Raw genomic sequence first — 115,343 nt, 5'->3', positions numbered from 1 at the left:
CAAATCGGAGAGGCTCACCATTTTCTGTATGGTGAGAAGATAAAAAAAGATGATATAGTGTTTTGAAACGAAAATCATTCCAATCATCACAAAGTAAATATATTAATATATCTTCCTCATCCATTTTACTTTTGGATTTTACTGGTAAAACTTTAATTACCATAGCTTAGCTCCATTTCATATACGTGATTAGTCATCATACAATGATGAGGCTCATTCGACTAGGAGCACTTCACTCTGGTATTTTGGTGTTTATAATTCAATCTATGCATTGTTTTTCGCATTCATGAGTTCAACAGTTTTTCATTCAGAGTACAGTTATTGCGAGAGTTCCAAAGAGCGCAGCTTGAGGGCATTCGCTGCGCTCGCTCAACCCCTCCACAGGCGCGCTGCGGGGGTTTCTGCCACCTTGCGGTGCAGTACCTGCAATCAACAGTGGCTTGATGCTCTTGCCTGTAGTTACACCGACAAGCCGGATCACCAATTCTCCAAGCTTGCTGTTATTGCGCTGATATAACTGTTCTGAAGCGGCTAAAAGAGGTCAATGAGGGGGAGGGGATAACGAGGGATGCGGCAATATCCAAAGCGGCGAATATCCGGCTGTAGGGCTGAAAAGGAAGAGTGTGTGGCGTATTCGCTGGCAGATCAGCTTTGCGAGATAGCAAAAAGGCACCCGAAGGTGCCTTTTTCACAATCTGAATCGCTTGCCTATCAGGCAGCGGCTTTCAGCTGTACGGCGGCGGCTTTCTTGTGATCGCCGATCGGCATCACGGTGCGGCCGAACTGCTCGTTGATCACGGTGGCCATGGCCAGGTAGATAGCGCTGGCGCCACAGATGATGCCTTCGAAACCGGCGATGGTGCCGATCAGGGTGCTACCGGTGAAGTCACGGGCGGCCAGCAGGAAGAACAGCACAGTCAGGGAGGCGAACACGAACTGCTTGGCACGCGGGTAGTTGACAGTACCTACCAGCATGAACAGGGTGAAGACACCCCACAGCAGCAGATACCAGCCCATGTAGGCGTGCGGGGTGGCTTCGGCCAGACCCATGGTCGGCATCACCAGCAGGAACACCAGGCTCAACCAGAAGAAACCGTAGGAGATAAAGGCGGTCACACCGAAGGTGTTGCCACGCTTGTACTCCATGATACCCGCGACGATCTGGGCCATACCGCCGTAGCACAGGCCCATGGCCAGGATCATGGCGCTGATGGGAAAGAAACCTGCGTTATGGATGTTCAGCAGGATAGTGGTCATACCGAAACCCATCAGACCCAGAGGGGCAGGGTTGGCCAATTTTTCGCTCACGTGGCGTTCTCCAAAAATAGAGGTGGGGGGTTAACAAAAGACGCGCGATTTTAAGCAGGGGATAGATCTCCTGCAAGGGGGGAAGAGGCAAAAAACGTAAAAAAACTACGTGATTATTTGTGTGGCAGGCTAAATGCTCACCAAATCAGGTTGTTTGGTGAGCAAAAGGTGTCAAAAAAGTTGAAAGGGTGTATTTTTATTACGCAATGATAAAAGGGGCTGATTTACTTATCCAGCGTCAGCACCACTTTCGCCTCCTTGTCCTCCTCCTTGACCTGACTGTCGAGTACAAACAGCCGTTCCGGGGCGATCCCCTGGCTGTCGACCAGAAACTCCTTGGTATTTTGGGCGCGGCGCATGGCGAGATTACGCAGGGATTTGGCAGTGATGAGTTGTTGCTCCTGCAGCAGGGCGATAGCTTGGGCCCGCAAGGCTGGGCTCTCTTCATCCAGACTGAGGCGGTCGGCCAGATCTTCCAGATCTTCGCCAAAGCGCTCTTCATAGGCTTTCGCTAGCGCTTCCTGCAGGTCGGGATCTTGTTCCAGCAAGTCGAGATCAGCCTGATTGCCGGTGAGCTTGGCCAGCACTCGCTCCAGTTTCTGCCGTTGCAGTATGGGGCGCTCCTCGTTGAAATTGACCTTGCCGCGAATGTTCATGCTGAGCTTTGGCCGATCCTTGAGGGCCTGCGCCAGCTTGGCCAGTTTGTCCAGCTGGGTTTGGGTCAGGTCGGGGTCTCCCGGCAGGAAGGGGAGCTCATCGAGATCTTCGGTGCCATCGGCCAGTGAGGCGAGCAGCGAGAAGGGGGAGGTGATCGCCTTGCTCAGGGTGTTACCCAGCACATCCCAGAAGATATTGCCAATGCTGAAGTCCGGCTGATCCAGATCCCCCTTCACCTTGAGGTTCATCTGTATGACCCCGTTGGCATCGCTTAGCAGGGCGATGGCCAACCCCAGCGGCAGATCCTTGGCCTGCTCGCTCTTGATCTTCTCGCCCAGTTGCAGCTTCTTGATGGTGATGTCGTTATCCCCCTCCAGCCGATTGCCCTCCAGCTTGTAGTGCAGCTTCATGGAGAGCTGGCCCTTGTCGATGGCATAACCGGCATAGGTGCCCGAATAGGGGGTAAAGGTGGTGAGCTCCAGATTGTGGAAGGCCACCGCGATATCGAGGATCGGGTTGGCGACCAGCAGGTTGGTGCCGCCACGAATGGTCACTGGTGCATAGCGATCCACCTTGCCGTTGAAGGCAAGATCAGAGCGTTGGCCGGGAATATTGCTGATATGGCGGCTCTGACCGCCCAGCGAGGCGATATCGGCCACGAAATCCTGACTCAGGCTGCGATCTGCAAAGCGCAGGTTGCCCTGCTCGGTGCGCAGCTGGTCGATGGTGAAGCGAAAGTCGGGGCCCTTGCTGCCAGCGGTCGTCTTGCTGCCTGCAGCCGCTTGAGTGCCTTTGCCCGATGCAGGTTGTGGCAGCAGCAGTTGTTGCAGGTTAGTGATGCCATCCTCGTTGATCTCGATGCGGGCGAAGGGTTTGCTCAGGGCAATGTCCTTGATCCGCATCTGTTGGCTGATGCCATCATAATCGAGGCCGGTGAGCTGGAGATTGCTGATCTCGAGTAGTCGCTGGTTGTCAGCCCGATCGACCACTTTGAGCCCGCTGATATCAAGGCCTCCTTGCAGGGTAAGTTTGCCCAGCGCCCCTTGCGCCGTGGTGGCGAGATCAAGCTTGGTCTTGCTGCTCAGCTGCCCGTTTTGCAGCTTGATGCGCAGCAGATTAGCCAGATAGGGCTGCGCCAGTGCCAGGGGCAGCCCCTGCTGGTTGATGTCGCCGCTTAAGGCGAAAGGGGTCAGGGTCAGTTGGCCATCAAAGGCGAGGGGGCTGTTCTGGTTGAAGTGGGTGGCCAGGGTCAGCTTGCTCGATTGCTCCCCCTTGCTGCCCAGCGGTCCCAGCGCCAGCTTGAGGCCGGAGAGCTGGCGTGCCAGCGGTTTGCCGCTGCTTGATTCGGTAAGGGTGAGATCACCCTTGTCGATGGCGATTTGCTTGATCTGCCACTGCCAGGGTTTGTCTGCGGCAGTCGGTTTGGCGTTACCGGCGGCCTTTGTTTTTGGTGCCGACTTGGGAGCCGTATTTTTGGCCACCTCGTTTGCCGCATTGGTCCCTTTGACGGGTTTGGCTGGTGCTTGCTCAATGAGCAGATCCGTCAGATCCAGCTCCTGCTGTGCGTTGAGGGTGGCCTTGAGGAGGGGTTGCTGCAGGGTCACCTTGCCGATCTGCAGTGACTGCTTCTGGCCATCGATAGCCAGTTCGCTGAGGGCCAGCTGGCTGAAGCGGGCAAACTCGTCGCCCTTGTGTTTTTTAAGCTGCCAGTTGTCCAGCGTCAGCTTACCTTTCGACAATTGCCACTGCACCCCTTGCTTGCTCTCTTTGAGCTGGTATTCCACTTCTGCGTTGGCGTGTCCCTTGGCCAGATCCAGCTTGAGGTAGGGGGCCCAGAGCGGGGCAAAGGGTTTCAGTTCGACCTGCTTGAGGCTTATCTTGCCCTGACCCATGCCGCTCATCACATCGAGTTTGCCGTGAGCGGCGAGGCTGCTTTTGCCGTTGATGGCGGCATTGAGCTGATAGGCAGTCGGGTGGTTTGCCTCGGTGCGCAGGTTATCGAGCTTAAGGGTCAGTTTTTCCAGATTGAGGGGGGGCAGCCAGCCGGGTTCGCTCTCCTTGCGTTGATCCTGATAGCGCACATGACCGTCAGTGACAGCGATGCTGGCAATATCGACCAGCAGCGGGGCGCTCGCCGTCTCGGGCTCGGGGGAGGGCGCAGGGGCGAGCACTGTGGCCAGCGCATCGGTCAGATTGAGTCGAACGTCCCCTTTTTTGTCTGCCAGCCGTTGCAGCAGTACCACGGGTTTGGTCAGGGTGACGGTGGAGAGAATAACCCCCTTCTGCTGCCAACTGGCTTGCAGGTTGGGGGTGATCAAGAGCTGCTCAAAACTGACGATTGGCTGCTGCTTGGCATCGAGCAGTGCAGTCGCGCCAAGGGTGAGGGAAGGGTGGCGCAAGCCTACCTCAATCTCTCCCAGCGTCAGCTGCAGGCCATAGTGTTCGGCCAGCCAGCCGGGCAGATAGCGCTGGACCAGTCGGGGTGTCTGCCACAACAGCAAGGTGATCAGGATCAGCAGAAGCAGGAAAGCGTAGGCAAGGTAGCGCAACAGGCGAAGCTTGGGGAACGCGGGCTTGGTGGTGTTCATATGGTGCACTCCCATTTGGTTCCCTCTATGGTACAGAAAAGCGGGATAGTAATCATGGGGTTGCGTGCTGTTGTACGCCGTACTTTGTCCAAAGGCGATCCAGTTCACCCTTTTTCTGCAGGGCTGCCAGCCACTGCTCCAACTGGGCAGGGGTAATGGGGGCCGCAGGGTGAAGAATGGTGCGGTGTTGATACTGTTGATCCCATTTTTGCGAGATCAGCAGCTGGTCGGCAGTGTCGGGATGGGCCAGCAGATACTGGTTAAGGTATGAGACGTTGAGAATGGCCACCTCGCCACGCCCTTTGAGCAGGGCTTGCAATGCGCTGATATTGTCTTTAACCAGCGTGATATTCAGTGTGCGTTTGAGGTAGGCGGGATCGGCATTGAACTGACCGACGCCATAGTGATAGCCGGTCACCCCGATGAGGTGATGGCTGGCCGGATCGTCGAAAAAGCGCTGATCCCTGCCCGCTTTCTTAAGCGCGACATAGACTTCACCGCCCCGAGAAAGGGGGCTGTCATCTTGAATTTATTGGCTTGCCAGCCCCAGTTGCTGTCTTCAAACAGCATCAGGGAAAAACGGCCCATATCAAGCGCCTTGTAGCGGTTGGCGGCCGAGGTGGGGACAAACACGAAGCTCACCTCTTGCTGGATGTCGTTGAGCTGGTCGATGAGATCCAGGGTCAGCCCTTCATAGTGTGAATCGGAGATCTTGACCACGAAGGGGGCATAGGGATAACCGCCAACCTTGATCAGGGGACGGCTCCAACCGGACAGGCTGAATAACAACAAAAACCAGCACCAATATTTCATGGGTTCACCAGGGCAATGGCATGTTCCCAGATTCGGTTAATCTGCGCTGCTTTTCAAGCTGTTAAGGGAATTAACACAGCGCTGTTCGGCCGCCTCCAGCTCGGCCATCACCATCTGGATATCGTCCAGTTGCTGGCGCAACGCGCTGCGTTTTTCATCAATAAGCTGGATCATCGAGTTGAGCTGGGTGTTGCTCGATTTGTCAGTGTCATACATCTCGAACAGCTCGCGGATCTCGGCCAGGCTAAACCCCAGCCGCTTGCCCCGCAGGGTTAATTTCAGGCGGGTCTTCTCCTTGTGACTGTAGATGCGGGTTTGCCCCTCCCGCTGCGGGGTGAGCAGCCCCTCATCCTCGTAGTAGCGGATGGTGCGCGGCGTGATATCGAACTCGTGGGCCAGCTCCGAGATGCTGTAGGTGATCTCCTTGCCGGGCTGGGAACGGGACATGGTGATGCCTCCTGTCAGTAGGAAGATGGCTGGCAGAGGCGGGCACGTAGCCGCTCGGCATTGGCGTGCAGGGCCTGACCGACCCGCGAGCCGTTGGGGCGGCCGAGCTGCTCGCTGACCCACTGGCCGGCAGCCGCCAGTTTGTCGAGATCCACCCCGGTCGTCATGCCAAGGCCGTGCAGCAGGTAGACCACCTCTTCTGACGCCACATTGCCGGAGGCTCCCGGTGCATAGGGACAGCCACCCAGGCCCGCCACCGAGCAGTCGATGGTGCGAATACCACGCTCCAGCACGGGCAGCAAATTGGCCAAGCCCTGGCCGTAGGTGTCGTGAAAATGTACCGCGAGCCGCCCAGCCGGGATCTCGTGCAGCACCGCATCCAGCATGGGGACTACAGTGCCCGGGGTGCCAACGCCGATGGTGTCCCCCAGCGAAATTTCGTGGCAGCCGAGATCCAGCAGTTGCTCGGCCATGGCAGCGACCCGTTTCGGGCGGGTCGGGCCATCGAACGGGCAAGCAATGACGGTGGAGAGATAACCGCGCACCTTGATGCCGAGGCGGCGCGCCTCCTGCACCAGCGGGGCGAAGCGCACCAGCGATTCCTCCACGCTGATGCCGATATTGGCGCGGGTAAAGCCATCGGAACAGGCGGTGAAGAGGCCAATCTCGTCGGCGCGGGCGGCAATGGCGGCCTGCAAGCCTTGCAGATTGGGCACCAGCGCGCCGAAACGGGTTGGCCCCTTGCGCGGCAGTGCCTGAAAAAGTGCGGTGGAGTCCGCCATCTGCGGCACCTTTTTGGCAGAGACAAAGGCCCCTACCTCGATGCGCTGCAGGCCGCTGTCAGCCAGTCGCTGGATCAGCTCCAGCCGCTGGATCAGTGCCAGTGGGCTGGCTTCATTTTGCAGGCCATCACGCGGCCCCATCTCCACCAGACTGACCTTGTCATCCTGCATCGCTGATCCTCTCGTCATGGGTTGCTCGCTTGTTGGTTGATGGCGTTATGCTCCGGGGCGGCATCTGTATCGGTATCGACAAAGCGCACCAGCACGGCCCCCTGGCTTACCTGCTCGCCCTGCTTGCACTGCAGGGCTTCAATCACCCCGTCCCGCTCAGCTCGCAATTGGTGCTCCATCTTCATCGCCTCCAGCACCAGCAGGGGTTGCCCCTTGTTGACAGCTTGTCCCTGCTCGACCAGCACGGCCACCACGATGCCGTGCATCGGGGCAATGGCGCCCTGTGCCTTCTCATTTGTCTGATCATGGTGGTGACTGTGCTGTTGATCATCGGCTGCGAAACGGATGCGCTGGCCCGCCAGGGTCATGACAAAGGTTGCCTCCGCGCCTGCGACCGTTTGGACGGGGATCTGCTGCCAGCAGCCCCCCTGTTGCAGCCGGATATGATCGTCACCGCTCTGGTAGCAACGGGTTTCCCCTTGCCACTCAAACTGGCCGCCATGATCGTGAAGGGCCAATACCCGGTGCTCATCATCGATGCGCACCGCCGCTGTCCAGCAGCGATCCGGCCCCAGCCGAAATCCGCAGGCTTGCTGCCAGGGTGAGGGGCCCGCAGGGCGGCTCGCCAGCCAGAGGGTGGCCAGCGGCCAGGCGAGCTCAGGAATGGGCTGCGGTTCGGTGGGGATGGGCCACTGGGTATGGTGGCCCATGGCCAAAACGTCAGGCTCTTCACATAGGCGCAGCAGCAGCGGGCCGTTGTGCACCAACGGGCCGAGATCCAGCGCCGCCAGCGCATCGGCCAGTTTGGCGAACGCCTCGGCGCGGCTCTGACCGTGGGCGATCAGCTTGGCGATCATGGGATCGTAATAGGGGCTGACCTCATCACCAGCGGTAACGCCGGTGTCGATGCGCACGCCAGCCGGGCAGTGCAGCCAGTGGATGGGGCCACTGGCGGGCAGAAAACCGGCCGTCACATCCTCGGCGTAGAGGCGCGCCTCCACCGCATGGCCGCGCAGCACCACCTCATCCTGAGTCAGTGGCAGTGGCTTGCCTTCGGCCACTGCCAGTTGCCAGGCCACCAGATCCTGCCTGGTCACCGCTTCGGTGACCGGATGCTCTACCTGCAGCCGGGTGTTCATCTCCATAAAGAAGAACTCATCCTTGCAGAGCAGAAACTCGATGGTGCCAGCCCCCTGATAGTGGATGGCCTTGGCTGCGGCCACGGCCGCATCCCCCATGGCGCGGCGAAGGGTCGGGGGAATGTTGGGAGCGGGCGCCTCTTCGATCACCTTCTGGTGGCGCCGCTGCAAGGAGCAGTCCCGGTCCCCCAGATAGATGGCGTTGCCGAGGCTATCGGCAAAAACCTGCACCTCAACGTGGCGAGCCTTGGGCAGATAGCGCTCCAGCAGCACCCGATCGTTGTCAAAGGCGGCCTTGGCCTCCCGTTTGACCGCCGCCAGCGATTCGTCAAAGTCAGCCAGCTGATCGACCCGCCGCATCCCCTTGCCACCGCCGCCACTGGCGGCCTTAATCAGCAGCGGAAAGCCAATCTGGCTCGCCTGATCGTGCAGAAAGTCTGGCCGCTGATCCGTGCCGTGATAGCCGGGCAGCACAGGTACACCGGCGGCCTGCATCAGTGCCTTGGCACCCGATTTGTCACCCATGGCGAGAATGGCGGCGCCGCTTGGACCGACAAAGCGCACGCCGCGTTGTTCGCAGGCGGTGGCAAAATCGCTGTTTTCCGACAGAAAGCCATAACCGGGATGAATGGCATCGGCACGCGCCTCTTTGGCAATCTTCAGCACCTTGCCGGTGTCGAGGTAGCTCTCTCTGGCTGGCGCGGGCCCCAGATGCCAGGCCTCATCGGCCAGGCGGGTGTGCATGGCGTGGGCGTCGGCATCGGAGTAGAGGGCGATAGTGTGGATGCCGAGGCGTTTCGCTGTCTTGATGATCCGTACGGCGATTTCGCCGCGGTTGGCGATCAGCAGACGTTTAATCGGAGTGTGATGGGTCATGTCTCATCCTTGAAACGGGGGCGCCAGGCGGGAGGGCGTTTGTCGAAGAAGGCCTGCATCCCCTCCTGGGCTTCGAGCCCCACCCGAACCCGGGCGATGGTCTCGACGGTTTTCTCTTCGTGCAGGCGGGACGGGTGGGCCTTTATCGCCGCCAGCAGTCGTTTGGTCTCTTTCATCGCCTCCGGCCCGTTGCGGCACAGACGCAGGGCCTGCGCCCGCCCTTCCGCCAGCAGTTGGTCCGGTTTGCAGAGCTGATGCGCCACATTGAGGCGGCAGGCGGTGATGGCATCGAACGGCTCGGCACTGAGCATGTAGCGGCGCGCCTGACGCATCCCCATGGTGCGCACCACATAGGGGCTGATCACCGCAGGCACCAGGCCAAGGCTCACCTCGGAGAGGCAGAAGCGGGCATCATCGCTGGCCAGCACCAGATCGCAGGCACAGATCAGCCCCAGTGCCCCGCCATAGGCTGCCCCTTGCACCAGCGCCACCGTAGGGAAGGGGAGCTCGTCGAGGGTCTGCATCAGCCGCGCCAGTACCCGGGCATCTTCGCGATTGTGTTCGAAATCGGCGTGAGCCAGATTGCGCATCCAGTTGAGATCGGCGCCCGCGCAAAAGTGTTTGCCTTCGGCCCGCAGCAGCAAAGCATGAGGACGTTCGGCGAGATCATGACCATGGAGATGGGCCAGATCATCGAGGCAGTCGAGCAGCCCCAGCATCAGGTCGGCATCAAAGGCGTTGTGGCGGGCCGGGCGCGATAGCACCAGCTCGGCCCGCGGGCCGTGCCGCTCCAGCCGAAACGGGTTCTGGGAGGAAGTGAGTGGATCTGACATGGGTTTGCTCCTTACATCCGGAAGATGCCGTACTGCTCGGGTTCAATGCGGGCACCCTGACAGGTGGCCAGTGCCAGCGCCAACACGGTGCGGCTCTGGGCCGGGTCGATGACGCCATCATCCCAGAGGCGGGCGCTGGCGTAGTAGGGGTGACCCTGGCGCTCATACTGCTCGATCACCGGGGCACGGATGGCGGCCGCTTCCTGTTCGCTCAAGTCCTTGCCCTCAACGGCCAGCTTGTCCCGACGCACCTGCACCAGCACTCCGGCAGCTTGCTCACCCCCCATGACAGAGATGCGACTGTTGGGCCAGCTAAAGAGAAAGTCGGGTTCATAGGCGCGGCCGCACATGCCGTAATTGCCAGCGCCAAAGCTGCCGCCGACGATCAGAGTGATCTTGGGCACCCGGCTGCAGGCCACGGCGGTCACCAGTTTGGCTCCGTGCTTGGCGATCCCCTCTTTTTCTGCGCTGCTCCCCACCATAAAGCCGGTGATGTTCTGCAAAAAGAGCAGCGGAATGGCGCGCCGGTTACAGAGCTGGATAAAGTGGGCCCCCTTCTGGGCACTGTCGCTGTGCAGCACACCGTTGTTGGCGAGGATCCCCACCTCCATGCCGCAAATGCGGGCAAAGCCGGTCACCAGGGTGGTGCCAAACAGCGCCTTGAATTCGTCAAAGTCAGAGCCATCCACCAGTCGGGCGATCAGCTCCCGCGCGTCGTAAGGGCGTTTGAGGCTGGTGCCCACCAGACCGTAGAGCTCCTCTATGGGGTAGCAGGGGGGCTCGTAGCCTGGGCTGGTCTCTACCGGCTCGTTACCCAGATGAGTAACCAGAGTGCGGGTGATGGCCAGCGCATGGGCATCGTCGCGGGCCATATGATCTGCCACCCCTGAGTGGGCGCAGTGCACTTCGGCGCCGCCCAGGGCCTCGGCGCTGATCTCCTCGCCGGTGGCGGCCTTGACCAGCGGTGGGCCCGCCAGAAAGATGGTGGCTTGCTCCCTGACCATGATCGATTCGTCCGCCATGGCAGGCACGTAGGCGCCCCCGGCGGTGCAGAGCCCCATTACCACCGCCAGCTGGGGGATGTTCTGGGCCGACATGCGGGCCTGGTTGTAGAAGATGCGGCCAAAGTGATCCCGGTCGGGGAACACCTCATCCTGCATTGGCAGAAAGGCGCCGCCGGAATCCACCAGATAGAGGCAGGGGAGGCGCAGCCGCTCGGCGATGGCCTGGGCGCGCAGGTGCTTTTTCACCGTGAGCGGGTAGTAGGTGCCGCCCTTCACGGTGGCATCGTTCACCACCAGCATGCAGAGCCTGCCAGAGACCCGGCCGATGCCGGTGATGATGCCAGCGGCGGGCACCGGCTCGTCATAGACCTGCCAGCCAGCCAGCGCCGACAGCTCGAGAAACGGGGAGCCCGAGTCCAGCAGCTGGTTGATGCGCTCGCGGGGCAGCAGCTTGCCACGGGCCTGATGGCGGGCGTTGTTGGCCGCGCCGCCCCCTTGCGCGATCTCGGCAATGCGGGCGTGGAGATCGTCCACCAGCCCCTGCATGGCGGCCCGATTGGCCGCATATTCCGGGCTCGCCGTGTCGAGACGGGAGTGGATACGACTCATGCATTTTCTCCCATCAGCTCGCGACCAATCAGCCAGCGGCGGATCTCCGAGGTACCGGCGCCTATCTCGTAGAGTTTGGCGTCCCGCAGCAGGCGGCCGGTGGGGTATTCGTTGATGTAGCCGTTGCCGCCGAGCAGCTGGATGGCATCGAGCGCCATCTGGGTGGCGTTTTCGGCGGCAAACAGGATGGCGGCGGCGCAATCTTTACGGCTGGTGCGGCCCTGATCGCAGGCAGTCGCCACCGAGTAGACCAGCGCCCGGCTGCTGGCGAGGCGGGTATACATGTCGGCGAGCTTGCCCTGCACCAGCTGGAACTCGCCGATGGCCTGGCCGAACTGCTTGCGCTCGCGCACATAGGGCAACACCACGTCCATGCAGGCCTGCATGATGCCAAGGGGGCCCGCCGCCAGTACCACTCGCTCGTAGTCGAGGCCGCTCATCAGCACCTTGACCCCGCCGTGGAGGGGGCCCAGCAGGTTCTGTTGCGGCACCCGGCAGTTGTCAAACACCAGCTCGCAGGTGCTGGAGCCGCGCATCCCGAGCTTGTCGAGCTTCTGTGCGGTAGTGAAACCGGGAGTACCCGCCTCGACGATAAAGGCGGAAATCCCTTTGGGGCCAGCAGCGGCATCGGTCTTGGCATAGATGACGAAGGTGTCGGCATCCGGGCCGTTGGTGATCCACATCTTGTTGCCGTTCAGCACGAAGTGATCCCCCTCGCGCACCGCGGTGAGGCGCATGCTCACCACGTCGGATCCCGCGCCCGGTTCGCTCATGGCCAGCGCCCCCACATGCTCGCCGCTCACCAGTGGCGGCAGATAGCGCGCTTTCTGTTCCGGCGTGCCGTGGCGGTGGATCTGGTTGATGCAGAGGTTGGAGTGGGCGCCGTAGGAGAGGCCGACCGAGGCGCTGGCGCGGCTCACCTGCTCCATCACCAGCACGTGGGCCAGATAGCCGAGGTTCACCCCGTCATACTCCTCCGCCACAGTGATGCCGTGCAGACCCAGCTCACCCATCCGGGGCCAGAGATCACGGGGGAAGGCGTTGCTCTGATCGATCTCGCTGGCGCGCGGGGCGATCACTTTCTGGCAGAAAGCCGCAACCTGTTCGGTCAGGGCATTCAGGGTCTCATCCATCTGCATCCATGCTCTCCTTGCGGATATGACAGTCGGGTAGGAAGGTTGTCTCGACCGGCTGACTCGGCGTCACGGCAGGCAGTGGTCGGTCCATTTTTGTACTTCACTTCTGCCATAAGTTTACGTTAGCGTAAACGTAAATCAATTGTTAGTCTGTTGTGTGTCGATAGAGAGGGGGTAGTGAGAGCGTCATCAGCTACCCCGAGAACAGCGCCATAGTGGTAGATCCGAATGACCAGTGTGTGGGCGCTGCGTCATAAAGCACTAACTCAGGAAAATAAGCGCGGGACAATAAGCGCAGGGCAACAAGGGAGCGAACAACAAGATGGATTTTACCCTGACCGATGATCAACAGGCGTATGTGGAGGCGGCCGCCGCCTTTGCTGACGATGCGCTCAAACCTAATGCCGCGCGCTGGGACAAGGAGCACGTGTTTCCGATCCCGACCATCAAACAGGCGGCCGGGCTCGGGTTTTGCGGTCTCTATACCCCGGAGCAGTTTGGCGGATTGGGGCTGCCTCGCCTCGATGCCAGTCTCATCTTTGAGCGCCTCGCCATGGGCTGTACCTCGACCACGGCGTATCTGACCATCCACAACATGGTGAGCTGGATGCTGGGCAGCTGGTTGCCTGTTCATGTCGCCGAGGAGTGGGTGCCCAAACTGGCCAGCGGCGAATTGCTGGGCTCCTATTGTCTTACCGAACCGGGGGCAGGCTCCGATGCCGCAGCCCTCAAGACCCGGGCGGTGCGTGAGGGTGATAGCTATCTCATCGAGGGGACCAAGGTCTTTATCTCGGGGGCGGGCAGTACCGATGTGCTGGTGGTGATGGCCCGTACCGGTGGTGAAGGGGCGAGCGGTATCTCCGCCTTTATGGTGCCAGCCGACAGCGCGGGCATCGTCTATGGCAAGCCCGAAGATAAGCTGGGCTGGAACAGTCAACCGACCCGGGAGGTGGCGTTCAACGGGGTGCGCATACCCGCCAGCTACCGGCTGGGTGAGGAGGGAGAAGGGTTCAAATTCGCCATGCAGGCCCTCGATGGGGGGCGCATCAATATTGCCACCTGTTCGGTGGGCACCGCCCAGCAGGCGCTAGATGATGCGCTGGCCTATGTGCAGCAGCGCCAGCAATTTGGTCGCCCGATCAGCGAATTCCAGAGCGTGCAGTTTCGCCTTGCCGACATGGCGACCGAGCTGGCGGCCGCCCGTTTGTTGGTGCGTCAGGCCGCCGACAAGCTGGATCGCGGGGCGCCGGACAAGAGTGCCTGGTGCGCCATGGCCAAGCGTTTTGCCACCGATGTGGGTTATCGGGTCTGTGATGAGGCTCTGCAACTCTTTGGCGGCTATGGTTATATCCGCGAGTATCCGCTCGAGCGCTATCTGCGCGATACCCGGGTACACCGCATTCTGGAGGGCACCAACGAGGTGATGCGACTCATCATCGCTCGCCGCCTGCTGGCCGATCCCGGCTTGTCGCTGGGCTAACCGGTGGTCGCATCAAGGGTGTGTGGCCTGCCACCCGATTTGCGCCATGCCATGCTGGTTTCGGCTTTGTGAGCCAGCCACAGGTTGGTGTCATTCAAGCCTGTCATCATGGCTGCAGCTTCATCGACAAGGACAATGTTATGACAAGGATCAGACTCGAATACCATGGCCACGTTGCCTATATCACCCTCGACCATCCACCTGCCAACACCTGGACCCTCGCCAGCCTGCAAGCCTTTTTGCAGATGATGGTGGAGCTCGATAGTCGCCCCGATGTGGTGGCGCTGGTGATCCGCGGTGCGGGCGACAAATTTTTCTGCGCCGGTGCCGACCTCAATATGTTTGTCGAGGGGGATGTCGAGCTGGCTCGCCAGGTGGTCGACGCCTTTGGCAAGGCCTTCGAGGCGTTGGCCCGTTTTCACGGGGTCAGTATCGCCGCCATCAATGGCTATGCCATGGGGGGCGGGCTGGAAGTGGCGCTGGCCTGTGATATCCGCATCGCCGAGCAGCAGGCGCTGCTGGGATTGCCGGAGGCATCGGTGGGCTTGCTCCCCTGTGCCGGTGGCACACAGCGCCTGACCGAGCTGGTGGGGCCTGGCTGGGCCAAGCGAATGATCCTCTGCAGCGAGAAAGTGAGTGCCTCTCTGGCCTATGAGATGGGGCTGGTGGAGGAGGTGGTAAAAACCGGTCAGGGGTGGGAGGCTGCGCACCAGATGGCGCAGCTGGTGGCTCGCCAGAGCCCGAGCGCCCTGCGTGCCTGCAAAACCCTTATTAATCAGGGTCGCAGCGGCCCGCGTGATGCCGCCTTGCCCCTTGAGCGGGCGCTGTTCCTCGATCTCTTTACCGATGCCAACCAGCGTGAAGGGGTGGCCGCCTTTCTGGAGAAACGCTCACCACGCTGGCAATATGGCCCAACAGAATAAATCCATACGGAGCCGTTTATGAGTGAGCCGGTCAAGGTTAGCTGCCATCCCACCGAAGATGGCCATCAGATCGGGGTGTTGACCCTCGACAGCCCCGCGTCTCTCAACGCATTGAGCCTGCCGATGATCCGGATCCTGCAACAGACGCTGACTCGTTGGGAGCAGGATCCCGCCATCGTCTGTGTGCTGCTGCAGGGGGCGGGTGAGAAGGCGTTCTGTGCCGGTGGTGATATCCGCTCCTTCTATTACCGCAAGCAGGAGGCGAGCGAGGCGGAACTGTTTGGCTATGCCCGCGACTTTTTCGAGCAGGAGTACCGGCTCGACCACCACATCCACGGTTATCGCAAGCCCCTGATCTGCGTGGCGGACGGTATCTGCATGGGGGGCGGTATTGGCCTGTTTGCCGGTGCCGATTTTCGGGTTGTGACCGAGAAGAGCCTGTTCGCCATGCCGGAGGTGACCATCGGCCTCTACCCCGACGTGGGGGCGAGCTGGTTTTTAAGCCGGATGCCGGGGCGACTCGGGCTCTGGCTCGGTCTGACTGGTGCCCGTTTCAATGGCGCCGATGCCCTTGGGGTCGGGTTGGCGGATCATGCCATCGCCAGTGGTGAGCGCAGTACGCTGTTGTCACACCTCGCCGTGCTCGACTGGGCTGTCAGTGGTGATCCCCGTGAGCAGATCGATCTGCTGCTCAGGGGGTTGCACCGTGAGGTGGCGGCCCGCTTGCCTGCGCCTGTGCTGCTGCCCCATCAACAGAGGATCGATGCCTTGCTGGCGGGGCGCACGCTGCAAGGGGTATTGACGCGGCTGTTCAACGCCGGTTTCGATGAACAGGAGGCGGTGCTCCAGCAGGCGCAGCAGATTTGCCGCACCGGTAGCCCCATCAGCCGCGCCATTTTGTGGCGCCAGTATTGGCAGGCTCGCCGCCACTCCCTGGCTGAGGTATTTGCCGATGAGCTGACCCTCTCGGTCAACTGCGTGCTCAAGGGGGATTTTGTGGAAGGGGTGCGGGCCCTGCTGATCGACAAGGATAAAGATCCCCGCTGGCAGCAGTTACCTCCCGAGGGGGAGTGGCTGGACGAGTTTTATCGCTGGCCGCAGGGACTCAATCCACTGGCCTGCAAGGAATAGCAGGTTGGCAACCGGCGGACGCCGCCATCAGCAACGCAAGGAGCAAGCGGGATGACAAGGATAGGATTTATCGGGCTCGGCAACATGGGTGGCCCCATGGCGGCCAATCTGGCAAAGGCGGGTCACACGGTGCAGGTGTTTGATCTGGTTGCGCAAAGTGTCGAGCGAGCCATCGCTGCTGGTTGCATCGCAGCGGGGGATGCCCGCGAGGCGGTGACTGGCTGCGAGGTGGTGATCAGCATGCTGCCTGCCGGTGAGCATGTGCGCTCCCTCTGGTTGGGCGAGAGCGATGGTGAGCGGGGCGGGCAGGATCTGCTGGCGTCCCTGCCGGTTGGTGCACTGGTGATCGACTGCTCCACCATCGATGTCGACTCTGCCCGTCAGGTCGGGGAGGCGGCCCGTGCGCGCGGTTTGCGCTTTATCGATGCCCCCGTGTCGGGCGGTGTCGCTGGGGCGGCAGCCGGGACGCTCACCTTTATCGTCGGCGGCGACGCGGCGGATTTCGAGGCGGCAAAACCTCTGCTCGCCTGCATGGGGCAGAACCTGTTTCACGCAGGGGCGCTGGGATCGGGACAGATCGCCAAGATGTGCAACAACATGCTGCTCGCGATCCACATGGCGGGCACCGCCGAGGCGCTGGCGCTCGGGGTCAAGGAGGGGCTGGATCCCGCCGTGCTCTCCACCATCATGGGCAAGAGCTCCGGCAACAACTGGAGTCTGGAGCGCTACAACCCCTGGCCCGGGGTGATGGAGAATGTGCCTGCCGCCCGCAACTATCAGGGGGGCTTTATGACCCGTTTGATGGTGAAAGATTTGGGGTTGGCCATGGCGCTGGCTGAGCATGGCCACAGCGCGGTGCCCATGGGGGCACTCGCGCGCAACCTGTTTAACCTGCATGCTGCCCAGGGGCAGGGAAGTCGGGATTTCTCCAGCATCGTCGAACTCTATCTGGATAAACAGGATCCCGCCTGACGGGCCACCTCTCTTCGAGGCATCTCCCATCTGCCTGCTACAAGGAGCATTGATGGATATCAAAGATAAGGTCATCGTTATTACCGGCGCCGGACGTGGCTTGGGGCGAGCCATCGCCCTTGCCCTGGGCGCACAGGGGGCGACGCTGGCGCTGCTCGACATCAATCACGCCGATCTGGAGGCGACCGCCGCTATGGTGCGCAGTCAGAATGATCAGTTCGATCAAGATAGCCAGTGCGAGCTGTTCGTCTGCAATGTGGCGAGCGAAGCCGAGGTCGAGTCGGTTTTTGCCGCTATCAAGGGGCGCTTTGGCGTGCTGCATGGCCTCATCAACTGCGCCGGCATTTTGCGCGACGGCATGCTGATCAAGGTGAAAGAGGGGGCGCTGGTGGAGAAGATGACGCTGGCCCAGTGGCAGAGCGTGATTGACGTCAACCTCACCGGTACTTTCCTCTGCGGCCGCGAAGGGGCGGCGCTGATGGCACAAGGGGGGCAGGGGGGCGTTATCATCAATATCTCCTCCATTGCCCGCGCCGGCAATATCGGCCAGAGCAACTATGCCGCCAGCAAGGCGGGGGTCGCCTCGCTGGTGGTGACCTGGGCGCGGGAGCTGGCGCGCCACGGTATTCGGGTGATGGGGATCGCCCCCGGGGTGTTTGCCACCGACATGACGGCGGCGATGAAGCCGGAGGCGATGGCGAGGATGCAGCAGGCCATTCCGGTCGGCACCCTTGGCGAGGCGCAGCAACTGGCCGATACGGTCAGCTTTATTTTTTCCAACGACTATCTGTCGGGCCGGATGATAGAACTGGATGGCGGTTTGCGTTTATAGCGCTTTACACAATGAGCCCCGGTGTTTCCACCGGGGCTTTTTTATGCAGATTATTTATACAACAGCAAGCTGCATGGGGATGCATGGGGTTCATCCGGATTAGTTCCACACAGCAGAAACTGATAAATATCAAGAAGTCTTGGTTAATTTGAGCCAGCTCACAGGCCATCTGGATCAGTGCTGTAGAATTGCGCGCGGTCAAGGCTGTGCATGATTGACGGGTCGAGGGATTGCGGTCGGAATAGTCATGCAATATAGTTGCCGCCTTTTTCACGGGGTCTGGATTTCTACCCCCGCCCATATTGCGCGCAGTATGAATACGGATGCTCTGCCGCCGCCTAAGTAGACAGGATTGAGATGGATAAGAAACTAGGGCTTGGCGCCCTCATTTCGCTGGTGGTCGGCTCCATGGTCGGCGCCGGGGTCTTCAGTCTGCCACAAAACATTGCTGCTCATGCCAGTGCCGGGGCTGTCGCCCTGGGTTGGGCCATCACCGGTCTTGGCATGATCTGTCTCGCGCTGGTTTATCAGAACCTCTCCATGCGCCGCCCTGATCTCGATGGCGGTATCTTCAGCTATGCCAAAGCCGGTTTCGGCGATTTTATCGGCTTCAACGCAGCATGGGGTTACTGGCTTTGCCAACTGCTGGCCAACGTCTCCTACGCCATCGTGGTGTTCAGCGCCCTGAGCTACTTCTTTGATACACCGGATAACGTCATCTTTGGTGATGGCAATACACCGGTCGCCATTACCCTTGCCTCGATCCTGATCTGGTCGGTGCATGCCCTGGTGCTGCGCGGGATCCAGGTTGCGGCGCTGGTGAATATTGTCACCACCATCGCCAAAATGGTGCCGCTCATCGTCTTTTGTGTCGCTGTGCTGCTGGCGTTCAATATGGACACCTTCACCCTGGATATCTGGGGCCAGAACAACATGGAGCTGGGCTCGGTGATGGATCAGGTCAAGTCCACCATGAAGGTGACACTCTGGGTCTTTATCGGGATTGAGGGGGCCGTGGTGGTCTCTGCCCGTGCCCGTCATCGCAAGGATGTGGGCCGTGCCACCGTGTTGGCGCTGCTTGGTGCGCTGGCGCTTTACGTGATGGTAACCCTGTTCTCGCTGGGGGTCATGAGTCAGCCCCAGCTGGCCGCCCTCAAAAACCCCTCTACCGCCATGATCCTTGAGGCTGTGGTTGGCCCATGGGGTGCCTGGCTCATCAACATCGGTCTGGTTATCTCGGTGATGGGCGCCTTGCTGAGCTGGACCGTGCTGGCCGCTGAAGTGCCTTACATTGCGGGCAAGACCGGCGTGTTCCCGGGCTGGTTTGCCAAGGAGAACAAGAACGGCTCACCTCAGGTGTCGCTCTGGTGCTCGACCTGTCTGGTGCAAGTGTTCCTCATCATCATCTACTTCCAGAGCAGTACCTATCTGGCGCTGGTCAATATCGCCACCTCGGCGGCGCTGGTGCCGTATGTCTTCTCTGGCGCTTATGGCCTGAAGCTGGCACTGAAAGGGGAGACCTATGAGGGTCAGCCTCATCAGCGCAAACGGGATCTCATGCTGGCGCTGGTGGCGACCGTCTACGGCTGCTGGCTGGTTTATGCTGCTGGTGTCGAGTATCTGCTGCTGGTGGCGTTGCTTTATAGCCCGGGTATCTTCATCTACTGGAAGGCGCGTCAGCACCATGGTCTGCGCGGCCTTAACCGGCTGGAGCAGGGGATGACGGCGGCCCTGCTCGGTTGCGCCGTGCTGGCCTTCTACAAGGTGATGGACGGGACCATTCCCTTGAACTGACAGGCACCCAAAGAGATGGCCCAAGGGCCATCTCTTTTTTCATGGGGATCTTTTTTGTAGCCGGGCCGTTTTGGTCATTTTTCGTTTATGACAGGAATTTTTATGCTGTTTATGGGATACCTCCTGCTGGGGGCTTTTGCGGGAATGCTGGCAGGGCTGTTTGGCATTGGCGGCGGGCTGATCATAGTGCCGGTGCTGGTCATGACGTTTCGCGCCCAGGGGGTAGACCCTGACATCATCACCCACTTGGCCCTTGGTACCTCGCTACCTACCATGATCTTCACCGGTTTCAGCTCGCTGCGGGCCCATCGGGAGGCCGGCGCCGTCGACTGGGTGATGATCCGCCGACTCGGGGCTGGCATGTTGATCGGGGGCTGGCTGGGTGGCATGACCGCCAATCTGCTCAGTGTCAGCACCCTCAATATCATCATCGGTTGTTTCGCCTGGAGCATGGCGCTGCAGATGGGGCTAAACCTCAAGCCCAAAGCGGAGCGCCATATGCCGGGGCCGCTGGGCACAGGTATTGCTGGCACTATTATCGGCTGGATGTCGGCACTGTTTGGCATCGGTGGCGGCTCACTGACCGTACCCTACCTCACCTGGAACAGTGTGCCGATGCGCAATGCGGTGGCCGCGTCCGCTGCGTGCAGCATGCCCATCGCGCTGGCGGGCAGTCTCAGCTACCTCTATGCCGGTTGGGGTCATGCCGACCTGCCCGAGTGGAGTGTTGGCTACATCTATTTGCCCGCCCTGCTGGGGATTGTGCTGACCAGTACCCAATTCGCCCGCATTGGCGCCAAACTGGCACACCGCCTGTCACCCAAGCGGCTCAAGCAGGCATTTGCCCTGTTGATGCTGCTGGTGGGGGCCAAGTTCATGCTGTATAGCTGATTCATTCGGCAGATTGTTGAAAAATAAGGCAAACGAACTATTGGAAGGTAGAAAGCCGTTGCATTGAGAGCCCAGTTTGCCTATTCTCCTCGCCGGTGGTCCTATTGGTCCTCTCGCATTGATAACCCGTCGACCTGGTCAGGACCGGAAGGTAGCAGCCAAGGTGGGGGACTCGAGTGCCGGGATGTGGCTGGTAGGGCCACCACTTGTTTCTGCAATTCAATAAGTTACCTTTCTAAAGCCCTTGGTCATCCACTTTGTGTGGACGACGAGGAGCTCATCAATGAATCTCTGGCTCAGTCCCCACGGCATCTGGTATTACCGGAAAGTCACCATGCTCCCCTGTGGTCGTCGTAAAGAGATCAAAAAATCCCTGCATACCCGAGACAAGCTTTGTGCACGCCATCACCAGCTCACTGGCCTATCGGCCAAGCATGGCGGGCTTGAGTCGTCTGCCATTGCCTACCACCAGAGAGGCTGCGGCCAGCAACAGGGCGCTCCCCATAAAGGTGGCATTGATAGAGAGAGAATCCAGCAGCCATCCTCCCACCGCGGCTCCCAACGTGATCGCCAGCTGAATAGCTGCCACCATCAGGCCGCCACCACTTTCGGGCGAATCGGCAATGCCTTGGGTGATCCAGGCTGACCAGGCAACGGGAATGGCGGAGTTAAGGGCGCCCCACAGGATCAGCATCATCGCCACGCCCCAGAAGTGATGCTCCACCATCAGCAGCGCCAGGGTGATAACGCCTAGCACCAACGGCAACCAGCGTAGCATCCGGTAAAGATGACGGCGCAACAGCATGCTAACCGCCGTGGTGCCGACAAAACCGGCCAGCCCCAAAGCCAGCAGCAGCGCCGATAGTTGCGGCAGACTGACTTGGGTGCGCGTCTCGAGAAAGGGGCGGAAATAGGTAAAAGCACTGAAGGCGCCAGCAAAGGTCAGCATCACGCCCATGATGGCAAATGTCACATTGGGGCGTCGCATCAGGCGAAATACGTTGGGTGGGCATGTTTGTGAGCGTATTGAAGGCAAGCTGAGTGCCATCCACAACAGGTTGAGAACCACCAGCGGTACCAGCAGCCAGAATACCCCTCGCCAGCCGATCAGTCCGCCAAGGTAGCTGCCAATGGGGGCCGCAAAAGCGGTCGCGACCGCATTGCCGGTATACATGATACCCAGCGCTTTGGGGACGGATTGGCTGGAGACCAACCGCATGATGGTGGCAGTTGCCAGCGCCCAAAAACCGCCGATGACGATCCCGAGCAGAGCGCGCGCCATCATCAATACGACAAAGTTGGGGCTCAGGGCAATAGCGACCAGAGAGGCCAGCATCAGAGCGGCCAGCCCCATGAGTACATGGCGCCGATCCAGTCTATGAGAGAGGGTGGCGATCAGCAGACTGGTTGGGACAGCAAACAGACCGGAAATGGAAATAGCAAGACCAGCCATGCCGTTACTGGCACCCAGATCTGCGGCAATCGGCGTCAGCAGGCTGACTGGCATGAACTCGGCGGCAATGAGTAGTGCCACGCACAGCGACATTGCGGCAACTGCAGACCAGTGTTCGCTGATGATATCGGGCGTGCGGGATGATAAAGATGTGGTGTTCATGAGATGACCTGAAAGTAAAACATGGGATTATTCGATCGCTTCAATCGTGATGCTGGCGGCCGGGGTGGTGGTAAGGTGGATGAGACCCGATTCAATGCGCCCCAGCTTGATCAGTCCGGTTGAATAGCCAAAATCCCGATAGAAGATCGCCAGATTTCCCCAGGGGGCGTAATAGGTGATGTCCCCCACGTCCGGGTCTATACCCTTTGGGGCGTCCTGTGTGGTCAATTTGCGTGGCAGATAGGCAATCTTCTCAGTGCCGACGTAATCCTCAAGGGGGAGCGTCAGGGGGAGCATGGCAAAAAAGTCCCGTGCGCTGAGACTCTCTTCCAGGGTGGCCGTGATGATCTGGCCGGCTATCGTCATCTTGATGTTCATACTCTCTGTCCTGTTCTGATCCTCAGCACGTGCGGCTGCTGTGCTGGTCACCACCAGCAATAGGGTCATCGCGCTGGCGAACTTTCCTCTGGTCATTGTTCTTCTCTCAATGTGGCGCGAAGGGTGGCGTAGTAACCGATGAGAAAATGCGGCGAAGAGCTCGCCGCGTTTTCGACGCTTACTTCAGGTTGGTCTTGAAGAACTGCTCGAACTTGGCAAACGGGATCTTGCCAGCCTGGTTGTCATACAGGTCGACATGATTGGCGCCTGGCACGACGACCAGCTCTTTTTGCTGGCTGCCAACGGCCTTGAAGGCATCTTCGGCAAAATAGCGAGAGTGGGCCTGCTCACCGGTCACGATCAGGGTGGGAATGGCGATTTCGCTGGCATAGCTCAGCAGCGGCATATTCATGAACGACAACGGCATTGTGGTGGTCCAGGCCCCGTTGGAGTTCACCGAGCGGGTGTGGAAGCCGCGCGGCACACGGTAGTAATCGAAGAACTCCTTGAGCACCGGATGCGGGTTGTCCGGCAGCGCCTCTGGAAGAGTGCGGGCGGCGGCCGTGACATTGCCCTTCTCATCGACATAGAGGTCGTGGTTGCTATGGGCATAGGTGCCACTTTCTGCATCTTTCCAGCGTTGTTCATTCAGGTATGTCAGCACCGCGCGGCGATCGGCAGTGGAGTAGCGATCCTTGCCATCGCCCACACCGTGCCCAATAGCCCGACTCATGTCATACATCACACTGGTCGCCACCGCCTTGATGCGGGTGTCGCCAGCGACGGCATTGAGGGCCATGCCGCCCCAACCGCAAACCCCCAGCAGACCGATACGGTTGCGGTCGACCTCTTGTTGCAGGCCGAGGAAATCAACGGCTGCGCTGAAATCTTCGGTGTTGATATCGGGCGAGGCCACATCGCGCGGTTGACCGCCACTTTCACCGGTGTAAGAGGGGTCAAACGCCAACGTGACAAAGCCACGTTCGGCCAGGGTCTGGGCATACAGACCGCTTGACTGCTCTTTCACCGCACCAAACGGGCCGCTCATGGCAATGGCTGCCAGCTTGGCATCATCCCGGTTTTTCGGAAGATAGAGGTCAGCCACCAGGGTGATGCCGTAACGGTTCTTGAAGGTGACCTTGCGATGATCAACCTTGTTGCTCTGGGCAAAGGTCTTGTCCCATTGGGTCACCATGGAAACTGGTTCAGTGGGGTTGGTGGTTTGGGCATCACTCATTGTGGAGACTCCGGTTAATGCTGCACCCAGCAGCAAGGCAGAGGCGATGGCGGTTAGTTTTTTGGGGAGAACATTCATGGCAAAGTTCCTCTAAATCGGATTTCTGATGCGTGGTCCTGATGGTGGGGGCTGGTTTTGTGACCCACGACACACATTCTAGTTAGAACAATTAATGATGATTAGAGGCAGTATTTTGATAATATTCATGCCTATATGTTCTGAATGAACGTGTCAGACGCTGGTCGTGGCGGACAGAAATATAGTGGGGTGAACAAGATGACAGGACGCGAGAATTACAACGATCTCCACGTCTTTATGCTGGTCGCTCGGGAAGGCAGTTTTACCCGGGCCGCCGCCAGATTGGGGCTTGCCCAGTCCGGGGTCAGCCGAACGATTCGGGATCTCGAGGCTCGCCTGGGAGTGCAACTGCTAGTGCGCACTACCCGCAGCCTCTCTCTGACCCAAGCGGGTGAGCAGTTGTACCGTACGGCGCAGGGCTGTTTTCAGTCTCTCGATGCGGGTCTGGCCACGCTTGCGCACTATCGTGACATTCCTTCAGGCACGGTACGTATCAACGCCAGTCAGCATGCCATCGATAAGGTGCTGTTGCCGAAGCTGGCCATCTTCAGGCAACGTTATCCAGATATTCGGCTGGAACTCATTAGTGAAAGTCGCTTCGTGAACATCATCGATGAGCGGTTTGATGCCGGCGTGCGGCTAGGCGATGAGGTGGATGAGGGGATGGTGGCCGTGCGCATTACACCGGATCTGGAGATGGTGATGGTGGCCACACCGGATCATTTTCTTCAATACGGTTTCCCGCAGACACCGGCCGATTTGTCGGGACATCCCTGTATTGCTTATCAGTTTGCCGATGGCAGCCTCTATCAATGGGAACTGTGGCAGGAGGGCAAGTCGATTAAGCATCGACCACAGGGGCAGTGGGTCTTCTCTGACAGCTACATGGAAGCGGCTGCCGCTAAAATGGGGCTGGGACTGGCCTATGTGCCAGAGGAGTTGGTGAGTGATGAGCTTGAGTGCAGCACCTTAATTCAGGTATTGAAACCCTATAGTCATCGTCTGGCAGGTCTGTACCTCTATTATCCCCACCGGAATGTTTCACCGGCATTAAGAGTGGTTATTGATGCATTAAAATTATGAAAATAAACATCCAGTATGTATGGAGATGGAGTGCGCTATCCCGTCTCTCATTATTTAGCTAGAGCATCACCTTCTATCTGGTTACGCCATGCAGTGAAGCGGGGGAGGTATTACCGGAAAATCACCACGTCCCCCTGTGGTCGTCGTAAAGAGATCAAAAAATCCCTGCATACCCGAGACAAACTGGACTGTCAGCAAGCAGAGCATGGCTGGATTCATTTGTCTTCAATGTCTTAGAAACACAGTCTGTATGTCACATTTCTTCTAACCACCCAAGCCCCTGCCCATGGCATACGGTTTTTGACCCCAACGCTGGGCGCTATCCATGACGAGGGTGGGTGTGATTGCGCTGATACAGGCCCCGTGAGACTTGTCTGTTGATCTCGTTGAGCAGGGTTTCTTTATTGATCGGTTTGGTGATGTAGCCATTCATGCCGTGTGACAAGTAGTACTGCTTGGACTCGGGCATGGCATCGGCGGTTAAAGCGATAATGGGGATAGTTGCCCACGGGTGCTGGGAAGTCCGAATGTGTGTGGTTGCGGCCAGGCCATCCATGATGGGCATCTGCACGTCCATCAGCACCAGATCAAAGTCAGCGTCAGCCAGTTTCTCCAGCGCTTCAGCCCCCTGTACGGCAAGGGTGACCTGATGGCCAACCGAGTCGAGCATGGCGCCGATCACCTTGCGGTTGGTGGCATTATCATCCACCAGCAAGATGCGGTAGCGCTCTTGATCCGCAGGCTTGGCGGGCAGGCAGACAATGGAGGGGGTGGTGGCTTGAGCTGGCCATATATAGGTAAATAGGCTGCCTTTTCCCTCTTGGCTTGCCACCGAGATATCTCCGCCCATCAGTCGTGCCAGGTTGCGTGATATTTCAAGGCCCAAACCGGAGCCACCATATTGACGAGTAATAGACACATCTGCCTGAGCAAATCGCTGAAACAGGTTTTGCAGCTGGTACGCGCTCATACCAATGCCGGTGTCCTGGATCGCTACCCGTATTGAGTAATGTTCCTGCTCCAGCCTGGTGCTATCAATATGAATGTTGACTGCGCCCTGATGGGTGAACTTGATGGCATTACTGAGCAGATTAAACAGGATCTGGCGTACTCTGAGCGGGTCGATCATCAACCATTCGGGGGTATCGTCGGCAATGGTGAGGGTGAGGGTGATCCCTTTTTCATTGCAGCTGCTTTGTAGCAATGCGCGAATATCTTCCAGCAGTTGTGGCAGGTGATGGGGGGTGAGCTGCAGCTCTATCTTGCCTTCTTCCAGTTTTGAGATATCCAGAATGTCGTTGAGCAGGCCGAGCAAGTGGTTGGCAGACTCGCGTGCTGTCTCAAGGTAATCCCGTTCCCGGGGGGCCATATCGCGATCGGCCAGCAGAGAAAGCATCCCGAGAATGCCATTCATCGGGGTGCGGATCTCATGGCTCATATTGGCCAAAAAGCTGCTTTTGGCTCGGGTGCCCGCCTCGGCCTCGCGGGTAGCCCGCGTCAGCTTATCGTTGAGCTGTTGCATCAGTTGGTGTTGCTTCGACGAGATATTCATCTGCCGGGAGATTAACAAGGCCAGTATGAACAGCAGGGAAAATTGCAGGGCGGCGATCAGGGTGGTGGTGATGATCTGCTGTCTGACATCGTCACGACGCGCTACGTCAAACAGGGTGGCCTGTTGATTCACCTCCAGGGTCAGTTGATGCAACAAGGGAAGCAACAGCGCCAGTTGCTGGTGCAATTGCTGATGGGCGGCAGGCCCTAACGGTTCAGCCCCTTCCGGCCCCAGCCAGCGATCGGCCAGCGCAATGTAGTGGCGGATCCCCGTGCTGGCCTGCTGGTAGATCGCGGTTTGCTGTAGCAGCGAGCGATCCTTGCTCTGCAGAATAAGGTCCATGCGGCTCACCAAAATATCGTATCTGAGTTGATATTTGGCTTGCGGCTCATGGCGTAGCGAATTTTGAAAGCGCAGGGCTTCGTTGTAGAGCTGGAAGTAGTTCCACATCACATTATCTTCACCCTGGCTGGTGCTGCGCTGCAGATCCTGAAATTGCCGATATTGAATCGTGCCAATACCGGCAAAGGCGAGCAGCAATACGCACAGCACCACCGCCAGAAAACGCTGACTTGCCGCCAGGGATCTCATGGTGGGACCTACTCGACCTTGATCTGGCTGATCTGCCAGATGGCGCGACCGTAATAGAGCTTGTTGCGCAGCTCCGGATACTGATCGAATGGATAGATGAGAAATAGTGGGCCTTTATCGCGGATCGAGAGCGGTTTGCCATCGATGGTGCGGGCGAGGATCACCTGGTATTGCGCGGCATCACTGGCGGGCACCTGCACCGAGTAGTCGTTGAGTGCGGTGATGGTGAGTTGCGTGCCATTTGCTCCGACCTTGGCCAGAACGTCTTGCAGCCGCGGGCCGCGAAACGTCTTGGCCTTGTCATACCAGGGGGTATGGGTGTTGATTTCATACTGGGGCAACTGGTCCAGCATGGCGCTATCCCACAGATAAAACGTGGGATGAGTGGGGCTTTCGATCGCTCCCTCTACCTTGAGCAACGCATCTTCAAGGGACGGGGCGGCTTGTGTGATGCCGCAGAGGGCGCCCAGCAGTGGTGCGATATAAAGGCCTAGTCTCATAACATCCTCCTTGAAGCTGTTCGATGATGACACGCAGAACAACCACTGTTGCTCCCGGTAACAGGAGGCAAGCAAAACTTGGGCCGAGTTACATATCACGTGTATCACCGCATTTTTAAGGCGAGTTCAGTCTATCTGTGCTCTTTGGTGACAGTTGTCGTTGCAGTTTGCAAGGTAATACGCAGCCTTGTTGCAAATTGGTAACTGAAATTGGGTCTGGATGTGTGAAGAGTAGGGTGGTGGGAGTACCATATGGAGAGCATGGCGGGTTATCCGGTCGACTAATCTGGACTCGGCATAACACTTGCAGCATGAGAGTTGCAACGTGGCGGGTGCGATGACAGTGAACAGTCCGGGATATAGACAAGGAGTTAACCATGGAAAGTATGACTTACACCCTTAATGACACTCAGGTTGTGGTACTGGAAAATGAGTTCGATGCGATGGCGGTCAGTGCGTTGCGTCCGTTGTTCGAGGAGCTGGCTACTTATCACGGCAATGTGTTGGCAGATATCAGCGATGTGCACTTTATCGACTCGTCAGGGATCGGGGCATTGGTTTTTCTCTATAAAAGACTGATTATGAACGGGCATCAGATGGCCCTTGTTTGTGGGCCAGGTCAACCCCACGACCTGTTGGAAATGTTACATATAGACAGGGTGATCCCTTGTCATGACACGCTCAAAACCTACATGCGTGCTCGTAACATGATGGCGGCCGCATCATGAAACGATGGGGGCTATTGCTGTCATCTATCATGCTGTCGGGTTGTACTCAGTGGCCACCTGCGGGTTACGGCGGACTGGCCGAGGTAAGACCGACGCGTATTCCGGTGAATGAGGATGAACGAAAAGTCTGGTCTCGTTATGATGAGGCTCAGAAGACCCTTGATTCGCAGATTGTGCAGTTACAGCAATCTCATCTAAGGGAGTGTATGCCTGCTGAGCTTAAACAATTACAATCACAACGCATTGATATCGAACGGGATATGCATGGTCGGCTCTGGTCTGAGGTCGGTTGGCGTCAGACGGTGTTGGCACAGTCACTACAAAAAGTACGTTTGCGGCTGCAACAAACCACCGTTGCGGGCTGTAGCACTGATTGGTCAGGGCTCCCCTTGCGACAATGGGGGCAAACGTAACAGACAAAAAGGATGTCTATGAAACGGGGCGCTATCGAAGGATTGATCGGTTTTTTCTTGCTGCTATTTACTAGCCCGTTACTGGCTTCCACCTTACTCGCTCCCGGTGATCGGTTGGCCATAGTGCAACCCGGTGAGCCTGCCTTTGATCAGCCTTTCCAGATCAACAAGCAAGGGGAGATTACGCTACCTGAAGTTGGCACTGTGGTAGTGGGTGGGAAGACTCTGCCACAGGCGGATGAGCTGATCCGCACCGCCCTCACACCGGTTTACAACAACCTCTCTCAATTGACCGTCACCTTGCTGGAGAAGCGGCTGTTGATCAGCGTGATGGGCTATGTCAAAAAACCCGGCAGTTATGATTTGGCCCCCGATGGCAACGTGCAGATGGCCCTCGATGCCGCTGGCGGTCTGGTGCCCGGGGCCCAGCTCAACAATATGCAAGTGCGCCGTGGCAGCACGGTCTCGAGTTTTGACTACAAACGTTATCTCGATACCGGCGATGCCAGCGTGTTGCCACCGCTGCAATCCCTTGATGTGGTGTTTGTGCCAGCCTCCCCGTTGATCGGTAACGTACAGATCGATTTTGATGCGGCGACCCTGGCGGCAGGCGGGGATGGCGATACCGGCAAGGCGATCAAGGTGTTTGGGGAGGTCAACAGCCCCGGCGCCTTCAGTTTCAAAAGTGGCAACTCCATCGTGGATCTGCTGATGCGGGCCGGTGGTGTGACCCGTTTTGCCGGGGTTGAGCGGATCCGGGTGATCAATGGCGATGCCCCCGAGCTGTTCGATCTCAAAGCCTATCTCGACTCCGGCAACAACAAGCTGCTGCCCAATCTGGCTCCGGGCGCCACCATCTTCGTGCCCAAGGATGAAGAGCAGATCAAACGCGGTGCCCGCACCATCTACATCATGGGCGAGGTGTTCAAACCCGGCGCCTATGAGGGGCGGGAAGGGGACTCCTTCCTCGATATACTGGCCAATGCCGGTGGCCCGACCCGCTATGCCGAGAGTCGCCAAATCCGCTTGCTGCGCACCGATGGCAGTGTGGAGCCCATTGATCTGCAGGCCTATACCGAGGGCCTCCAAAAGGCATTGCCACAAATAAAGCCCGGTGACGCGATTTTTGTGCCGGAGAAGACCGACATTAACGAGAAGTCCTGGTTAAAAGTGGCGCCCGGACGGGCGGTGATGGTGATGGGTGCGGTGCGTATCCCGGGTCGTTATGAATGGTCTGATGAGATGTCGCTGCTGGATCTGATTGCCCACGCCGGTGGCCCCAATGAGCGGGCCGATATCGCCAAAGTCCAGATCCTCACCTCCGAGGGGGGCCAGGCCACGCCGACCCTGTTTGATCTCGACAAGTTTCTCCATCAGGGCGGGGCGCTGGCCAGCCTGCCCCGGATCCGCGCGGGCTTTACCATCATGATCCCCGAGCTGCCCACCGATCCCAGCGATAACAAATCCCAATGGGTGCGCCAGTCACCGGACAGCTCCATCTATATCTTCGGCCAGGTCGGCGCGCCGGGGCGTTATGCCTTTAACGACCAGCTGGGGTTTATCGATATCTTGTCAGCAGCCGATGGGCCGACGGCGGCCGCCGATCTGCGCAATGTGCGCATTGCCCACCGCAATGGCAGCACGGCGCGGGTCAGCAAGCTCGACCTTGCCATGTACTTTGAAACCGGTGATGAAACCTTGCTGCCCAAGGTGATGCCGGGCGACTCCATTTACCTGCCAGAGAAGAATCGCCCTTGGCTGGATGAACCCAAGGAGAACACCATTCGGGTGCTGGGGGCGATTGCCCGCCCCGGTCGCTACCGTTTTGACTCCTCCATGACCCTGCTGGATCTGCTGGCTGAGGCCGGTGGCCCGACCAACACCGCCTACATCAAGAAGATCGTGGTGATCAACATGGCCGCCAGCGGGCAGGGGGATCAGGCCCGCAGCTTTGATCTCGATGGCTTTGCCAAAGAGCCTGATTTTAGTCAGTTGCCGGTGTTGCGCGCAGGTGACACCGTCTTTATCCCTGACAGCAAGAGCAGCAACTGGGCGATTTTCATGGATGGGATGCGGGATATTCTCACCACGATTTCGGTGGTGGCGCTGGTCGGGACCCTTTGATATGAGCATCCCCATTCAATATCTCGAGCTGGAGTCGCTCTATGCGGCGACTCTCGCACGGGGAATACGCTCGCTGGCCATTACCTCTGCCGAAGGGGGGGAAGGGGTCAGTTCTATCTGCGATGCGTTGGCCAGACGAGCAGAGGCCGATGGACTTCGCACCCTGCTGGTGGATCTCAACCTTTATCACCCGGGGCGTGCGACGGCGCTCGCCTGGGGGCCCAACGATGTGCCCGAACCGGTAGCACATGGTCGTTCGCTCTCACTGTTGCCCGCACCCGGTAAAGATTTGATGGCGTTTCGCAACAAAGATACCTTGCGCCAACTGTTGCTGCGCTGGTTCGAACATTACGATGTGGTGATCTTCGATACCTCCCCCCTTAATGCCCTCAATCGGGGCAACATTCCTGCCGACCAGGTGTGTGGCGCCTGTGACGGGGCATTGCTGGTGGTGTTGGCCGGGGTCACGCCGACCAGCTCCGTGCAGAGTGCGGTGGATAAACTTACGCGGGCCGACGCCAATCTGGTGGGGGCGGTTTATAACGACAAGCTCAATCCGGGCCTGGCCAGCGAGATCCTGCGGGAACTCAACCGGCTGCCCAGTAACCGGGTGACCGAATGGCTTAAACGCTGGTGTCGCCGCAGTTCGCTACTTAACTTCCGGATCTGATCGGGTGTAGCAGGAGCGGGTGGCGAGTGTCTCTGGAGATGGTTGATGGATAGCGTGTATGGATGATTGGTTGCGATCTGCCCCTGCCAGTTTGCAAGCGGTGCGTGAACTGCGCCACCGGCTGGCACAAGGGTTGTCCCTGTTTCAGGTGTCCCAGCAGGAGCAAGCCAACTGGCTGCTCTGTTTCAGTGAACTGGCGACCAATATTGTCCGCCATGCCATGCCGCCTGCCACTCAGCTGTGGCTCACCCTGAAACAAGACGAGCAGGGCTTGATCCTGTTGTTGGAGGATGATGGCGGGCCCCAGCCCACCCTTAGCGCTATGCCGTTACCCGATGAGCTGCAAGAGGGAGGCTATGGACTCGCCCTGGTGCACCAGCTGTTTGCCGAGGTGCGCTTTGCCCGCGAGGGGGAGCGCAATCGGGTCACCCTGCGCCCTCATGCGGTGATCAAGGCGTTACCCGTGATTGCCGTCATTGATGATGACAAGGTGATGCGCGCCCTGCTCACTGCTTATCTGCAGGAGCACTACCGGGTCGAATCCTATGCAGATCCCGACGCGGCCTTGCAGGTATTGGGAAGACAGCCGCCCGCCATAGTGCTATCCGATATCGAGATGGAGGGTATCGACGGTTTTGCGCTGCGTCAGCAGCTGATGAAAGATCCCAAGATGAAGGGGGTCCCCTTTATTTTTCTCACCGGCCATCAGGATCAATGGACCCAGAGTCGTGCCGGTGCCTTGGGTATCGACGATTTTCTGGTCAAACCTATCACCAAGCAGGACTTGTTGATGGCGGTTTCGCGGGTGCTGCAACGCTCGCTGCAGCTCAAATCGCAATGGGGCGAGCAGCTTGATCAGCGGATGACCTCGGCGCTGCGTCCGTTATTGCCCGCCACCTCGATAAACGGATACCCGCTGGCGTTGCAAACCCGTGCGGCCACCGTGGGGGGGGGGGATTTTCTACTGGTCAAAGATCGGGTGTTGTGGCTTGGGGATGTGATGGGCCACGATGCGGAAGCCAAGTTTTTTGCCCATGCCTATGCCGGTTATCTGCGTGGCTTGCTGACCGCGCACGATCTGGAGCGCGCCCCCGCACGCTTGCTGACTATTTTGTCCAACGCGGTCCACAGTGATCCCTTGCTCGGGGCCACCCTGCTCACCACCTTGTGTATCGAGCTGGGTGACGAGGGGCGGGTGCAGTGGGCCAGTGCCGGTCATCCTGCCCCCTGGCTGATCGGGCCGGGCTCGGTGCGTCAGGTCGGGGTGACCGGCCCCTTACCCGGTTTGCGCCCGGATCCCCATTTTGTGACCAATCAGCGCCAGCTTAAACCGGGAGAGCGCTTGCTGTTCTGGACCGACGGCTTGCTCGATAGCCGTGATGCCACCGAGCGCCAGCAGTGGGAAGATCAATTGCGGACATTGTGCCTGACGCCCGAACCGAGCCTGGAGCGGCTGGCCCAGCGGATTGCCAACTGGTTTGATGAGCGGGCCGAAGGGGCCGCGCTGGATGATATGACCCTGTTACTGCTCGCTTATCCCGCCGCCTGATCCTGCCCTTCCTTGGTGTTGCTGGCCCGCTCTATGCATCTCTGCAGCAGTACGCAGTCGCCATGTTGCACATGGCGTGGAGCCACACAAGGAGGGCGCTTATGTTACCAACACAGCCGATCTGGCTCGCTATTGATGCCCGTCAAGTAGGCGGGATCGAAGTTCACATTACCCATTTGGCGCGCGATCTGCTGAGCAGGGGCCTCAACCCGACCATAGTGCTGGTGAGCAACCACGGAATGACCCCCTTTATTGCGCTGCTCAAGCAGCAGGGGCTGCCTTATCGGGTCTGTCGCAACAGCCGTGATTTTGTGCAGACGTTGGCGAGCCAGTCCGGTGATGTGCTGGTGCACACCCATGGTTACAAGGCCGGGATCCTCGGTCGTCTGACCGCCTGGTGCAGCGGAAAATCGGTAGTCTCCACCTTTCACAGCGGTGATGAGGGGCAGGGGTTACTGAAGTTTTACAGCTGGCTGGATCGGGTCACCGCGCGTTTTGCGACCTGTATTGCAGTGAGTGAGGCGATTGCTCGCAGATTGCCAGTGCCGAGCACTGTGATCAGCAACTTCGTGCCGATGCCTGCGTTGCCGGCATCGGTGCAAGGCAATCGCATCGCGTTTGTTGGCAGACTGTCAGCTGAAAAGGGGCCTGCGAGCTTTTGCCAGTTGGCGGCGCTTTGTCCCGATGGCGAATTTCATCTCTACGGTGATGGGCCATTGAAAGATGACTTGTGGCAGCAATATGGTGACCGTGTACAGCTCCACGGTTTTCGGCAAATGGCCAACGAGTGGCACCATATTGATCTGCTCTGTATCACCTCCCGGTTTGAGGGGTTGCCGCTGGTGGCGCTGGAGGCGATGGCCCACGGTATTCCGGTCTGTACCTTTGCGGTGGGTGGCCTGGTGCAGCTGATTGATAACAAGTCCAATGGCTGGCTGGTGGAGCCCGGCCATGTGCACGACATGGCCGAACTGGTTAATTATTGGCTGCGCAGTGATGAGGTGGTGCGTGGCAGGATGAGTCAGGCGGCGCGCAGAACCATAGCCCGCGGTTACAGCGTCAATCACAGAGTGAGTGATATTCTGGCGCTCTATCCCCTCTAACCAGTCCGTGAGATTGACCAATGCGAGTGGCCTGGCCACTCGCTTTTTTATGGGCAATAGGTAATGAGCCATGAGCGTGCGCAGAGATCTTGATTGGCTGGCGTCTTAACGGGCTGCCACCTGCCGTAAAAGACGGCTACCGGAAGGTGCCATCGCGCTTGATCCGCCATGCGCAGTCTCAGAAGTGCGCAGCCTCAGAAGTGTGCCGCCGCAGCGTGGCGAAGGCCCACCACCTCTACCGCGCCCCCGATTGAGGGTGGCGCAGTGGCATCGAGGGTAGATAGCTATTTAGGGATTCCCTTGGCGGGTGCGTTGCACCGCCGCTGATTGATGGCTGTGGTGCAGCATCTAGGGTAGCGTGCCATCCGCCCCTTGGTGGATGCTGTGCTGGCAAGGGGCTGACACCATAGCGCTACATGGTTGCGAGGGGATCAAGAAAAAGGCCATTGCATCAGCAATGGCCAGCGCGATCTGGTTGGGATGTGGTGGCTGGTGGGGATCGTGAATCCACCAGTAGGTTGGGGCTCAGCGGCCCTTCTTGCCGACCATGATGGCAATGGTCTTGCCGATGATCTGGAGGTCTTGCACCAGCCAGCGCCAGGGGTGGAGCAGGGCGACCGAGTAGGCCAGATCAAAGGCCAGCTTGCTGCGCACGTCATCGAGTGACTCATCATAGCCCTGATTGACCTGCGCCAATCCGGTAATGCCGGGGGCCACTTCATAGGTGCGTTCGATAAAGAACGGCACCGCATCTTCAAGCCGGTTGGCGATGCCGGGGCGTTCTGGCCGGGGGCCAATCAGCGACATCTCCCCCTTGAGCACATTGAGAAATTGCGGCAGCTCATCGAGCCGGGTTTTACGCAGAAAATCGCCGCTGCGGGTGATCCGGCTATCCCCTTTACCACACCAGACCGGGCCTGTCCCCGCTTCGGCGTCGGCGCGCATGGTGCGAAACTTGATCATAAAAAACAGCTCGGTATGGCTGGCATGGCTGCGACCAATCCGTAATTGGCGAAAGAACACCGGACCCGGACTATCGAGGCGGATAGCCAGCATGATCAGGGGCCACAGCGGCAGTGTCAGCAACAAGCCAAGGGATGCACCAGCCAGATCCATGATGCGTTTGACCACCAGGGTCACTGTCGGGATGGGGTGTTTCATGCTGCTCTCTCCTGAGTGGTGGAACGGATCAGTGTGCGCAAGCCGTAGTGGAGGGTGCCAATGCCGTTGTACCAGTGGCCAAGCACCAGATAGTGGATAGTGCGAAGGGGGCCGGGCCAGCGGTAATTCGGGGTCAGCTGGATCACTCCCACCAGGGCATAGCCCAGTAGTTGCGCGGCAAGTACGGCGCCAAAAAAGGCAGACGCAGTGGCCAGAGGGATAGCACACAGCCACAGCAGCATCAGGCACAGGGGCATCAATACCCGTAGCCCTTTGCCACTGGCAAAATTAAAGGCCACCCAACCAAATTTGGGGTGCAGCAGTGGCAGCAGACGCAGCAGTTGCTGGGTATTGCCAGCCCCGATCCGCTTGCGCCGCACCGCCTCAAGGGCGGCATCAGATACTTCCAGCTCCAGTGCGGCGCAGCGATTGTCATAGACCGCCTTGTAACCCTTGGCGATGGCCTGCATCGGCAGAATGAAATCGTCGTTGATGGTATCGCTCGCCAGCGGAGTCAGGCAGTGGCTGCGGATCACATAGAAAGCACCATGGGCGCCCAGCATGCTGCCGAGGGCCGACTCGCACAGCTTGATCTGGCTCTGATAGCGCCAGTAGTGCTCTTCGCCCTCGGAGCCCGCTTGCCAGAACCGGTAGGCTTCGCCCACCACCCCCACCTTGGGATCTTGAAAATGGGCGGCGGCCAGCAGCAGGCTATCGATGGGGAGCAGGGCCGAGACATCGCTCAGGGCCACCAAATCGCTCTTGACCAGCGCCATGGCATCGTTGAGTACCGCGACCTTGCCGCGATTGAGGTCGTGATTAAACAGCCGGATCTGCAAATGCTGCAGGGCCGGATCCCCGAGCTGGAGCAGGGCGATCGGATAGCTATCGTCGCTGCAACCATCGAAATGCACATGTACCCACAGCTTGTCGGCGGGGTAATCGAGGCTGGCGAGGTTTTGCAGTTTGGCCGCGATGGTCGCCGCCTCGTTATAGACCGGCATCAGCAGGGTGATGGTGGGGAGCGTCCCATCGCCATGGCTGTTGTTAAGGCCACGGGTCATAGGTTGCGGATGCGGGGTGATCTGACGAGCCCGCTGACCAAAATATTTGAGCAGCAGGGGGTAGCCAACATGGTGGTAGACCACCAGCGCTGCACAGAGCCAAAACGCCATCATGTACCACTCCATGGGATGCTCCTTTAATCCGGTAGCCGTCTGCTTAACGGCGGTAAAGTGCCTGATAGGCCTGTGCCATCTGGCTCAGGCTGCCTTGCTGGCAGACAAACTCACGGGTGACTGCGCGCAGGCTACTGGAGTTGAGCAACCCCTGTGCCAGAAGTTGCGCCAACAGCTGCGGGTCTCGTTTATCGAGCAGATAGCCGCTGGCCGGACAGACTATCTCGACCGCCGCGCCAACGGTGCTCATCACCACCGGGACGCCGCAGGCCTGGGCCTCCAGCACACAGAGCGGCATCCCTTCTGCCAGTGACGGCAAGCAGAACAGATCCAGCCCCTGATAAAAGCGCGGCATCTGCTCGACCAGCCCGAGGAAGTGCACGCGATGGGCGATGGCTAACTCCTGGCACTGCTGCTGCAATGCATTTTGCAAACTGCCGACCCCTGCCAATGCAAGATGCACCTCTTCCGGCAAGGTGCTGATCGCCTCCAGCAGCAAGCTATGGCCCTTGACCGATTCGAGGCGCGCGGCGCACCCAATCAATTTGACCCCTTGCGGCAGCCCCATCTCCTGACGGGCGAGGGCGGCATTGCCCGGGGTGAAGCGCTGTTCATCGATGCCATTCGGGATCACCTGTGCGGACAACTGCCCCAGCTTGGCCTGCAGCTGGTTGGCCACCGGCGTTGCATCCGCCACCAGGGTCGGCCTGAAGGTGCGCAGCCCCAGACTGGCCAGAGTGCGTTGATGAGGATCATCGAGATACCAGGCATCGTGTTCGGTGTGCACCAGGGTTGTCACTTGCGCCAAGCGACTGGCCAAGCCGCCATAGAGCAGGGGGCCAAGATGGTGGGTATGCACCGCCCCCGGTTTGAGTTGCCGTAGCAAGCGGGTCAGCCGTCCGAGGGTGGTCAGGGACCAACCAGCCGGTTTGGCCAGACAGTGGATCCGCGTGGCGAACGGGCGCAGGGCTGGCCATGCAGCCAATACCGCCGCCTTGTCCCCCTCAAGGGAGATGATATGCATCGGTTGGTGGCCCGCATTGGCCTGGGTCAGATTGAGCACCATGGTCTCCAGCCCGCCGGGCTGCAGGTGCTGGACGATTTGCACCACCGCCGGTTGGCGCTCGGATGGGATTAGGGGGTCGGACGATGGCAGCATGGTGAGCACTCCAGCACAGGGAGGGGGCGCGGCCCCGGACCATCGGTTAATGCGAATCTTGTACCACTCTTGCCGTTAGCTAAGTCAGTGCCCGGCAACCACGGGAGCTAAACGGTGTTGGCAGCGGCCTTGCACTGGTGCCGGCCTTGCACTGGCACCGGCCTTGCACTGGCATCAGCCTTGCATAGGCATGACAGCCCTACCTGCGTAATCGGGAGTGATGTCATGCCAGTCCAGTTCTATTACAACCTCTACCTCATCTTGTTTGCGGCCTGGCGCCGTCGTTATCTGCTGGTGATCCCGGTGCTGGTGATGCCACTGGTCGGGGGCGCCATTGGCTGGCTCACCCCCAAGGAGTATGAGAGTCGCACCACCTTTATGGTGCCGCAAGATGCCAACCAGACCCCGACCCTCAAGGATCTGATCACCCAGGAGAGCCTCAAAGATCGCTTTGCGGTGCTCGAAGCCCTGCTGCGCAGCCGCTATGTGCTCGATGGGGTGGCGCGGGATCGGGGCCTGGTCAATGACGAGACCCCACCGGTCAAACGCGATGCCATCATGGACTGGCTGTCAGGGGCTGTCTCATTGCGGCTGATCGGGGACGAGGTGATTGAAATCAAGGTCAGGGCCGATTCGGCCGCCAACAGTGCCGGTCTGCTTGAGGCGATCTCACGGCGTTTCTTTTTCAACTTGCTCAGTAAGGGGCGCCAGTCGGCGGAATCCTCCGAGCGTTTTTTGCAAAGCCAGCTCGACAGCCGCCGTGGCGAATTGCAAGGGGCCGAGCAGCTACTGGCCGACTTCAAACGGGAACATGCCAGCGCCTTGCCCCAGCAACAGAGTGCCAACGTCGCCCGGCTCTATGGTTTGCAAGAGCGTTATGCCGAGAGCCTGATCCTCTTGCAGCAGGCCAGGGCCAGGGTCGATCAGCTATCGCTGGGGCAGGAGAGTCAGCTGGCCCGTCAACTGGATGAGAAGCTGCAGTTGATGCGCACCGAGCTGGTGCTGCTGCGGGCCCGCTACAGTGAGGAACACAGCAAGGTGCAGAGTCTGCGCTATCAGATTGAGCAGTTGCAGCAGGAGTTTGAGCAGCTCAAATCCCAGCCGGATATGGCGCAGGGGCCCGAGTGGCAGCTGGCCCAGACGCAACTGACCGATGCGCAGCAAAACGCCACAGGCTTGAAGACCCAGCTGGATGGACTGGACAAGGTAGTCGATTCCCAGGGCGATACCGAACGTCAGCTCGCCGAGCTGGAGCGGGATCTGGCGGTCAAGCGCACCCTCTATCAGGACTTGTTGCTGCGTTATGAGAAGGCCAAAGTGACCGGCGATCTGGGTAACTTTGAACAAGCTGCGCGGATCAAGGTTATCGACAAGCCGTTCGCCCCGAGCAAACCGAGCAACTACCCGCTGTGGCTATTTGTGCTGGCCGGGGTGATTGGCGGGCTGGGGCTGGGCGGCGGGTTGGCCCTGCTGACCGAGTTGGCGGATACCAGCTTGCGCCGCAGTGATCGACTGGCTTCTCTTATCAAAGCGCCGGTGCTAAGTCGAATTCCCTACTGCGAGCCGGTGCCGGACTATCCATCCAACAGTTATCAGGCGCTGGATGGCCAGGTGCTGCCCTTGGCGCCCGAGCCGGGTTGATTGCCGCAAAAACTGGCTATCAGCCGGAACCTGAATATGTCTGAAAAGGCCTTGTGATAAGGCCTTTTTTATGAGCATCAGGCGGTGTTTTGGGAGGCGACGCTATTTAATTAGGCTCGATTCGATTTGCGTCCTGATGTTGTCAAGAAGACGAGGCAGGTAGCATTTTCCATAGCAACAGATTGACTGTGATTTTGTACAGTGGTACAAGTGGACCCAAATAAATGAAACAGAGACAATCAGTTCAGAAACCGGAGCTAGGTTGGTAATTTAATGATTTTAAAGTGATTTTCAGAGTGGATAATGTATCAAAGGGCGGCATCATCCGGAAGGATCAGTTATTGGATTAATACTGCCTTCAATATAATTAATGTTATGTTTATTTGGAGTGGGCGTGCATTTATTTGAGGAAGTTGTTTTATACGATCCTGATAATCCTGTACGAAAGTGTGGGTTAGAAGGAAAAGATGTCCACTGTGAAAATAATTTGGAGTGGTATGTATTCCGTTGTGGGCAAACTCTGGCTCGCTTGTCTTGTGCAATTGATAAATGCCATCTGTCATTAAATCAATTGGAGTATGTTGTTAACAAAAAACGTTCAGATGACAAATTTACAAACGCAGATTATATAGAATATGAAATTGAAAATTTCTTGATTAGAAGCAGTGCTATTTATGACCGTGCTTTAATACTAGCCGGTAGTCTACATGATTTAGGTATTGCCGACGACTCTATTTCTCATCAGTCAGTTGTCACAAATGCTCATGTTCAATCATCTGGCATGGCTGACCAACTTAAAAAATTACGTAAGCATTGCACTGAATTTAGAGAAATGCGTAATAAAATTGTTCATCATGCCAATTACACAGATGAAGCATTTGATTTGTTGTCAATGCTACATAAACTTGATGCCAGTGAAAAGCAAGGTAGTAGCGTTACATTACCTCAAGATGTTCTAATCAAATTAACTGATGATTTTATGCATATACAAGTAAGTGAGTTTAAAGAGCATTTAAATTCAATAGTTGAATCAGTAGAGAAAATATATGATAAGTCGTTACTCATTTATGCAACTAACAAAGTTAGAAATACAAAATAAACATAATAAATCGCTGCGTGTGGATTTGATATAGCTCGTAGGTTCGATTAGCCGGTAGGCGTAATCGGACGCTCGCGGTGACACTCCACGTCAATATGGCAATAACGTAACGACCGTTGCCAGTTCGAGAGTGAGTTTTGGGGCGGAGAAGTGGCAAGATGGAAGGGTTTTGGCGAGTTAAAGAAACATATTACAGAAAGGCCGCGAAAGTTCGATTACGCTTCGCTAATCGAACCTACGGCCCTGTCCAGTTATTTTAGCTGCCTTTTAGTTAAAGTATTTTTGGGGGCAAAGTGGTTGGATTGTGGCGAATTAAATTAATATTTAACAGAAAGATCGCGAACGTCCGATTACGCTTCCCAAATCGAACCTACGGCTCTAATTAAAGGTAAATCATGAAAAAAAGTCTCAGGAAAGGATATTTTCACTTAGAGCTAAACCATGAATACGGTGCAGATACGATCGGTGCCGAAGCGGCAGAAGTAGAACTCAAAGAGGGTGTGGCTATTTTTAGAGCTAAGCTAAAGCCTGCAAGTGAAAATCAGATTTTGGATGCTGTTCATTGTAAGGAGCAAAGTTTTAAGAATGTAGAATACTTTTCCTTTATAGATGAACATATTCGGAAAGGCATATCATCTTTCGTAAAGATTAATAAGGCCAAAATTAAAGGTTGGCGCATAGAAATTGACTATGAAAAAAAGTATGATTTTTCTTGTGACATTCAGCCTATGAATCCTGACGGGGTAATATTTTATGTTGTAAGTTCATAGGTTATGATTACGCTTCGCTAATCGAACCTACGGCCCTTAAACATCCGTCATGAGGTGAGACTATTTTGATAAACTATCTGTTGTCACGTTCTGCTGAACTTGAAAGAAGTCTCTTGGAATTTTTAGTACTGCCTCCCTTCGATGATTCACAAAGAATCATGGTGAGCAGAGTCATGTGTAGTATTGCTTTCGAGCATGCCGAAAGTGCCAAGATGCTTATATCAGCAGGTAATTTAACCTCGGCTACGGGGCTTGTTCGTCTTCAATATGAAGCACTGGTTCGGGCAATGTGGCTGCTCTACGCTGCAACCGATACAGATGTTTTAAAGTTAACCAGCGAGCTGACGCAGGAGACGGCAGATAAGGCAAATAGGCTTCCTATGCTCAGCGAAATGTTAGAAAAACTGCAAGGGAAGGCTCCTCAAGAACCGCTGGATATGCTGCGTGAATTCAAAGAATATTCTTGGAAACCTCTCAGTTCGTTCATCCACGGTGGACTTCATGCAATCCACCGCCACAGCAAGGGTTATCCACTTCCTTTACTTGAACAGATGGTCAGAATATCCAACGGGGTGTCGTTAATGGTGGGCATGCTGTTAGTTATATTGCATGGTGGTGGTGAGCAGGTAGGTAAAATCCCACGTATTCAAAGAGAGTTTGCTGATTGTCTACCTGATACCAAGTTGTAAATTTCAATAAGAAGTGTCGTAAAGGGCCGCCTGCCCCATGTTTTAGTCGAGTAGCGTGCCTCAGCCCAATCATGAGCACAACTGCTGTATATGCTCAGCCACTTATCCTTGCTGCCAGATAAAAATCAGGGAGCCATAGCTCCCTCATCGCTCCACACGGGGTGACAAATTAGCCGATGGCGGGTGCCAGTTGCCCGTTGGCGGGCTGCAGGCGTCCTTGGTTACGGCGTTGATAGCGCCAGGCCAGCAGTAGCGGCATACCGAGCAGCAGCTGGGCGGCCAGCGGGATCTCCTCGAGGGGTGCGGCCAGTGCCCCTTCCGGAATAATGCCCCCCTCAATTTCAGCCGCCAGTTTGAGCTCCAGCGCATTGCCAAAGTCGGCGAAGGTGGTGGCATTGATGACAAATGCATCCTGACCGCCCGCCACGTTCTCTACATACCACTCTTGCAACACCCCATCGGCATAGTCCTGACCAATGGTGATGCCGTTGATGGTGTCGATGCCGGAGGCGAGCAGTTGATCCCGCACGGTGGAGGTATCCAGCCCGTTGTTCTGGATACCGTCACCCGACACATCCATCACCTGGCGGGCGGCGGTGTAGTTGTTGGTATCAAACTGCTGGGCACCAAAGGCCATGGCCGAACCGGGGGCCGTCATCCCCGCATAGGGGCGGACCAGGGCATCCAGAGTGGCGGCGAAGTTGTTGATGGAGGTCATGTCGTAGAGGTGGAACCAGTCAGTCATCACGCTCTGCTGGTTGCTGCTGCTCCACATGATCATCTGTACGGCGATGGACCCGAGTTTGCCGCCACTGGTGTCGAGGATGGCGCTTTGTACATCCTGACTGTAAAAGGCGTCCACATACCCCTGTAACTGCAAATTGAATTCCGATGAACTGACGCTGCCAGACACATCCATCAGCAGTTGCAGTTCGGTATCGACTTCGGTCAAGGCGTATGCGGGGGAGGTTACCAATAGCATCCCCAGCAGCCCTGCCAGCGGTTTGAGTTTCATCGCTCACTCCTTTCCTTGGCTGTAGTGCCAACAGGGTGAATGAATAAACCGTGCCAGCTTTGTTGAATCCTCTGACTTGGTTTGAGCTGGGTGAGGCCGGACAGGCATGGAACTTGCGACAGCGGTCAAGAGCGCTGATAACCGGCAGGAGTTGCGATGGAGATCCGTCCTTGGCAGTGGGCACCCAACTGGCTGCTGCTTGGTTTGGCCAATCAGTGGGGCATGGTGTGGCTCAATATGGGCCACTTCAACCTGTTGGTGGTGTTGCTGATTGCTATCTGGTGGCAAATTGCATCGCGGGTTGCGCCAAGCTGGCGCCCGCATCCGCTGGCGCTCGCCCTGTTTATCCTGCTGATCCTGATCCCTAGCGCCAGTTGCAAGGCGCTGGCCTGTCTGCTGCTGGTGGCCTCGCTGTGGCGCCGTGGCCAGGGTAGTGATGAGCGGGCGGTGTTGCAGATCGTGCTCGCCTTTACCGTGGCGGTGTTGTGGGGGCAGCAGGTGTTTGCGTTGCTCTCTGGCCCTGTGTTGTCGCTCGATGCCTGGGGGGTGGGCCAGTGGTTGCAACTGCTGGGCTGGGACATTCGGCTGGATGGCAATCGCATCGAGCGGTTGGGGGGCCATGCGCTGATCGTGCTCAAGGGGTGCTCCTCCTTCTCCCAACTCTATCTGGTGGTGCTCTCCTGGCTGGTCTCCTGCTGCTGGCTGGCGCCGGAGCGCCCCCTCTACCGGCAGTGGCCCATGTTGCTGCTGGTCTGCCTGCTCTATATCGGGGCCAATCAGTTGCGGCTGGTGTTGATGAGTCTGGATCTGCGCTGGTACGGCTGGCTGCACACTGGCAGTTGGGCCCAGCTCTACCAATGGGCCATCATGCTGCTGGTGATGACGCTTCTTTTCGTCAGGGGGCGCCATGATGCAACTCTCTAGGGGATATCTGCTGCTGTTGCTGGTGGCGCTGCTCAGTGCTGCCGCTATGGGCTGGCGTTATCAGAACCGGGCGGTCAATGAGGGGGCAAAGCCGATGTTGATGGAGCTGGTCCAACAGGGTTGGCGCTTGCGGGTGGCCACGCCGGTATTGGGCGGCACCTATGTCAGCTATCAGCTGGCCCATCCCCGCTGTGATGGCCTGTTGCAGGCCATGCTGGTGGCACCTGATAGCGAGGCGATGTCAGTGACGCTGGCGGGTGCGGGGATGAGTCAGGGGGTGATGTTTTTAGGCGAGCTGCACCAGCGCCCGCCGCTGCTCTCTTACCGCTTTACTCAGGGCTGGCGCAAGTTGTGGGGGCTGGCCCCTTATCCTCTCTATCGGGTGGCCTTGCCGACCTCCTGCCTTGGCCTTATTGCGCCGCCGCTGGGGTGACAGCCCCCGGTTCACCGTTTGGCAGAATGCGGATCAGCAAGGTATTGGGGGCCAGCATGGGGTCATAGCGGGGCTCCAGCTCAATGGCGCGAGACCCCAGCAAGCGGGTCAGGGCGGTCAGCCGCACGCTCGCCATCCGCGCACTCTCCAGCATGTCTGTTTGCAGCCCGGGGCCGCTCACCAGCGCAATCCGGGCCGGATCCTTGCGTCCCAAAAACTGATGCAGCTGCTGCTCCTGATCCGCCGGCAGTTGCGTCTCCGCTTGCTGGTATTGCAGTTGCAGCTGGGGCTGTTCGGTCAACTGTTGTTCCCGTAACTGGTTGAGGATCGGCAGGGTCTCATTGACCGGCTCCTGACGGGCGCAGCCGCTGAGGATCAGCAGTGGCAGCAAAAGAGGTAACAGCCGAGGCAGGGCGCGGCCTTTGGCGGTGGAGCGGGGAGTCTGGTTGGCCATACGCAGTCACTTCAGGAGGAGGAGTTGGCACCAGTTTGCAATGTTTTCAATCGCTTGGCCAGTTGTTCAATCTCGCGGCGCCACTGGATCCAGGCGGCCGAAGACAGTTGTTCTGCCACCTGCCAGCGGGTCGGCAGCTGATCCCGCAGGCGTTCCAGCAGCAGGGCGGCCTCCACCTGATAGCGGGCCTCCTCCTCCAGCCAGGCGAGCCAGCGCAGATCCTCGATGGCTTGCTGTAGCAGCAAGAGGTCGTGGGAGAGGCGGTGCGCCTCGCAGGCTTGCGGGCCGAGCAGCATAAAGTCGCTCTCCCGCCCGTCGGTGGGGTCATAGGGCAGGGCGGTGGGCATGCGGCCATGCCACTGCAAATAACCCTCGGCGCCGCTTTGCCACAGGTAAAACCCGGCGGCTCTCGGGGTGCCCAGATTGTAAAACCAGGGGGTGACCTTGTGCTGGCGCACTCGCGCCACATCGGTCTTGTCGGCGCCAAAACCTGCGTTGATCAGGGCAATCTCCACCTCTGCCAGCAGACCAACCTGACCCGGGTGGTTGAAGTGGCCTGCGCGGATCACTGCCGGATCCCGCCGTTTCATCTCCCGCGCTAGGGTGGTGATGGCGGGCAGGGTAGCGAGATCCGGCTCATCAAACAGGCTCCATGCCAGCGGGGGCAAGCCGCTGGCGGTCAGCCCCTGTTGCCGCGTCTGCCACTGATCAAGCTGGCTGGCAGGATCTCCCCCCCAGCGTTTGAGCGGGGTATAGGCCAGCAGGGGGGGCACAAACCCAAGCCCGGCCGCCTCTCCCATGATCTCCCGCATCCCCGCTTCATCCTGTGGCAGGGCGGGCGAGAGGCCGCTGATCCCGAGCTTGGCGAGCCGCTCCAGATCGCAGTGACTGGCCGCGGCGATCTGCTGCTTTAGCGCCTCGGGGTCGGGGCTTAGCCAATTCAGATAGGGGGGCGCTTCGACATAGATGCCGATCGGCTTGCTGGCCGCGGGCAGGGTCAACGGCAGCACCTCGATAGTCAGCGGCAACTGCACCAGTTGCTGCTGGCTGAGTAGCTGAATATTACCGAGATAGCGCCCCGCTGGGGCGTCGCGGGGGACTGTGATTTGCAGTACCAGACGCCGAGGCACGCCTGCCAGCAGGGTGAGCCCGGCCACGCCTTCGACCAGCTCCTGATCCGAGGGGGCCAGCAAGGTGCCGCTCGCCTGCGGGCGAACCAGATGCCACTGACCGTAATAGGGGGTCAGCGCCAGCGGCGATCCTGCCTGCTCGGGGGGCTGGATCACCAGCAAGGGGGCCGGATCGTCGGTCGCGGCGTGGATGGCAAACTCCAGCAGCAGCTGGCTGCCACGGGCGGCCAGCACAGGCAGGGAAGCGTGCTGCAACGCATCGGCGGCGGATGCCGGGGCGATCTGCAGGGTTGGAGCAGCATCCGGGATCGGCGTTAGGCTGAGCTGCGCCGGAACAGGCGCTGGGGAATAGGGGACCAGGGTCCACTTTTCCAAAAACAGCTGGCGCTGCTTGGTCAGCACGCTTGCGGTCGCGTCGGCCAGCCTCCGGGCGTTAGCCTCGGTCTGCATACCATGGCCTTTATCGCCATTCGATGGGGCGGCCTCGTCGGTGCTGGCCGGATAGGGGGCAAGCAGCAGGCCAGCCAGGTATTTGGCATCCGGTGAGTGGCCCACCAGGGTAAGGGTGAGCGGGCCGCCGGGGTGGTTCAGGGTGACATGAACGGGGCCCCCCTGACGTGCCCCGAACAGCTGCCAGGGATCCGGATTTGGTAGCGCCTCGCGGGATTGCCCCGCCAGATAGCGCTGGGTTAGCCATGTTTGCGGTTGCCACTGCTCGGCCCAGATGGGCTCGCCATTGACCAGTACGCTGCGCTCGAAGGGGTGGGGCAGATACTCCCACTCGCCGGGGTCATCGAGCCACAGGGTGAGCTGGTAGCGCCCTTTGGTCACCTCAAGGCGTACCCCGTCGAGATTGCGCAGGCCATCACGAACAAGGGCATCGCCGGAGGGGCGCAACACTGGAGTGGGGTGGCCGAGCAGTCGGGGATCCCCCGGGCTCAGGGCCTCAAAGCCGGTAAAAAGCGGGGCGCTGGCTGCCCCCAGATCCAGCGCAATGGTGCCCTCTGGCAGGGTCAAGCCGGGTTCCCAGAACCAGCGTTTAATGGTCAGTGGGGGCGCGTCATCGGCCATAAACAGGTAGATCTTGGTTATCTCATCAAGGGTCAGTGGCCGTGGTTGGCTGGTGCGCCAATCACTTAAGGCAAAGCGCAGGGTGAAGGGGCCCGGGGCGACCATCCGCTCTTGATTGACCCGGCTGCGGTAGTTGACCGAGGCCTTGTCATCGACCCGTAAAATCAGCGTTTGTGGTTGTGTGCCCGGATTATGGCCCTCGATCACCAGCTCATCGTCGCTGCCCACAGGCCAGGGCACATGGGTCAGATTGAGGCGCTGGGGGGTCAGGGTGCCAGTGAGGGGCAGCGGGATGGGGGCAGGCAACTGCGTGGCGCTGAACAATGATGCGCAATAGAGCAGCGAACAGCCGCAGAGCAGGGTGGCCAAGCTTCCCCTGTGCCCATGTCGTCTCCCGAATGTGGCGCTGCCCATCAGCAGATCGCTGCCAACCAGGATTTAAGATCAGCGGCCTTGTCATCCCAGCTCTGGCCCGCGACCCGCTGTTGCCGACCCTGACGCCCGCCCTGCTCCGTCAGGGCTTCCCATTCGTTGGCTTGAAACCAATTCTGGCGAGGGCCATCGCAGGCAGCCTGATTGATGGCGTGGGCCAGATTGTCACCGGCTCGCGGCAGATGCACCAGTTCACGGTAACCTGCCAGTGCCGGGAAATCAGTGCTGACGATAGGGCGGCCGACCGCCAGATACTCGCGCAATTTCAGCGGGTTACAGGCACGAATTTGCGCATTGTCGACAAAGGGTAGCAGGCTGACCTGCCAGTGCTGGGCATAGGCCGCCAGGGTATGGTGTGGTCTGGGCCCCAGCAGATGGATGTTGGGGATCCCCTCCAGCGCGCTGAGGTCAGTCTGCTTGGGGCCAATCAATACCAGATCCCAGTGGGGCAGGGCGCGGGCTGTTTCAGCCAGCAGCGGCACATCGATCCATTCGCTCAGGCTGCCATAAAATCCGGCAATCGGCCGACCGCAGGGGAGGTCTGCCGGACGAGGCTGTGGCGGCATAAACAGATCCAGATCCACCCCGTGGCTCAGCAGGCGGGTTTTGTGGGGGGGGAAGCGACTGGCCAGTGCCGGGCTGGCCACCAGGATCAAATCAGCTTGGGCCACCAATCTGGCCTCGCAGTGAGCGATGGCCTGATGATCGACCCCCGCCAGCGCAGAGAAATCATCACCGCAGTAGTAGATCACCGCCCGCTCACCCAGTTTGCCAATCAGATCCACCGCGCTTGGCAAGGAGATCCACAGCAGCGGACGATCCAGCTTGGGTAAGCGCCGGCGGATCTGGGCGGCCAGCCAGTGGCCATTGATCTTGCCCGCAAGCCGACTGCCAGGCAGTGGCAGCGCCAATGGCGGCAGTATCTCGGGCATCTGTTGAGCTTGCACCTGATGCTGGCCCTGGCTCTGGCTCTGGCTTGGGGCGAGTTGACTGGCGGGGGCGGCGCGCTGCACCACGGCGCCCAGCTTGCGCACGATGCGGGTGATGTCGCGCAGGTTAAAGCGAGGACGGCGCAGCCCGATGGAGTTGACCCACAGCACCGGATAATCGGGCAGCAGGCGTTTGATCAGATGCTGGGTACTGGAGGGGTGTTGGCCCCAGTCTTCCCCTAATACCACCAATTGCGGTTTGCTATGATGCTGCGTCATTGCGGGCTCTCCTCGCTATCGTTGCACAGGGTTTCCCTGTCATCCTGACTCCCCAACTGCCGGATCACCCGGGCAGGCACGCCACCCGCCAGCACCCCGGCAGGCAGACTGCGGGTGACTATGCTGCCTGCGGCAACCACAGTGCCTGCACCTATAGTGACACCGGCCATCACCATGGCGCCGGTGCCCAGCCAGACATCCCGTTCGAGCACGATCTCGCCGACTTGCTCATCAGCATCCGGTAGCCCCCGGGCACGGGCACTGGCATCCAGCGGATGGCCGGGATAGCCAGCCAGAAAGGCGCGCCCGGCAATCCTGACGTTATCTCCCAGCACTATTTTGCTGCCCACCGCCAGGGTGGTCTGCCAGCCAATCCCGACATTATTGCCGATCACCAGGCTCGGGGCCCGGCTCGCCGAGCGGCCGCTAATGGTCATGGCGGCGCTCAGGCGGCAATCGGCCCCTATTGCTATGGCGACGGGTCCGCTGATATAGGGGATGCCGCCATAGAGATAGAGGCGGGGGGCGGGGGCTGTCAGGCGAGATTGAAACAGGGGAGTCCACCAGAGGGTGCGGGTCAGGGTCGCCAGCGCGTTGCTGCCCAGCAGATAGAGCCGATAAAGCAGCCGGTGCAAGGGGGGGATCACGGGCAGCGACCAGCTGCGAGCCCCTTTGGCGAGTCGCCACACGCTGCGGGCCAGCGGGGTTTCCCCTTGTTTGGCCCACGCTTTGACCCGGTACAGACTGAGGGTGTTCATGATGATATCTCCCTGTTTATCTGGTGCTGCAAGGTACTAGCAGGGATCGGGCCAACCGCGCGCATCGTCCTTTCGTGGTCAAGGGGGCGGTGAAACAGGGATTGCTGGCGATGATCCCGCAGCAGGGTGCAATTTGCGTCGGTGGTTGTGCAAAACGCAATCGTTCACCCAATATGCAGTCTCATTTTGGGCTTGCTGGTCGCAGCGCAATGAGGCGCAGAGGCAGGGGGACGGGGATCTGTCTCATTCGGGTTAACTGGCGTGCCCTTTGCATTATTGCAGCAGTGAGATAAGCAATGATGCCCGGCGGCTAAGCCACCAGGGTGGCTGGGAGGCCTTATGAGACTGGGTGTGAACCAAATTGCCATTGTCTATTATGCCGCGGGCTTGTTGTTGATGAAGGGGATCTCTTTGTTGATGCTGCCGGTGCTGACTCATCTGCTGGTTCCTCGTGAATATGGTCAGCTGGAGGTGTTACTGACCCTGATTAATCTGGGCTCATTGATCCTCGGGTTCGGGCTGGTGGATGCGCTCTATCGCTTTGCCGGACTGGCTACCGATGAGCAGGCTCGCCAGCAGGTGGTCGCGCGGATGTTCGGTCTGGTCTGGATCATTGCGCTGGCCAGTCTGGTGCTGCTCTGGGTGCTGGCGCCTGTGGTGCAAGCCTGGCTGCCGGTTGAAACCCGTCTTGCGGATGTGCGCTGGGTACTCTGCGCCCTGCCATTTGAAGGGGTGATCGGGGTGCCGCTGGCGTGGCTGCGGATGCGCAATCAGGCCAAGCTCTTTTTCGTGGCGACCGCAGGCAAGGCGCTGATCCAGTCGCTACTGACCGGCTGGTGGCTCTGGCTCGGCTGGGGGGTGAGCGGGGTGCTGGCTTCCGGTACTCTGACCTGCATCGCCCTAGCCCTGCTGCTGAGCCTGTGGCAATGGCGTGATAGCGGGATCCGCTTTGATTGGCAGCATTATCGGCCGGTGCTGCGCTATGGTTTGCCGCTGGTGGTGAGCGGGCTGGCGGGGTTCTCCTTAAGTGGCCTTGATCGTCTGCTGCTGGCCGATGTGGTGGGCGAGGCGCTGCTGGCCTATTACGCGGTGGCGGGCAAGCTGGCGCTGGCGGTAGGGTTGTTGCTGCAACCTTTTGCCCTGTGGTGGTATCCCCGCCGTTTTATGCTGCTCAAAGAGCCCGATGGTCTGCGCCTCAATGCCCACTACAGCGTGCTGGGTTCGGTGTTGGGCTTTGCCACTGCCGGGGTGGTCGGGCTTACCGCCCCCTTGTTGATCCGGCTGCTCACGCCGGAAAGCTATCACGGGGCGATTGCCTATATCCCGCTACTGGTAATGGGGATGGCGGTGCGCAACGTCTCCGATCTGCTCAATGTTGGCTGTTTTAGCGGCGAAGAGAGCAAGGCGCAGATGGTTATCAATCTGGGATGCAGTTTGCTCGGGGTCGTTGGCTTTTTGCTTGCCATCCCCCGCTTTGGGGTGGATGGGGTGATCTGGACCCTGCTGCTGGTCTATCTGGTTCGGGCTCTGGCGTTTTATCTGGTGAGCCAGCGGTTATTGCCGCTGCCCTATCGGCTGACCCCCCTTTGGGCCAGCTCAGGTTGTGCCTTGGCCATGGTGTGGGGTGGGCAATGGGTCGCCTGAGTCATGTCCTGTGGGCATTGGCGATTTGCCTCGTCGTTGCCCTGCTGTGGTGGCGATTACCCCATCCGTTACTGCTGCCGGTGATTGGGCTGGCGATCCCCGCCATCTGGTTTGCCCTGCGCTGGCCATTTCTGATGGTATTGGGCTTTGTCACCTTCTCGTTTTTCCGCTTGCACGAGGTGTTTCCCCAGCTCTATCCCCTCAAAATCCCGTTGCTGTTCTCACTGGCGGCCATTGGCGCCCTAGCCTGGCACATCCTGCTGACTGGTCGGATCAAGCCCTACTGGCACCCGGCTCTGAGCTGGCTGAGTGCCTTTTTCCTGATGGTCTCCATCGGCGTGCTGTTTGCCAGCAACCGGGGCGAGGCGATCGCCACCTGGACCGGTAGCTACAGCAAGATCTATCTGATGACCCTGGCCACCGCTTGGCTGGTGCGCACGCCCGCTGATTTTGCCTTGGCGGTGCGGACCTTTGTGGTGGCGGGCTGCCTGGTGGCGCTGGTGGCCCTCTACAACAAGGCGAGCGGTATCGGGCTGGTGGAGGAAACCCGGGTGACCATAGGGCGCGAGCTGGGCTCTGTGCTGGGGGATCCCAACGATCTGGCATTAGTACTGCTCTTTCCTGCCGGTTTTTCCCTTAGCTTGCTGCTCAATCAGGGCAATGGGGGCGGGTGGCGCTTGTTGGGGGGGCTCGGCTTTGCCTTGACCGCCGCCGCCATTATTGCCACTCAAAGTCGGGGTGGCTTGCTGGGTGTCTGTGCGGTCAGTGGCCTGTTTGCCTGGCAGCGGGTGAAGTCCAAAGCCGTGCTGATCATGGCGGGCGGGTTGGCGCTCAGCGTGTTGTTTGTGGCTGCCGGGATCAGCGACCGGGCATCTGGTGGCGCCGCCGAGAGCGGGGTCGATGCCTCGGCCATGGGCCGTATCTATGCCTGGCAAGCTGCGTGGGGGATGGCGCTGGGCCATCCGCTGGTGGGGGTGGGGTTATCCAATTTTTACTACAACTACTTCTTCTACAGCCCCCACTGGGACGGGCTTAATCACGCCGTCCATTCGACCTGGTTCGGGGTGCTGGCAGAGACAGGGTTCGTGGGCCTGGCACTGTTTATCGGCATGGTGGCGTTGACGTTACGCCGCTGCTGGCAGTGTCAGCTAGTTGGCATGCCCCCTGCAGTGATCACCGCTATGCAAGGGGTGATGGCCAGCATGGTGGGGTTTGTCATCTCGGGCTCATTTTTAACCCAGGGTTTTACCTGGCCCATCTATCTGGAGTTGGCACTGGCGGTCGCGGCCATCAAGTATGTGCAGCAAGCCCGCGTTGCCACTGATGAGGCGTCAGATCGGTCAGACCCCGCAATGCAGGAGCACAATCATGAGCGCAATTCCGATCCTGTTGGTGCACTACGGTGAGAACTGGATCCGCGGTAGCGAGCGTTGCTTGCTGGATCTGCTGGCCCATCTTGATCGCGCCCGCTTTACCCCCTTGCTCTGGTGCAATAGCCAGCGGCTGGCAGATGAGGCCGCGCTGCTGGGAGTGAAGGTGCTGGTCGAGCCCTTTTCTCTGTTGCTCGGCTGGCAGGCTCCCCGCTTTGATGTAGCGGCATATCGCCATTTGCAACGGCGTGCCGCCAGCTTGATCCAGCAACACCGGATTGCACTGGTGCATGCCAATAGCGCGGCCCCTTGCCAGTGGCTGGCTGGTGTATGTCGCGATGTGCAGGTTCCTCTGGTGTGCCATCTGCATGCCCGTTATCAACCCAGAGACAGATTCACCCTGCGGGTGCACCAGGCAAGCGTGCTGATCGGGGTGAGCGAACCTGTGTTGACCGGCTGGCAGCAAGATGGTTGTGGTACAGAGCGACTGATCCGGGTACCCAATGGTGTGGATGCCGCGAGGCTGAACGAGGGCCCCCGGTGGCCTGTCATGGGTATGCTGGGTTTGCCACCGGGAGAGTTGATCATTGCGACCGTCGGTTCACTGATCAAACGCAAGGGGGTGGATCTGTTGCTCCGTTCCCTTGCAGAACTGACCCGGTTGGGCGAGGAGGCGCAACTGCTGGTGATCGGCAGTGGCCCCGAACAGCAGGCATTAGCCAGCTTGGCCAGTGAACTGGGCATCGCCGCGCGGGTGCACTTCTTGGGGGAGCGGGCTGACAGCGCAGCCATCTTGCGCGGTGGTGTTGATGTTCTGGTATCCGGTGCCCGCGAGGAGGTGTTTGGTCTGACTCTGGCGGAAGCAGGGATGCTGGGGCTTGCGGTCAGCGCCTATCGGGTGGGCGGTATCCCTGAGGTGGTCGAAGACGGGGTGAGCGGGCTGCTGGCCGAGCCGGGAGACTGGCGTCAGATGGCTTGCCATTGGCAGCGTTTAAGCAACCCGCAAATAAGGTGTGCGATGGGGCGAGCAGGGCAGCAACGGGCGGCGCGGCATTTCACCGTGGCCCGTTATGTCAGCAAGGTGACCGAGGTGTGGTCTGATGCGCTGGCGGGGCGATGGGCGGGGGAGGGACGCCAACCTTACCGGGTTATCGCCGGTTGGCTGTGGCAACGAGTCGCTGCGCAAGGGCAGGCCATGCTGGCCAGGTTATCGATCCTCATAGCCGGACGTGGGGGCAAGCTAATGGGAGATAAACAGCGATGAGTAGCCAGATGGGCGCGGACAAGGTGCTGATTGTGGATCCTATCGCGTTTCGGGGGGGATCCAAGGTGGCCACCGAGGTGGTGCTTGCTGAGCTGAGCAAGCGGATGCCTGCGATGGCGTGTCATGTGATGACCGAAGATGTCGACTCTTGGCCCCATTGCCCACATCATCGGCTGTGGATCCCCGCCATCGTGCGAGGGCGGGAGTCTGGTTGGCGCTATCTGCTCAAGCAAGGGTGGCAGACCTTGTTGATCCTGTGGCAAGTGTGGCGCTTGGGGGGCGTCAGCTGCCTCGTCGCAGCGTCTGGCCCCGGGGTCGATCTCTGTTGTTACTGGGCTGGCCAGTTACTGGGGATCCCGGTGGTGCAATTTATTCATGGCCCTGTCGGCTGCTCGGGGTTATCTGCTCGCGCCTTGTGGCGCGCGCGCGCGGTGTTTTACCTAGACAGTTGCCGCGCCTCGTTGACGGCGATCCTGACCCGGCTCGGTCAATCCCAGTTCCCGCCCCATTGGCAATCATTTACCAATGGCTTGAGCGACCACTCTTGGCCGACCGCTACCGCCGGTGGCACCGATATCTTGTGGGCAGCCTCACTGCTGCGCTGGAAGGGATTGGACACCATGCTGGCGGCTCATAAACAGATGCGCGGCGAGCGCCCCGAGCTGGTGGTGTGCTATCTGCAGCCGAAAAACAGTTTGCAACCCTGCAGCCGCATTGCGCCCGAGCTTCCGGGCACCCGCTGGCATGCAAATCCGGTGAATCTCGATGAGATCAGGTCTGAGTGCGGCATTTTTGTATCGACCAGCCAGCAAGAGCCTTTTGGACTCTCGATTCTGGAGGCGATGGCAGCGGGATTGTGTGTGGTGATCCCCGCCGATGGCGCCTGGTGGGATCAACGCCTGCACGATGGGGTGGAGTGTTGTAAGTATCAGCCCAATGATCCGGACGATCTTGCCCGGGTATTAGGGACGTTAAATGCCATGCCAGATGTGGTCGCGACACTTGGGCGCAATGCGCAGGCGCATGCAACAACCCATTACAAAGCCGCTGATACCTATCAAGGCATCATTGACCAGTGGGAAGCCCTGCTGCGCCGGGAGTCATCCTCATTGTGTAAGGAGTGAGCGAACCGTGTTGGCCAGGGCTTAATCGGCTGGTAACGAGCAAACGATAGATGTGAAAAAGCCCAGCCAAAAGGCTGGGCTTTAGAAGATGGCTCCCTCGACAGGACTTGAACCTGTGACATACGGATTAACAGTCCGCCGTTCTACCGACTGAACTACGAGGGAATTGGCTCCTCCTACTGGACTTGAACCAGTGACATACGGATTAACAGTCCGCCGTTCTACCGACTGAACTAAGGAGGAATTGCCTGTCTCGTTGAGACGGGGCGAATATTAATGACCTCGGGGGTGGGTGTCAACCTGCTATCTCGTTGAAAACCCTATTTTCAGACTGTTTGCCCAAAACTTGCGCTTTATGGTTTATTTTCAGCACAATCAGTCTCTTGTCATCCCTCACTGCAACCGGTGGCACGCCGCTGTGCCATATTGGCGTTTGCCTGAAAATGCGACTTGTTGCCTCGAACGTGCCAGTTATAAATAAAGGCTCAAAAGGTTATCTTTGCAGTTAAAAGAGTCGTCGCAGCGGGAAAGATCGCCGATTTGGCGGCAAATAGGCCAAATAAGGGGTGAGCGCGCGTTTCATTGATCCTGCCCATCGAAAAAATGGCCGGTGTGGAGTAAGGTTACGCAGGATACCATCGCCGCGTCGACAGCCTTGCCGGCCCTTGATGATGATCGGGCGCCGGATCTCTCCGGCCTTTGTCTCCCTCTTCTGGTATTACGATATACATGCACAAGCAAGCCTCCTTAAATAGCGTGAAGCTCGCCATAGCCTTACGCCAGTCCTGTATTGATGAACCCTACAGCATGGCCCGCTTCGGCCGTGATCTCATCGCCGGTGTGACGGTGGGCATCATCGCCATCCCGCTCGCCATGGCGCTGGCCATCGCCAGCGGTGTGCCGCCGCAACACGGTCTCTATACCGCCATCATCGCCGGTATCGTGATCGCCGTGACCGGTGGCTCCCGTTACTCCATCTCCGGCCCGACCGCCGCCTTTGTGGTGATCCTCTATCCGGTTGCCCAGCAGTTTGGCGTGGGTGGCCTGTTGATGGCGACCCTCATATCCGGCTTCTTTTTGGTGGCGATGGGGATGGCCCGTCTTGGTCGCCTGATCGAGTACATTCCCCCGTCAGTGACGCTGGGCTTTACCGGTGGTATCGCCATCGTGATTGCCACCTTGCAGATCAAGGACTTCTTTGGCCTGAGTGTGCCCGAGATGCCGGAAAACTATCTGGGCAAGGTCGAGGCGCTGGCCACCGCCCTGCCAAGCTGGCAGTGGGGCGATACCCTGGTGGGGGTCGCAACGCTGGCCGTGCTGCTGCTCTGGCCGCGCCTGCGTCTGCCGGTGCCCGGCCACCTGCCAGCGGTGCTGGTCGGGGTGGGCCTGGGTTTTGGCCTCCATTACTTTGGGGTGGATGTGGCTACCATAGGTAGCAAGTTCAGCTATACCCTGGCCGATGGCACCAAGGGGATGGGGATCCCGCCCATCGCGCCGACCCTGGTGATGCCCTGGGCCTTGCCCGGGCCGGATGGCGCCCCTGTGGTGTGGGATCTGGCCGCCCTTGAGCGGCTGCTGCCTGCCGCCTTCTCCATGGCGATGCTGGGGGCGATCGAGTCGCTGCTCTGCGCCGTGGTGCTGGATGGCATGACCGGTCGCAAACACAGCTCCAACGCCGAGCTGGTGGGGCAGGGGCTTGGCAACATCTTTGCTCCCTTCTTTGGCGGCATTACCGCCACCGCCGCCATTGCCCGCTCCGCCGCCAACGTGCGTGCGGGGGCCACTTCGCCCATCTCGGGGATCGTCCATGCGCTGGTGGTGCTGGCCGCCATTCTGGTGCTGGCGCCCTGGCTCTCCTGGTTGCCGCTCTCAGCCATGGCTGCGCTGTTGCTTATCGTGGCCTGGAACATGAGTGAAGCGCACAAGGTGGTGGAGCTGATCCGTCGCGCCCCCAAATCCGATGTGCTGGTGCTGCTGGTCTGCCTGTCACTCACCGTCATCTTCGACATGGTTATCGCCATCACCTTCGGGGTGATCCTGGCGTCCCTGCTCTTTATGCGCGAAATCGCCAAGATGACCAAACTGCACGATTTGGCCGAGCACAAGCGCTATGCCCATGAGGTGCCGGACAACGGCCTGCTCTACAAGATCAACGGCCCGCTCTTCTTTGCTGCGGCCGAACGGGTCTTTGCCGAGCTGGAAGCACAAGTGAAAGGGCACCAGGTGCTGGTATTGCAGATGGAGGCGGTCTCCATCCTTGATGCGGGTGGTCTCTCTGCCTTCCTTCAGTTTGGCAAGCAGATGGCAAAAGCCGGTGTCGAGTTGCGGGTGGCCGAATTGCAGTTCCAGCCGCTCAAGACCCTGGCCCGCGCCAAGGTGCGGCCGCAGCCCGGCAAACTGGAATTCTACGGCTCGCTGGAAGAAGCGCTCAAAGGTGAACATTTGCACGAAGCGGCAGTAAATTGATTTAAAGGGATACGAAACGGCATATTTTTGGTCACTTGGTTCGGATATTGAGCAAACGAACGCAAAAAGTAAAAAATTGCATTGACCAAAAGCCATCGTATCCCTTACATTACGCCCCGTTCCAGCGCAACAGCGCAGCGAACAAGGTGTTGGCTGAACACGTTAAACCACAGACCAAAATTTGGTGAGCGGTTACAGTGGCTGCACACCGACGAAGTCGGCAAGAAAGCACGCATAGCGTGCTCCGAAAGCCACTTCAAAGAAGTAAAAATTTGGTGAGGTGTCCGAGTGGCTGAAGGAGCACGCCTGGAAAGTGTGTATACGGCAACGTATCGAGGGTTCGAATCCCTCCCTCACCGCCAAATATAACCCGTTGAATTTCAACGGGTTTTTTCATTTCTAGACTTACGTGATTTTTTTCCTGGATCAACTGGGTGGAACAATCATGTATCTGAGTAAAAATGCCTCCGGCACCTACTACACTCGTCTCCCGCTGCCTAAGTCATTACGTGACCGTGGCTTGCCCTTCGCTATCCGTACTTCCCTTTGCACCAAAGATCGTCAGCTCGCCGTAGACCGCAACCTGGCAGTGGCAGCTCGTACTCGCGCACTTATCGCGGCTACTCCTGCCGATACTGCCCCCCGCAGTTTCTATCGCTGGATCCGCGCCGATCTAGACGCGTTCAAAGCAGCGGGGTTCATCCCTCCTCAAACACCTTCCACACCTCGTGAACCTTCTGTTGATGCCCCAGCTTGCCCCAGCAGTGGGATCATGCTCACCCACGCATTGGCGAGATTCATCGAGACTAAAACCAGTGAGGGGATCCAGCATAGGTCGGTGGGCCAGCTCCAACTTCGGATCAACGCCTTCGTCACCTGGGCCAAAGGGGTTAAAGTCGATGAGGTGACGCCCGCTCTGGCGCAGGAGTACCGCAACAGCTTGCTGCGCAAGACCAACCTCAGTTTCAAAACCAAAGGAGATTACCTCGCCGCCCTGAAACAGTTCTTCCGTTGGTGCGTGGCGCTGGACTATTGCAGCCGTAACCCTTTTGATGGGTTGACGGCAGGCAAGAAGCCGCACAAACGGGCGGATGAGGAGCGAGTGCGCTGGCATCGCCCTCAACTGGCTCAGCTGTTTGCCAGCCTGCGCAGCAAACAATCCCAGAAAGGCAAAAAATTGAGAGTTCAAGACTGGTGGGTGCCCCTGCTGTGCCTGTATGCCGGGCTGCGACCCTCCGAGGCTTGCCAGCTCAAAACTCAGAACATCAAACAGGTTGAGGGGATTTGGTGTCTGATGGTCGATGCGGGAGAGGCGGATCAACAGCTCAAAACTGCCAATGCGTACCGTACCGTGCCGTTGCATAGTGCGTTGATTGGACATCAATTCCTGGACTATGTGGAGAGTCGTCGCAGTCAAGGGAAGGTATTTTTGTTCGATGACCAACCATCAGGCAAAGACGACGACTGGGCGCATAACATCACCTGTCGCTTCCAACGCCACCTCAATGATGCTGGCATCGTAGGTCAGGGCCGCCCCACCATTTACGGGATGAGACACACGTTTATCGATGAGCTGCAACAGGCGGACGTTGCTGAGCATATTGTGGCCGAACTTGCGGGACACAGTAAAAATGGCCTGACGTTTGGCCGCTATGGCAAACGTGTGAACATTAGGCTGCTGAATGAGAAAATCCAATCCCTTCCTACCGACCTGATACCCCACCACCTGCTGTCAGGGGGAAAATCACCGTAAAGATGACGCATATTTTTTGGGTAACAGGGCTGTCTACCCCCCATGAAAAAACCAATATGAGAGCATTTCTCGGCGGTTTAATGGGGCGAGTAGCGCCCTATCCTCATGATTTATAATGATTTTAAGCGCACTGGAAAATATTTAAAAAACCTAATAAAAACATGTTGACATTTCTTTTTCTTTGTGAGTCATTCGCATTGACAGGTGGGCCTCAATCGTTGTAGTATGCTGATAAAGCTGCTAACAAGGACATAACAACGACAGTAAACACGAAGGATCGAAACGAAATGAATATGGCGTAGAACACACCGACACGTTTATCTCGTTCAAACAAGGGTTATCACCCCTTCAGATTTAAAAAATACCACCAATATCACAGCTATCTTCGATACGCTGAACGGGTTGTTATTACCCAAATTCGGGTGAAGTGAATAACACATGGTATTTGCTTGATGCAATGTTGAGTAAAAATCTGACGGGAACATTTGATTATATCGATTAAATGACATCAGCTATCGCTAATGTATACTTGGCATTTGACAAATTAACAGGATTTTGAGGTGAAACTTATCTGTTTATAGCGTCACAGAGTAATTTATATCGCTGTTTTTAGGTGCACTATTACCCTCTCGGTATCGATGCGTGAGCATCACGTTTTGCTATTGCTGTTTTTGTAATTGAAGGAGTATTTATAACTGTAATGAGGGTAATTATGAACAAACAAACCAATAAAAGGACCGTTCAAAAACAAAAAACTAAACACAACACTGTGCGTTCAGTCATTGTTGATGAGCATTCACTGGCGGCAGCCATTCGTCAGCACCTGGAAATCAAAAAATACCAGTATGCGCAGACAACCTATGACATTTCGAAGCGTAAAGCAGAACAGTTGATAAAATGGATTGGTGATAAACCGCTGACGTCATATCGTGCGAGTGACATTGAACTGCTCGTAGTGAAATTTTGCAACAAAAAATATAAAGGAAATACCATTAACCAATATTTGGATATATTGAGACAAGTCTTTGCACGAGCTGTCAGCGATGGTGTTATTCATACCAGTCCAATGGATGGCATTAAAAAATGCAAATTTGAGGTGGACGAACCTGATCCATTTTATCAATACGAAATTAAGGCATTTCTCGCCCTGAAAAGCACCCATTTGCTGGAGGTGTCACTCATCCAACTCGGTATCTCTACGGGTCTGCGCATCAGTGAGTTAATGGCGGTCAGTGCGGAGGCGGTCAATCTCGACAAGAAGACCTTATTGGTTGACCTTGCGTTGGTTGATGGGCAGTACAAAACGCCCAAAACCAGGGGATCTATTCGCACGATAGAGCTGTCAGAACAGGCTGTTGGATCTCTCAAGACCCTGATGAGGCTAGCGGAGCATCGTAAGGCTAAGAAGATTACGGTCACGAGGTCGGACAATCGCACTCAGATGAGTGAACAACGCACCCTGCTGGCTTACTACAGCGCCAAAAGGCGCAGTTATGCCTCGGTTGATGAGTTCCGTGAGCGGTTTTTCAGGCCGTTCTGTCAGGCTGCTGGGGTGCGTTATCGGGGGCCATCTCAATTTCGGCACACCTATGCAAGCCAACTGCTCTCGGCGGGGATCAGCATCGAGTGGATAGCCCGTCAGATGGGGCACACCGGTACAGAAATGGTGGTACGCCATTATGGCAAGTGGTTGATGGAGGACGCCCCTGATTATAGGGGTAGGGCTGACACGGTATTTAATGCCTGTATGGCTGGTCAGCAGGCTCAAGTTACTGTGCCGAGCTGTAATCAAAAAACTGAAGATAAAAACACAGAAAGCGAATTCGATGTCGACGCATTACTGGCAACTCCTGCTGTCATGCAGAGATTGATGAGTGTTTTAATGCAGCGAATTTCTGTGGCGCAGTAAATCACTGTCTACATCACGCATTCAGCATTAATTTAAAACTAAATCGCACCTTCAATAAAGGGATCCACGTCGTGGGTGGGGAAATCCTGCCCACTATCTAAAGAAGGCGTTATTCAAGCGCTCTGGGAGATGACCGAATGGCTACACAGGCAACGGAAAAGGAATATGAAAGACTGGCAAAAAATCATTATGAAATCCTAAAGGAAAAGGGCCTCAATATCACAGCAAAAAACATTGCGGATGAATTGTTGGCTCGCGCTTCAGAATGCAGTCCTGGCTATTGGCGAAAACTGCGCTGTGCACTGGTATATCATCAACGATTGTTGAATTTTCCCGACGCGGCCGAGCGAATTCAAGCCCTGAGTAGGCCAGATATACCGGTTAAGGCAAAACAAAAAAGAGTTAAAAAGGTCGATAATGATGATCTCGTTGCACTGATTCAGTATTTTAAGGCGCGTAATGACAGCGCTATGTTGGCGGCCATATTGTTGTTTATGCGCGCGGGGATAAGACCTGCTGAACTAGCCACCATAACTGCGCAGGGTAATCGGCTCACCGTTATCGGAGCCAAAAAAAGTCATGATGGCAAACGTGGTGCAGATAGGGTCTTACAGTTTGACACGCTTTCGCCAGAGAAATTGCAACTCATGGTGACCGAGGCAAAGAAAGCAAAAATTGGCTCATTGCAGGACAAGCTGCGTGCGGCGGGCAAAAACCTCTGGCCGGCGCGAAAATCGCTGCCGACCTTTTACAGCTGGCGCCATCAGATGGGCTCTGAGCTCAAAGCGTCTGGGCTCGACCGGCAGCGCATTGCCTACATCATGGGTCATCAGGCAACGTCTTCTGTGGACAAATACGGCAATCGTAAATCCGCTAATGGTAACGTGTTACCCACTTGCCCAGCGGATGCTGACCTGAGCCATATCAGGACAACGCACGCCGAGCTTTCTGTGGATAACAAAACTTATCGCCAGGTAGCTACACCCACAACAGTGGCTGAGCCTTCGCCGAGCGCAGATTCAACGGCCCCAACAACGCCGAGAGGCATGGCGGCATTCATCAATCGGCATCGCGATGCCGATGACGACTTATCCCGATAAGGGAGCGGCTACAGGGGGACTGCCTTGCTGCTATCACAGCATGGCAAATCCCCCTGGGGCGCAACCGTAAGAACGCCTTCGTCCCAACCGTAAGAACGCAGAACCAACACAGCGTAAGAACGCGGGGTAAAACATTCTTACGAACGTAAGAATGTGGGTGTGTCGAGGTTACGAGACCGGAACCCCTGTAGTGGTCTAATCATCCCGGACACCATTTTAGGTGGTACAGTCGCCACCATGACTTGAGGTGTTCAATGACAAGATTACGTCGCTCATTTACTGCTGAATTCAAACTCGAAGCCGCATCCCTGGTACTCGACCAGGGATACTCTGTCCCCGAAGCCAGCCGTTCACTGGATGTCGGTGAAACCATACTTCGCCGATGGGTTCAGCAGCTCCAATCCGAACGAACCGGCACCACCCCAATCGGCAAAGCGCTGACCCCGGAGCAGCAGAAAATCCAGGAGCTGGAAGCCCGCATCAACCGGCTCGAGCGCGAAAAGGACATTCTAAAAAAGGCTACAGCTCTCTTGATGGCGGACGAGTTCAAACGTACGCGCTGATAGACCGATTAAGGGAGCAAGCCCCCATCAGTATGGTCTGCTGCGCTTTCGATGTTCCAACATCCTGTTTTTACGACTATCTGGCCCGCAAGCGGACGATTAACCGTGAGCGGATGCAGCAACGCAGCGAGTTGCGCCGTTTGTTCAAAGAGAGCCGGAACTCAGCGGGCAGCCGCGCCTTGATGTCGATGATGCGAGCGCTGGAGCATCAGATTGGCCGATTCAAAGTGCGCAGTCTGATGAAGGAGGCCGGTCTGGTATCCAAGCAACCGGGTGCTCATCGCTATCAGGTCGCCCGGTCTGAACGACCGGATATTCCCAATCTGCTGGCGCGTGAATTTGATGTCCAACAACCCAATCAGGTGTGGTGTGGCGATATCACCTACGTCTGGGCAGGTGGTCGTTGGAATTACCTGGCGGTGGTGCTCGACCTTTATGCCCGCCGAGTCGTGGGCTGGGCGATGTCTGACAAGACTGATGCAGAGCTGGCAATAAAAGCGCTCGAGATGGCCTATCAGCAGCGGGGTTGCCCATCAGGTGTGCTGTTTCACTCCGACCAAGGCAGCCAATATGGCAGCCGGGCATTTCGGCAGCGGCTGTGGCGCTATCGCATGACCCAGAGCATGAGTCGGCGTGGCAACTGTTGGGATAATGCACCGATGGAGCGGTTGTTCAGGAGTCTGAAGACAGAGTGGCTCCCGACAACGGGATATATGAACCTGCGGGAGGCGAAGCGGGATATCAGCTATTACCTGATGGATTACTACAACTGGCGGCGTCCACATCAACACAATGACGGGATCGCGCCAGCAAAAGCCGAGGATCGGCCTAACCAAGTGTCCGGATTTAGTTGACCACTACACCCCGTAGGTTGCGCAGCGACCGGAGTGGGGTGGAGAACCCATTTTTATGGCTATGTCCCAATTACGTGTTGCATGGGGTGCCCCAGCGCCTCATGCAGACACGCTTTGATATTCACTCCCTTCCCGTAACGCTCCAGCATCCTGCGCCAACCCAGATAATTCCTCAGGTAGTGAGTCGCCACGCCATGAAAGCGCACCATCCATTCTTTCAATCGATGGTGATATCCGTTTACATGTTGAATGTGGAATGCTCCTACTACCCGCTCACCCTGACGATTGCGCACCACCTTATGGGTCACGCCCTGCTCTTTGCTGAAACTGGCATATACGCCCGCACCATCGCTACACAGCACTGCATCCGGCGAGACCAGGGGCTTCAAGACCGCGATAACTGTTTCGGCATTCATCTTTTCCAACTGAAAATCTGCATGGTGACCAGCACGGTCCTGCACCACCATCACAGGGATGTAATCGGGCCCGGTTCCCCGGGTTCGCCCTTTACCTCCTCGACACCGAGCCAGACGAGGTAATCCCCGCTGCCCCTTGAACGACTCGAGGAAGAAGGTCTCGTCGACCTCAACGATGCCCTCTTCCCGTGTGGCTTGATGGGCGGCCATCGCACGCAAGAAGCGGTGGCGCCAGAGGAAAGCGGTGTTCTTGCTGACCCCGCAACGCAGAGCTGCCCGGCGGACAGTGAGTCCTTCAATGAGGGCTTGCGCGTAGTCTTCCCAGCACTGCGTTTTACGTAATCTGGCCAAGGGGGTCTTGGTCAGCACGGTACTGGTGCGTAGACACAGTTTGCAACGATAGCGACGTAGTCCGCGACTCCATCCCCATGGTGCCAGCTGATTGGCATCGGCCTGACAATGTGGGCAACCGCTGCATGCAGGTAGCTGGGTATTGAGTGAGGTAATGGTGTGGGGCGCCATGAGCTCCTGCCGGGCAACACGGCGTTGGCGCAGGGTAAGCTGTGGAAAGAGAGACAACAGGTGTTGAAAGGCTGGGGTATCCATGATGGTAGACCTCAAGGTAATGACCTACTTCAAGCTTAGCCTTTCAACACATAATTGGGACAGAGCCATTTTTATGGAGGGTATGAAGCGATTAATATGGCATGACAAAGGAGCCGAATATAGGCGTCAAGGTGGAGTCTGACGAGGCACGAGGAGGAACTACCTTGATGCCTATATATCGGTGACGGTCATCCATATTGATGGCGAAATACCAGACATAAAAAATGTTTAGATGATTATTTGTTATTACACAAAACGCAGCCATAACATCGCTTGGTGCTGATCAATCGAGGGCGTTTACATCACAACCAGTATCTAACCAGCAGAATTTATGACAGCCGAAAAGGCACCATATTGTTTAACTAACTAGAGGAAATATATGAAAATTCTAAACGAGATTTTGGCAATCATTTCAGAACACCCGCGCACCGGATCTGGCAGGGTGCTGGCTGCTGCGTTGGCATCGGCATGTAACACTCAATACACAGTGTCATTGCTCGATGTGTCTGTGAGGCTCGATGAGAATGGCAGGCGGCTAGTTGAGCGTCTTGCTCGGATCACTCAAGAACCGGATTATTCGAACGATTCACAGGATCAGGCGCTCCAACGCCTTCGGGCGCTCGGGCTCATTTGCTAATCGAGGACAGACGACCAATGCCGCAATTATTGGTGGCATTTTTATACCTGATTATCCATGCCCTTCATATTGATAGCGAAATATCAGACATAAAAACGCTTTATCTGCAACAACACGGGGTAGTTAATCATACATATACGCATGATTAGCTTATGCATATATGTAAACGATGAGACATATCAACAGTACCAAGTCACCACAATAATATAGGTATGTTTATGAATAATGAAAAGCATTATAATTTCAGTCCTGCTGCTGGATTAATTTCCAGCCAGCAAAGCCCTAATTGGGTGGTGGATAATCTGATTGAAAAAGGCGAGCAGTGGATTATTAATGGCTCGCCCAAAACGGGTAAATCGCTGCTTGCAACGCAGTTGGGCTTGGCTGTAGCCAGCGGTAGTGTATTTTTAAATTGGGAAATTAAAAAGCCTGCGCTCGTATTGTATATGGATTTTGAGGTCAATGACAGATTGTTTTGGCAGCGGTACTACACCATGTCGGCACAGACCAACTTGGGAGATGCAAAAAACATTAAAACATTCTTGCGGTGCGGCGATTATAAATCGACTGATGTATTAGATCCTATGGCATCACAGGCAATACTAGATATTGTCAACGACATTCAACCGGATTTGATCATCTGGGATGTCCTCGCTCGGATGCATAATGCAGAGGAAAACGACAATGGCGAAATGGGTCAGGTGATGCGAGCCATTCGAAAAATCAGCGGCTCAGCTGCACACATCATCGTTCATCACGCAAGAAAGGCATCGCCTAATGCAGGTGGGGTTAACGCTGGCGTAATGAGCATGCGGGGAGCTTCTTCGATTCATGGTGAGGCCGATGGTGTCATCTCACTGGGGACGCGAGAGGGTCAGGGCGCTCGCTACAACCTGACGTTCAGTGCGAGGGCTGTTGAAACACCTGACGAAATACTCCTTAATCGTACTGGGCTGACATTAGTCAGTGCCATCGGGGAGGAGCGCGACAGGCTGATGGATGGGCTGCTGGAGGCACAGGAAGGCCAGGAGGCGATTTCTGCCACCACATTGACCGAGAGGTTTTGCCAGTATTTCTCTGTAAAAGAACGGCAGGCAAAAAATTACATAAAAAAATGTGTCGATAATGGTTGGGTGACAAGGGTGGCGACATCTGAACGGACTGAATATGTATTAACAGATGGCATTGCTATCACACATTTAGCAGATTCATCCACATCCGCCAATTAATTGGATGCAATGGTGCAATGAACTGCATATATATAAGTATTGCATGTGGTATATTGCACCCCCTTAACAATCCCCCGGCTCGATGAGGATAAACCTACTCTTATCCTCATCGGTTGACATCTCGAAAATAAGTAGGTATGAAAGTATTAATTTAAAAAAGTCTAGATCCCCCCGTTTGTTTTCAAATCGAAAAGGAATTTTCTCATGAAAACAAAAAACGGTTTTTTTATTTTACTGGCTGAAATTGAACTTCATGCTACCTCTTTTTCAGTGCGCTATCCTCCTTATCGCCATTTGTAAAAAGACGTCTCATCGGAAAGCCGTCTTTACTTTCATAAATTCCACATAGAACTGCGTTCTATGTGAATATACGATCCAGAGTTTAGCAATGCAGGCCGGTCAATAAGAACTCATCTCAGTGTATTAACGGTCAACTCTGAGCTCGTTAGGAGAGACCCGTCGGCCAAGTTGCTGGTGCGGGATCAGTCCTGAACGGCTTCGAAATGTCTAAAGAAGTCGGGGTGATTCACCCTGTAGCAAAGGGGCTGGGTGAGGGACTGTAGTGGTCAACTAAATCCGGACACTTGGTTAGGCCGATCCTCGGCTTTTGCTGGCGCGATCCCGTCATTGTGTTGATGTGGACGCCGCCAGTTGTAGTAATCCATCAGGTAATAGCTGATATCCCGCTTCGCCTCCCGCAGGTTCATATATCCCGTTGTCGGGAGCCACTCTGTCTTCAGACTCCTGAACAACCGCTCCATCGGTGCATTATCCCAACAGTTGCCACGCCGACTCATGCTCTGGGTCATGCGATAGCGCCACAGCCGCTGCCGAAATGCCCGGCTGCCATATTGGCTGCCTTGGTCGGAGTGAAACAGCACACCTGATGGGCAACCCCGCTGCTGATAGGCCATCTCGAGCGCTTTTATTGCCAGCTCTGCATCAGTCTTGTCAGACATCGCCCAGCCCACGACTCGGCGGGCATAAAGGTCGAGCACCACCGCCAGGTAATTCCAACGACCACCTGCCCAGACGTAGGTGATATCGCCACACCACACCTGATTGGGTTGTTGGACATCAAATTCACGCGCCAGCAGATTGGGAATATCCGGTCGTTCAGACCGGGCGACCTGATAGCGATGAGCACCCGGTTGCTTGGATACCAGACCGGCCTCCTTCATCAGACTGCGCACTTTGAATCGGCCAATCTGATGCTCCAGCGCTCGCATCATCGACATCAAGGCGCGGCTGCCCGCTGAGTTCCGGCTCTCTTTGAACAAACGGCGCAACTCGCTGCGTTGCTGCATCCGCTCACGGTTAATCGTCCGCTTGCGGGCCAGATAGTCGTAAAAACAGGATGTTGGAACATCGAAAGCGCAGCAGACCATACTGATGGGGGCTTGCTCCCTTAATCGGTCTATCAGCGCGTACGTTTGAACTCGTCCGCCATCAAGAGAGCTGTAGCCTTTTTTAGAATGTCCTTTTCGCGCTCGAGCCGGTTGATGCGGGCTTCCAGCTCCTGGATTTTCTGCTGCTCCGGGGTCAGCGCTTTGCCGATTGGGGTGGTGCCGGTTCGTTCGGATTGGAGCTGCTGAACCCATCGGCGAAGTATGGTTTCACCGACATCCAGTGAACGGCTGGCTTCGGGGACAGAGTATCCCTGGTCGAGTACCAGGGATGCGGCTTCGAGTTTGAATTCAGCAGTAAATGAGCGACGTAATCTTGTCATTGAACACCTCAAGTCATGGTGGCGACTGTACCACCTAAAATGGTGTCCGGGATGATTAGACCACTACAGACATATCCGTATCCTCTGCTAACCAAACTACCAGTTTAACAAAGCAGTCGGTCACTAATGGATTGAACCTGCTCATATTTTCATCCATTTCCTCTATCCATGTCTCGATCTACTCCCTTAAGATAGCCAAACGAAAATCCATCTCTCAGGGAAGCGTCATGGGAGCGATTCAAACATACTCACCATCGGAAGCGCCTCTAATAAGTAAATATAGCGCACGAAACGCCTCTATTAGCGCATCTCACTGAGTGGGGTATATATGGGTAGCGACATTGGCATTAAACGGCGGCAATCGCATTACAGGTTGTATCAGTGAACTCTGGTAATTCGGGTTCCCTACGCATTGACCATCTAAAAATTACAATTATAAAAAATCCTTTCGATTTGTGATTTTTTCCCGCAAAGGAAATTTATCTTTTCCGCGATTATCACTTCGTGCTAACGCGAATCATATCCAGAGAACGACCAGTATCGACTAGGTCTAGGTGCTCACGCAAATTTTTCGCAGAGATTTACCCCCCCCCGAAGCAATTGAAGTGAGTTCGTGGTATGGCAATGCGTCTTCTATGCAAGTGCCAATAACTATGATCATCGTCAAAAAAATTCTAAATCTGCACGTTAAATGACATTTTTTTTCAGCAAGGTTGGCCGGTGTTTGATACCATCCCCGTTCGGGCCCCTTGCAAACATCGAGAGCCTATGAATAGCCAATGTCAGCGCTGGTTAAACGCAGCACTCAGGGAGTTGTCACACCCCCGTGCGGTAGCCATCTCGTTTGCCAGCTACAGCACAACAGTAGGAAGCTATGTAGCGAGGCACATTGCCCCCCTCCATCTTTCTAATTAAATAGTGGTGAAGGTCGTAGTCAAAAGGTTGCGTTCATGATTACCCATCATCCTCAGCCATCTATAAGAGTCGATATGGCATAGGTTGACTTGTTAAAATACTAATAATTCATAACTTAATTGAGAGACAGTACTGCTATGAATAGAGTTATCACTAACATCCTGGGTGCAGATGACAAGTTGCTAAAACTTTTAGGGACCAACCCATTAGCTAACCTTGTGGGGTACGTTTATTCCATGGACTTTAGCGAAGCACTTATCCTTACCAATGATAAATTCAAAGAGGAAGTTGCTGGTGTACCTCACAATAGTTTTTTAGTGGCTACCTCCTTAAATCCAGAAAACGTCTCTGCAAGTACTGAGTTAGACCGAGAAGTTATTCTTTTAAGGGTGATAGGGCATTCAAAACTACCAACTGATGATGATTTTGTTAAAACAAGAATTGAGCACAATCAACGGAGAACGGCAAGTGAAGTATTTGCTAATGATAAGCTGGATGGACTAGATGTATTGACTCTCTCAGAGCTTCAGGCTGGCGGTTTGAGGTGTCGTATTTTGGGTACATTTTTTATAGATGAAGGTGAACTAAGGTTAGGATGTGACATTGAAAATTATATGTCATCAAATCGTTTAAGAGTATTCAAGCCAAGAGATAAAGCACTAGAGCTTATTGTTAATCATGTAAACGAAGAGGTTAAGAAAAAAGCCGAAGAGGAGGCAAAAAAATCAGGCTTTAGTTCAATGCCTACGTCCATAGAAATTGGTACTGTTAGGTACACTTCAACAACTCGACTTCACAGAGCGAAAACGGAAACTCTTGTTCCTGTTCAAATTCAGCCGACAGATTTTTTGGCTCGTCGCACGGCAATCCTTGGTATGACCCGAACGGGTAAATCAAATACCCTAAAGACTACAGTTTCATCAGTTGCAATGTCAGCAATTAAAGACAACACTCGAGTAGGGCAGATCATATTTGATATAAACGGTGAGTATGCGAATGTAAACCAACAGGATGATGGTAGCTCAATAGCCGATGTATTTCAGGATGATGTTGTTTGTTATCGAGGCACTCTAAGTAGTAATCCGTCTGTGAAGGATTTAAGAAATAACTTCTATGAGCAACCTGATATTGCCATATCTATAATTCAAGATATTTTAAAGGATGAAAAAATCACTGCAAGTGATATGAAAATACTGGTGTCTTCTATATCTTTGGATCCATTACCTGATGATGCATCAGAAAGTGAAATGTCACGATTTGAAAGACTACTTGCTGCATTTAAGGCTCTTTTATATTGTAGAGGCTTTGACTCCCCAAGGGATTACAAGGTTAAGTTGAACGTATCAAAAAATGTGAAACGCCAAATTTTAGAGCAAAATTATACTAATGTTGTTTGTGAGCTTGAAGAGTCATTAGGTAAAAAACCTACACAAGATGACTTAAAAAATAAAGCAGAGGTTTTTTTTCCTGATTATAGTTCTGGTGTTTCTTTGAATGATTTAGTTAAGTTTTTTTCAGATGCGCGTAGTGCGGATAAGAAAATTCGAAAAGACTATGAAGCTGCCGAAAGGGAATTTAAGAAAAATGGCACTAAAATTCCTACCGGACTATGGCCTTCACTTCGCAGTGAAAAGGCAAAAGATGACTGGTTTGATGATAATTTGAAGGCATTGGCTAATCTGATAGTGGGGAAAAACGAAACCGATACACCTATCAGGGTAAAAAGTTACTTGGGGCCAATAGCTGAATACCATAGCGTTAATCGTAATAGTGAGGTAGAAGCTGAAATTTATGACCTACTCTTAAATGGTAAGATTGTTATATTAGATCTTTCGGTTGGTTCTGAGATCGTGCGCAAAGCCATGGCTCTTCGTATAGCAAGGCATATATTGACTCAGTCTATGGGAAGATTCCACAAAAATGAAGTTCTTCCCAATATTGTTATATATGTTGAGGAAGCACATAATTTAATAGGTCGTACTGATGATTTAACTGGTGTTTGGCCAAGAATTGCCAAAGAGGGAGCGAAGGCTAAAATTGCTTTTGTTTATGCTACCCAGGAACCATCCTCTATACACCCCAATATTTTGGCAAATACTGAAAACTGGTTTGTGACACACCTTAATAATGAAGATGAGTTACGTTCATTAGGTAAGTTTTACGATTTTTCTGATTTCCATTCCTCATTAAAAACTGCTCAAGATGTAGGTTTTGCGAGAATTAAAACATTATCCTCCCCATTCGTAGTGCCCACACAAATAAATCGCTTTAAGCCTAGTGAGTTGGCTGAGCAATACAAACAAATCAAATCAACGAGGTGATGACTAATGCCCTATAACAGAGAATCAGCAGGAAAGGGGGGGCATGTAGATGTGGTCAAAAACCCTGATGTACAAAAATTCCTCAATGACTGTAGTTGCTTGGTCCCTCCTTCCGAAGAAGAAGCCAAGAAAATTACAAAAGATTATGTGCTGTGGAATGAGGGCATTCGTTGGCTTCCAAATCATGTTGTGGCCTCTGATGCAAGCCCTTACAAGGAGCCCATACCCGGGCTTTTTCCAAGTACACAAATTGGCTATGTTAAGAATAGCATGGTAATTATTACTGTTTCTGAGTTTGATAGTTTGCGCCCTGTGAACTCTAACTTTGTTGATCCATTCAGGGTGGCTGAACTTCACCGAAGTGGGGACTCTGTTGCGTTCACTTTACCAGGTTGCAATGTTCGATATAAAAACTCGCTGACGGTAAAAGATGGATTTCGGTTAGCCGTGTATGAACAGCTTTCAGATATTAGAACTAGTTGGACTAATGATGATAATTACAATGTTGTGGGAACATTATTGGCAATAGACAATGGTGAAGTTAAGCTTAAAAATTGTCCATCTTGTGGGGGAAAAGAGCAATTTATATTTAAAAAGAAAGAAGAAGTACTGCGTTGTAGTAGCTGCATGCAAAATGTTTACATTACGGATGTTATGAGAATTCATGAGCAGATTTCAGATTTAGGAGACAATGGTTCAGCTATTACCCGATTTATGAATGTCGTTGAGCACCTTATTGTTGCGTCCTTTATACGATTGGTTTGCGATCGAAATCCGGAACAACTTAGTGGAATGGCGTTCATTGTGGATGGTCCTCTTGCAATATTTGGTCAGCCAGCAAAAGTTCATGCTAGATTACTTAAACTTTACTCAAAAATAGGTCTAACACTTAAAAATAAAGGATTAGAAGCGCCACTAATTATGGGGGTCCAAAAGACAGGCCCTGCTGTAGAGCATGCGATGGCGCTATCAAGATATATTGATAAAGGAGCTTTTCGTGTTATCGATGATGAATATCGCCATCGATACATAGCCGCACGTTCAGAATCATCAGATAACTTTGGCCATGAAACATATTATGGACAAGATTTTATCTATAGGACTAGAAATGGAAAAGTGTTTGTATTTGGATTGGTTTATCCATTTGAATATAAAACACCTCCGATCTTATTTGATGATGAAATAAAAAACAGTGAAGCAAAGAGGAAGTTTTCTAGAGAGAAAGTTGAAATACCTCGATACCATCCATTACTAGGTAAGGCGATGAATGTTCTTACTCACTTTGAGCTAGAGCTTTATGAAAATGCCATTATTCCAATAGCTCTTGCTCATAGGCATGCATCTATTAGTTTGGTTCCTGGTGGTAAGGTTCTAGATATTTTATCTAAAAAAGGTTTAAATCTATAGTGAACCCCAAAAGAGCAACATTAACATGTTGCTCTTTGAATATTTAATGAGTTTGGAATTCTTAACCTTGGACTAACAACCAAAAGCTCAGTACCTTTCTTTTTTTCGGCAGCACTGTAATTTAGAGAAAAATAAAATTTTCTATAGTTAGAATAAAGCTGTTTTATTTCTTCTGCGTAATCATACGTCAACATCCACTTGCCTTGAATCCTCCCTATAACTCCAGCCAAGTCTTGATGGTTATTAGGTTCATAGAAATTTGTGTAGAGGCTCTGACCTTTAACAAAATAAGGGGGGTCAATGCAATAGAAAGTTCGATCACCTCGCGCCTCAATATTATGAATGAAATCTATGGCATCCATATTATATATATGAATAAACTCCGAATAACTTGATATTTTTCGGATTTTCTCTATTAGATTGCTCTTATTAAACCGACAATCTAGAGTGTATTTGCTTTTTTGCTCCAATCCACCAATTACACCAGCCTTTTGTATTATTCCTGACCTGTTTGTTCTGTTTAGAAAAAAACTTGAAAAACCCAACGTTAAGCTATCTACGCTTTCCTTTTTATCTTGAATATCTTTTTGTATATGCCATTCATCTATCGTTACATTAGTTGTATTTATTAATTCAATAAACTCTTCTGTATGATTAATGATGGAGTGCCAAAAAGACCAAATTGATATATCAAGATCATTCAAATGAATATGTGAAATTACATTGTTAAATAGTAAAGATAAAGCAAGCCCCGCCCCACCGGCATAAGGCTCAACGTAGTGCGCTGTCCTTAGATTGTTTGCTTGAATAATACTCGTAACCATTGGTGTTATGGCTGTCTTACCACCTGGATATCTCAGTGGTGATGGGGTTACTGGCATTGCTGGTTCTCCAAAGTTCGAGCCGTATTTTAACACTAAATGGATTTGTTTCCCATATCCTCACTGTCCGCACAGAACCTCTGGCGTGACAGGGGATCTGATCATCTTACGCGTGGGATGCAATGGACAACTGGTTTCACTAAACTCACCTAAGCGCGGGGCTATCACCAGCTATACGCCATCCATATATCGATATCTTGCTGATTTATAAAGATATTTAAATTGTCACATTGCGTGCCAAAACTGAGGGCCTGCTAACCTCGTTGTTGAGCCGGAGCGTGGGCGCTGTGCCCGAACTATATTCGTGCCCTTTCTACATCCTGATTACCCATGACCCTCAGCCATCTTCAAAAGCCGACATGGCATCGGCGGGCTTGCCACTACGGCACGACCCAATTGGGTTATCATCCTCTTCAGCTCAAAACGATGATTAAATCGGAAGCAATATTCTGCCAAATGTCTTGGCAGATGCTTCGCTCCAAGCGTGTGGCAGCTGCCCCACAGTGAGTTTTTCACATTCCCGATCATCGTGTTCACCCCGTTGAACGCCTTGTGATCTAGCAAATTCAGACTGCCACCCGTGACAGGCCGTGCGGCTCAATGCTCAAAACCGCTAATGGTTCATTCGTCATGTTCTCGGAAATGTTCCTGATGTCAGAAGGTGCCTTGTAGAAATGCAACTCGTTCATTGTGAATCATGCATCGCCAAGGGATCACTCTGGCGGGCTCCTAATGAATCACGATTCTTCATCTCGTTCAGAGGAAACATGATTCATATTGTTAAACATATCTTCATGTTCTTGACATTTCAGCGTTTTTCTCTATAAATAGTTGCAAGTCTTATGGCAATAGCTTGAGTCAATCGGGCTGTTTTAATAGTCAGAAATCACGTTTTAAGTCATTGAATTAAAAGGTTATATTTGTTCTGTGACAGGCCGAAACGAGGGTTCGAATCCCTCCCTCACCGCCAAATGATAAGCCCAAGCAATTAAATTGCTTGGGCTTTTTCTTTATGTGCGATTTTTGGATATGGAGCCTGTAAATGATTCTGTGTAACTGCCCACTCCATTACAGGTGACCGTTCAGGCGATCACCGAATTCGATAATAAAGCGATTTAGGGCAAGCTTCCAATTCTGGATCGGCATGGTCCATTTCTTGGAGGCTTGCTGTATCGCGAGAAACGCCACTTTTAGCGCCGAGTCGTCGGTCGGGAAGAGCTTCCTTTGCTTGGTCGCTTTACGCAGCACGCTGTTGAGTGACTCGATCGCATTAGTGGTGTAAATCACCTTCCGGATGGCGGGGGGATAATCGAACAGTGTGATCAGATTGGCCCAGTTACTCTGCCAGGAGCGCGTTATCTGCGGGTACTGGCTATCCCAGCGCTCGCCGAAGGCCGCCAGCGCCTGCTGAGCCTCACGTTCCGTCGCAGACTGGTAGAGCTGCTTCAGCTCCGCCGTCACCGCCTTGTAGTCCTTCCAGGAGACATAGCGCAGCGAGTTGCGCACCATGTGGACGATACACAGTTGAACCTTGGTCTGGGGATACTCCACAGCAATCGCATCAGGGAAGCCCTTGAGACCGTCTACACACGCAATCAGGATGTCTTCCAGGCCACGGTTCTTCAGCTCAGTCAGGACCGACAGCCAGAACTTTGCCCCTTCGGTCTCGGCCAGCCACAGGCCCAACAGCTCCTTGTGACCGTCCATATTGATGCCCAGTGCCAGATAGAGCGACTTGTTAATCACCCGCTGGTTCTCGCGGATCTTCAGCACAATGCAGTCCAGATAGACGATGGGATAGAGCGGATCCAGCGGTCGGTTTTGCCATTCGTGGACCTGCTCGATGACACGCTCGGTCACCTTCGATACCAGCCCCGCCGAGATGTCGGCGTCATACATCTCTTTGAACGCGTCAACGATATCCCGGGTGCTCAAACCCTTGGCGTAGAGGGAGAGGATCTGGTCGTCCATCTGAGTCAGGCGGGACTGGCCCTTGCGGACGAACTGAGGCTCGAAGGAGCTGTTGCGGTCACGAGGCGCCTGGATAGTGACCTCTCCGTGCTGCCCTTTTAGGCGCTTGGTGGAATAGCCATTGCGATTGTTGCCGGTCCCGCGGCCTTGTGGGGCGTGTTTCTGGTAGCCCAGATGCTCGTCCATCTCGGCATTAAGCGCGGTCTCGACGGTGAGCTTGATCAGCTGTTGGGTGAGGGTGCCGAGATCTTTTTCAGACTTGATGTCTTTTGCCAGCTCAGCGGCGAGTGCTTTGAGTTTGTCTTGGTCCATTTGCTTACCCACGAAGGTATCCTTTTGAAAAAGTTACTTATTCGTGGGCGGTTACACAATTGGATTTACAGGCTCTTGATATGCCATCCACTATGCCATCTGATGTTGGCTGGTACGGAACTATCTCGTCCCCCGTTGGACTGTCTAGTCGATGCTTACCAAATGTATGCACCGGGACATTATTATCTCAATCTCAATCTCAATCTCAATCTTCATCTTCGTCAGCTCACGACGGTGATCCCCCGATATCTTCTCCCTGTGGACTAACCCTGCCTTGCATATGATCAGTGCGGCATCGTTTCTCGGGAGATCATCTTGCTGCAATCATAACTGATTACCTGGTACGGGATAGGAGCGTTCGTGATGAACAACCGGGTCAGCTCAACTGCCAGAGCGTGATCGTATTGAATTTATTCACAACTCCTCTTGTTATCGCCTTGTGCGTATGAGGTTGCGAGATGTATTAATAGATGACATTCACAATGTAGATAGTTCAATAGGTGTGGGAGTAAATGGATGCGCTCGTCTCTGCTATTGAAGATTGAACATAGCCCCCTCCTTTTTATGGCCTCTTTGGCCATGCACTTGCTGGCGCTTGCGCTGCCATTGGCCCTGTTACAGATTTACGACCGTATCTTGCCTGCTCAAGCCTACGGAACGGCGCTGTTTCTGGTGCTCGGTGTTGGCGTTGCCATTTTGCTTGAAGCGGTATTGCGCTATGGCCGTCAGGTGCTGTTTGCCGGGTTGGGTGCGCGTTATGAAGCACAACTGACCGCTCGGGCCATCGAGCGATTTTATCAAGCCGATGTGCAGGCCGTTGAGGTGCGCGGCAGCGCGGTCTGGCTCGAGGCGTTTCGTGCCATTGGTCAATTGCGCGACTTTTGGTCCGGTCAGGCTGGAGTGGCACTTTATGAACTGCCTTTCGTACTGATTTATCTGGCACTGATTGCCTACGTTGGTGGGTTATGGCTCGCACTTATCCCTGCGGGATTGTTCATTCTGGCTGTATTGCTGGCTTGGTACCTTAATGAGCCTCTTGCGCGGGTGGCCAAGGGCTGCAGTGACAAGGAAGTTGTGCGTAATGATCAAGCATGGTCGCTCTTTAGTGCCCTCAATTATCTCAAAGGCAGTGGTTCGGAAGGGGTGGCTGCGGCTGCATGGCAACGGCGCAATGCAGATGTGATGGCAATGCAATCCGAGTTGGAAACCCGTCTGGGGTGGGTGAGGGAAAATGCACTCTCCTTCGGGCAGCTAGCCACCGTGCTGGTGGTCTCTTTGGGGGCTGTCTCCGTGATCCGGGGAGAGTTGACCACGGGGGCGCTGGCGGCATGCACTATGTTGGCTAGCCGCTCGATTGGGCCAGCCATGGCCACTCTCGGATACTGGGCGCAACTGCAGCGGATGGCCGCCGTGCAGCAGCGGCTGAGTGAGTTGCTCACACTGCCATCCAACGAGCGCAACAGTGTTGATGGGGAACAATATATTCCCGAGGGGGCGCTGGTGGTTGAAGCGCCGGATTTACTGGCTGAGCCTCTGGTGATCCAGCCAGGAGAAGTTGTACATCTGGCGACCGGGGACCCAGCGCTTACCTCTCATCTGTTGGCGTGTGTGGCGGGGATGGTTCACGACCCCGCTATCTCTGTGACGGTCAAAGGGCATCCGATCGCTGGATTTTTGCAACAGGCTTATGGCGCTCATGTGATGCTGGTGACCCGTCATTTGGCGTTGGTGCCGGGCTCCATTCTCGATAACTTGACTCTCTATGATGCGAGATTCAATTCAGCGGTTGGTCCACTGTGTGAGCAACTAGGGCTGGATACCATGTTGGGGCGCCTGCGCAGCGGGATCTTGACCGAAGTCGGGCCCGGCACGGCGGAGCATCTGGATGAGGGGCTGTACCAACGTATTGCCCTGATCCGGGCGCTGGTACGCAAACCCGGGATCTTGTTACTGGATCATGCGGCTACCGGACTTGATCTGGATGGGCAGAAACGGTTGGCCACGATACTGACTTCTCTGCAGGGCAACACCACAGTGCTGATTGCTACGTATAAAGAGCCGTTGGTATCGGCTTGCCAGCGTGCGGTTCTGATCTGCGGAAAGGGGGAGCGCCACGTATGAGTGAATCATCAGACGTCTTTACCGGTAGGCAGTCCGTGTTTGCCAGTGAGCAACAGCGGATCGCACTGATTAACCGGGTGCTCGGCGAACAGCATTTGGCGGCTTCGCCCCTGGCCGGGATCCTGGCGCCGCTGTTGGTTGCCCTTGGCTGGTTTGGGGCAGCCAGAACCCTGCTGCATGATCTGCCTGCACCTGATAATCCTGTCGGGGTGGCAGAGTTCATTCATGTGTTGAAGGCTCAGGGTTTCAAGGTCAGCGAACACAACTGGCGGCAATGGCGAGCCGATCATCAGGCTACTTCGCTGCCTATTGGTGCGGTGTTGCTTGAACGGGCGAGCGCGCGCATTTTTCTTGGTCAGGTAGATGGTCATCTGCACTGGCATGATGGTCATGAGATCTCGGTCGACAATGCGCCAATGGCGGAGTCGTTGCTGGTGATAGAAAGCAACAGTGGCTTCGTCCCGGTCGATGCACCTCAGCTTGGTTGGTTAAGGCGTCTTTTCTTTCGCGCTCGGCGCGAAGTGGGGGGCGTTCTGCTGGTGAGCCTGGTGATCAACTTGCTGACGCTGGCCATTTCGCTCTTCACCATGATGGTCTACAACAACATCATTCCGAGCGGGGCGACACTCACCCTGTGGGGGATGACCAGCGGTGTCGTGATCGCCATCGCGGGGGCCTGGTATTTACGGATGGCGCGCAGTCGGCTGCTGGCAAGAATGACCGCTTGGGCCGGCAGTCAGATCAGTGAACTGGCGATGCGAAAGACCCTGGGATTACCGCTGGAGGTCGCCTCCAGAGTGGGGGTAGATAGCAACCTTGGACGCTTGCGTTCGGTTGAAGGGGTTCGGCAGTGGTTTGGTGGTTCATCTGGGGTAGTGAGTGTGGATTACCCCTTCGTGCTGATTTTTCTGGTGGTCATCGGCCTGTTGGGCGGCTGGATTGTGCTGGTGCCCTGCCTGGGGCTCTTGTTGTTTGCTGCTATCTCTTTGCCCTTATCCAGGCTGGTTCAGATCAGAGCCAACGAAGCGGGGCGCGCCACCCGTAAATTCAATGACATGCTGGTTATTCTGATTACCCGATTGCGCGCACTCAAAGGGGTTGATCGGTCGGGGGAATGGTTACAACGCCTGACGGCGCTGATGGGACAGAGCAGTGTGGCGAATATGAATCATGCCAATGCGAATGCCTTGACCCAGACCGTCGGGCAGGCATTGGCGATGCTGACGGTGCTGGCCACCATGGGAACTGGGGTGGCATTGGTGCTGGATCAACAGATGACCTCTGGCGGGTTGATTGCCACCATGATGCTGATTTGGCGGGTGACGACGCCCGCCCAGCAGATGTTTGCCAACCAAATCCGGGTGCGCCAGTTGCTGGACGCAACGCAGCAGCTGGATCAACTGTTGTCGTGTGTCGGTGAAGCGGCCAACCCCAAGCTGGTTACACCGGTGAGCACCCTGTTGGCGCACGTGGAAAGTGACCGGCTCTACTATCGCCATGCCCCAGATCGGGAACCCTCACTCAACGGGGTCAGTTTTGCGCTTGAACCGGGTGAGTGTCTGGCCGTTGTCGGGCCCAATGGCGCAGGCAAGTCGACGTTGCTGGAGTTGTTGGCCGGGATCCGTCAACCACAAAATGGTCGGGTGCTGGTGGGCAAACACGATATACGGCAATTCGATCCCGATGATTATCGCAGCTGGCTTGGCTATCTTCCCCAGCAAGCCAGAGGCCTTTCCCTCTCCTTGCGTGACGCTGTTGCGCTGCGCAAACCGGATGCGGACGATACCGAGATTGATGACGTGTTGACCCGTGTAGCCGGCCCACAGTGGTGGCGACATTTCGCTGCTTCCGATGCTGACAGTGCCATGGGGTTGCAGCTGTCGCTCTGGCGAGAGGATCACTCTGCCATACGTATGCGCTATATCGTCAGGATGGCGGCAGCCATCATCGGTCACCCGTCCCTGCTGTTGCTCGATGATCCCCTGGGGGATAGAGATCCACAGCTGGATGAGCATTTTGTGCAGCTGATTGCCACGCTCAAAGGCCATTGCACCATCGTCATTGCTACCCACAGACCCGACCTTATCCAGCGTTGCGACAAGATATTGCTGCTGGATCAAGGGGCTGCGCTCCATTTTGGGCCGGTCAATCAACCGACCGCATAGTACTCAGGGAGAGAACAGTGTGAACAAACTGGAACCTGCAATTATCGACCTCATCGCTCGGGATGAGCGCAAGGCACAGTTCATCACCACCCTGCTGGATCAGGGGCGGCAAACTCGCCTGATGCGGCGCACCCTGCTGGGGATTGTGTTGTTGCTGGCGATTTTTATCGGCTGGGCCATCGTCACCCCGGTGGATGAACTGGCCAGAGCGCGAGGCGAAATCCAGCCCAGTGAACGGGTACAGAGTCTTCAGAGCGAGGAGGGTGGGCGGATCGTCAAATTGCTGGTGCATGAGGGGGAGCAGGTTAAAGCCGGGCAACCCATCGTCGAGTTTGCCGCGACCAATCTGGTCAAGGATGTACGGCAGGTCGATATCAAACTCAATGCCCTGTCACTGGATCGCGAACGGCTCAAAGCGATCCTCGATAAGAGGGCCCCTGATTTTTCCTCCTTTGCCGAGGCTTATCCACTGCTGACGGAACAGGCACAGCTCAACTATCAGGCGCAGCTGCAGATGCATAATGCGGCCATTTCGGCCAAGAAAGGCGAGATGGCGCAACAGTCCTCCCTGTTACAAGGGGGTGAGCGTGGGATCGCTTTGCTGACGAAAGAGTTGCAAGAAACCAAAGATCGGTTGGCCCGGGTAGAGGAAGGGGTCCGCAGAGGGATTATGAACAAGCTCTCTCTCAGCGATGCGAGATTACAGTTCACCTCGGTACAGGAGCGACTCAGTCAGGCACAGTCGCAGCAGCAGAGCATCAAGGATCAGATCAACACCCTGGCATCTGAACTCGACAAACTGGAATCGGAATTCAGTCAGCAGGTGAGTGCCGAGTTGGGCAAGATCACTGAAGCGTATCGTGAAGCACAAAGCGACAAGCAGGCACTGGAAGAGCGTAAAGACTTTATCGTGCTTGAGTCGCCGGTCGATGGTGTGGTGATTGATCTGCCTGAAACTCGCATCGGTGCCGTGGTGGCTGCCGGAGGCAGCGTTGCCGAGATCGTGCCGGTAGGCCAATCGGTGATCATGGAGGCCATGGTGCTTCCCAAGGATATCGGCTTTGTGAAAGTGGGGCAGCGCGCCATGGTCAAGGTTGATAGCTTCGATTCTGCCCGCTTTGGCTTTATCGAGGGGACGGTGAACCGTGTTGCACCGACCTCCAGCAAGCTCAAAGAGAACGGCATGCCCTATTACAAGGTGCAGATTTCGTTGGCGAACCCTTATGTAAAAAGCCCAGCGCATACCGTGATTGCGGGGATGACGGGGGAAGCCGATATTGCGACAGGCAGCAAATCGGTTATGCAGTTTTTGCTAAAACCCCTGTTCCTGGCGTCTGACACGGCATTCCATGAGCGTTGATTCTGCACTCCCGACAGCTAAAGAGTGAGGTGTATGTATGGCCAAGAAACCCCAGCCACACGAGTTGACCCCGGAACAGAAAGCTGCACAGCTCAAACCTCGGGAGCATCAGCTGGGGGGGGCTGAAGTCCACACGGGTGATGAGAGCATCATCGGTTGGGAAAGTACCTTGAACGAGGCACCGGTCAGCGCTGAGGCGTCATCACCAACGACAGGGCAGGAGCCAAGCCATCTCTCTTCCCATACCATCGACGAGCGTCAGTCAGAATCTAGGCTCCCTGTCCCGGGCCTGAAGAATACCCTCGAGTCACACGCGCATCATCCTGTTCCACCCTCGTCTGAATTGAGCCGCCCTGCAGGGCGGCTGGTGGACCAACCGCCGGTATCGGGCCATGACACAACCGCATTTTACGGTTCAGTGTCGGCTGACCCCAAAACCGCCGAGGTATCCCCATTATCCTGGCAAGCTGATGCAACTGACAGTCAGCCATCAGGGGATATCCCGTCAGCCATATCCGGCACGCTGTCACCGCAAGAACTGGCTGCCCATGATGAACAATCACCGCCGACCGATTTCCAGTTGCAAGGTGTGGTGCAGGGTGAGGTCACGGAAGATCAGGGGGTCGACGCGTACGGCGCCCTTACTGTTACGGGCCATCCATCCAGCGATCTGCAGTGGTATGTTGCCTCAAGGCAGGGAGTCTTCGGGACGCTGGATATTGATCAGCAAGGGCAGTGGCATTACCAGCTTGAAAATAGCAGTAGCAAGGTACAGGCGCTTGTTGCTGGGCAATCGATGGCAGAGAGTTTTGTGGTGTTGGTGGCCGATAACACCGGGGTTACCCATATGACCCGGCTACAGATCCGGGTCAATGGCAGTAATGATCTTCCCGTGATGGCGGTGGTCACCCCGTTGGATACCCATGAGGGGGGACTCGCAGTGCATGGCCAGTTGAGCGCGACCGACCTTGATGCTGGCGATCAGTTGATATTTAGTGCGGCTCATCCGGTGGCGGGTTTTGTGCTCCATGACGATGGCCAATATGTCTTCGACCCATCGTCTCCTGTCTACGATCACCTCAAATCTGGCGAACAGCAGATCCTCGATATTCCCGTAGCGGTGACAGATCGCCAGGGGGCGCAGGATACCCGCATCTTGCGGATCATCCTGACGGGTTCTAACGATGTGCCGGCGCTCCAGGCTGAAGTCCGATCCGCCCAAGAAGATCTGCCTCCCCTACATGGACAGTTGCTTGGCACGGATCCGGACAGGGGAGATACCCTGGTCTACAGCACCACGCTTCTGGTGCCGGGATTCAGTTTGCATACCGACGGCAGCTACAGCTTTGATCCGGGCCACGCAAGCTATCAACACCTGGCTGCGGGTCAGACCCGGGATGTCGTGATCCCGATGACCGTAACGGACAGCGTTGGTGCCAGCAGCACACAGAACCTGACCATCAAGCTGACCGGCAGCAACGATGGCGCGACCATTGCCGGAGTGAGTAGCGGCAGCACCAGCGAGGACAACACGCAAGCCGTCACCGGCCAGCTCACCATTACCGACATGGATGATGGTGAGGCGTACTTTGTGGCGCAGAGCGGGGTGGTTGGCACTTATGGCACGTTCACGATGAACGAACAGGGCCAGTGGCGTTATCAACTCGATAACCGTAAGCCTGACGTTCAGTCGCTCAAAACAGGTGACCAGGTCACCGACAGCTTCACCATCACCAGCGCCGACGGCACGACCCATACGGTGAGCGTCAGCGTGGCCGGGCGGGATGATGGGGCGGTCATTGCCGGGGTCGATGCGGCGACATTGAATGAAGATGTGACCGACCGCGCCGGCAAGCTGGCGGCCAGCGGCCAGCTCACGGTGATCGATCCGGATGCCGGGCAAGATCACTTCACGCCACAGACCGATGTGGCTGGCAGTAGCGACCTCGGCCACTTCAGTCTCGATACAACAGGCGCGTGGACATACACAGCCGACAACACCCAAACAGCTATTCAGCAGCTCAAGTCAGGCGAATTGTTGACCGATAGTCTGACCGTCACCAGCGCTGATGGTACGACCCACGCGCTGACCGTGACGATCTTGGGTGCGAACGATGCCCCGGTGTTGCAGGCGCAGACGCAGGCGGTGACCGAGGATGGGGCTCTGCTCACAGGCCAGATGGTCGCCACTGATGTGGATGCCGGCGACATGCAGACCTTTAGCCTCGCTCAGGCGGTGGACGGCTTTACACTGAACGCCGACGGCAGCTACCGCTTCGACCCCGGCCATGCCAGCTATCAGCATCTGGCTGCCGGTCAGACGCAAGACGTGGTTATCCCGATTACGGTGACCGACAGTGCCGGTGCGACCAGTACCCAGAACCTCTCCATCACCGTCACTGGCGTGAATGACGGAGCGGTGATCGGCGGCAGTGTCAGAGAGGAGCAGTCCGTCCAGAGTGGTCACCTGCAAGCCAGCGGCCAACTGACGATCAGCGATGCCGACACTGGCGAATCGCACTTTACCGTGCAAACCGATGTGGCCGGCAGCGCCGGCTACGGTCACTTCAGCCTAGATACCAGCGGCGCCTGGATCTATACGGCCGACAACTATCAAAGCGCAATCCAGCAACTCAAGACCGGAGATAGCCTGACCGACAGTTTAACCGTGCACAGTGCGGACGGTACTGCGCACACAATTACGGTCACGCTGCAGGGCACGAACGATGTGCCGGTGCTGTCGGCGCAATCGCAGGCGGTGACCGAAGACGGCACTTTGCTCAGCGGCCACATGGTGGCCACCGATGTGGACGCCGGCGATACTGAAGCTTTCAGTACCCCCCAGAACGTTGACGGCTTCACGCTGAATGCCGACGGCAGCTACAGCTTCGACCCGTCCCACGCCAGCTACCAGCATCTCGCAGCAGGGCAGACCCAAGATGTTGTGATCCCGATCACCGTGACCGACAGCATGGGCCTGAGCAGCACGCAAAACTTGACCATCACCGTCACTGGCGTCAATGACGGCGCGGTGATCGGCGGCGTGAATGTCGCCACCGTCACCGAAGACACAGCCGTCACTACCGGCCATCTGCAAGCCAGCGGTCAGCTCACCATCAGCGATGCCGATACCGGCGAAGCGCATTTCACGACCCAAACCGATGTGGCCGGCAGCGCTGGCTACGGGCACTTCAGCGTTGATTCAGCAGGTGCCTGGACCTACAGCGCCGACAACACCCAAGCGGCTATCCAGCAGCTCAAGGCTGGCGACAGCCTCACCGATACCTTGACCGTCACCAGCGCCGACGGCACGACCCACACGTTAACCGTGACTATCCAGGGCACCAACGACGCACCGGTGCTGGCGGCACAGAGCCAAGCCATCACCGAAGACGGCACCTTGCTCAGCGGCCACATGGTCGCCACTGATGTGGATGCCGGGGACACGAAAACCTTCAGCACCACTACCGCTGTTGATGGCTTCACACTGAATGCCGATGGCAGTTATCAATTCGATCCGGCCCACGTGAGTTATCAGCATCTGGCTGCGGGTCAGACGCAAGACGTAGTTATCCCGATCACGGTGACCGACAGTGCCGGTGCGACCAGCACCCAGAACCTCACCATCACCGTCACCGGCAGCAACGATGCGCCGGACATCGGCAGCACTCGGGCCTCGCGTATGGTCTTCGCTGACGCCCCCAACGCAGCCATCTCCGGCTTGCTGCATGTTCGCGACGCCGATGCCAGTGATACTCAGACCTGGACCGTCTCCGGAAACGGCCAAGGCCGCTATGGTCATCTCGATTTTGACGCGCAAACAGGCCGTTGGACCTATCAACTCGACAAAGCTGATGCTGATACTCAAGCACTGAAGGCTGGTGAGCAAGCTTATGAGGCTTTCCAGATCACCGTCACCGATGGGCATGGAGGCACGGACAGCACGGTCGTGCGCGTCATGGTCGTGGGCACGAACGACACGCCGGTGCTGGCGGCACAGAGCCAAGCCGTCACCGAAGACGGCACCTTGCTCAGCGGCCAGATGGTCGCCACCGATGCGGATGCCGGCGACACGCAAACCTTCAGCACCACTAACGCTGTTGATGGCTTCACACTGAATGCCGACGGCAGCTACCGCTTCGACCTCAGCCACGCCAGCTACCAACATCTGGCGGCTGGGCAGACGCAGGATCTGGTGATTCCGGTCACCGTGACCGACAGCGCTGGCGCGACCAGCACGCAAAATCTCACGATAACCGTCACGGGTAGCGCAGACGGCGCCGTCATCGGCGGTGTGGATCTGGGAACGGTCACCGAGGATACGGCCGTCACTACCGGCCATCTGCAAGCCAGTGGCCAGTTGATAGTCAGCGATGTCGACAGCGGCGAAGCGCATTTCACGGTACAGACCGATATCGTGGGCAGTCATGGTTTCGGCTACTTCAGCGTGGATGCGGCCGGTGCCTGGACCTACACGGCCGATGATAGCCAGACGGCCATCCAGCAGCTCAAGGCAGGCGAGAGCCTGACCGATACGCTGACCGTGGCCAGCGCCGACGGCACGACCCACACGCTGACCATGACCATCCAGGGCATGAACGATGCCCCGGTGCTTGCGGCCCAAACCCAGGCCGTGACCGAGGATGGCCCGCAATTGAGCGGCCATATGGTCGCCACTGACGCCGATGCCGGCGACACCCAAACCTTCAGCAGCACCCAGCCGGTTGATGGCTTCACCCTGAACGCCGATGGCAGCTACAGCTTTGATCCATCCCATGCCAGCTACCAGCATCTGGCAGCCGGTCAGACACAAGATGTGGTCATCCCCATCACGGTGAGCGACAGTGCCGGTGCCACTAGCACGCAGAGCCTGATCATCACCATCACCGGTAGCAATGATGCGCCCAGCGTCACCGGTGTCGACACTGGTCGGGTCGTTGAGGACCAAACCCTGTCCGTCCGCGGCAAGCTGGCGATCCGCGATGCAGACGCCGGCCAGGCGCACTTCGTCGCTCAGACGGCCACGGCGGGCAGTTACGGCAGCCTGACGATCGGTGAGGACGGGCAGTGGCAATACCAGCTGGACAACAGCAAGGCCGAGGTCCAGGCGCTCATGAGTACCGAGACCGCCACCGACAGCTTCACGGTGGACAGCGCCGACGGCAGCAGCCACAGCATCACCATCACCATCCAGGGCCAGCGCGACAGCGTCGTGATCGGCGGTGTGGATGTGGGTGTGGTCAAGGAAGACCTTTCTTCGGTCACCGGCGGCAATTTGGTGGCAACCGGCGAAAGTGCGGAGTTTGTAGCCCTGCAGCAGCGCACCACGCTGGGCAATTTTGCGATGGATGCCAGCGGCGCCTGGACCTACACGCTGGACAACAGCCGTGCCGGCACGCAGGCACTTAAGGCCGGAGAGACTGCCACTGACACTGTCACCATCACCCACACCGACGGCACGACGCACACCGTCACCGTCACGGTCATGGGCACGAATGATGCGCCCGTGCTCAGCGCCCAGACCCAAGCCATCACCGAAGACGGCACCCAGCTCACAGGCCATATGGCGGGCACCGATGTGGACGCCGGCGACACGAAAACCTTCCGCAGCACTCAGTCGGTAGATGGTTTCACGCTGAACGCCGACGGCAGCTACAGCTTCGACTCGTCCCACGCCAGCTACCAGCATCTCGCAGCAGGGCAGACCCAAGATGTGGTGATCCCGATTACCGTGACCGACAGCACGGGCCTGAGCAGCACCCAAAACCTCACCATCACGGTGACCGGCGCCAATGACGGCGCGGTGATTGGCGGCGTCAGTGCCGCCACCGTCACCGAGGACACCGCCGTCACCACCGGCCATCTGCAGGCCAGCGGCCAGCTCACCATCAGCGATGCCGATACCGGCGAAGCGCATTTCACCGCGCAAACGGATGTGGCCGGTAGCGCCGGCTACGGGCACTTCAGCCTCGATACATCGGGCGCCTGGACCTACAGCGCCGACAACACGCAGAGTGCTGTTCAGCAACTCAAGGCGGGCGACAGCCTCACCGACACCCTGACCGTCACCAGCGCCGACGGCAGCACACACACCGTCACTGTGTCCCTGCAAGGCACGAACGACGCGCCCGTGCTGGCGGCACAAACCCAGGCCGTGACTGAAGACGGCACGCAGCTGAGCGGCCACATGGCCGCCACCGACGTTGATGCTGGCGACACCTTGGCCTTCAGCATCACCAACGCGGTCGATGGCTTCACGCTCAGCGGCGACGGCAGCTACCGCTTCGACCCGTCGAACGCGGCCTACCAGCACCTGGCTGCCGGCCAGACGCAGGACCTGCTCATCCCCGTCACCGTGACCGACGGTGCCGGCGCCACCGGCACCCAGAACCTGACCATCACGGTCACCGGCAGCAACGACGGCCCGCAGGTGACCCACGGTACCGCGGCTACAGCAGCGGACTTGGGCGCCATCAATGAAGATGCGCCGCGCGTGTTCACTGAAGCTGAGTTGTTGCAGGCGGTGGGCGCGAGCGCCGTGGACGATGGCACGTTCGTTCACATCGTCGCCGGTTCTCTGACCTCGGCCCACGGCACGTTCACGGGTGATGCCGCGCACGGCTACACCTTCACCCCGGCGGCCAACTTCAGCGGTCAGGACGTAGACCTGCAGTTCAATGTCTCGGATGGCGCCGACATACAGCAAGCCCACGCCAGGCTGGACATCACGCCGGTGGCGGACAAGCCCGTGGGTTCGCTGGTGTCGACTGCTACTACTTTCGATGATGTGCAACTTCAGGGGCAGTTCGCCGACCCCACGCCGCTGGGCTGGAAGACCGATTCCACGTTCGGTGTGGAGCAAGTCACGGAAGACGTGGTTGGCGGGACGGGCAACAACCAGGTGCTGGAACTGGTGACCAAGGGCGCCAGCATCAACTCGCCGAACATCTACCGCGAGCTCGACACGCAGACCGGGCAATGGCTCCACGTCAGCTTCGATGCCTCGCGCCGCGAGAACTGGGATGTCGCCCGCATCGAGGTGCTGTGGGAAGGCAAGGTCATCGACGCGTTCACGCCGGGAACAGCCGGTTACGAAATGCATCATCACGAGTACGACCTGCAGGCCACTGGCCCGCAGTCGCGCATCGAGTTCCGCGTGGTGGGGGATGATGCTGACAAGCGGGCCATCATCGACAACATCCAAATCGGTCTGCCCACCCAGGTGGGCGAGGTCAACCAGGCCCTGCACCTGGATATGGGCCAGGCATTTCAGCTGGCCGACACCGACGGCAGCGAGACCCTGAGCTACCTGATCAAGGGCTTGCCGCCAGGCTTCACGCTCACGGACGGCACGCACAGCGTGACCATCGCCAGTGTCGGCCAGGTGGTCGACACTAAGGGGTGGAGCCAGGATGCGCTGGCTTTGCGTGCGCCTCAGGACTACCAGGGGCAGCTCGAGATCCAGGTCAGCGCCCGTGCCGAGGAGACCGCCAACCACCAGACGGCGACGTCGGACGAGCAGTCGCTGCGCTTGAGCTTCGAGCGGCTGACGGCCGTTGAAGATACGCCCCAGACCTTCTCTGCATCCCGCTTGCTGCAGCTGGCCGGTATCCGTGCGGGTTTGGGAGAGGTCCTGACACTGGACGACGTGCAGGTGAACCCGGCCTTCGGCCATTTCAGCCACAACGCCGATGGCAGCTGGACGTTCACGCCGGAGGTCAACGTCTCGGCCCATCAGGTGCCGCTGACCCTCACCGTACACGGTGGTGCGCAGCCGATCAGCAGCACCCTGCATCTGGACATCACGCCAGTGGCCGATACGCCGTTGCTCGACCTGCCGCAGATCGACCCGTCGGCCAAGGGCCAACTGACGCCCATCCATACCGACTTTGACAGCACCCTGTTGCACAGCCAGTTCGCCGATCCCACACCCCTGGGCTGGCACACGGATGGGCCCCAGGGTTCGGAAGTGGCACTGCAAGACGTGTTTGGCGGCAAAGGCGGGGACCGTGCGCTGGAACTGATCTCCGAGGGCGCCGGCGCGGTCAATTCGCCCAATCTCTACCGCGTGCTGGACGTCGCGCCGGGCCAGATGGTGCATTTCGGCTTTGACGTGTCACCGCGCGACAGTTGGGCGGTACCGCTGGTCGAAGTGCTGTGGGAAGGCAAAGTCATCGACAGCTTCACGCCCTCGGGCACGGGCTTCGGCTTGCAGCACCATGACTACGATTTACTCGCCACTGCTGGCCAGCCCCGCCTCGAGATTCGGGTGGTAGGCGCGCAGAGCGATATGCGCGCTATCTTCGATAACCTGGACGTAGGCCTCGCTCCGGTGGCGGCGCGCTTCGGCCCGGTCAATGGCGATGTGTATCTGGATCTCGGCGCGCAGTTTCATCTGGCCGATACAGACGGCAGCGAAAGTCTCAGTTACGTGGTCAAGGGCCTGCCGCAGGGCTTCACCCTGACCGACGGCACCCACAGCATCACCGTCACCACGGCCGGTCAAGCCATTGAGACCAGGGGATGGGAGCAGGCGGCGCTGGTGGTGAAGGCGCCACAGGACTTCCAGGGCCAGGTCCATCTGCAGGTCAATGGCGTGGCCGAAGAAAGCGGCGCGCAGCAGACCGCCAACTCGCCCGAGCTGACCTTCCGGCTGAGTTTCGAGCACCTGACGGCCGCCGAAGATACGCCCCAGACTTTCTCTGCATCCCGCTTGCTGCAACTGGCCGGTATCCGTGCGGGTTTGGGAGAGGTCCTGACGCTGGACGACGTGCAGGTGAACCCGGCCTTCGGCCATTTCAGCCACAACGCCGATGGCAGCTGGACGTTCACGCCGGAGGCCAACGTCTCGGCCCATCAGGTGCCGCTGACCCTCACCGTACACGGTGGTGCGCAGCCGATCAGCAGCACCCTGCATCTGGACATCACGCCAGTGGCCGACACGCCGCTGCTCGACCCGTCGGCCGACGGCCAACTGGCGCCCATCCATACCGACTTTGACAGCACCCTGTTGCACGGCCAGTTCGCCGATCCCACGCCCCTGGGCTGGCACACGGATGGGCCCAAGGGCTCGGAAGTGGCACCGCAAGACGTGTTTGGCGGCAAAGGCGGGGACCGTGCGCTGGAACTGATCTCCGAGGGCGCCGGCGCGGTCAACTCGCCCAATCTCTACCGCGTGCTGGACGTCGCGTCGGGCCAGATGGTGCGTTTCGGCTTTGACGTGTCACCGCGCGACAGTTGGGCGGTACCGCTGGTCGAAGTGCTGTGGGAAGGCAAAGTCATCGACAGCTTCACGCCCTCGGGCACGGGCTTCGGCTTGCAGCACCATGACTACGATTTACTCGCCACTGCTGGCCAGCCCCGCCTCGAGATTCGGGTGGTAGGCGCGCAGAGCGATATGCGCGCCATCTTCGATAACCTGGACGTCGGCGTCTCTCCGGTGGCGGCGCGCTTCAGCCCGGTCAATGACGATGTGTATCTGGATCTCGGCGCACAGTTTCACCTGGCCGATACTGACGGCAGCGAGACCCTCAGTTACGTGGTCAAGGGCCTGCCGCCGGGCTTCACCCTGACCGACGGCACCCACAGCATCACCGTCACCACGGCCGGTCAGGCCATTGAGACCAAGGGATGGGATCAGGAGGCGCTGGTGGTGAAGGCACCACAGGACTTCCAGGGCCAGGTGAATCTGCAAGTCAGCGGGGTGGCCGAAGAGAGCGGCACGCAGCAGACCGCCAGTTCACCCGAGCTGTCCATGCGGTTGAGCTTCGAGCAACTGCGGGTGTACGAGGACACGCCCCAGGTGTTCACTGAATCCAAGCTGCTGCAGCTGGCCGGTGTTCATGCGCCTGCCGGACAGGCCATGACGCTGGCCGATGTGCAGGTAGACCCGGCCTTCGGCCAGTTCAGCCACAACGCGAATGGCAGCTGGACCTTCACCCCGGCCGCCAACGTCAATGCCGACGATGTACCGTTCACGCTGACCATCGCCGGCGGCAGCCAGCCGCTCAGCCGCCCGCTGCAGCTCAGCATCGCGCCGGTCAATGACGCGCCGGTGCTGGCTGCACAAAGTCAGACGGGGACCGAAGACGGCAGCCCCATCACCGGTCATATGGTCGCCACCGATGTGGATGTCGGTGACACGCAGAGCTTCAGCCTGGCCCACCCCGTTGACGGATTCACACTCAATGCCGACGGCAGCTACAGCTTCGACCCCTCGCATGCCAGCTACCAGCATCTGGCGGCGGGGCAGACTCAGGGTGTGGTCATCCCGATCACGGTGACAGATCACGCCGGGGCGACCAGTACACAGAACCTCACCTTCACCCTCACCGGCACCGACGACGGCCTGCAGGTGGTGGCCAACAGCGCAGCGAAGGCGGGCGATCTTGGCGCCGTGGACGAGGACGCGCCGCGCCTGTTCACCGAGGCCGAGCTGCTGCGTGCGGTCGGTGCCAGCGACGTTGACGATGGCAACGACCTGCACATCGTGGCGGGTTCGCTGAGCTCCACCCACGGCACTTTTACGGGTGATGCCGCCCACGGCTTCACCTTCACGCCCTCCGCCAACTTCAGCGGCCAGCAGGTCGATGTGCAGTTCAGCGTCAGCGACGGTGGCGTCAACCAGGCGACCTTTGCCCGGCTGGACATCCGTCCGGTGGCCGATGTCCCGGTCTTCGAATACACCGGAGAGACCCATTCGCTCGCCCACCAGACCGACTTCGACAGCACCCTGTTGCACGGCCAGTTCGCTGACCCCACCCCCCTGGGCTGGCACACCGATGCGCCCCAGGGCTCGGAAGTGGCGCGGCAGGATGTGTTCGGTGGCAGCGGTGGTGACCGCGCGCTGGAAATGATTTCCTCCGGGGCTGGCAAGGACAGCTCGGCCAACTTCTACCGCGTGCTCGACACGGTGCCCGGCCAGGAGCTGAAATTCAGTTTCGATGTCTCGCCGCGCAGCGGCTGGGCCGTGCCCCTGGTGGAAGTCTTGTGGGAAGGCAAGGTCATCGACAGCTTCACGCCCTCGGGTTCGGATTTCAGCCTGCAGCGTCACGACTATCAGCTGACAGCCACCGGCGAGCAAGCACGTCTGGAGCTGCGTGTGGTTGGCGATCAGAGCGACATGCGCGCCATCTTCGACAAGCTGGAGATCAGCGACACGCCCCATCTGGACCGCGAGGCCCTGGTCAACAGCGAGCTTCAGCTCCACTTGCCCACCAATCTGCATCTGGCCGACACAGACGGCAGCGAAACGCTGAGCTATCTCATCAAGGGCTTGCCGGTGGGCTTCAGCCTGACGGATGGCAGCCACAGCATCACGGTCACGGCCGCCGATCAGGTGATCGATACCAAGGGCTGGCAACAGGATGCCCTGAGCGTGCAGGCGCCCAAGGACTTTGCCGGCACGCTGGAACTCAGCGTCACCGGCCGCAGCGAAGAGGCCGGCAACCAGCAGACGGCCAACTCGGCTGAACTGCCCTTGCATCTGAGCTTCGAACGCGTGTCCGTGGTGGAGGATACGCCCCTGACCCTCAGCGAGAGCAAGTTGCTCGCGCTGGCCGGTGTGGTGCCGGCGGCGGGCGAGCACCTGAGCCTGAGTGATGTGCAGGTGGATCCGGCCTTGGGCCAGTTCAGCCACAACGCCGATGGCAGCTGGACCTTTACGCCGGCGGCCAATGTCAATGCCGACCAGGTGCCGTTCACGCTGACCGTCGCTGGTGGCAGCCAGCCAATCAGCAGTTCGCTGCAACTGAGCATCACGCCGGTGAATGACGCGCCGGTGATCGCGGCGCAGACCCAGGCCGTGACCGAAGACGGCACCTTGCTCAGCGGTCACATGGCCGCCACCGACGCCGATGCCGGCGACACGCAGACCTTCAGCCTCGCCAACGCCTTCGACGGCTTCACGCTCAACACCGACGGCAGCTACAGTTTCGACCCCGGCCATGCCAGCTACCAGCACCTCGCGGCAGGGCAGACGCAGGATGTGATCATCCCGATCACCGTGACCGACAGCGCTGGCGCGACCAGTACCCAAAATCTCACGATTACCCTCACCGGCAGCAACGACGGCCCGCTGGTGACCCACGGCACGGCGGCCACGGCAGCGGACTTGGGCGCGATCAATGAAGACACGCCGCGCGTGTTCACCGAAGCCGAGCTGCTGCAGGCGGTCGGCGCCAGCGATGTGGATGACGGCGCCCAGCTGCATATCGTGGCGGGTTCGCTGACGTCGGCGCATGGCACCTACACCGGCGATGCCGCGCACGGCTTCAGCTTCACCCCGGCCGCCAACTTCAGCGGCCAGGATGTGGACCTGCAGTTCAGCGTCAGCGATGGCACGGTCAGCCGCGAAGCGCATGGGCAGCTGGACATCACGCCGGTGGCCGACACGCTCCGCGTGAGCGAGTTGCCGGAGTCAGGGAAGGCCAAGACCCTTGTTTCTTCGGTCGACTTCCAAGCGCACAGCAGCTTTGAGAGGATGCCGGCGACGATTCAGGGCTGGAATAACGAAGGGGGAGATTTGCTCCTGCAGCGCCCCAACGGTGGGGCCAACACGGTGCTCGTGATGAGGGGCACGGACGATGCAACGGTCGGCACCCATTTCGCCACCAAGCCAGGTCAAATTTATGAGCTGACCCTGAGTGCCTATTCCAGCGGCAACATCAAGCTTGAAGTGGTCTGGAACGGGCAAGTCGTTTCCAGCTACACCCCGGAAGGGGGGGGGGGTGAGCAAAGCTTCAGGTTCTTGGCCGATAGTGACCAGAGCTATCTGCAACTGCGCGCACATGATGGCGCAGGCCAATTTGCGCACGTGACTGTGGATTACACGCAGCTTCGCATGCGGGAGCCGCTGCCCGTGCTGGCCACTCAACCCGTTTCTCTGGGCGGCCTGGACACGTTCACGCAGTTCCACCTGATGGATACGGACGGCAGCGAAACGCTCAGTTACGTCATCAAGGGTCTGCCGGTCGGCTTCACGCTGAGTGATGGCAGCCACAGTGTCACCGTCACCACGGCGGATCAGGTGATCGACACGCAAGGCTGGGCGCCGGATCAGCTGCATCTGATGGCACCCACCGGATTCGAAGGCGTCGTGGGCTTCCAGGTCGCGGCGCGCTCCGAAGAGGGCGCGAACCACCAGCAAGGTGCCCTCACTGCCTTTGTGCCGCAGGCACTGAGCTTCGATTCCCCGGTGGTGATCGAGGACACCCCACGCCACTTCAGCGAGGCGCAACTGCTGTCCTTCGCCGGCCTGCATGCCGCAGCCGGCGTCTCCTACGGCCTCAGCGATGTGCAGGTGGATGCGGCCTTCGGCCACATCACCCATAACGGCGATGGCAGCTGGACCTTCACCCCGGCGGCCAATGTGTCGGCCGATCAGGTGCCGATCACCCTCACCGTTACCGGTGGTGCCCAGCCGATCACGGCCTCGCTGGCGCTGAGTATCACGCCGGTGGCCGACACACCGCTCGGTGCCGGTGGCCAGACCGAGCTCACGGACTTCAACCATCAGGCGGTGGGCTCCGCCGGTTGGGCCATGGTCGACCCATCCGGCATGGGCTGGCACACCGACCATGCCCAGGGTGTCGAGCTGGGTCAGGACAAACTCTATGGCGGCAGCAGCACCAGCAACCAGATCGTCAGCCTGAGTGCCAGCAGTGACGCCAATCTCTACCGTGACCTGTCCATCTCGGCCGGCGAGGTCGTTCATTTCGGGTTTGACCTCTCGGCGCGCGCTGGCGTTGCCATCGCGCCGCTGCAGGTGCTGTGGGAAGGCAAGGTCATCGACACCATCACGCCCGCCAGCGGCTACACGATGGCGCACCATGAATATGACCTGGTGGCCACCGGCGCCAATTCGCGCCTGGAACTGCGCGCCACTGGCTCCGGTGATGCCCGCGCCTTGATCGACAACCTGCAGCTCACCACAACGCCGCCCCAGGTGGCGCTGGTGAACCATGCGCTGCATCTGGATCTGGGTCAGGCCTTCCAGCTGGCCGACACCGACGGCAGCGAGACGCTGAGCTACTTGATCAAGGACTTGCCGGTCGGCTTCACCCTCAGCGACGGCAGCCACAGCGTCACCGCGACCACGGCGGGGCAGCAGATCGACCTCAAGGGCTGGCAGCTGGATGCCCTTGTGCTGCAATCGCCAGCCGATTTTGAAGGCCAGCTGGCACTGAAAGTCAGCGCCAGCGCCGAAGAAGGCGCCACCCACCAGACCGCCACCTCGGCCGAGCTCTTGCTGCCGCTGAGCTTCGAGCACTTGTCCACGGCGGAAGACACGCCGCGCAGCTTCAGCGAACGCGAGCTGCTGCAGTTGGCCGGCGCGGTACCGGCCCCGGGTCAGCACCTGAGCCTCAGCGATGTGCAGGTGGACCCGGCCTTTGGCCAGATCACGCACAACGCCGATGGCAGTTGGACCTTCACGCCCGTCGCCAATGTCTCGGCTGATCAGGTGGCGCTGAACCTCACCGTCACCGGTGGCGCGCAGCCGCAGCAGGTCGCCTTGCCGCTGCAGATCACTGCCGTGACCGACGCGCCGGTCGCGGGCATGCTGTCCATCCATCCCGACATCAGTAGCCAGATTCCCGGCAGCGCCGGCTGGGCTTACCTCGATCCGACCAAGATGGGTTGGCATACCGACCACCATGAGGGGGTTTACATAGGCACGGCCACCCGTTACGGCGGCGCCGACAGCCACAGTCTGCTGGAGCTGTCGGGCCTGGCCTCGTCGCCCATGAATTTCTACCGCACCCTGAACACCCAGGCCGGGCAGGCCGTGGTCTTCAGCTTTGACGTGACCGGGCGCCCGGGACGGCCTGCGGCGACCATCGAGGTGTTGTTCGAGGGCAAGGTCATCGACACCCTGACGCCGGGCAACCAAGCCTACGACATGCAGCGGCATGAGTATGTCCTGACGGCAACGGGACCCGACTCGCGCCTGGAGCTGCGGCCCAGCGGCCAGGGCGATGCGCGAGCCCTGTTCGACAACCTGCAGATCAGTCCGCCGCCCCAGGTGGGGCTTGTGAACCATGCGCTGCATCTGGATGTGGGTCAGGCCTTCCACCTGGCCGACACCGACGGCAGCGAAACCATCAGCTACCTGATCAATGGTCTGCCGGTGGGCTTCACGCTCAGCGATGGCAGCCACAGTGTCACCGTCACGACGGCCGGGCAGGTGATCGACACGGCAGGCTGGCAGATGGATGCCGTGACCGTAGAGGCGCCCAAGGATTTCGAAGGCCAGCTCGACCTGAAAATCAGCGCACGCACCGAAGAAAGCGCCACGCACCAGACCGTCACCTCGGCCGAACTGCCGCTGCCGCTGAGCTTCGAGCGCCTGTCCACGGCGGAAGACACGCCGCGCAGCTTCAGCGAACACGAGCTACTGCAGCTGGCTGGCGTAGTCCCTGCCGCAGGCGAGCATCTGAGCCTCAGCGATGTGCAGGTGGACCCGGCCTTCGGCCATGTCACGCACAACGCCGATGGCAGCTGGACCTTCACGCCCGTCGCCAATGTCTCGGCCGATCAGGTGGCCCTGAACCTCACCGTCACCGGTGGCGCCCAAGCGCAGCAGGTGGCCTTACCGATCCAGGTCACCGCTGTGACCGATGCGCCGCTGCTGGGCGCGGGGGCCAGCAACAGCGATTTCGAGCAGCAGCGCGTCACTGACAGCAGTGGCAGCCAGTTTATCGACCCGGGCTCGACCGGTTGGCACAGCGATGGTGCCCACGGCGTCGAGCTGGGCAAGGAAACCTTGTTTGGCGGCAGCCATGCCGACAACCAGGTGGTGGAACTGATCTCCCAGGGCGCCAGCGGCTACAAGGATCCGAACCTTTACCGCGATCTGACGACCTTTGCGGGCCAGCAGCTGCACTTTGCTTTCGACCTGTCCCGCCGTGCCGGCTGGGCGGTCGGGTCGGTGGAAGTGCTGTGGGAAGGCAAGGTCATCGACACCATCACGCCCACGGACAGCGGCTTTGCCCTCCATCACCACGCCTACGATCTCGTGGCCACGGGCGGCAACGCACGCCTTGAGCTGAGGGTGCTGGGCGACAGCGTCGATCAGCGCGCGGTGGTCGACAACCTCTATGTCGGATCGACGCCGCAGATGGCGCTGGTCAATCATGAGCTGCACCTGAAGCTCGACGACTATGTCCGGCTGGCCGACACCGACGGCAGTGAAACGCTAAGTCTCATGATCAAGGGTCTGCCGGTGGGCTTCACGCTGACCGATGGCAGTCACAGCATTACGGTTTCTGCCGCCGATCAGGTGATCGATACCCAGGGCTGGCAGCAGGATGCGCTGAGCATCCAGTCGACGAAGGATTTTGCAGGCACGCTGAACCTCAGCATCAGCGGCCGCAGCGAGGAGGGCAGCACGCACCAGACGGCCACCACGGCCGAGCTGCCGGTGCGCCTGAGCTTCGAGCGCCTTGCCACAACGGAAGACACGCCGCTGACGCTCGATGAGGACAAGCTGCTGGCGCTGTCCGGTGTGGTGCCGTCACCCGGTCAGCACCTGAGTCTCAGCGATGTGCAGGTGGACCCGGCCTTCGGCCATGTCAGCCACAACGCCGACGGCAGCTGGACCTTCACGCCCGAGGCTAATGTCTCGGCGGATCAGGTGGCGCTCCAGCTCACCATCACCGGTGGCACGCAGCAGCAGGTGAGCTTGCCGCTGCAGATCAGCGCCGTGACCGACGCGCCGGTGTTGGGTGATGTGCTGAGCATGACTGATTTCAATCATCAAGCCGTGGATTCGGCCGGCTGGGCCTTCGTCGACGGATCAGGCCTGGGCTGGCACACCGACTACGCCAAGGGCATCCAGGTGGGGCAGGACAAGCTCTACGGCGGCAGCAGCAGCAACCAGATCGTCGAACTGGCCGCCAATGGCAGCAACAACATTTTTCGTGACCTGCCCACCACGGCAGGCCAGGCCTTGCACTTCGGCTTTGATCTTTCGGCACGCGGGGGCAATACGGTCGCGGCGCTGGAGGTGGTGTGGGAAGGCAAGGTGATCGATACCATCACGCCGGCCAGCGGCTTTGCCCTGGTGCACCACGAATATGATTTGGTCGCCACCGGCGCCAACTCGCGCCTGGAGCTGCGCGCCAGCGGCTCGGGTGACGGCCGGGCAATTCTCGACAACCTGCAGATCAGTCCGCCGCCACAGATGGCCCTGGTCAATCACGATCTGCATCTGAAGCTGGACGACTATGTCCATCTGGCAGACACCGACGGCAGTGAAACCCTGACTTACCTGATCAAAGGCCTGCCGGTCGGCTTCACGCTGAGTGATGGCAGCCACAGCATCACCGTCACCACGGCCGATCAGGTGATCGATACCCAGGGCTGGAAACAGGACGCTTTGGCAGTGCAGGCGCCGAAGGACTTTGAAGGCACGCTGAATCTCAGTGTGACCGGCCGCAGCGAGGAGGGCAGCACCCATCAGACTGCCAATTCAGCCGAGCTGCCGGTGCGCCTGAGCTTCGAGCGCCTCGCCACGACCGAAGACACCCCGCTGACCCTCAGCGAGAGCAAGTTGCTCGCGCTGGCCGGTGTAGTCCCGGCAGCGGGCGAGCATCTGAGCCTCAGCGATGTGCAGGTGGACCCGGCCTTCGGCCAAGTCACCCACAACGCCAATGGGGGCTGGACGTTCACGCCCGCCGCCAATGTCTCGACCGATGCGGTGCCGCTGACGCTGCATGTCAGTGGCGGCGCGCAGCCGATCACAGGCTCATTGACGCTGAGCGTTACCCCGGTAGTGGATGCGCCGGTGGTCATCGGTGTCACCGGTTCCGCACAGCGCATCGTGACCGACTTCGACTCGGTGCTATTGCATGATCAGTTCGCTGACCCCACGCCCTTGGGTTGGAAGACGGATTCCAAATTTGGCGTAGAGCAAACCACCGAAGACGTGTTTGGCGGTAGCGGCAAGAACCACGTGCTGGAACTGGTCTCACAAGGCGCTTCCACAAATTCGCCAAATATTTACAAGGATTTACCGACCAAGTCCGGCCAGATGCTGCACCTGAGCTTTGATCTGTCCCCGCGGTCGGGCTGGGCCGTTGCCCCTGTCGAAGTGCTGTGGGAAGGCAAGGTCATTGACGTCATCACCCTCACCCCCGGTGGCTACGCGATGCAAACGCACGCATATGACGTCGTGGCAACCGGCGCGGACTCGCGCCTTGAAATTCGCATCGTGGACGATCACACCGATGCGCGCGCGATCCTCGACAACGTTGTGATCGAGTCGTTTCCGACGCTTGTTGCCGCAACCAATCATGACCTTTATCTGGACCTGACCAGCAACCTGCGTTTTGTCGATACCGACGGCAGCGAAGCGCTAACCTACATCGTCAAGGGCTTGCCGGTTGGCTTCACGCTGACCGACGGGACGCACAGCGCCACGGTAACCACGGCCGGTCAGGTGATCGAGACGACCGGCTGGAATCCGGACACCATCGCGGTGCGTGCGCCGCAAGATTTCCATGGCCGGCTGGAGCTTCAGGTTTCCGCGCGCACAGAGGAAATCGCCAATCATCAGACGGCGACCTCGACCGAGATTGCGTTGCAGCTGGGCTTTGAGAGCCTCGCTACCGCCGAAGACAAGCCAAGGACCTTCACCGAAGGACAGTTGCTGCAACTGGCCGGTATTCATGCGCCCGCCGGGCAGACCTATTCGCTTGGCGATGTGCAGGTGGACCCTGCGCTCGGTCACGTCACCCACGAAGCCAATGGCAGCTGGACCTTCACGCCTGCTGCCAATGTCTCGGCGGATGCGGTGCCCTTGACGCTGCACGTTGACGGCGGAGCGCAGCCGATCACAGGCTCATTGACCCTGAGCGTCACCCCCGTGGTGGATGCGCCTGTGCACGCCTCCGCGTTCAATGCATTGGATTTTGACGCAGATCCCAACGTAAAAGACGCCTGGGTCAAATTTGATGCCGTTGGCTGGTATAGCAACAATGGAAGCGGCATCGAGCAGGTTCCTGGATCGCTCTATCCGATTGACCCAAAAAACACGTTCGTGCAGCTATCGTCTGAGTTTGGTGATCACCACTCGTTCTATCATGATCTGACCACCCGAGCCGGAGAAGCATTCCACTTCTCGTTCGAGGCGGGATGGACGACCGATTGGGACCATAGCAAGGTTCCGATGGAGGTGCTGTGGGAGGGGAAGGTCATCGATACCTTGCTCCCGACAGCGGGCGATGATCTGACTTGGGCGCATCACCAGTACGATCTGGTGGCGACGGGAACGTCCTCGCGGCTCGAATTGCGCGTGGCCGGAAATGGCCAACGAGGGATGGCCGCGATCGACAATCTTGCGATCGGACCCGCAACGCAGTTTGCCGCCACCAACCATGACCTGGCCCTGGATACCGGCTTCCGTTTTGTTGATACCGACGGAAGCGAAACGTTTGGCTATGTGATCAAGGGGCTGCCGGTCGGCTTCACGCTGACCGATGGCACGCACAGCGCGACGGTGACTACCGCCGGACAGGCGATCGAAACGAAGGGTTGGGACCAGGATGCACTCGCGGTGCGCGCGCCGCAGGGCTTCGAGGGCGAACTGAACCTTCGGGTCGTGGCGCAGAGCGAGGAAACGGCCAACCACCAGACGGCCACATCCGACGGCCTGCCCTTGCATCTGTCCTTCATCAAGCTGGGCGTTGCCGAAGACACACCCAGAACCTTCACCGAAGCGCAGCTGCTGGGACTGTCCGGCATCCGCGCGCCCGCCGGACAGACTTACACGCTAGGCGATGTGCAAGTTGACCCGGCCTTCGGTCACTTCAGCCACGACGCCAACGGCGGCTGGACCTTCACCCCGGCGGCCAATGTCAACGCCGACCAGGTGCCGTTCACGCTGACCGTGACCGGTGGCGCGCAGCCCATCAGCACCACGTTGCAGTTGGCCATCACGCCGGTCAATGACGGGCCGGTGCTGGCGGCACAGACGCAGGCCGTGACCGAGGACGCGGCCGTGTTCAACGGCCATGTGCTGGCCACAGACCCGGATGCTGGCGACACCCTGGCTTTCAGCACCACCGCCACGGTGGACGGCTTCACGCTGAACGCCGATGGCAGCTACAGCTTCGACCCCACGCACGCCAGCTACCAGCACCTGGCCACCGGCCAGACGCAGGACATCGTCATCCCGGTCACGGTGGCTGACCACGCCGGGGCAACGGCCACGCAGAACTTGACGATCACGGTCACCGGTGCCAATGACGGCCCGCTGGTCACTCATGCCACGGCCGCGATAGCCGCCGACCTGGGCGCCATCAATGAAGACGCACCGCGCGTGTTCACCGAGGCCGAACTGCTGCAGGCGGTGTGCGCCAGCGATGCGGACGACGGCAGCAGCCTGCATATCGTGGCGGGTTCGCTGACCAGCACGCACGGCAGCTTCAGCGGCGATGCCACGCATGGTTACACCTTCACCCCGGCCGCCAATTTCAGTGGCCAGGATGTGGATCTGCAGTTCAGCGTGACGGACGGCACGGTCAGTCGCGAAGCGCATGCCCAGCTGGACATCACGCCGGTGGCGGATGCGCCCCTCCGGGACGTCGCGCCCACGATCAGCACCGATTTCAATAGCGCCGTGCTGGGCGCGCCCGGTTGGATGGTGTCTGACCCGACCCCCATGGGCTGGCACTCGGATGAAAGCGCCGGTTTGGAGATCGGCCAGGAGCGGCTTTACGGCGGCAGCGGCGACAACCAAGTTCTCAGCCTGACCGCCAGCTGGGGCAATAACATCTTCCGCGACTTGCCCACCAAGGCCGGTGAGGCGCTGCATTTCGGCTTTGATCTTTCAGCTCGCCCTGGTTTTGCGGTCACGCCCATCGAGGTGCTGTGGGAGGGCAAGGTGATCGACACCATCACCCCGGCTGCCGGCAGCTTTGCCATGCTGCACCACGATTACGACCTCGTCGCCACCGGCGACAACTCGCGCCTGGAGCTGCGCGCCACCGGGCGGGGCGAGGCCCGTGCCCTGATCGACAATCTGCAGATCGGTGCCTCCGACCACCTGACGCTGGGTGATCAGGACACACTGCTCAAGTCCTATCTCGGCTTCCGCCTGGCGGATGCCGATGGCAGTGAGGCGCTGAGTTATGCCATCCACGGCCTGCCGGTGGGCTTCACGCTGACCGATGGCACGCACAGCGCCACGGTGGCGACAGCCGGGCAGGTGATCGAGACCATCGGCTGGAACCAGGACGCGCTGGCGGTGCGGGCGCCGCAGGACTTCCAGGGCGATGTCAGCATCCAGGTGACGGCACGTGCCGAAGAAGGCGGCAATCACCAGGCCGCTAGCGCGGCCGACATTACTCTCCAGCTCAGCCGTGTGCCGGTCAGTCATGCGGCGGTGATCAGCGGTGAAAACACCATCACGCTGACGGAAGACCAGCACGTCAATTCGCAGGGCAATCTGGAGCATTTCGGCCAGCTCAATATCAACGACCCCGATGCAGGCGAGGGCACGTTCGTGCCGCAGAACGCGGTGGTCACCCAGTACGGCCGCTACACCATTGATCAGACCGGCTTCTGGCTCTACGAAGCCGACAACAAGCAGGCGGTGATCCAGCAGCTCAAGACCGGCGAGCACCTGACCGACAGCTTCACGGTGCACAGTGCCGATGGCACGGCGCAGACCATTACCGTGATCATCCAGGGGCAGGACGATGCTGCTGCTTTTGTGCCCCAACCCGCACACAGCTATTCCGATGACATCTACACCCAGTTGGGCGTGAAGCTGATGTCCGACGCGCACCGGGAGCTCCAGTTCCTGGCCGATGTGTTGCTGGGCAATATGGACCCGCGCGACTACGCTACCGCTGAGTTGTCTTTCACCAATGCCGGCGTGGCGTTGCGCGCGCCCGATGGCAGTATTTCCCGCGTGTTCTCTGCGGTGGGTGGCGTCACCACCGTGCCTGTGCATGCGCTGACGTCCTGGCACTTCAAGGGTGATGGCTATCAGGTGGTGCTGGTCGACACGACCGGCGCACCGATCAATGTCTACCCGCATGATCAGGGCGATCCCAACCGGCTGTCGGGCTTCAATCAGTACGTGGCCGGCTTCAGCAATCCGCAGGGCAGCGCGATTGAAATCGTGCCTTCCGCGTCGGTGAGCCTGCCGAGTAGCGGCAGCGCGGTGCAGGGTTCCGGCTTTATGCCGCCCGCCATCAGCCCGCAGCAGTTCGACAGCGCCCATGTGCTGGAGGACAACGGCCAGCAGATTTCCGGTTTCATCGAGGTCAAGGACGCGGATGCCGGCCAGTCGGTGATGACGCCGCAGACCGACACCGCCACCCACTACGGCCGCTTCAGCATCGACGTCAACGGCGACTGGGTCTATCAGCTTGACACCCAGCGCCCCGAAGTGCAGAAACTGACTGATGGTCAGACCCTGGTCGACACCGTCACCGTGCATAGCGAAGACGGCACGGCGCATGAGGTGGCAATTACCATCCACGGCCAGAACGATGGTGCTGTGATCGCAGGAGCCGACAGTGGCCGAGTGGTCGAGGACGATCACGTTACGGCAGCTGGCACGATCGTGGCTAAGGGCTTGCTCACGGTGACGGATAGCGATGCTGGCCAAGCCGCCTTTGTCGCACAGAACGATGTAGTCACCCAGTATGGCCATTTCAGCTTGGCAGCAGATGGCCACTGGACCTATACGGTGGACAACAACCGCACCGATATCCAAGCTCTCAAGCCTGGCGGCACGCCCGGTGAGACGGCCGATGTGTCACTGTTGCTCGCGCAGGCGCTGGGCCAGTCGAATGAAGCTGGCTTCAAGGCGGTGGCTGAAGCACTCACGCAACAGCAACCAAGCGCTGCGGCCGGTGTGCTCGATCTGAGCATCCAGGGCGCGGCCATCATGCTCAGCGGTCCGACTGGCACCACGCCGGTGCTGTATGCGATGGACGCAAATGGCCGCGCCAATATCGGTGTGGATGAACTGCTGAGCTGGCTGCATCAGGGCAAGGGCTATGAGCTGCATCTGCAGGGCAGCCAGAGCGATGTTCAGGTCTTTGTGCATGACCGCGGCGATGCGGGAGATTTGCATCCACTTCCGCTGAGTGCGGCAACTGTCCTGAACGATCCGGCCAGCGCAGCCCAGCATCTGGCATTGAGTTGGCAAACTGCCCCGCTGCCAGCCGAGTTGAGCGAAACTGTCACGGTGCAGAGTGTCGATGGCACCGAACACATCATCAATCTGAGCATCGTCGGCACCGCCGAGAACGCGGTGATTGCCGGTGTGGACCGCGGCAGCGTGACTGAAGACGCCCATGTCACTGGCACCGGCCAGATCGAGGCTCACGGCAAGCTCACCATTCAGGATACCGATGGCGGTCAAGCCGCCTTCACCTCGTTGCATCAAGTGGCCGGCAAGTTTGGCTATTTGTCGCTGCAGGCTGACGGGCAGTGGACCTACTCCGCCGACAACAATAGCCCGGCACTAAACGCGCTCAACAAGGGGCAATCAGCTGTTGAGACCTTTGTGGTCAAGAGCGTGGATGGCACGGCGCACACTCTCAGCATTACGGTCAACGGTACCGACGAGAAGCCCGATCTCTGGCCGGAGATCGCTCGCAACCTGATGGCCCAGATCGGGGGTGACACGCGCGGCTACCACGTGATCGCCGAACGCATGGCCGCCGGTGACTCGAATGGCCTGCGCGATGTAGTCATGAACGTCTACGACGGCAAGCCCACCGTGGTCGATGCCAGCGGCCATGTGCTGCACACCTTTGAGCGGTACAGCAAGTTCTTTGGCTACTACGTGCCGATGAACGAGCTGGCCGATCAGCTCAAGGCGCATCCGGGGGCCATGCTGGTGCTGCAGGGCAGTGTTGGCGGCAACGCCAACTACTACTTCCACGATGCCAGCAACGAGATGTTGCTGAACTTCAATGGCGCCTATAGCTACGAGCCAGACAAGCGCCCAATAGGCGGCCTCCCCATCAACGGCATCCCGCATCCTGGCGCCAGTGTCATCAGTAACACGCCCGCCCAGCTTGACGGCGCCGACAGCGGCAGTGTGCTGGCCGATGGCGATGCACTGCTGCAAACACAAGGCCATCTCACGGTACTAGACGCCGACGGTAGCCAAGCGCACTTCGCGGCCCAGCAGGACGTTCAGGGGCTGTATGGCAAGTTCAGCATCGATGCCCAGGGCAGCTGGCACTATCAGGCGGACGGGCATCTGCCCGCGCTCAGCCCGCTCGCGGCAGGTCAGCTCCTGAGCGAAACCTTTACCATTCATAGCGCCGATGGCACCGCGCACACCATCACAGTGCAATTGTTCGGTGATAACTCGGCGGCGGTGATTGCGGGCGTCGATAGCGTTTCACTGAGCGAGGATCTGGGCGTGCAGGGTGGCCAGTTACAGGCATCTGGCCAGCTCAATGTCACGGATATCAATGTCGGGCAGGATCATTTCATCTCGCAAGGCGATGTAGCGGGTAGCGCCGGGCTGGGGCATTTCACTCTGGATGCCAGCGGTGCCTGGACTTACGCGGTTGACAACGGCAATCCGCAAATCCAGCAGCTCAAGGCGGGCGAGACAATTACTGACACACTGACTGTCAGCAGTGCCGATGGCACCACGCATCAGATCACGGTGACGCTCAGCGGCAGCAACGATGCGGCGGTGATTACCGGTGCAGACAGCGGCTCGGTCAGCGAAGACGGCGGCCTCAGTGCCTCCGGCAAGCTCGTCATCAGTGATGTCGACAGCGGGCAAGCCAGCTTCACTCCGCAGCATCAGGCCGCGGCTCATGGCCGCTTCACGCTGACGGCCAGCGGCGACTGGACTTATACGCTGGACAATCACAGCGCCGCAGTCCAGGCGCTCAAAACTGGCGAAATCTTGAGCGACAGCATCACGGTGCAGAGCGTCGATGGCAGCAGCCATGTCGTCACTGTGCGCATCAATGGCGCCAACGATGCACCAGTGGTGCAAGCGCAGAGCCAGACGGTGGCCGAGGACGGCAGCGTCCTGCGCGGCCAGATGCAGGCCAGCGATGCCGACCACGGCGAGCACCTGCAGTTCAGCACCAGCGCCCAGGTCGCCGGCTTCAGCCTCCATGCCGACGGCAGCTACACCTTCGACCCGGGCCATGCCGATTACCAGAGCCTGACGGCGGGGCAGCAGCGGGATATCTCCATTCCCGTGGTTGTCAGCGATTCTGCTGGTGACCACGGTATGCAGTTTCTTACCTTGCATATCACAGGTCGTGACGATGGTGCGGTGATTAACGGTGTGGATGTCGGGCAAGTCTTGGTGGGGGGGCAGGCTCAGGCTAGCGGTCAGCTGCTGATCAGCGATGCCGATGCCGGGCAGGCGGGCTTTCAAGTTGGCCAGATTGTCGGCAGCTTCGGTAGCTTGTCGATCGATGCCCAGGGCCGCTGGCAGTACCAACTTGATACCAGCAACGCTCAGGTGCAGCGCCTGGGTTGGCAGGACCGTGTGACAGATAGCGTGACCGTACACAGTCTGGATGGCACCGCTCATGATGTGAATATCCAGGTGACCGGTAGTGCTTCTGTCCCCTTGTACTCTTCAGTGCAGCCACACAGTGGCATGGATGCTTATGGGAATATATTGGCCGCGGTGCACGGAGCGGGATACCAGTATCAGGGGTTGGCTGATGCTCTTGATAAAGGGGACTCCAGTGTTGTTGCCAATATGGCGCTGAGCATTAGCGGGTCTCACGTCGAGGTGATAGATACCGCAGGCAATGTGCTACAGACATTTTCACCGGTTGGGGTCGATTATGCGGCAACCATGTCGATGCGTGATCTGATGCAATGGCATGCACAGGGATTCGGGATCGTCGTGCATGAAGATAGCGGGATGGACTCGACACGGATGTGGCTGCATAACATGGGTGACCCGCACAATATCAGTGTTCGGTTACCGGATGGCACCGGGTTTGATGGTTGGGCCGACAAGTGGACTTTTGGCGAATTGCCGCTGAATGCCATGCCAGCACCAGTTGTCGCATCCGATGAACAGAGTGTTGAGCTGACGGATATGCTGCCAAGCCAATCCGCTCAAGTGAATATCGAAGCCACTCCCGTTGCCGAGCATGATGCTCCACAACAATTGATACCTGTTTCGTCAGATATGACAGCATCAGATGGAGTTTCAACAGGCGTTGATATCAACGACGATCAACAGATGGGCATAGCGTCTCATGTGGCGGATTATTGGCAGTTTGCCGATCTGTCCGGTGTAGCGCAGGGAGACAAGTCAGACGGGCATCCGTTTGCGGATCAGGTATCGGGCTATCTGGATGCTGCAGGTATTCATGTTGAGGGTTTGGTTCAGGTTATGCCGCCAATGCCGCCGGTCGAAGCGCTCATTGATGATCATGTGAACGGGATAAACGATGAACACCACATGACACCACAGGACGAGCCGGTTACCGGCAGTGAAACGGCGGAACCGTTGCCTGCGCCAGAGGACCCCAGTCATCAGCATCACGGTTAATTGAGTGCACCAAGTGGTGCGCTTGCATGGTTGGTAGTAGCAATATGAAAGGAAGAGGCCGCTATTGCGGCCTCTTCCGTGATAAGTAGTTTTACACCTTATGGGAGACGTTGCTGGCCAGATAAGGGGTGATATCCACCTCGTCGATGAGCTCCGGGTTCATGTAACGCTCGGCATAGCGCAGGTAGACGCCGGAGCGGAGAAAGAGGGTAAACAGTTCGGGGTCGATATGGTGATCCTGTTGCATGAATCCCATGATGCGTATGGCCTCCGAAAGGGGCTTGGCTTTCTTGTAGGGGCGATCGCCGGCGGTCAGCGCCTCGAAGATATCAGCGATGGCCATCATCCTGGCGGGAATGCTCATCTCGTCCCGTTTCAGCCGCTTGGGATAACCGGTGCCATCCATCTTCTCGTGGTGTCCCCCTGCGATTTCCGGCACCTGTTTCAGGTTGGCGGGGAAGGGGAGTTTGTCGAGCATGATGATGGTCTGGATCATGTGCTCATTGATCTTGTAGCGCTCCTCGTCCGTGAGGGTGCCCCGGCGGATGGAGAGGTTGTAGAGCTCACCCCGGTTATAGAGGTATTCGGGGATGTTGACCTGAAATCCCCAGGGGTTGTCAGGGGCAAGGCGGTCACGGCTGCTGCGGGTGAAGAGGTGATCCGGGCGATCGGCCAACAAGGGTTCGGTAACTGGCAGCGGTGACTCCGCTTTCCGCTGTTTGCGTGCCAGTTCATCCTGAGAGATACCCATCCGATCGGAGAGCGTGCGCTGCCAGGTACGGCCTGCGATCTGTTGCAGCCTTGCTATATCCTCCGTGGCCATAAATTCGCCCCCTTCGTTGCAGCGGGCGATGAAGGCAAACTCCTCATCCAGCTGTTGCCACTGTTTTTGCAGCGTGGCCTGTAACGCGGTCTCATCACCCCCATGCAGACATGCCTGCCAGTAGGTTATCTCGGCATCCCGTTTTAGCACTTCAAAGCGCATCCTGACCTCGTGAACGCGATCGCACAGGGTTTCCAGCTTGGTGGCCTTGTCGACCACAAATTCCGGGGTAGTTACCTTGCCGCAATCGTGCAGCCAGGCCGCGATGTGTATTGCTTCCCACTGTTTTTCATCGAGCGAGAAGTGTTGGAAGGGCCCCTCCTTGGCCTCACATGCCGCTTCTGCCAGCATCTTGGTCAGTTCGGGGACTCGTTGACAGTGGCCACCTGTATAGGGGCTCTTGGCATCGATGGCCCCTGCGATGAGCTGGATAAAGGCTTCCAGCAGATTGCGCTGCTCCTCCAGCAGTCGCTGGGTGGTGAGCGCCACGGCGGCGGTGGAGGAGAGCGCTTTGACAAAGGCCATCCGCTGCGGGGTCAGGGATTTCTGCTGTTCATCGATCAGAAACACTAGGGTGCCGAGCAGCTGGCCATCCCGGTTTTTCAGGGTTATCGGCCAGAAGGTGAGTGGTGTGTCGCTCACGTCTATGTAGGGGAACAGGAACTGCAGTTCGCTGGAGAGCAATGCAACCGGTTCCAGCTCTACCCCTTGCAAGCTCCGGAACAGCGGATGTGTCGGCTGGTTGGAAGTGCCAATGCGGTGAGTTGGCTTCTGTTCCTGCACCTCGCCATTCCAGCACAATCCTGCCAGTTCCAACGTTTTGTTATCGCTATCGGAGAGATAGAGCATGCAGCCTGTTGCCCCTGTCAGTTGCTGCATTTCGGTGAGCAGCCGCACCAGCAAGCGGGGGAAGCTGGTCTCGCTTGATAGTGATGTGGAAAGCTGCAAAAAGCGCTGAATTGTCGATTTCATGTTACCCATGGCCTGGGAGAGATCGATGATTTCGGCAATATAGGTGTTGACCCTGACCGGGTCGTTGAAGTCGAAGCTGGCAATTTTCTTCGCCTCTTGCGTCAGGGCATCGAGGGGCCTGGCGGCGGTTCTGGCCAGCACGATGGCGGCGAAGAGGGCCAGGATCAGAAAGACCCCTGACAGAAGGAAGGTCTGATTGCGAATGGTGATGGCGGTGGCCAGCAGCTCATCGACAGGTGCCGTAATCCAGAGTGATAGCTGTGATTCACCCGCTTCCGGCAGCTCAATATGCATTCCTTGCCAATCGCGCTCTTCTGATTGGAACGTCAGTTTATCAATACTCTGGCGTTGGCTGGCATCGATCAGATGTTGAAGCATGGGGAGCTCTGCCTCAGCGACCTTGGCCAGCCGATATGCCCCGTTCTCACCGTGAATGATCATCCCGCCTTTATGACTGGTAACCAGCTCCCCCAGCTCATTGATGATGGCCAGCCGCATATTGGGGGTGATCATGGCTGATTTGAGCAAGCGCTCGATGGATCGCAGACTCAGGTCTACCCCGACGACGCCAGCCCCGTTTTGCATCGGTTTGGCAAAACTCAGGTTGATCTCCTGGGTATCGATCGAGATATAGGGTGGAGTTTGCACCAGTCGCCCGGCCTGTTCGGCCTGAATAAACCATGGTCGCTCTCTGGCATCAAAGACCTGCCCTGATACCTGTTTGTGCTCGATGATGGCGAGATTGTCGGTCAGTGCGAAGATATCCGTGAGGGTAGTCGCTTCCAGATGCCGGACGCTTTTCACGATCCAACGGGTATTGGCGGGAGGCGTCAAGTGTTGCACCTCTGTGTCGGCAGGCCAGCGCATGAGCCAGAACATATCGCCGTTGTGGTAGCCGGCATAAACTCCGTTGGCTGATGGCTGTCCTGTTAGCAGAGTCGCCATGTATGGAATGCTCGCCATACGCGCATTGAGTGTGGTCGCCTCGATCAAGCGCTGCTGGGCGAGCATATTGGCGCTCAGAGCCGCAGGTCGAAACAGCCCCTCCAGCTCTTGAGTCGTCAGTTGACCGATCAGGCTGAATCTATCTTCCACCTCCTTCATCAACATTATTTTGGTCTGTTGGTATTGGTGGCCGAGCGTGATCAGGGCAAACACCAGCAGCAAGCCTAAAAATAGATGGGCAATATGGACATACAAGGGGATAACGCGGCGAAAGAGATTCATGTTATCACCTTAATTGATTGGGCTGTGGGATGGGGAATACAATAGATAACCAAACGGGAGAATTGATAGGTTCATGGTGTTCATCCTTACTGCTGCATGCATGAAAATACCCCGTTGCGTTAAACTACCTGACGACGATGAATGGAAGGGGAGTGATAAATCCCCCGCATGTTCTTCACCTATCACAGAAGAGGAAAATAATCCGTGTCGATGTCATGGCTGAGCACCGGGACGTTGACCTAGCTCACTCTGCATATGGATTGAAATCCGCTTTTTGCGGGAAGAGTGCCGAAATATTCAGCTGATGGGCCTCTTCATCCTGCGACACCGTGACGGTGGCGCCATGGGCTTCCAGCATGATTTTACTATGGTAACCATTGTAGCTGGTGCGCTCTTCACTGTTGGGTGATGAATATTTATCGAATAATAACGGAACGCTACTGCTATCCAGTACCGTAGTGAAACCAATATTCAAGATAATGCTGTCAGGATTTTTCAGACAGATAATCTCTACTCTGGAAGATGGTGCAGCACGTTCACAGGTGAGCCGTAGCAAGATTTGAAACGCGGAATAACAGAGAAACTCGTCGCCTGCGATGAACAGTTCGTCATAGAGATAATTTTTTGGTTTAGTCAGCTTGATATCGAGTTTTTTCTCGGCATAGAGATTTTTGAACTGCACCGAGAGTCGGTTGAATATATCAAAGAGCTGGACTTTACCCGCTTTCAAAACAAAAGTGCCGGTTTCAATTTTGTAGAGCTCGGTGGCTAGACGGGTCAATTCCAGCGCATCCTTCACGGATTTTCTGGTGATGGATAGCTGGGTTTTTTGGATCATGTTAAGCGATGAGTCGGCGGCCAGCTCTTCCAGCAGGTGTACCGCATTGAGCAGAGGCTCCCGGATTTCATAGCGGATATTGAACTCGAGACTCTCTTTGAGCACGTTGAGCTCAAGCATCTGATCGAACTCTTTTTGCAAGTCTCTTCTGGCATGTACCAGCCGCATCAGATTGGCAATACGAAAACGCAGCATCTCGATGTCTATCGGTTTGGTGATAAAATCGACAGCTCCCAGTTTCATCGCCCGTTTACGTGAATAGATATCATCCAGTGCCGTCATAAAGACGATGGGGATATGTTCTGAGTGGGGGTGTTCACGCAAAATTTTGGCGACATCAAATCCGTTCAGATTGGGCATCATGATATCGAGCAGCACCAGATCGGGGGGATTATCCGATTGGCAGATCCTGATCGCCTTTTCTCCATCCTTGACCAGCTTGAGATGAAACTCCTTGCGAAATACCGAGGTGATTAGCATTAAATTATCTGGAATATCGTCAACCACCAGAATGGTAGGGCTGTCCTGATTGCTGGCGACCAGATCGCTGTTGGAAAAACGGTGCAAAAGGCCAAAGTCGAGTTGAGAGAGTTGGTGTTGCGACTGATTGGCTGCCATCAGTAGCCGGGTGATCCTGGTTTTAAGGGTATCGGGTTTGAGCGGGGTCAAAATAATGTCAGAGACTTTCGCCTGGACAAATTGTTCGATCAATGGGCGATCGGTCCCTGAGGTCAGGGTCAAAAAAGGCAGTGTGTGATGAGGTGCCGTACTGCGGATATTTTTCAGCAGCGTGAGCAGATTCGCCGAGTCGATATCGATATTGCAGATGATCATGGCGGCGGGGTCATCAGCCACGCAATGTTCCAGCGCCTCGACACTCTCCACGACCGTAATCTGGATTATGCCAATGGCACGTAACTGATGGCAGAGCGCATCACTGTGCACATTATCTTTTTCCAGTACCAGCGTGGGCCCGGAAATGAGTTTTGCTATGTCCATATGGCTATCTGATGTACCCATCTGTCGCTGTATCCTGCCAGCTCATTTTGAGCATGATAATATAGTGTGCATGACCTTGGTCAACTGATACCTCTGCTGCCGTGCGCGAGAGATATAAATCCGCAAGCAATCTCGATTCATCAAGTAGAGTCGAGGCTGGTTCAATCTGATGTCGCCACGGCAGTTGGCGCAGACTCTCTTGTGATGCGCACAGCTGTGCTATCCAATATCCGCTTTCTCCTTGTCTCCGGTTTTTCCTTTCTTCTTTGCCACTTGTTGGCTCCATTGGTTAGATCGCACATTTCAACCGGGTTGTCATGGCTGCCAGCCGGGGGATCCGTTATGGTGTGAGATAGGGCTGGCAAGGTTCGCCGCCTTCCATCATGGCAGGGAGAATCACGAGATATGGAACATCTTGCCCTGGACGCAGCTCGTCCTGTGGTGCTGGTGGTTGATGATGATACCGGTACCCTCAATTTGATGAATGCACTGCTCAGCGCACGCTACAGTATCAAGCTGGCGACCACGGGTCGCAAGGCGCTGGAGATAGCCCGTGCCGACATGTCCCTCGACCTTGTGTTGCTCGATATCACGATGCCGGATCTGGATGGTTATGAGGTGTGCCGTCAGCTTAAAGCCGATGCCCAGACCTGTGAAATCCCGGTCATTTTCCTGACGGCCCGCGCCGAAGTGGCCGATGAGCGACAGGGATTTGCCCTGGGGGCGGCCGATTACATCACCAAGCCTATCAGTCCTCCTGTTTTGTTGGCGCGAATAGAAACCCATCTGATGCTAAAGCGGGCAGCCGATCAGTTGCGGCAATCCCGTGAGCGGTTGGATGCACAAAAACAACACAGTCGATCGGCGAGCCAGCTTATTGAGCAGGGCGCAGCCTTGTTGCTGGCCTCTGTGACTGAGCGCCGCGTTCCTGACTCTCCCCATCATGCATTACGCACGCAAGCCTATCTGCGTGCGCTGGTCGCTCAGATGATCACTCATCCGCGCTATCGAGAGGCGTTGGCCGGGTTGGATCTTGAGTTGTTCTGTCAGGCTGCCCTCCTGCGTGATCTGGGGATGCTGGGCATACCGGAGTCTATCCAGTGCAAGCCAGCGGCGCTGACCCCATCAGAGCAGGAGTGGATTGCTCGTCACCCTGAGTTGGGAGAGGCGGCGATTGCCCGGTTGGAACTGATTGTTGGAGAGCCTCACGCCGGCTTTTCCCTTGCCCGAGTGCTTGCCCGTCATCACCACGAAAAGTGGGATGGCAGCGGCTATCCGGATCGATTGGCGGGAGAGGCGATCCCGCTGGCGGCTCGGCTGATGGCAATTGTCGACGTGTATGGCGCATTGACCAGTGAGCGTCCCTATCGTCAGGCATATACCCGGGAGCAGGCGCTAGGGATGATGGTGGCCGCACGGGGCAGCCAGTTTGAACCGGCGCTGCTTGACGGGTTTGTCGTGCTGGCACCGGCACTGCAACAGATTGCCGAGCAAGACGGCGAGGCCGGTTGCCAACCATGAGACCACCTCTGTGGCATGTGGCGCTTGTGCTGTTGCTCTCCCTGATGGTGGCCACGCTGGTCGATGCCTTCTATCTGGAACTGGAGCGGCAGGAGTATCGCCAGTCGCTGGATACCCGCATTCAGCGCGAGGGCGAGAATTTGCAGCAACTGACCCTCTCAAGCAAAGGGATGGGGGCGGTGCAACTGGCCGGCCGCCTCAACCGCGAGATCCAGCAATCCTCCCTGCTTGAGCGGGGAGATCTGAGCCCAAGCGAGGCACTGCAGGTGCTGGCGCAGGGGGTGAAGGCCAATCATGCCTTTGTTACCAATAAAGCAGGGGTGATAGTCCGTGATTGGGATGCGCTCGGTCGCCATGTCGTCGGGCAGGATGTGTCGTTTCGCTCCTACTTCAGGCAAGGGATCCAGGGGCTGGAAACGGTAGATGCCGGGGTTAGCCTCAATACCGGCAAGCGGATGATCTATGTGGCGGCGCCGGTATCTCACGATCGGGCGCAAGGAAGCGACATTACCGGTGTGGTGGTAGCGCGCTACGAGATGGCGCTGCTCGATACCTTTCTTGCCGGGTGGGGCGATACCATCGGTTTGCTGGTCTCGCCTGACGGGGTGGTGATGGCCAGCAACAAGAGCGACTGGCAAATGGCGGTGGTGGGGCCAAACTCTACCGTCAGGCAACAGCAGCTCTTTGCCTCTCGCCAGTACGGACACTACTTTGCTCCGGATCGCCAGCCGGTGATCCTGCCTGCACTTGATGGCAGTGAAGTGAGGATCGGAAAGGATAGCTATCTGGTGAGCCGCCTGCCCATTGAGTGGCACGATGCCAAAGGGCAGTGGACGCTGCTATTGCTGGGAAATGTGGAGCAGGCCGTGTCAGGATGGCGGCGAGTGGCCTTGTTCGGCACCGCTCTGTTAATCTGTCTGATCTCGGCCCTGCTCTGGCAGGGGCGAATGTTGCGTCGCCGCAGCATTCGCGAGCGCAACGAGCAGTTTGCCTTTCAGCAGGCGTTGATCGATACCCTGCCACATCCTCTCTTCTATACCGATAATCAGGGTCGCTTGCTGGGGGTAAATCGCGCCTTTACCAGCGCATTTGGTGGCGCCCAGCCAGTCGAGGGCAAGCGGCTGGTGGAGTTGCCCCAACTGGCCGGGCTGGACGTGGCGGATGAGGACAGCACCTTGCAGAGGGTGGCTGGC

The 115,343-nt window shown here is 57.6% G+C and carries 65 protein-coding genes, 3 tRNA genes, 1 other RNA gene and 2 pseudogenes (2 of these 71 only partly in view); 39 read left to right on the top strand and 32 right to left on the bottom strand.

Annotated elements, in window-relative coordinates:
• The 10 genes and pseudogenes from CK911_RS21420 to CK911_RS07995 form a co-directional block, all read right to left on the bottom strand.
• A protein-coding gene (locus CK911_RS21420) for a hypothetical protein (protein WP_216640702.1) crosses the window boundary here: on the bottom strand, positions 1-163 show its beginning. It extends 164 nt beyond the left edge of the window; 163 of the gene's 327 nt are visible here — the first part of the coding sequence; its start codon is at positions 161-163; the stop codon falls past the left edge of the window.
• A 548-nt stretch (positions 164-711) separates the two neighbouring features.
• On the bottom strand, positions 712-1,308 hold the full coding sequence (locus tag CK911_RS08035; RefSeq protein WP_042062716.1) for a GPR1/FUN34/YaaH family transporter: 597 nt from the start codon (positions 1,306-1,308) through the stop codon (positions 712-714).
• A gap of 224 nt (positions 1,309-1,532) precedes the next feature.
• Positions 1,533-4,553: a DUF748 domain-containing protein gene (locus CK911_RS08030; protein ID WP_098969577.1), complete on the bottom strand. Its 3,021-nt coding sequence runs from the start codon at positions 4,551-4,553 to the stop codon at positions 1,533-1,535.
• Positions 4,554-4,605: 52 nt separating this feature from the next.
• Positions 4,606-5,366: pseudogene (locus tag CK911_RS08025) on the bottom strand (substrate-binding periplasmic protein).
• A 36-nt stretch (positions 5,367-5,402) separates the two neighbouring features.
• Complete coding sequence (locus CK911_RS08020; RefSeq protein WP_098969576.1) at positions 5,403-5,813, bottom strand: MerR family DNA-binding transcriptional regulator; 411 nt, start codon at positions 5,811-5,813, stop codon at positions 5,403-5,405.
• A 14-nt stretch (positions 5,814-5,827) separates the two neighbouring features.
• Positions 5,828-6,766 carry a hydroxymethylglutaryl-CoA lyase gene (locus tag CK911_RS08015; protein ID WP_098969575.1) on the bottom strand — a complete coding sequence of 313 codons (939 nt, stop codon included), beginning with the start codon at positions 6,764-6,766 and terminating at the stop codon, positions 5,828-5,830.
• Positions 6,767-6,780: 14 nt separating this feature from the next.
• Positions 6,781-8,781 carry a biotin carboxylase N-terminal domain-containing protein gene (locus tag CK911_RS08010; RefSeq protein ID WP_098969574.1) on the bottom strand — a complete coding sequence of 667 codons (2,001 nt, stop codon included), beginning with the start codon at positions 8,779-8,781 and terminating at the stop codon, positions 6,781-6,783.
• Positions 8,778-9,614, bottom strand: a complete 837-nt coding sequence (locus CK911_RS08005; protein WP_098969573.1) for an enoyl-CoA hydratase-related protein — start codon at positions 9,612-9,614, stop codon at positions 8,778-8,780. The genes CK911_RS08010 and CK911_RS08005 overlap by 4 nt, the downstream gene beginning before the upstream one ends.
• A gap of 11 nt (positions 9,615-9,625) precedes the next feature.
• Positions 9,626-11,227, bottom strand: coding sequence for a carboxyl transferase domain-containing protein (locus CK911_RS08000; protein WP_098969572.1), 1,602 nt, complete (start codon positions 11,225-11,227; stop codon positions 9,626-9,628).
• Positions 11,224-12,366 (bottom strand): isovaleryl-CoA dehydrogenase, encoded by a 1,143-nt coding sequence (locus tag CK911_RS07995; RefSeq protein WP_098969571.1) that lies wholly within the window; start codon positions 12,364-12,366, stop codon positions 11,224-11,226. The genes CK911_RS08000 and CK911_RS07995 overlap by 4 nt, the downstream gene beginning before the upstream one ends.
• A 319-nt stretch (positions 12,367-12,685) precedes the next feature.
• Between CK911_RS07995 and CK911_RS07990 the strand changes: the two genes are divergently transcribed.
• The 8 genes from CK911_RS07990 (at position 12,686) to ffs (ending at position 20,585) form a co-directional block, all read left to right on the top strand.
• Positions 12,686-13,843 carry an acyl-CoA dehydrogenase family protein gene (locus tag CK911_RS07990; RefSeq protein ID WP_098969570.1) on the top strand — a complete coding sequence of 386 codons (1,158 nt, stop codon included), beginning with the start codon at positions 12,686-12,688 and terminating at the stop codon, positions 13,841-13,843.
• Between the two features lie 140 nt (positions 13,844-13,983).
• Positions 13,984-14,766, top strand: a complete 783-nt coding sequence (locus CK911_RS07985) for an enoyl-CoA hydratase (protein WP_098969569.1) — start codon at positions 13,984-13,986, stop codon at positions 14,764-14,766.
• Between the two features lie 18 nt (positions 14,767-14,784).
• Complete coding sequence (locus tag CK911_RS07980; protein WP_098969568.1) at positions 14,785-15,897, top strand: enoyl-CoA hydratase/isomerase family protein; 1,113 nt, start codon at positions 14,785-14,787, stop codon at positions 15,895-15,897.
• Positions 15,898-15,948: 51 nt separating this feature from the next.
• Positions 15,949-16,869, top strand: a complete 921-nt coding sequence (mmsB, locus tag CK911_RS07975; RefSeq protein ID WP_098969567.1) for a 3-hydroxyisobutyrate dehydrogenase — start codon at positions 15,949-15,951, stop codon at positions 16,867-16,869.
• A gap of 52 nt (positions 16,870-16,921) precedes the next feature.
• A complete protein-coding gene (locus tag CK911_RS07970) occupies positions 16,922-17,701 on the top strand; it encodes an SDR family oxidoreductase (RefSeq protein WP_098969566.1) in 780 nt (259 codons plus the stop codon).
• 357 nt (positions 17,702-18,058) lie between these two features.
• Entirely contained in the window at positions 18,059-19,495 is a 1,437-nt protein-coding gene (gene arcD / locus CK911_RS07965; protein WP_042020842.1) for an arginine-ornithine antiporter, read from the top strand.
• A 102-nt stretch (positions 19,496-19,597) separates the two neighbouring features.
• Entirely contained in the window at positions 19,598-20,386 is a 789-nt protein-coding gene (locus tag CK911_RS07960; RefSeq protein WP_098969565.1) for a sulfite exporter TauE/SafE family protein, read from the top strand.
• 102 nt (positions 20,387-20,488) lie between these two features.
• Positions 20,489-20,585: signal recognition particle sRNA small type (ffs, locus tag CK911_RS07955), an RNA gene on the top strand.
• A 222-nt stretch (positions 20,586-20,807) separates the two neighbouring features.
• Here ffs and CK911_RS07945 read toward each other — a convergent pair.
• The 3 genes from CK911_RS07945 to CK911_RS07935 form a co-directional block, all read right to left on the bottom strand.
• Positions 20,808-22,001: an MFS transporter gene (locus tag CK911_RS07945; RefSeq protein ID WP_098969564.1), complete on the bottom strand. Its 1,194-nt coding sequence runs from the start codon at positions 21,999-22,001 to the stop codon at positions 20,808-20,810.
• A 27-nt stretch (positions 22,002-22,028) separates the two neighbouring features.
• On the bottom strand, positions 22,029-22,475 hold the full coding sequence (locus CK911_RS07940) for a cyclophilin-like fold protein (RefSeq protein WP_253860400.1): 447 nt from the start codon (positions 22,473-22,475) through the stop codon (positions 22,029-22,031).
• Positions 22,476-22,557: 82 nt separating this feature from the next.
• Positions 22,558-23,694, bottom strand: a complete 1,137-nt coding sequence (locus CK911_RS07935) for an alpha/beta hydrolase (RefSeq protein ID WP_098969563.1) — start codon at positions 23,692-23,694, stop codon at positions 22,558-22,560.
• A 198-nt stretch (positions 23,695-23,892) separates the two neighbouring features.
• Here CK911_RS07935 and CK911_RS07930 point away from each other — a divergent pair, with 198 nt between their 5' ends.
• On the top strand, positions 23,893-24,777 hold the full coding sequence (locus CK911_RS07930) for a LysR family transcriptional regulator (protein WP_098972538.1): 885 nt from the start codon (positions 23,893-23,895) through the stop codon (positions 24,775-24,777).
• A 319-nt stretch (positions 24,778-25,096) separates the two neighbouring features.
• Here the strand turns inward: CK911_RS07930 and CK911_RS07925 are convergent, their stop codons facing one another.
• Positions 25,097-26,920: a response regulator gene (locus CK911_RS07925; protein WP_098969562.1), complete on the bottom strand. Its 1,824-nt coding sequence runs from the start codon at positions 26,918-26,920 to the stop codon at positions 25,097-25,099.
• 8 nt (positions 26,921-26,928) lie between these two features.
• A complete protein-coding gene (locus CK911_RS07920; protein WP_098969561.1) occupies positions 26,929-27,420 on the bottom strand; it encodes a molybdopterin-dependent oxidoreductase in 492 nt (163 codons plus the stop codon).
• A gap of 377 nt (positions 27,421-27,797) precedes the next feature.
• Between CK911_RS07920 and CK911_RS07915 the strand changes: the two genes are divergently transcribed.
• From CK911_RS07915 to CK911_RS07890, 5 genes are all read left to right on the top strand, one after another.
• The gene (locus CK911_RS07915) at positions 27,798-28,148 is read left to right on the top strand and encodes an STAS domain-containing protein (protein ID WP_042020833.1); all 351 of its coding nucleotides are present in this window, start codon (positions 27,798-27,800) and stop codon (positions 28,146-28,148) included.
• A 431-nt stretch (positions 28,149-28,579) separates the two neighbouring features.
• The gene (locus tag CK911_RS07905; protein ID WP_098969560.1) at positions 28,580-30,685 is read left to right on the top strand and encodes an SLBB domain-containing protein; all 2,106 of its coding nucleotides are present in this window, start codon (positions 28,580-28,582) and stop codon (positions 30,683-30,685) included.
• A 1-nt stretch (position 30,686) separates the two neighbouring features.
• Positions 30,687-31,355, top strand: a complete 669-nt coding sequence (locus tag CK911_RS07900; RefSeq protein ID WP_098969559.1) for a tyrosine-protein kinase family protein — start codon at positions 30,687-30,689, stop codon at positions 31,353-31,355.
• A 58-nt stretch (positions 31,356-31,413) separates the two neighbouring features.
• Positions 31,414-32,904: a SpoIIE family protein phosphatase gene (locus CK911_RS07895; protein ID WP_098969558.1), complete on the top strand. Its 1,491-nt coding sequence runs from the start codon at positions 31,414-31,416 to the stop codon at positions 32,902-32,904.
• Between the two features lie 101 nt (positions 32,905-33,005).
• Positions 33,006-34,007, top strand: a complete 1,002-nt coding sequence (locus tag CK911_RS07890) for a glycosyltransferase family 4 protein (RefSeq protein ID WP_042020826.1) — start codon at positions 33,006-33,008, stop codon at positions 34,005-34,007.
• A gap of 525 nt (positions 34,008-34,532) precedes the next feature.
• Here CK911_RS07890 and CK911_RS07885 read toward each other — a convergent pair.
• The 3 genes from CK911_RS07885 to CK911_RS07875 are packed head-to-tail and all read right to left on the bottom strand — an operon-like array spanning position 34,533 to position 37,505.
• Positions 34,533-35,168, bottom strand: a complete 636-nt coding sequence (locus tag CK911_RS07885) for a sugar transferase (RefSeq protein WP_042020824.1) — start codon at positions 35,166-35,168, stop codon at positions 34,533-34,535.
• Entirely contained in the window at positions 35,165-36,358 is a 1,194-nt protein-coding gene (locus CK911_RS07880; RefSeq protein ID WP_098969557.1) for a glycosyltransferase family 2 protein, read from the bottom strand. Before CK911_RS07880 ends, CK911_RS07885 begins: the two co-directional genes overlap by 4 nt.
• A 31-nt stretch (positions 36,359-36,389) precedes the next feature.
• A complete protein-coding gene (locus tag CK911_RS07875; protein WP_098969556.1) occupies positions 36,390-37,505 on the bottom strand; it encodes a glycosyltransferase in 1,116 nt (371 codons plus the stop codon).
• A 225-nt stretch (positions 37,506-37,730) separates the two neighbouring features.
• On the opposite strand from CK911_RS07875, the gene CK911_RS07870 reads away from it, so the two are divergent.
• The 4 genes from CK911_RS07870 to CK911_RS07855 all read left to right on the top strand — a co-directional run bounded on the left by CK911_RS07870 (position 37,731) and on the right by CK911_RS07855 (position 41,704).
• Positions 37,731-39,146: a GNVR domain-containing protein gene (locus tag CK911_RS07870; protein ID WP_098969555.1), complete on the top strand. Its 1,416-nt coding sequence runs from the start codon at positions 37,731-37,733 to the stop codon at positions 39,144-39,146.
• Positions 39,147-39,540: 394 nt separating this feature from the next.
• Positions 39,541-40,245 (top strand): Cthe_2314 family HEPN domain-containing protein, encoded by a 705-nt coding sequence (locus CK911_RS21150; protein ID WP_157774542.1) that lies wholly within the window; start codon positions 39,541-39,543, stop codon positions 40,243-40,245.
• 395 nt (positions 40,246-40,640) lie between these two features.
• The gene (locus CK911_RS07860) at positions 40,641-41,015 is read left to right on the top strand and encodes a hypothetical protein (protein ID WP_098969553.1); all 375 of its coding nucleotides are present in this window, start codon (positions 40,641-40,643) and stop codon (positions 41,013-41,015) included.
• A gap of 65 nt (positions 41,016-41,080) precedes the next feature.
• A complete protein-coding gene (locus CK911_RS07855; RefSeq protein ID WP_172953983.1) occupies positions 41,081-41,704 on the top strand; it encodes a hypothetical protein in 624 nt (207 codons plus the stop codon).
• A gap of 169 nt (positions 41,705-41,873) precedes the next feature.
• Here CK911_RS07855 and CK911_RS07850 read toward each other — a convergent pair whose 3' ends face one another.
• Positions 41,874-42,719: a DUF1194 domain-containing protein gene (locus tag CK911_RS07850; RefSeq protein ID WP_098969552.1), complete on the bottom strand. Its 846-nt coding sequence runs from the start codon at positions 42,717-42,719 to the stop codon at positions 41,874-41,876.
• A gap of 156 nt (positions 42,720-42,875) precedes the next feature.
• On the opposite strand from CK911_RS07850, the gene CK911_RS07845 reads away from it, so the two are divergent.
• A complete protein-coding gene (locus tag CK911_RS07845) occupies positions 42,876-43,643 on the top strand; it encodes a hypothetical protein (protein ID WP_098969551.1) in 768 nt (255 codons plus the stop codon).
• Positions 43,630-44,076 (top strand): hypothetical protein, encoded by a 447-nt coding sequence (locus CK911_RS07840; protein ID WP_098972534.1) that lies wholly within the window; start codon positions 43,630-43,632, stop codon positions 44,074-44,076. Before CK911_RS07845 ends, CK911_RS07840 begins: the two co-directional genes overlap by 14 nt.
• On the opposite strand, the gene CK911_RS07835 is transcribed toward CK911_RS07840, so the two are convergent.
• From CK911_RS07835 to CK911_RS07820, 4 genes are all read right to left on the bottom strand, one after another.
• Entirely contained in the window at positions 44,054-44,530 is a 477-nt protein-coding gene (locus tag CK911_RS07835; protein ID WP_098969550.1) for a hypothetical protein, read from the bottom strand. The two genes, CK911_RS07840 and CK911_RS07835, sit on opposite strands and share 23 nt — an antisense overlap.
• An 11-nt stretch (positions 44,531-44,541) precedes the next feature.
• On the bottom strand, positions 44,542-47,055 hold the full coding sequence (locus tag CK911_RS07830) for a hypothetical protein (RefSeq protein WP_098972532.1): 2,514 nt from the start codon (positions 47,053-47,055) through the stop codon (positions 44,542-44,544).
• A gap of 89 nt (positions 47,056-47,144) precedes the next feature.
• Positions 47,145-48,371: a glycosyltransferase gene (locus CK911_RS07825; protein ID WP_098969549.1), complete on the bottom strand. Its 1,227-nt coding sequence runs from the start codon at positions 48,369-48,371 to the stop codon at positions 47,145-47,147.
• Complete coding sequence (locus tag CK911_RS07820; protein ID WP_098969548.1) at positions 48,368-49,129, bottom strand: acyltransferase; 762 nt, start codon at positions 49,127-49,129, stop codon at positions 48,368-48,370. Before CK911_RS07820 ends, CK911_RS07825 begins: the two co-directional genes overlap by 4 nt.
• A gap of 339 nt (positions 49,130-49,468) precedes the next feature.
• On the opposite strand from CK911_RS07820, the gene CK911_RS07815 reads away from it, so the two are divergent.
• Genes CK911_RS07815 through CK911_RS07800 form a run of 4 tightly spaced genes read left to right on the top strand, consistent with a single transcriptional unit; the run spans position 49,469 to position 54,531 of the window.
• Positions 49,469-50,773, top strand: a complete 1,305-nt coding sequence (locus tag CK911_RS07815; RefSeq protein ID WP_098969547.1) for a lipopolysaccharide biosynthesis protein — start codon at positions 49,469-49,471, stop codon at positions 50,771-50,773.
• Positions 50,761-52,179, top strand: a complete 1,419-nt coding sequence (locus CK911_RS07810; protein WP_253860398.1) for an O-antigen ligase family protein — start codon at positions 50,761-50,763, stop codon at positions 52,177-52,179. The genes CK911_RS07815 and CK911_RS07810 overlap by 13 nt, the downstream gene beginning before the upstream one ends.
• Positions 52,142-53,407, top strand: a complete 1,266-nt coding sequence (locus tag CK911_RS07805) for a glycosyltransferase family 4 protein (protein WP_098969546.1) — start codon at positions 52,142-52,144, stop codon at positions 53,405-53,407. The genes CK911_RS07810 and CK911_RS07805 overlap by 38 nt, the downstream gene beginning before the upstream one ends.
• Positions 53,404-54,531 (top strand): glycosyltransferase family 4 protein, encoded by a 1,128-nt coding sequence (locus tag CK911_RS07800; protein ID WP_098969545.1) that lies wholly within the window; start codon positions 53,404-53,406, stop codon positions 54,529-54,531. Before CK911_RS07805 ends, CK911_RS07800 begins: the two co-directional genes overlap by 4 nt.
• An 89-nt stretch (positions 54,532-54,620) precedes the next feature.
• On the opposite strand, the gene CK911_RS07795 is transcribed toward CK911_RS07800, so the two are convergent.
• Both CK911_RS07795 and CK911_RS07790 read right to left on the bottom strand, forming a co-directional pair.
• Positions 54,621-54,696, bottom strand: a tRNA-Asn gene (locus CK911_RS07795).
• Between the two features lie 2 nt (positions 54,697-54,698).
• Positions 54,699-54,774, bottom strand: a tRNA-Asn gene (locus tag CK911_RS07790).
• 486 nt (positions 54,775-55,260) lie between these two features.
• Here CK911_RS07790 and dauA point away from each other — a divergent pair.
• From dauA to CK911_RS07760, 6 genes are all read left to right on the top strand, one after another.
• Complete coding sequence (gene dauA, locus CK911_RS07785) at positions 55,261-56,997, top strand: C4-dicarboxylic acid transporter DauA (protein WP_098969544.1); 1,737 nt, start codon at positions 55,261-55,263, stop codon at positions 56,995-56,997.
• Between the two features lie 274 nt (positions 56,998-57,271).
• Positions 57,272-57,359, top strand: a tRNA-Ser gene (locus CK911_RS07780).
• An 83-nt stretch (positions 57,360-57,442) separates the two neighbouring features.
• Positions 57,443-58,750, top strand: a complete 1,308-nt coding sequence (locus CK911_RS07775) for a site-specific integrase (protein ID WP_253860397.1) — start codon at positions 57,443-57,445, stop codon at positions 58,748-58,750.
• 712 nt (positions 58,751-59,462) lie between these two features.
• On the top strand, positions 59,463-60,659 hold the full coding sequence (locus tag CK911_RS07770; RefSeq protein WP_253860396.1) for a tyrosine-type recombinase/integrase: 1,197 nt from the start codon (positions 59,463-59,465) through the stop codon (positions 60,657-60,659).
• Positions 60,660-60,796: 137 nt separating this feature from the next.
• Positions 60,797-61,759, top strand: a complete 963-nt coding sequence (locus tag CK911_RS07765) for a site-specific integrase (RefSeq protein ID WP_098969541.1) — start codon at positions 60,797-60,799, stop codon at positions 61,757-61,759.
• Positions 61,760-62,013: 254 nt separating this feature from the next.
• Positions 62,014-63,176 (top strand): IS3 family transposase gene (locus tag CK911_RS07760; protein ID WP_098968687.1). Its coding sequence is split into 2 segments (ribosomal slippage): positions 62,014-62,269 and positions 62,269-63,176, totalling 1,164 coding nucleotides; the frame shifts between segments, so codons are not numbered across the junction.
• Between the two features lie 59 nt (positions 63,177-63,235).
• On the opposite strand, the gene CK911_RS07755 is transcribed toward CK911_RS07760, so the two are convergent.
• Positions 63,236-64,198: an IS1595 family transposase gene (locus CK911_RS07755; protein ID WP_098969540.1), complete on the bottom strand. Its 963-nt coding sequence runs from the start codon at positions 64,196-64,198 to the stop codon at positions 63,236-63,238.
• Between the two features lie 855 nt (positions 64,199-65,053).
• Between CK911_RS07755 and CK911_RS07745 the strand changes: the two genes are divergently transcribed.
• Positions 65,054-66,064: an AAA family ATPase gene (locus tag CK911_RS07745; RefSeq protein ID WP_253860395.1), complete on the top strand. Its 1,011-nt coding sequence runs from the start codon at positions 65,054-65,056 to the stop codon at positions 66,062-66,064.
• A gap of 566 nt (positions 66,065-66,630) precedes the next feature.
• On the opposite strand, the gene CK911_RS07740 is transcribed toward CK911_RS07745, so the two are convergent.
• Positions 66,631-67,793, bottom strand: a protein-coding gene (locus CK911_RS07740) for an IS3 family transposase (protein WP_098968687.1) whose coding sequence is annotated in 2 segments (ribosomal slippage) — positions 66,631-67,538 and positions 67,538-67,793 — 1,164 coding nt in all. Because the reading frame shifts where the segments join, the coding sequence is not laid out codon by codon here.
• A gap of 1,052 nt (positions 67,794-68,845) precedes the next feature.
• Between CK911_RS07740 and CK911_RS07735 the strand changes: the two genes are divergently transcribed.
• Positions 68,846-71,029, top strand: coding sequence for a DUF87 domain-containing protein (locus tag CK911_RS07735; protein WP_098969537.1), 2,184 nt, complete (start codon positions 68,846-68,848; stop codon positions 71,027-71,029).
• Positions 71,030-71,035: 6 nt separating this feature from the next.
• Positions 71,036-72,436, top strand: coding sequence for a hypothetical protein (locus tag CK911_RS07730; protein WP_082029965.1), 1,401 nt, complete (start codon positions 71,036-71,038; stop codon positions 72,434-72,436).
• A 20-nt stretch (positions 72,437-72,456) separates the two neighbouring features.
• Here CK911_RS07730 and CK911_RS07725 read toward each other — a convergent pair whose 3' ends face one another.
• The 3 genes and pseudogenes from CK911_RS07725 to CK911_RS07715 form a co-directional block, all read right to left on the bottom strand.
• Entirely contained in the window at positions 72,457-73,317 is an 861-nt protein-coding gene (locus CK911_RS07725; protein ID WP_098969536.1) for a DNA adenine methylase, read from the bottom strand.
• Positions 73,318-73,641: 324 nt separating this feature from the next.
• Positions 73,642-73,902 (bottom strand): annotated as a pseudogene (locus CK911_RS07720) (IS1595 family transposase); the annotation flags it as partial.
• A 483-nt stretch (positions 73,903-74,385) separates the two neighbouring features.
• Positions 74,386-75,600, bottom strand: a complete 1,215-nt coding sequence (locus tag CK911_RS07715; protein WP_098969535.1) for an IS256 family transposase — start codon at positions 75,598-75,600, stop codon at positions 74,386-74,388.
• 516 nt (positions 75,601-76,116) lie between these two features.
• On the opposite strand from CK911_RS07715, the gene CK911_RS07705 reads away from it, so the two are divergent.
• Genes CK911_RS07705 through CK911_RS07690 form a run of 4 tightly spaced genes read left to right on the top strand, consistent with a single transcriptional unit; the run spans position 76,117 to position 107,770 of the window.
• Positions 76,117-77,721, top strand: a complete 1,605-nt coding sequence (locus CK911_RS07705; protein WP_098969533.1) for an ABC transporter transmembrane domain-containing protein — start codon at positions 76,117-76,119, stop codon at positions 77,719-77,721.
• Positions 77,718-79,886 carry an ATP-binding cassette domain-containing protein gene (locus CK911_RS07700; protein ID WP_098969532.1) on the top strand — a complete coding sequence of 723 codons (2,169 nt, stop codon included), beginning with the start codon at positions 77,718-77,720 and terminating at the stop codon, positions 79,884-79,886. The genes CK911_RS07705 and CK911_RS07700 overlap by 4 nt, the downstream gene beginning before the upstream one ends.
• Positions 79,887-79,905: 19 nt before the next feature.
• Entirely contained in the window at positions 79,906-81,246 is a 1,341-nt protein-coding gene (locus tag CK911_RS07695; protein ID WP_098969531.1) for an HlyD family type I secretion periplasmic adaptor subunit, read from the top strand.
• 37 nt (positions 81,247-81,283) lie between these two features.
• Positions 81,284-107,770 carry a VCBS domain-containing protein gene (locus tag CK911_RS07690; RefSeq protein WP_098969530.1) on the top strand — a complete coding sequence of 8,829 codons (26,487 nt, stop codon included), beginning with the start codon at positions 81,284-81,286 and terminating at the stop codon, positions 107,768-107,770.
• 91 nt (positions 107,771-107,861) lie between these two features.
• On the opposite strand, the gene CK911_RS07685 is transcribed toward CK911_RS07690, so the two are convergent.
• Both CK911_RS07685 and CK911_RS07680 read right to left on the bottom strand, forming a co-directional pair.
• Positions 107,862-110,792 carry an HD domain-containing phosphohydrolase gene (locus CK911_RS07685; RefSeq protein WP_098969529.1) on the bottom strand — a complete coding sequence of 977 codons (2,931 nt, stop codon included), beginning with the start codon at positions 110,790-110,792 and terminating at the stop codon, positions 107,862-107,864.
• Between the two features lie 244 nt (positions 110,793-111,036).
• Entirely contained in the window at positions 111,037-112,650 is a 1,614-nt protein-coding gene (locus CK911_RS07680; protein WP_098969528.1) for a response regulator, read from the bottom strand.
• Between the two features lie 384 nt (positions 112,651-113,034).
• On the opposite strand from CK911_RS07680, the gene CK911_RS07675 reads away from it, so the two are divergent.
• Both CK911_RS07675 and CK911_RS07670 read left to right on the top strand, forming a co-directional pair.
• Positions 113,035-114,150 carry a two-component system response regulator gene (locus CK911_RS07675; RefSeq protein WP_098969527.1) on the top strand — a complete coding sequence of 372 codons (1,116 nt, stop codon included), beginning with the start codon at positions 113,035-113,037 and terminating at the stop codon, positions 114,148-114,150.
• On the top strand, positions 114,147-115,343 hold the 5' end (the start) of the coding sequence (locus CK911_RS07670; RefSeq protein WP_098969526.1) for an ATP-binding protein. Its footprint extends 2,841 nt past the window's final position; only the first 1,197 of its 4,038 coding nucleotides appear in the window; it begins with the start codon at positions 114,147-114,149; its stop codon lies off the right edge, out of view. Before CK911_RS07675 ends, CK911_RS07670 begins: the two co-directional genes overlap by 4 nt.

The organism is Aeromonas sp. CU5 (genome assembly GCF_002586745.1).
GTDB classification, from domain to species: Bacteria; Pseudomonadota; Gammaproteobacteria; order Enterobacterales; family Aeromonadaceae; genus Aeromonas; species Aeromonas sobria.
Note: the sequence above shows the minus strand (reverse complement) of the source record. Positions and strands in the feature narration are given on the sequence as shown.

Bases quoted from the DNA above. Each gene is read 5' to 3' on its own strand.
- CK911_RS08030 (WP_098969577.1), bottom strand. From the start codon at position 4,553: ATGAACACCACCAAGCCCGCGTTCCCCAAGCTTCGCCTGTTGCGCTAC.
- CK911_RS08020 (WP_098969576.1), bottom strand. From the start codon at position 5,813: ATGTCCCGTTCCCAGCCCGGCAAGGAGATCACCTACAGCATCTCGGAG.
- CK911_RS08015 (WP_098969575.1), bottom strand. From the start codon at position 6,766: ATGCAGGATGACAAGGTCAGTCTGGTGGAGATGGGGCCGCGTGATGGC.
- CK911_RS08010 (WP_098969574.1), bottom strand. From the start codon at position 8,781: ATGACCCATCACACTCCGATTAAACGTCTGCTGATCGCCAACCGCGGC.
- CK911_RS08005 (WP_098969573.1), bottom strand. From the start codon at position 9,614: ATGTCAGATCCACTCACTTCCTCCCAGAACCCGTTTCGGCTGGAGCGG.
- CK911_RS08000 (WP_098969572.1), bottom strand. From the start codon at position 11,227: ATGAGTCGTATCCACTCCCGTCTCGACACGGCGAGCCCGGAATATGCG.
- CK911_RS07995 (WP_098969571.1), bottom strand. From the start codon at position 12,366: ATGCAGATGGATGAGACCCTGAATGCCCTGACCGAACAGGTTGCGGCT.
- CK911_RS07990 (WP_098969570.1), top strand. From the start codon at position 12,686: ATGGATTTTACCCTGACCGATGATCAACAGGCGTATGTGGAGGCGGCC.
- CK911_RS07985 (WP_098969569.1), top strand. From the start codon at position 13,984: ATGACAAGGATCAGACTCGAATACCATGGCCACGTTGCCTATATCACC.
- CK911_RS07980 (WP_098969568.1), top strand. From the start codon at position 14,785: ATGAGTGAGCCGGTCAAGGTTAGCTGCCATCCCACCGAAGATGGCCAT.
- mmsB (WP_098969567.1), top strand. From the start codon at position 15,949: ATGACAAGGATAGGATTTATCGGGCTCGGCAACATGGGTGGCCCCATG.
- CK911_RS07970 (WP_098969566.1), top strand. From the start codon at position 16,922: ATGGATATCAAAGATAAGGTCATCGTTATTACCGGCGCCGGACGTGGC.
- arcD (WP_042020842.1), top strand. From the start codon at position 18,059: ATGGATAAGAAACTAGGGCTTGGCGCCCTCATTTCGCTGGTGGTCGGC.
- CK911_RS07960 (WP_098969565.1), top strand. From the start codon at position 19,598: ATGCTGTTTATGGGATACCTCCTGCTGGGGGCTTTTGCGGGAATGCTG.
- CK911_RS07945 (WP_098969564.1), bottom strand. From the start codon at position 22,001: ATGAACACCACATCTTTATCATCCCGCACGCCCGATATCATCAGCGAA.
- CK911_RS07940 (WP_253860400.1), bottom strand. From the start codon at position 22,475: ATGACCAGAGGAAAGTTCGCCAGCGCGATGACCCTATTGCTGGTGGTG.
- CK911_RS07935 (WP_098969563.1), bottom strand. From the start codon at position 23,694: ATGAATGTTCTCCCCAAAAAACTAACCGCCATCGCCTCTGCCTTGCTG.
- CK911_RS07930 (WP_098972538.1), top strand. From the start codon at position 23,893: ATGACAGGACGCGAGAATTACAACGATCTCCACGTCTTTATGCTGGTC.
- CK911_RS07925 (WP_098969562.1), bottom strand. From the start codon at position 26,920: ATGAGATCCCTGGCGGCAAGTCAGCGTTTTCTGGCGGTGGTGCTGTGC.
- CK911_RS07920 (WP_098969561.1), bottom strand. From the start codon at position 27,420: ATGAGACTAGGCCTTTATATCGCACCACTGCTGGGCGCCCTCTGCGGC.
- CK911_RS07915 (WP_042020833.1), top strand. From the start codon at position 27,798: ATGGAAAGTATGACTTACACCCTTAATGACACTCAGGTTGTGGTACTG.
- CK911_RS07905 (WP_098969560.1), top strand. From the start codon at position 28,580: ATGAAACGGGGCGCTATCGAAGGATTGATCGGTTTTTTCTTGCTGCTA.
- CK911_RS07900 (WP_098969559.1), top strand. From the start codon at position 30,687: ATGAGCATCCCCATTCAATATCTCGAGCTGGAGTCGCTCTATGCGGCG.
- CK911_RS07895 (WP_098969558.1), top strand. From the start codon at position 31,414: ATGGATGATTGGTTGCGATCTGCCCCTGCCAGTTTGCAAGCGGTGCGT.
- CK911_RS07890 (WP_042020826.1), top strand. From the start codon at position 33,006: ATGTTACCAACACAGCCGATCTGGCTCGCTATTGATGCCCGTCAAGTA.
- CK911_RS07885 (WP_042020824.1), bottom strand. From the start codon at position 35,168: ATGAAACACCCCATCCCGACAGTGACCCTGGTGGTCAAACGCATCATG.
- CK911_RS07880 (WP_098969557.1), bottom strand. From the start codon at position 36,358: ATGGAGTGGTACATGATGGCGTTTTGGCTCTGTGCAGCGCTGGTGGTC.
- CK911_RS07875 (WP_098969556.1), bottom strand. From the start codon at position 37,505: ATGCTGCCATCGTCCGACCCCCTAATCCCATCCGAGCGCCAACCGGCG.
- CK911_RS07870 (WP_098969555.1), top strand. From the start codon at position 37,731: ATGCCAGTCCAGTTCTATTACAACCTCTACCTCATCTTGTTTGCGGCC.
- CK911_RS07860 (WP_098969553.1), top strand. From the start codon at position 40,641: ATGAAAAAAAGTCTCAGGAAAGGATATTTTCACTTAGAGCTAAACCAT.
- CK911_RS07850 (WP_098969552.1), bottom strand. From the start codon at position 42,719: ATGAAACTCAAACCGCTGGCAGGGCTGCTGGGGATGCTATTGGTAACC.
- CK911_RS07845 (WP_098969551.1), top strand. From the start codon at position 42,876: ATGGAGATCCGTCCTTGGCAGTGGGCACCCAACTGGCTGCTGCTTGGT.
- CK911_RS07840 (WP_098972534.1), top strand. From the start codon at position 43,630: ATGCAACTCTCTAGGGGATATCTGCTGCTGTTGCTGGTGGCGCTGCTC.
- CK911_RS07835 (WP_098969550.1), bottom strand. From the start codon at position 44,530: ATGGCCAACCAGACTCCCCGCTCCACCGCCAAAGGCCGCGCCCTGCCT.
- CK911_RS07825 (WP_098969549.1), bottom strand. From the start codon at position 48,371: ATGACGCAGCATCATAGCAAACCGCAATTGGTGGTATTAGGGGAAGAC.
- CK911_RS07820 (WP_098969548.1), bottom strand. From the start codon at position 49,129: ATGAACACCCTCAGTCTGTACCGGGTCAAAGCGTGGGCCAAACAAGGG.
- CK911_RS07815 (WP_098969547.1), top strand. From the start codon at position 49,469: ATGAGACTGGGTGTGAACCAAATTGCCATTGTCTATTATGCCGCGGGC.
- CK911_RS07810 (WP_253860398.1), top strand. From the start codon at position 50,761: ATGGGTCGCCTGAGTCATGTCCTGTGGGCATTGGCGATTTGCCTCGTC.
- CK911_RS07805 (WP_098969546.1), top strand. From the start codon at position 52,142: ATGAGCGCAATTCCGATCCTGTTGGTGCACTACGGTGAGAACTGGATC.
- CK911_RS07800 (WP_098969545.1), top strand. From the start codon at position 53,404: ATGAGTAGCCAGATGGGCGCGGACAAGGTGCTGATTGTGGATCCTATC.
- dauA (WP_098969544.1), top strand. From the start codon at position 55,261: ATGCACAAGCAAGCCTCCTTAAATAGCGTGAAGCTCGCCATAGCCTTA.
- CK911_RS07775 (WP_253860397.1), top strand. From the start codon at position 57,443: ATGTATCTGAGTAAAAATGCCTCCGGCACCTACTACACTCGTCTCCCG.
- CK911_RS07770 (WP_253860396.1), top strand. From the start codon at position 59,463: ATGAACAAACAAACCAATAAAAGGACCGTTCAAAAACAAAAAACTAAA.
- CK911_RS07765 (WP_098969541.1), top strand. From the start codon at position 60,797: ATGGCTACACAGGCAACGGAAAAGGAATATGAAAGACTGGCAAAAAAT.
- CK911_RS07755 (WP_098969540.1), bottom strand. From the start codon at position 64,198: ATGGATACCCCAGCCTTTCAACACCTGTTGTCTCTCTTTCCACAGCTT.
- CK911_RS07745 (WP_253860395.1), top strand. From the start codon at position 65,054: ATGAATAATGAAAAGCATTATAATTTCAGTCCTGCTGCTGGATTAATT.
- CK911_RS07735 (WP_098969537.1), top strand. From the start codon at position 68,846: ATGAATAGAGTTATCACTAACATCCTGGGTGCAGATGACAAGTTGCTA.
- CK911_RS07730 (WP_082029965.1), top strand. From the start codon at position 71,036: ATGCCCTATAACAGAGAATCAGCAGGAAAGGGGGGGCATGTAGATGTG.
- CK911_RS07725 (WP_098969536.1), bottom strand. From the start codon at position 73,317: ATGCCAGTAACCCCATCACCACTGAGATATCCAGGTGGTAAGACAGCC.
- CK911_RS07715 (WP_098969535.1), bottom strand. From the start codon at position 75,600: ATGGACCAAGACAAACTCAAAGCACTCGCCGCTGAGCTGGCAAAAGAC.
- CK911_RS07705 (WP_098969533.1), top strand. From the start codon at position 76,117: ATGCGCTCGTCTCTGCTATTGAAGATTGAACATAGCCCCCTCCTTTTT.
- CK911_RS07700 (WP_098969532.1), top strand. From the start codon at position 77,718: ATGAGTGAATCATCAGACGTCTTTACCGGTAGGCAGTCCGTGTTTGCC.
- CK911_RS07690 (WP_098969530.1), top strand. From the start codon at position 81,284: ATGGCCAAGAAACCCCAGCCACACGAGTTGACCCCGGAACAGAAAGCT.
- CK911_RS07685 (WP_098969529.1), bottom strand. From the start codon at position 110,792: ATGAATCTCTTTCGCCGCGTTATCCCCTTGTATGTCCATATTGCCCAT.
- CK911_RS07680 (WP_098969528.1), bottom strand. From the start codon at position 112,650: ATGGGTACATCAGATAGCCATATGGACATAGCAAAACTCATTTCCGGG.
- CK911_RS07675 (WP_098969527.1), top strand. From the start codon at position 113,035: ATGGAACATCTTGCCCTGGACGCAGCTCGTCCTGTGGTGCTGGTGGTT.